96 protein-coding genes, 2 tRNA genes, 1 pseudogene and 1 riboswitch (2 of these 100 cut by a window edge) are annotated in these 115,343 nt (G+C 71.0%); of the genes and pseudogenes, 62 read left to right on the plus strand and 37 right to left on the minus strand.

Annotation, left to right across the window (positions count from 1 at the left end; genetic code table 11):
• The 3 genes from ACIPPM_RS26495 to ACIPPM_RS26505 all read left to right on the plus strand — a co-directional run.
• Positions 1-320, plus strand: partial view of a PQQ-binding-like beta-propeller repeat protein gene (locus ACIPPM_RS26495; RefSeq protein WP_401452268.1) — the 3' end only. The gene continues 1,432 nt to the left of window position 1, outside the view; only the last 320 of its 1,752 coding nucleotides appear in the window; its start codon lies beyond the left edge, outside the window; it ends in the stop codon at positions 318-320.
• A gap of 51 nt (positions 321-371) precedes the next feature.
• Entirely contained in the window at positions 372-2,024 is a 1,653-nt protein-coding gene (locus ACIPPM_RS26500) for a PQQ-binding-like beta-propeller repeat protein (RefSeq protein ID WP_401452270.1), read from the plus strand.
• A 72-nt stretch (positions 2,025-2,096) separates the two neighbouring features.
• The gene (locus ACIPPM_RS26505; protein WP_389004924.1) at positions 2,097-2,789 is read left to right on the plus strand and encodes a response regulator transcription factor; all 693 of its coding nucleotides are present in this window, start codon (positions 2,097-2,099) and stop codon (positions 2,787-2,789) included.
• Between the two features lie 36 nt (positions 2,790-2,825).
• Here the strand turns inward: ACIPPM_RS26505 and ACIPPM_RS26510 are convergent, their stop codons facing one another.
• Both ACIPPM_RS26510 and ACIPPM_RS26515 read right to left on the minus strand, forming a co-directional pair.
• Complete coding sequence (locus ACIPPM_RS26510) at positions 2,826-3,179, minus strand: hypothetical protein (protein WP_401452272.1); 354 nt, start codon at positions 3,177-3,179, stop codon at positions 2,826-2,828.
• Between the two features lie 21 nt (positions 3,180-3,200).
• Positions 3,201-4,913 carry a sodium:solute symporter family protein gene (locus tag ACIPPM_RS26515; RefSeq protein WP_401452274.1) on the minus strand — a complete coding sequence of 571 codons (1,713 nt, stop codon included), beginning with the start codon at positions 4,911-4,913 and terminating at the stop codon, positions 3,201-3,203.
• A gap of 167 nt (positions 4,914-5,080) precedes the next feature.
• On the opposite strand from ACIPPM_RS26515, the gene galT reads away from it, so the two are divergent.
• Genes galT through galK form a run of 3 tightly spaced genes read left to right on the plus strand, consistent with a single transcriptional unit; the run spans position 5,081 to position 8,297 of the window.
• Entirely contained in the window at positions 5,081-6,175 is a 1,095-nt protein-coding gene (galT, locus tag ACIPPM_RS26520; RefSeq protein WP_401452276.1) for a galactose-1-phosphate uridylyltransferase, read from the plus strand.
• On the plus strand, positions 6,172-7,134 hold the full coding sequence (galE, locus tag ACIPPM_RS26525; protein ID WP_401452278.1) for a UDP-glucose 4-epimerase GalE: 963 nt from the start codon (positions 6,172-6,174) through the stop codon (positions 7,132-7,134). Before galT ends, galE begins: the two co-directional genes overlap by 4 nt.
• The gene (gene galK / locus ACIPPM_RS26530) at positions 7,134-8,297 is read left to right on the plus strand and encodes a galactokinase (RefSeq protein ID WP_401452280.1); all 1,164 of its coding nucleotides are present in this window, start codon (positions 7,134-7,136) and stop codon (positions 8,295-8,297) included. Before galE ends, galK begins: the two co-directional genes overlap by 1 nt.
• Before the next feature lie 14 nt (positions 8,298-8,311).
• Here the strand turns inward: galK and ACIPPM_RS26535 are convergent, their stop codons facing one another.
• A complete protein-coding gene (locus tag ACIPPM_RS26535) occupies positions 8,312-8,767 on the minus strand; it encodes a GNAT family N-acetyltransferase (RefSeq protein ID WP_401452282.1) in 456 nt (151 codons plus the stop codon).
• 221 nt (positions 8,768-8,988) lie between these two features.
• Here ACIPPM_RS26535 and ACIPPM_RS26540 point away from each other — a divergent pair, with 221 nt between their 5' ends.
• Positions 8,989-9,756 carry a LuxR C-terminal-related transcriptional regulator gene (locus ACIPPM_RS26540; protein ID WP_401452284.1) on the plus strand — a complete coding sequence of 256 codons (768 nt, stop codon included), beginning with the start codon at positions 8,989-8,991 and terminating at the stop codon, positions 9,754-9,756.
• Here ACIPPM_RS26540 and tamR read toward each other — a convergent pair.
• Positions 9,715-10,212 carry a MarR family transcriptional regulator TamR gene (tamR, locus tag ACIPPM_RS26545; protein ID WP_389004916.1) on the minus strand — a complete coding sequence of 166 codons (498 nt, stop codon included), beginning with the start codon at positions 10,210-10,212 and terminating at the stop codon, positions 9,715-9,717. The genes ACIPPM_RS26540 and tamR overlap by 42 nt on opposite strands.
• A gap of 88 nt (positions 10,213-10,300) precedes the next feature.
• Here tamR and ACIPPM_RS26550 point away from each other — a divergent pair, with 88 nt between their 5' ends.
• Together ACIPPM_RS26550 and ACIPPM_RS26555 are read left to right on the plus strand one after the other, a co-directional pair.
• Positions 10,301-11,095, plus strand: a complete 795-nt coding sequence (locus tag ACIPPM_RS26550; RefSeq protein ID WP_401452286.1) for a trans-aconitate 2-methyltransferase — start codon at positions 10,301-10,303, stop codon at positions 11,093-11,095.
• Positions 11,096-11,098: 3 nt separating this feature from the next.
• Positions 11,099-11,461: a VOC family protein gene (locus ACIPPM_RS26555; RefSeq protein WP_401452288.1), complete on the plus strand. Its 363-nt coding sequence runs from the start codon at positions 11,099-11,101 to the stop codon at positions 11,459-11,461.
• Here the strand turns inward: ACIPPM_RS26555 and ACIPPM_RS26560 are convergent.
• Positions 11,458-12,135 carry a TetR family transcriptional regulator gene (locus ACIPPM_RS26560; protein ID WP_399717698.1) on the minus strand — a complete coding sequence of 226 codons (678 nt, stop codon included), beginning with the start codon at positions 12,133-12,135 and terminating at the stop codon, positions 11,458-11,460. The two genes, ACIPPM_RS26555 and ACIPPM_RS26560, sit on opposite strands and share 4 nt — an antisense overlap.
• Entirely contained in the window at positions 12,132-13,130 is a 999-nt protein-coding gene (locus ACIPPM_RS26565) for an acyl-CoA desaturase (protein ID WP_401452290.1), read from the minus strand. Before ACIPPM_RS26565 ends, ACIPPM_RS26560 begins: the two co-directional genes overlap by 4 nt.
• A 302-nt stretch (positions 13,131-13,432) precedes the next feature.
• Between ACIPPM_RS26565 and ppc the strand changes: the two genes are divergently transcribed.
• Positions 13,433-16,177 carry a phosphoenolpyruvate carboxylase gene (ppc, locus tag ACIPPM_RS26570; RefSeq protein ID WP_401452292.1) on the plus strand — a complete coding sequence of 915 codons (2,745 nt, stop codon included), beginning with the start codon at positions 13,433-13,435 and terminating at the stop codon, positions 16,175-16,177.
• 60 nt (positions 16,178-16,237) lie between these two features.
• Here the strand turns inward: ppc and ACIPPM_RS26575 are convergent, their stop codons facing one another.
• The 7 genes from ACIPPM_RS26575 to ACIPPM_RS26605 all read right to left on the minus strand — a co-directional run bounded on the left by ACIPPM_RS26575 (position 16,238) and on the right by ACIPPM_RS26605 (position 21,988).
• Complete coding sequence (locus tag ACIPPM_RS26575; protein ID WP_401452294.1) at positions 16,238-16,726, minus strand: hypothetical protein; 489 nt, start codon at positions 16,724-16,726, stop codon at positions 16,238-16,240.
• 65 nt (positions 16,727-16,791) lie between these two features.
• Positions 16,792-17,388 (minus strand): aminoacyl-tRNA hydrolase, encoded by a 597-nt coding sequence (gene pth / locus ACIPPM_RS26580; protein ID WP_401452296.1) that lies wholly within the window; start codon positions 17,386-17,388, stop codon positions 16,792-16,794.
• Positions 17,389-17,470: 82 nt separating this feature from the next.
• Positions 17,471-18,070 carry a 50S ribosomal protein L25/general stress protein Ctc gene (locus ACIPPM_RS26585; protein ID WP_401452298.1) on the minus strand — a complete coding sequence of 200 codons (600 nt, stop codon included), beginning with the start codon at positions 18,068-18,070 and terminating at the stop codon, positions 17,471-17,473.
• 239 nt (positions 18,071-18,309) lie between these two features.
• Positions 18,310-19,290, minus strand: a complete 981-nt coding sequence (locus ACIPPM_RS26590) for a ribose-phosphate diphosphokinase (RefSeq protein ID WP_389006642.1) — start codon at positions 19,288-19,290, stop codon at positions 18,310-18,312.
• A gap of 149 nt (positions 19,291-19,439) precedes the next feature.
• Entirely contained in the window at positions 19,440-20,888 is a 1,449-nt protein-coding gene (gene glmU / locus ACIPPM_RS26595) for a bifunctional UDP-N-acetylglucosamine diphosphorylase/glucosamine-1-phosphate N-acetyltransferase GlmU (protein ID WP_401452300.1), read from the minus strand.
• A gap of 136 nt (positions 20,889-21,024) precedes the next feature.
• Positions 21,025-21,095 (minus strand) — tRNA-Gln (locus ACIPPM_RS26600).
• Positions 21,096-21,106: 11 nt separating this feature from the next.
• Complete coding sequence (locus ACIPPM_RS26605) at positions 21,107-21,988, minus strand: hypothetical protein (RefSeq protein WP_401452302.1); 882 nt, start codon at positions 21,986-21,988, stop codon at positions 21,107-21,109.
• Between the two features lie 143 nt (positions 21,989-22,131).
• Between ACIPPM_RS26605 and ACIPPM_RS26610 the strand changes: the two genes are divergently transcribed.
• The 5 genes from ACIPPM_RS26610 (at position 22,132) to ACIPPM_RS26630 (ending at position 26,820) form a co-directional block, all read left to right on the plus strand.
• A complete protein-coding gene (locus ACIPPM_RS26610; RefSeq protein ID WP_401452304.1) occupies positions 22,132-23,448 on the plus strand; it encodes a sensor histidine kinase in 1,317 nt (438 codons plus the stop codon).
• Positions 23,449-23,625: 177 nt separating this feature from the next.
• The gene (locus ACIPPM_RS26615; RefSeq protein WP_401452306.1) at positions 23,626-24,156 is read left to right on the plus strand and encodes an EF-hand domain-containing protein; all 531 of its coding nucleotides are present in this window, start codon (positions 23,626-23,628) and stop codon (positions 24,154-24,156) included.
• 44 nt (positions 24,157-24,200) lie between these two features.
• Positions 24,201-25,283 (plus strand): isocitrate/isopropylmalate family dehydrogenase, encoded by a 1,083-nt coding sequence (locus tag ACIPPM_RS26620; RefSeq protein ID WP_401452308.1) that lies wholly within the window; start codon positions 24,201-24,203, stop codon positions 25,281-25,283.
• Positions 25,280-25,954, plus strand: a complete 675-nt coding sequence (locus ACIPPM_RS26625) for a cysteine hydrolase family protein (protein ID WP_401452310.1) — start codon at positions 25,280-25,282, stop codon at positions 25,952-25,954. Before ACIPPM_RS26620 ends, ACIPPM_RS26625 begins: the two co-directional genes overlap by 4 nt.
• 2 nt (positions 25,955-25,956) lie before the next feature.
• The gene (locus tag ACIPPM_RS26630) at positions 25,957-26,820 is read left to right on the plus strand and encodes an SAM-dependent methyltransferase (RefSeq protein ID WP_401452312.1); all 864 of its coding nucleotides are present in this window, start codon (positions 25,957-25,959) and stop codon (positions 26,818-26,820) included.
• Here ACIPPM_RS26630 and ACIPPM_RS26635 read toward each other — a convergent pair.
• A complete protein-coding gene (locus ACIPPM_RS26635; protein WP_393595189.1) occupies positions 26,807-27,340 on the minus strand; it encodes an SUKH-3 domain-containing protein in 534 nt (177 codons plus the stop codon). The genes ACIPPM_RS26630 and ACIPPM_RS26635 overlap by 14 nt on opposite strands.
• A gap of 56 nt (positions 27,341-27,396) precedes the next feature.
• Positions 27,397-27,912: a YwqJ-related putative deaminase gene (locus tag ACIPPM_RS26640; RefSeq protein WP_393595190.1), complete on the minus strand. Its 516-nt coding sequence runs from the start codon at positions 27,910-27,912 to the stop codon at positions 27,397-27,399.
• A 374-nt stretch (positions 27,913-28,286) separates the two neighbouring features.
• On the opposite strand from ACIPPM_RS26640, the gene ACIPPM_RS26645 reads away from it, so the two are divergent.
• The 6 genes from ACIPPM_RS26645 to mfd all read left to right on the plus strand — a co-directional run bounded on the left by ACIPPM_RS26645 (position 28,287) and on the right by mfd (position 40,487).
• Positions 28,287-29,291 (plus strand): SMI1/KNR4 family protein, encoded by a 1,005-nt coding sequence (locus tag ACIPPM_RS26645; protein ID WP_393595191.1) that lies wholly within the window; start codon positions 28,287-28,289, stop codon positions 29,289-29,291.
• 10 nt (positions 29,292-29,301) lie between these two features.
• Positions 29,302-31,758 carry an SUKH-4 family immunity protein gene (locus ACIPPM_RS26650; RefSeq protein ID WP_401452314.1) on the plus strand — a complete coding sequence of 819 codons (2,457 nt, stop codon included), beginning with the start codon at positions 29,302-29,304 and terminating at the stop codon, positions 31,756-31,758.
• 206 nt (positions 31,759-31,964) lie between these two features.
• On the plus strand, positions 31,965-32,831 hold the full coding sequence (locus ACIPPM_RS26655) for a cellulose-binding protein (protein WP_401452316.1): 867 nt from the start codon (positions 31,965-31,967) through the stop codon (positions 32,829-32,831).
• A gap of 429 nt (positions 32,832-33,260) precedes the next feature.
• Positions 33,261-34,049, plus strand: a complete 789-nt coding sequence (locus ACIPPM_RS26660; protein WP_401452318.1) for an ABC transporter ATP-binding protein — start codon at positions 33,261-33,263, stop codon at positions 34,047-34,049.
• A complete protein-coding gene (locus ACIPPM_RS26665) occupies positions 34,046-36,625 on the plus strand; it encodes an ABC transporter permease (RefSeq protein WP_401452320.1) in 2,580 nt (859 codons plus the stop codon). Before ACIPPM_RS26660 ends, ACIPPM_RS26665 begins: the two co-directional genes overlap by 4 nt.
• A 328-nt stretch (positions 36,626-36,953) precedes the next feature.
• Complete coding sequence (gene mfd / locus ACIPPM_RS26670) at positions 36,954-40,487, plus strand: transcription-repair coupling factor (RefSeq protein WP_401452322.1); 3,534 nt, start codon at positions 36,954-36,956, stop codon at positions 40,485-40,487.
• A gap of 122 nt (positions 40,488-40,609) precedes the next feature.
• Here the strand turns inward: mfd and ACIPPM_RS26675 are convergent, their stop codons facing one another.
• Positions 40,610-41,203 carry a TetR/AcrR family transcriptional regulator gene (locus tag ACIPPM_RS26675; RefSeq protein WP_401452324.1) on the minus strand — a complete coding sequence of 198 codons (594 nt, stop codon included), beginning with the start codon at positions 41,201-41,203 and terminating at the stop codon, positions 40,610-40,612.
• Between the two features lie 114 nt (positions 41,204-41,317).
• Between ACIPPM_RS26675 and ACIPPM_RS26680 the strand changes: the two genes are divergently transcribed.
• The 3 genes from ACIPPM_RS26680 to ACIPPM_RS26690 all read left to right on the plus strand — a co-directional run bounded on the left by ACIPPM_RS26680 (position 41,318) and on the right by ACIPPM_RS26690 (position 54,324).
• The gene (locus ACIPPM_RS26680) at positions 41,318-42,202 is read left to right on the plus strand and encodes a hypothetical protein (protein WP_401452326.1); all 885 of its coding nucleotides are present in this window, start codon (positions 41,318-41,320) and stop codon (positions 42,200-42,202) included.
• 188 nt (positions 42,203-42,390) lie between these two features.
• Entirely contained in the window at positions 42,391-43,074 is a 684-nt protein-coding gene (locus tag ACIPPM_RS26685) for an HNH endonuclease family protein (RefSeq protein ID WP_401452496.1), read from the plus strand.
• A gap of 342 nt (positions 43,075-43,416) precedes the next feature.
• A complete protein-coding gene (locus tag ACIPPM_RS26690) occupies positions 43,417-54,324 on the plus strand; it encodes a LamG-like jellyroll fold domain-containing protein (protein WP_401452328.1) in 10,908 nt (3,635 codons plus the stop codon).
• A 75-nt stretch (positions 54,325-54,399) separates the two neighbouring features.
• Here ACIPPM_RS26690 and ACIPPM_RS26695 read toward each other — a convergent pair whose 3' ends face one another.
• Positions 54,400-55,026, minus strand: a complete 627-nt coding sequence (locus ACIPPM_RS26695) for a hypothetical protein (RefSeq protein ID WP_401452330.1) — start codon at positions 55,024-55,026, stop codon at positions 54,400-54,402.
• Between the two features lie 177 nt (positions 55,027-55,203).
• Positions 55,204-56,093: pseudogene (locus ACIPPM_RS26700) on the minus strand (tyrosine-type recombinase/integrase); the annotation flags it as partial.
• 607 nt (positions 56,094-56,700) lie between these two features.
• Here ACIPPM_RS26700 and ACIPPM_RS26705 point away from each other — a divergent pair.
• The 16 genes from ACIPPM_RS26705 to ACIPPM_RS26780 all read left to right on the plus strand — a co-directional run bounded on the left by ACIPPM_RS26705 (position 56,701) and on the right by ACIPPM_RS26780 (position 75,385).
• Positions 56,701-57,243: a hypothetical protein gene (locus ACIPPM_RS26705; protein WP_401452332.1), complete on the plus strand. Its 543-nt coding sequence runs from the start codon at positions 56,701-56,703 to the stop codon at positions 57,241-57,243.
• Between the two features lie 613 nt (positions 57,244-57,856).
• Positions 57,857-58,975, plus strand: a complete 1,119-nt coding sequence (locus ACIPPM_RS26710) for a hypothetical protein (protein WP_401452334.1) — start codon at positions 57,857-57,859, stop codon at positions 58,973-58,975.
• Positions 58,976-59,015: 40 nt separating this feature from the next.
• On the plus strand, positions 59,016-60,011 hold the full coding sequence (locus tag ACIPPM_RS26715; protein ID WP_401452336.1) for a hypothetical protein: 996 nt from the start codon (positions 59,016-59,018) through the stop codon (positions 60,009-60,011).
• Complete coding sequence (locus ACIPPM_RS26720) at positions 60,012-61,778, plus strand: insulinase family protein (RefSeq protein WP_401452338.1); 1,767 nt, start codon at positions 60,012-60,014, stop codon at positions 61,776-61,778.
• A gap of 177 nt (positions 61,779-61,955) precedes the next feature.
• Entirely contained in the window at positions 61,956-62,576 is a 621-nt protein-coding gene (locus ACIPPM_RS26725; protein WP_401452340.1) for a hypothetical protein, read from the plus strand.
• Between the two features lie 169 nt (positions 62,577-62,745).
• The gene (locus tag ACIPPM_RS26730) at positions 62,746-63,384 is read left to right on the plus strand and encodes a SurA N-terminal domain-containing protein (protein ID WP_401452342.1); all 639 of its coding nucleotides are present in this window, start codon (positions 62,746-62,748) and stop codon (positions 63,382-63,384) included.
• A gap of 163 nt (positions 63,385-63,547) precedes the next feature.
• Positions 63,548-64,543, plus strand: coding sequence for a nucleoside triphosphate pyrophosphohydrolase (locus tag ACIPPM_RS26735; protein WP_401452344.1), 996 nt, complete (start codon positions 63,548-63,550; stop codon positions 64,541-64,543).
• Positions 64,544-64,632: 89 nt separating this feature from the next.
• Positions 64,633-65,976, plus strand: coding sequence for a cytochrome P450 (locus ACIPPM_RS26740; protein ID WP_401452346.1), 1,344 nt, complete (start codon positions 64,633-64,635; stop codon positions 65,974-65,976).
• Positions 65,977-66,099: 123 nt separating this feature from the next.
• Positions 66,100-67,146 (plus strand): transglycosylase family protein, encoded by a 1,047-nt coding sequence (locus ACIPPM_RS26745; RefSeq protein WP_401452348.1) that lies wholly within the window; start codon positions 66,100-66,102, stop codon positions 67,144-67,146.
• Between the two features lie 202 nt (positions 67,147-67,348).
• A riboswitch (cyclic di-AMP (ydaO/yuaA leader) is annotated at positions 67,349-67,527 on the plus strand.
• Positions 67,528-67,531: 4 nt separating this feature from the next.
• Positions 67,532-68,233 carry a transglycosylase family protein gene (locus ACIPPM_RS26750; RefSeq protein ID WP_401452350.1) on the plus strand — a complete coding sequence of 234 codons (702 nt, stop codon included), beginning with the start codon at positions 67,532-67,534 and terminating at the stop codon, positions 68,231-68,233.
• 305 nt (positions 68,234-68,538) lie between these two features.
• Positions 68,539-69,828: a phosphopyruvate hydratase gene (gene eno, locus ACIPPM_RS26755; protein ID WP_401452352.1), complete on the plus strand. Its 1,290-nt coding sequence runs from the start codon at positions 68,539-68,541 to the stop codon at positions 69,826-69,828.
• A gap of 191 nt (positions 69,829-70,019) precedes the next feature.
• Positions 70,020-70,499 carry a septum formation initiator family protein gene (locus tag ACIPPM_RS26760; RefSeq protein ID WP_401452354.1) on the plus strand — a complete coding sequence of 160 codons (480 nt, stop codon included), beginning with the start codon at positions 70,020-70,022 and terminating at the stop codon, positions 70,497-70,499.
• 45 nt (positions 70,500-70,544) lie between these two features.
• Complete coding sequence (locus ACIPPM_RS26765; protein WP_401452356.1) at positions 70,545-71,102, plus strand: DUF501 domain-containing protein; 558 nt, start codon at positions 70,545-70,547, stop codon at positions 71,100-71,102.
• Entirely contained in the window at positions 71,099-72,040 is a 942-nt protein-coding gene (locus ACIPPM_RS26770) for an exopolyphosphatase (RefSeq protein ID WP_401452358.1), read from the plus strand. Before ACIPPM_RS26765 ends, ACIPPM_RS26770 begins: the two co-directional genes overlap by 4 nt.
• A 466-nt stretch (positions 72,041-72,506) precedes the next feature.
• Complete coding sequence (locus ACIPPM_RS26775; protein WP_401452360.1) at positions 72,507-73,889, plus strand: NAD(P)/FAD-dependent oxidoreductase; 1,383 nt, start codon at positions 72,507-72,509, stop codon at positions 73,887-73,889.
• Between the two features lie 191 nt (positions 73,890-74,080).
• Complete coding sequence (locus ACIPPM_RS26780; RefSeq protein ID WP_401452362.1) at positions 74,081-75,385, plus strand: class I SAM-dependent methyltransferase; 1,305 nt, start codon at positions 74,081-74,083, stop codon at positions 75,383-75,385.
• Between the two features lie 57 nt (positions 75,386-75,442).
• Here ACIPPM_RS26780 and ACIPPM_RS26785 read toward each other — a convergent pair whose 3' ends face one another.
• The gene (locus tag ACIPPM_RS26785) at positions 75,443-77,971 is read right to left on the minus strand and encodes an ABC transporter permease (RefSeq protein WP_401452364.1); all 2,529 of its coding nucleotides are present in this window, start codon (positions 77,969-77,971) and stop codon (positions 75,443-75,445) included.
• On the minus strand, positions 77,971-78,741 hold the full coding sequence (locus tag ACIPPM_RS26790) for an ABC transporter ATP-binding protein (RefSeq protein WP_393595225.1): 771 nt from the start codon (positions 78,739-78,741) through the stop codon (positions 77,971-77,973). The genes ACIPPM_RS26785 and ACIPPM_RS26790 overlap by 1 nt, the downstream gene beginning before the upstream one ends.
• 389 nt (positions 78,742-79,130) lie before the next feature.
• Between ACIPPM_RS26790 and ACIPPM_RS26795 the strand changes: the two genes are divergently transcribed.
• Positions 79,131-79,214, plus strand: a tRNA-Leu gene (locus ACIPPM_RS26795).
• 48 nt (positions 79,215-79,262) lie between these two features.
• Here ACIPPM_RS26795 and ACIPPM_RS26800 read toward each other — a convergent pair.
• Both ACIPPM_RS26800 and ACIPPM_RS26805 read right to left on the minus strand, forming a co-directional pair.
• On the minus strand, positions 79,263-79,523 hold the full coding sequence (locus ACIPPM_RS26800) for a hypothetical protein (protein WP_401452366.1): 261 nt from the start codon (positions 79,521-79,523) through the stop codon (positions 79,263-79,265).
• Between the two features lie 171 nt (positions 79,524-79,694).
• Positions 79,695-80,102, minus strand: coding sequence for a helix-turn-helix domain-containing protein (locus ACIPPM_RS26805; protein ID WP_401452368.1), 408 nt, complete (start codon positions 80,100-80,102; stop codon positions 79,695-79,697).
• Positions 80,103-80,341: 239 nt separating this feature from the next.
• Between ACIPPM_RS26805 and ACIPPM_RS26810 the strand changes: the two genes are divergently transcribed.
• From ACIPPM_RS26810 to ACIPPM_RS26830, 5 genes are all read left to right on the plus strand, one after another.
• Positions 80,342-80,557 carry a hypothetical protein gene (locus tag ACIPPM_RS26810; protein WP_401452370.1) on the plus strand — a complete coding sequence of 72 codons (216 nt, stop codon included), beginning with the start codon at positions 80,342-80,344 and terminating at the stop codon, positions 80,555-80,557.
• A gap of 68 nt (positions 80,558-80,625) precedes the next feature.
• Positions 80,626-80,844 carry a hypothetical protein gene (locus tag ACIPPM_RS26815; RefSeq protein ID WP_330236235.1) on the plus strand — a complete coding sequence of 73 codons (219 nt, stop codon included), beginning with the start codon at positions 80,626-80,628 and terminating at the stop codon, positions 80,842-80,844.
• A gap of 122 nt (positions 80,845-80,966) precedes the next feature.
• Complete coding sequence (locus ACIPPM_RS26820; protein WP_401452372.1) at positions 80,967-82,907, plus strand: hypothetical protein; 1,941 nt, start codon at positions 80,967-80,969, stop codon at positions 82,905-82,907.
• 85 nt (positions 82,908-82,992) lie between these two features.
• Positions 82,993-83,664: a hypothetical protein gene (locus ACIPPM_RS26825; RefSeq protein ID WP_401452374.1), complete on the plus strand. Its 672-nt coding sequence runs from the start codon at positions 82,993-82,995 to the stop codon at positions 83,662-83,664.
• Between the two features lie 275 nt (positions 83,665-83,939).
• Positions 83,940-84,800, plus strand: coding sequence for a Bax inhibitor-1/YccA family protein (locus ACIPPM_RS26830; RefSeq protein ID WP_389006746.1), 861 nt, complete (start codon positions 83,940-83,942; stop codon positions 84,798-84,800).
• Between the two features lie 72 nt (positions 84,801-84,872).
• On the opposite strand, the gene ACIPPM_RS26835 is transcribed toward ACIPPM_RS26830, so the two are convergent.
• Positions 84,873-85,100, minus strand: a complete 228-nt coding sequence (locus ACIPPM_RS26835; RefSeq protein ID WP_389006748.1) for a DUF4287 domain-containing protein — start codon at positions 85,098-85,100, stop codon at positions 84,873-84,875.
• A 98-nt stretch (positions 85,101-85,198) separates the two neighbouring features.
• Here ACIPPM_RS26835 and ACIPPM_RS26840 point away from each other — a divergent pair, with 98 nt between their 5' ends.
• Positions 85,199-85,510 (plus strand): hypothetical protein, encoded by a 312-nt coding sequence (locus tag ACIPPM_RS26840; RefSeq protein ID WP_401452376.1) that lies wholly within the window; start codon positions 85,199-85,201, stop codon positions 85,508-85,510.
• Between the two features lie 9 nt (positions 85,511-85,519).
• Here ACIPPM_RS26840 and ACIPPM_RS26845 read toward each other — a convergent pair whose 3' ends face one another.
• The 3 genes from ACIPPM_RS26845 to ACIPPM_RS26855 all read right to left on the minus strand — a co-directional run bounded on the left by ACIPPM_RS26845 (position 85,520) and on the right by ACIPPM_RS26855 (position 88,985).
• Complete coding sequence (locus ACIPPM_RS26845) at positions 85,520-86,302, minus strand: hypothetical protein (RefSeq protein WP_401452377.1); 783 nt, start codon at positions 86,300-86,302, stop codon at positions 85,520-85,522.
• A gap of 294 nt (positions 86,303-86,596) precedes the next feature.
• A complete protein-coding gene (locus ACIPPM_RS26850; RefSeq protein WP_401452379.1) occupies positions 86,597-87,817 on the minus strand; it encodes an acetyl-CoA C-acetyltransferase in 1,221 nt (406 codons plus the stop codon).
• Between the two features lie 145 nt (positions 87,818-87,962).
• Positions 87,963-88,985, minus strand: a complete 1,023-nt coding sequence (locus tag ACIPPM_RS26855; RefSeq protein ID WP_401452381.1) for an SGNH/GDSL hydrolase family protein — start codon at positions 88,983-88,985, stop codon at positions 87,963-87,965.
• 161 nt (positions 88,986-89,146) lie between these two features.
• On the opposite strand from ACIPPM_RS26855, the gene ACIPPM_RS26860 reads away from it, so the two are divergent.
• Entirely contained in the window at positions 89,147-90,538 is a 1,392-nt protein-coding gene (locus tag ACIPPM_RS26860) for a cystathionine beta-synthase (RefSeq protein WP_393595245.1), read from the plus strand.
• A 522-nt stretch (positions 90,539-91,060) separates the two neighbouring features.
• On the opposite strand, the gene ACIPPM_RS26865 is transcribed toward ACIPPM_RS26860, so the two are convergent.
• Entirely contained in the window at positions 91,061-91,711 is a 651-nt protein-coding gene (locus tag ACIPPM_RS26865) for a LysE family translocator (RefSeq protein ID WP_401452383.1), read from the minus strand.
• 114 nt (positions 91,712-91,825) lie between these two features.
• Between ACIPPM_RS26865 and ACIPPM_RS26870 the strand changes: the two genes are divergently transcribed.
• Positions 91,826-93,163, plus strand: coding sequence for a PLP-dependent aminotransferase family protein (locus ACIPPM_RS26870; protein WP_401452385.1), 1,338 nt, complete (start codon positions 91,826-91,828; stop codon positions 93,161-93,163).
• 18 nt (positions 93,164-93,181) lie between these two features.
• On the opposite strand, the gene ACIPPM_RS26875 is transcribed toward ACIPPM_RS26870, so the two are convergent.
• Positions 93,182-94,564: a glycosyltransferase gene (locus ACIPPM_RS26875; protein WP_401452387.1), complete on the minus strand. Its 1,383-nt coding sequence runs from the start codon at positions 94,562-94,564 to the stop codon at positions 93,182-93,184.
• A complete protein-coding gene (locus ACIPPM_RS26880; protein ID WP_401452388.1) occupies positions 94,561-94,701 on the minus strand; it encodes a hypothetical protein in 141 nt (46 codons plus the stop codon). The genes ACIPPM_RS26875 and ACIPPM_RS26880 overlap by 4 nt, the downstream gene beginning before the upstream one ends.
• Before the next feature lie 300 nt (positions 94,702-95,001).
• Between ACIPPM_RS26880 and ACIPPM_RS26885 the strand changes: the two genes are divergently transcribed.
• The 3 genes from ACIPPM_RS26885 (at position 95,002) to ACIPPM_RS26895 (ending at position 97,468) form a co-directional block, all read left to right on the plus strand.
• The gene (locus tag ACIPPM_RS26885) at positions 95,002-95,823 is read left to right on the plus strand and encodes an ATP-binding cassette domain-containing protein (RefSeq protein WP_401452390.1); all 822 of its coding nucleotides are present in this window, start codon (positions 95,002-95,004) and stop codon (positions 95,821-95,823) included.
• On the plus strand, positions 95,820-96,479 hold the full coding sequence (locus ACIPPM_RS26890; RefSeq protein WP_401452391.1) for a hypothetical protein: 660 nt from the start codon (positions 95,820-95,822) through the stop codon (positions 96,477-96,479). Before ACIPPM_RS26885 ends, ACIPPM_RS26890 begins: the two co-directional genes overlap by 4 nt.
• A 146-nt stretch (positions 96,480-96,625) precedes the next feature.
• The gene (locus ACIPPM_RS26895) at positions 96,626-97,468 is read left to right on the plus strand and encodes a MurR/RpiR family transcriptional regulator (protein WP_401452393.1); all 843 of its coding nucleotides are present in this window, start codon (positions 96,626-96,628) and stop codon (positions 97,466-97,468) included.
• A gap of 70 nt (positions 97,469-97,538) precedes the next feature.
• Here ACIPPM_RS26895 and ACIPPM_RS26900 read toward each other — a convergent pair whose 3' ends face one another.
• The 5 genes from ACIPPM_RS26900 to ACIPPM_RS26920 all read right to left on the minus strand — a co-directional run bounded on the left by ACIPPM_RS26900 (position 97,539) and on the right by ACIPPM_RS26920 (position 101,271).
• The gene (locus ACIPPM_RS26900) at positions 97,539-97,910 is read right to left on the minus strand and encodes a hypothetical protein (RefSeq protein ID WP_389006771.1); all 372 of its coding nucleotides are present in this window, start codon (positions 97,908-97,910) and stop codon (positions 97,539-97,541) included.
• Between the two features lie 23 nt (positions 97,911-97,933).
• A complete protein-coding gene (locus ACIPPM_RS26905) occupies positions 97,934-98,434 on the minus strand; it encodes a roadblock/LC7 domain-containing protein (RefSeq protein ID WP_401452395.1) in 501 nt (166 codons plus the stop codon).
• A gap of 31 nt (positions 98,435-98,465) precedes the next feature.
• Positions 98,466-99,290 (minus strand): transcriptional regulator, encoded by an 825-nt coding sequence (locus ACIPPM_RS26910; protein WP_401452397.1) that lies wholly within the window; start codon positions 99,288-99,290, stop codon positions 98,466-98,468.
• Positions 99,287-99,676, minus strand: coding sequence for a hypothetical protein (locus tag ACIPPM_RS26915; protein WP_078858580.1), 390 nt, complete (start codon positions 99,674-99,676; stop codon positions 99,287-99,289). Before ACIPPM_RS26915 ends, ACIPPM_RS26910 begins: the two co-directional genes overlap by 4 nt.
• Positions 99,677-99,870: 194 nt before the next feature.
• Positions 99,871-101,271 (minus strand): diaminopimelate decarboxylase, encoded by a 1,401-nt coding sequence (locus ACIPPM_RS26920; RefSeq protein ID WP_401452399.1) that lies wholly within the window; start codon positions 101,269-101,271, stop codon positions 99,871-99,873.
• A 147-nt stretch (positions 101,272-101,418) separates the two neighbouring features.
• Here ACIPPM_RS26920 and hutU point away from each other — a divergent pair, with 147 nt between their 5' ends.
• From hutU to hutI, 4 genes are read left to right on the plus strand one after another with little or no spacing between them, the layout of a single operon-like run.
• Positions 101,419-103,083, plus strand: coding sequence for a urocanate hydratase (hutU, locus tag ACIPPM_RS26925; RefSeq protein WP_030814333.1), 1,665 nt, complete (start codon positions 101,419-101,421; stop codon positions 103,081-103,083).
• A gap of 17 nt (positions 103,084-103,100) precedes the next feature.
• Complete coding sequence (locus tag ACIPPM_RS26930) at positions 103,101-104,303, plus strand: allantoate amidohydrolase (RefSeq protein WP_401452498.1); 1,203 nt, start codon at positions 103,101-103,103, stop codon at positions 104,301-104,303.
• Entirely contained in the window at positions 104,300-105,637 is a 1,338-nt protein-coding gene (locus ACIPPM_RS26935) for a formimidoylglutamate deiminase (protein ID WP_401452401.1), read from the plus strand. The genes ACIPPM_RS26930 and ACIPPM_RS26935 overlap by 4 nt, the downstream gene beginning before the upstream one ends.
• 59 nt (positions 105,638-105,696) lie before the next feature.
• Complete coding sequence (gene hutI / locus ACIPPM_RS26940; protein WP_401452403.1) at positions 105,697-106,872, plus strand: imidazolonepropionase; 1,176 nt, start codon at positions 105,697-105,699, stop codon at positions 106,870-106,872.
• 84 nt (positions 106,873-106,956) lie between these two features.
• On the opposite strand, the gene ACIPPM_RS26945 is transcribed toward hutI, so the two are convergent.
• Positions 106,957-107,862: an RNA polymerase sigma factor SigF gene (locus ACIPPM_RS26945; protein WP_393913890.1), complete on the minus strand. Its 906-nt coding sequence runs from the start codon at positions 107,860-107,862 to the stop codon at positions 106,957-106,959.
• 244 nt (positions 107,863-108,106) lie between these two features.
• Here ACIPPM_RS26945 and ACIPPM_RS26950 point away from each other — a divergent pair, with 244 nt between their 5' ends.
• Entirely contained in the window at positions 108,107-108,484 is a 378-nt protein-coding gene (locus ACIPPM_RS26950) for an STAS domain-containing protein (RefSeq protein ID WP_389006795.1), read from the plus strand.
• A gap of 295 nt (positions 108,485-108,779) precedes the next feature.
• Positions 108,780-109,343, plus strand: a complete 564-nt coding sequence (locus tag ACIPPM_RS26955) for an ATP-binding protein (protein WP_401452406.1) — start codon at positions 108,780-108,782, stop codon at positions 109,341-109,343.
• 81 nt (positions 109,344-109,424) lie between these two features.
• Here ACIPPM_RS26955 and ACIPPM_RS26960 read toward each other — a convergent pair whose 3' ends face one another.
• On the minus strand, positions 109,425-110,930 hold the full coding sequence (locus tag ACIPPM_RS26960) for an oligopeptide:H+ symporter (RefSeq protein WP_401452408.1): 1,506 nt from the start codon (positions 110,928-110,930) through the stop codon (positions 109,425-109,427).
• Positions 110,931-111,423: 493 nt separating this feature from the next.
• Between ACIPPM_RS26960 and ACIPPM_RS26965 the strand changes: the two genes are divergently transcribed.
• Entirely contained in the window at positions 111,424-112,101 is a 678-nt protein-coding gene (locus ACIPPM_RS26965; RefSeq protein WP_389006804.1) for a response regulator transcription factor, read from the plus strand.
• A gap of 59 nt (positions 112,102-112,160) precedes the next feature.
• The gene (locus tag ACIPPM_RS26970) at positions 112,161-113,438 is read left to right on the plus strand and encodes an ATP-binding protein (protein ID WP_401452410.1); all 1,278 of its coding nucleotides are present in this window, start codon (positions 112,161-112,163) and stop codon (positions 113,436-113,438) included.
• An 8-nt stretch (positions 113,439-113,446) separates the two neighbouring features.
• On the opposite strand, the gene ACIPPM_RS26975 is transcribed toward ACIPPM_RS26970, so the two are convergent.
• Positions 113,447-113,941: a GtrA family protein gene (locus tag ACIPPM_RS26975; RefSeq protein WP_401452412.1), complete on the minus strand. Its 495-nt coding sequence runs from the start codon at positions 113,939-113,941 to the stop codon at positions 113,447-113,449.
• 197 nt (positions 113,942-114,138) lie between these two features.
• On the opposite strand from ACIPPM_RS26975, the gene ACIPPM_RS26980 reads away from it, so the two are divergent.
• Positions 114,139-115,278, plus strand: a complete 1,140-nt coding sequence (locus ACIPPM_RS26980) for a 5-(carboxyamino)imidazole ribonucleotide synthase (RefSeq protein ID WP_401452414.1) — start codon at positions 114,139-114,141, stop codon at positions 115,276-115,278.
• Positions 115,275-115,343, plus strand: partial view of a 5-(carboxyamino)imidazole ribonucleotide mutase gene (gene purE, locus ACIPPM_RS26985; RefSeq protein ID WP_401452416.1) — the 5' portion only. The gene runs 453 nt beyond the window's last position; the window shows 69 of its 522 coding nt (coding positions 1-69); its start codon is at positions 115,275-115,277; its stop codon lies beyond the right edge, outside the window. The genes ACIPPM_RS26980 and purE overlap by 4 nt, the downstream gene beginning before the upstream one ends.

The raw sequence follows: 115,343 nt of genomic DNA on the forward strand, positions 1-115,343 counted from the left end.
TGGCCGACGGCAAGGAGAAGTGGCGGGTCACGTCACCGATCGCCCGCCCGATGGTCCCCGTGGGACTCCAGGGCGGCAGCCTCGTCGCGTACGCCGACGCGTCCTACGGCCAGGGCGGCCGGGTGCTGTCCATCCCGACCGGCTCCGGCGCGCACCGGCCCGGCACGCTGCTGCGGAACCCCGACGGGGTGGCGAAGATCGAGAGCGGTTTCCTCGACAGCGCCATGGTCTGGTCCGGCGGTCGCTTCATCATCGCCTCCAACCGGCTGAGCGGCCAGGACGGAGCCGAGGAGAAGCTGATGATGGCCTTCGGCAAGTAACCACCCTCCCCGCGCCCGCCGTTCCCACCAGCCGCTTCGAGGTATCCCACGATGAGCGACCAGCCGCCTTCCGGCCCGCCCCAGGACCAGCCGCCCACCCCGCCGACGCCGTCCGTCCCGCCGACCGGTCCCCAGCCCACCTACGGCTACCCGCAGGCGCCCCCGCCGCAGCAGCAGCCACAGCCCGGCTACGGCTACCCCGCCGCCCCGCCCCAGCCGGGCTACGGCTACCCCGCCCAGCCGCCCACGGTCGTGGCGGGCGACGACACGCGTGCCAGACAGAACCGCGCCATAGCCCTGATCATCCTCGCGGCCGTCGTCGCCATCGGCCTGATCATCGGCTCCGGCGTCTGGTACGCCCGTTCCTCCGGCGAGGAGGGCGGCGGCACCCGTGCCGGTGGCGGGAAGAACGGCACCGGCACCGCGACCGGCGGCAAGGAGAAGGTGCCGGGCAACCCGGCCGCCGACGTCCTGTTCAAGGTCCCGCAGCCCAAGACCGAGGAGAACGTCGTCAGCACGCCGGGCTCCTGGCTGAGCACCCGCGTCTACGCCAAGACCGGCATCGCCGAGATCACCGGCTACGACCCGGCCGACGGCACCAAGAAGTGGACGCTCAAGTTCCCCGGCCCGGTCTGCGCGGCCACCGAGCACGTCACCGCCGACGGCCGCACCGGCATCGTCTACCAGCCCTCGATGCCGACCAAGACGAGCCACCCCGGCTGCAGCCAGGTCGCGGGCATCGACGTGCGGGCCGGTACCAAGCTGTGGACCAAGTCGGTCGGCACGGGTGACTTCGCCACCACGTTCCAGAACGTCACCGTCGCCGGGAAGACCGTCGCGGTCGGCGGCTTCGGCGGCGGCGCGGCCTACGACATCGGCACCGGCAAGGCGCTCTGGCAGCCCAAGCCCGGCGACGACTGCCACGACACCGGCTACGGCGGCGGCACCAGGCTGGTCGCGGTCCGCAAGTGCGGCACCTACGGCAACCGCACCCTCAGCATCCAGAACGTCGACCCCACCTCGGGCAAGGTGATCTCCGAGTACAAGATGGGCGCCGGTATCGAGTACGCGGGCATCGTCTCCACCGACCCGCTGGTGGTCGGCGCGGACGCCGGGCACAGCGCGAGCGGTGGCAGCGGGGTCTCGGACTACTTCTCCATCGACCATCGCACCGGCAGGCTGCTGGCCCGTATCCCGGTCTCGGGCGACACCTACGACGGCGAGTGCGACACCATCACGCGCGTCGAGGAGTGCAAGGGCGTCGTCGTCGGCGCGGGCAGGCTGTACCTGGCGACCAAGGAGCACAGCGGCGGCGGCAAGAGCAAGCTCAGCCGGACCAACGAGGTCGTCGCCTTCGACCTGGCCACCGGCAGGCAGACCGGTCGGCGCGCCCCGGCGGGCGACGACTACACGCTGTTTCCGCTCCGCGCGGACGGCGGCAACCTGATCGCGTACAAGAACCCGCCGTACGACAAGGGCGGCCAGATCGTCAGCATCGACGGTGGCAGCTTCAAGTCCACGACGCTGATGGAGCTGCCCGCCGACCAGGCCGACCGCGCCCTGCAGACCGGTCTCCAGCCCACCTTCTCGGAGTACCGGTACACACAGGGCAAGCTGTTCATGGCGGCGCCGAACGCGGCCAAGCCGATCGGCAGCTTCGACAAGGACAAGAACAGCGTGGTCGCCTTCGGTACCCGCGACTGACCGAAGCCCGCACGGCAGGCGCCCCGAGCGTGTAACTTCCGGGACATCGGGAGGGACTGGGGGGTTTGCTCTATGGGAGTGCGGCTCATGGTCGTCGACGACCACCGCCTGCTGGCGGAGGCGTTGGCGTCGGCGCTGAAGCTGCGCGGGCACCGGGTGCTCGCGGCGGCGGCGCCGGCCGCGGGCGCGGCCGAGCTGGTGATATCGCGGGCCCCGGAGGTGTGCCTGCTGGGCACGGCGGCACCCGCCGAGCCGGGCGCGTTCGACCCGGTGGCCCGCATCAAGCGGGAGCGCCCGCAGGTGGCCGTACTGGTCCTCGGCCCGGTGCCGTCCCCGCGCGGTATCGCGGCCGCCTTCGCGGCGGGCGCCGCCGGGTACGTACGGCACGACGAGCGCATCGAGGGTGTCGAGCGGGCCATCATGAAGGCCCGCGCCGGTGAGGCGGCCATAGCCCCCCAGCTGCTCCAGGGCGCCTTCGCGGAGCTGCTGAACCCGGCCGTCCAGCCCGACGACGAGGGCCAGCGGCTGCTACGGCTGCTCACCCCGCGCGAGGTGGAGGTGCTGGTCCGGGTCGCCGACGGCGAGGACACCCGGCTGATCGCGGCGGGCATGGGGATCGCGCCGAGCACCGCCCGTACCCATGTGCAGCGGGTCCTGATGAAGCTGGGTGTCGGCTCCCGGCTGGAGGCGGCCGCCCTCGCGGCCCGTACCGGTCTGCTGGACCGCGCCGGGGCCGCCCCGCACACGACGGAGCCGGAGCTGTAGTCCACAGCTCCGGCTCCGGCCCGGTCCCGCGCGCGGCTAGTGCACGGGCTCCTCGTCCTCCGTGCCCTCCGCGGGCAGCGGCGGCGGGGTCGGCCGCAGCTTCAGCCAGGCCAGGAAGAACACCCCGAGGATCAGCATGCCGATGCCGGTCCACAGGTTGATGTTGACGCCCTCGGCCTTGTCGATCGCGGCCTGGGAGTCGGTGATGCCGGTGATGGTGACGATGACGCCGTACAGCACGAACAGGCCGCCGATGATGCGCCGCAGGTCGAAGATGCGGGCCGCGGTGGCGGACTTGCCCTCCAGGTCGGTGACCTCACGGTGGACGTCGTGCTCGGTCGCGCCGTGCTCGGACCCGGCGTGCTCGGGGCGGGGGGATTCGTCGGTCATGGTTTCCTCATCCTCCCGCGATCAGAACGAGAACGGGATGTAGCAGGCGGCGGCCAGGACGACCGCGCCCCAGCCGAGCAGGGCGGGCTTGCGGTACCAGGCGTCGTCGCCCTCGGCGGGTGCCTCGGACATCCCCGGCGACTTGGTGCCGTAGACCAGGCCCTGGAGTTCCTCGGCCGGCTTGGGCTTGGTGAACAGCGACACCGCGACCATCACGACCGCACCGGCGACGAAGCCCGCGATGGCGGAGACGAAGTTGGCGCCCTGGTCGGAGGGGATCGAGATGATGCCCTCCTTGTAGAACACGAAGTAGTTCACCATCGCGGTCGCGGTACCGGCGAGCAGGCCCCAGAAGCCGGACTTGGCCGAGGCGCGCTTCCAGAACATGCCGACGATGAAGACCACGAACATCGGGACGTTGAAGAAGGAGAACAGCGTCTGGAGGTAGCTCATGATGTTCGAGAACGACGACGCCAGGAACGCCGTGCCGACCGACGCGGCGACCCCGATGACGGTGATCCAGCGGCCGAAGCGGACGTAGTAGGCGTCCTCCTGGTCCGGCTTCACGTAGCGGGCCCAGATGTCGGTGGTGAACACCGTGTTGAAGGACGACACGTTGGCCGCCATGCCCGCCATGAACGCGGCGAGCAGACCGGTGACCGCGATGCCGAGCACACCGTTGGGCAGCAGCTCCTGCATCAGATAGGGAATCGCGTCGTTGTACTGGAGCCCGGAGCCGGGCTGGCCGATCTTCGGCACCAGGGCGGCGGCGACCAGGCCGGGGATCATCACCAGGAAGACGATGAAGATCTTCGGGTAGGCCGCGATCAGCGGGGTGCGCTTGGAGGCGGAGAGGTTCTTCGCGGACAGCGCGCGCTGCACCTCGGCGAAGTTGGTCGTCCAGTAGCCGAAGGACAGCACGAAGCCGAGACCGAGCACGATGGTCAGCCAGTTGGCGCCCAGCGGGTTGGCGCTGCCGATGCCGGTGCCGCCCCACGCGGTGGTGAAGTTGGCGCCGTGGGCCGCGTCCAGCTTGTGGGTCAGGCCGTCCCAGCCGCCGGCCTTCTTCAGGCCGAGGATGGTGATCGGGATGAGGGCGGCCAGGATCACGAAGAACTGGAGCACCTCGTTGTAGATCGCCGAGGAGAGACCGCCCAGCGTGATGTAGCCGAGCACGAAGGCGCCCGCGACCACGATGGCCACCCACTGCGGCCAGCCGAGCAGGGCCTCCACCACGATCGCCAGCGCGTACAGGTTCACGCCCGCGATGAGGATGGCGGCGAACGCGAACAGGATCGAACTGAGCAGGTGGGCTGCCTTGTCGAAGCGCAGCAGCAGGAACTCGGGGACCGAGCGGACCTTGCTGCCGTAGTAGAAGGGCATCATCACCAGGCCCAGGAAGACCATGGCGGGGATGGCGCCGATCCAGTACCAGTGCACGGTGTACGCGCCGTACTGGGCGCTGTTGGCCGCCATGCCCAGGATCTCGGTGGCCGCCAGGTTCGCCGAGATGAAGGCGAGGCCGGTGATCCAGGCGGGCAGCGAGCGTCCGGAGAGGAAGAAGTCCAGGCTCGTCTTCACCGAGCGGCGGGCCGCGAAGCCGATGCCGAGAACCACGACGAAGTAGATGGCCAGGATCGTGTAGTCGAGCCAGTTGGTGGGGAGCCGTAGCTCCGCCGCCAGATAGCTGGGGCCCGCCGCCAGGGGCGCGGGTCCGGTCGGGGGGGTCTGCATGAGAACTCGCTTCGTTGCGCGAACTGATCCAGAGCGGAACCTACGCCGCGGCGTTCATTATTTGAACAGTTCTGTTGGTGTTCTTTGTTCGATTGTGATCGTACGACCCGTTGTGGAGTTGTGGTTTGTTATGTTTGATTGTGTTGAGTGAGAGCGAGGAGTCCGGCGTGAAGAAGACCCCGACCCGGCTGGCCGACGGGCGTGAGCTGGTCTACTACGACCTGGCGGACGACACCGTCCGCGACGCCGTGGACCGGCGGCCGCTGGACCCCACGGTCACCGCCTCCGAGATCCGCCGCGACCCGCTGCTCGGCGACTCGGTGGCCGTCGCCTCCCACCGCCAGGGCCGCACCTACCACCCCCCGGCCGACGAGTGCCCGCTCTGCCCCAGCCGGGACGGACGGCTCAGCGAGATCCCGGACTCGACCTACGACGTGGTCGTCTTCGAGAACCGCTTCCCCTCCCTCGCCGGTGACTCCGGCCGCTGCGAGGTCGTCTGCTTCACCTCCGACCACGACGCGTCCTTCGCCTCCCTCACCGACGAGCAGGCCCGGCTGGTGCTGGAGGCGTGGACCGACCGCACCGCCGAGCTGTCGCATCTGCCCTCCGTCAAGCAGGTCTTCTGTTTCGAGAACCGGGGCGCCGAGATCGGGGTGACGCTGGGTCATCCCCACGGCCAGATCTACGCCTACCCGTTCATCACCCCGCGCACCGCGCTGATGCTCCGCTCGCTCGCCGACCACAAGGCCGAGACCGGCGGGGAGAACCTCTTCGACGCCGTCCTGGAGCGGGAACTCGCCGGGGACCGGGTCGTCCTGGAGAGTGAACACTGGGTGGCCTTCGTCCCGTTCGCCGCGCACTGGCCCTACGAGGTCCACCTCTACCCCAAGCGCCGGGTGCCCGACCTGCTCGCCCTCGACGAGGCCGCGCGCACAGAGTTTCCCCAGGTCTACCTGGAACTCTTGAGGCGCTTCGACCGGATCTTCGGGCGGCCGGAGGGTGCGGAGAGCGAGAAGGGCGACGAGGCCGGGGCGCCGACGCCGTACATCGCGGCCTGGCACCAGGCGCCGTTCGGCGACCTCCCCGGCTTCGACGGGGTGACGCGGGACGACTTCGCACTCCACCTGGAGCTTTTCACCATCCGCCGCACTTCCGGCAAGCTGAAGTTCCTCGCGGGCTCCGAATCCGGCATGAACGTCTTCATCAACGACGTGCCACCGGAGCGCGCGGCCGAGCGACTGCGAGAGGTAGCGAGTTCATGAAGTACCTGGTGACGGGTGGCGCGGGCTATGTGGGCAGTGTCGTCGCCCAGCATCTGCTGGAGGCGGGGCACGAGGTCACTGTCCTCGACAATCTCTCCACCGGCTTCCGCGCGGGCGTGCCCGCCGGTGCCGCCTTCGTCGAGGGCGACATCCGCGACGCCGCGAAGTGGCTCGACCCGTCCTACGACGGGGTGCTGCACTTCGCCGCCTTCTCGCAGGTCGGCGAGTCGGTGGTGAAGCCGGAGAAGTACTGGGAGAACAACGTCGGCGGCACCATGGCTCTGCTGGCCGCCATGCGCGAGGCGGGCGTGCACCGGCTGGTCTTCTCCTCCACCGCCGCCACCTACGGCGAGCCCGAGGAGGTCCCGATCCCGGAGTCCGCCCCGACCCGGCCCACGAACCCCTACGGCGCCTCCAAGCTGGCCGTCGACCACATGATCACCAGCGAGGCGCACGCCCACGGCCTGGCCGCCGTCTCCCTGCGCTACTTCAACGTGGCCGGTGCCTACGGCCCCTACGGCGAGCGCCACGACCCCGAGTCCCACCTCATCCCGCTCGTCCTCCAGGTCGCCCAGGGCCGCCGCGAGGCCATCTCCGTCTACGGCGACGACTACCCGACCCCCGACGGCACCTGCGTCCGCGACTACATCCACGTCGCCGACCTCGCCGACGCCCACCTCCTCGCCGTCGGCGCCGCCCGCTCCGGCGAGCACCTGATCTGCAACCTCGGCAACGGCAACGGCTTCTCCGTCCGCGAGGTCGTGGAGACCGCCCGCGAGGTCACCGGCCATCCCATCCCCGAGGTCACCGCCCCGCGCCGGGCCGGTGATCCGGCGGTCCTGGTGGCGTCGGCCGACACCGCACGCGCCACACTGGGGTGGAACCCGTCCCGCGCGGACCTCGCCGGGATCATCGCGGACGCCTGGGAGTTCGCGCGCGACACGCAGAGGGAGCACTAGTGGGGGCACAGCAGGTCCGGGAACGCTTCACCGAGCTGTACGGGGCCGACCCGGAGGGGGTGTGGGCGGCGCCGGGCCGGGTCAACCTGATCGGCGAACACACCGACTACAACGACGGCTTCGTCATGCCGTTCGCCCTGCCGCACCAGGTCACCGCGGCCGTCTCCCGCCGCACCGACGGGGTACTGCGGCTGCACTCGGCCGACATCGAGGGCGAGGTCGTCGAACTCGCCCTGGACGGACTCGCGCCGGGCACCGACGACGACTGGACCGCGTACCCGGCGGGCGTGGTGTGGGCGCTGCGCGAGGCCGGGCACCCGGTCACCGGCGCCGACGTCCACCTCGCCTCCACCGTGCCGACCGGCGCCGGACTGTCGTCCTCGGCCGCGCTGGAGGTCGTCATCGCGCTCGCGCTGGACGACCTGTTCGGCCTGGACCTGCCGCGCTGGAAGCTGGCCCGGCTGTGCCAGCGCGCGGAGAACGTCTACGTCGGCGCGCCCACCGGCATCATGGACCAGACCGCGTCGGCCTGCTGCGAGGAGGGCCACGCGCTCTTCCTCGACACCCGCGACCTGGCCCAGCGCCAGATCCCGTTCGACCTGGCCGCCGAGGGTCTGCGCCTGCTGGTGGTCGACACCCAGGTCAAGCACGCCCACAGCGGCGGCGAGTACGGCAAGCGCCGGGCGGGCTGCGAGAAGGGCGCCGCCCTGCTCGGCGTCGACGCGCTGCGCGACGTGGCGTACGACGGGCTGGACGCGGCGCTGGAGCAGCTCGGCTCCGACGAGGACGCGGCCGAGGTGCGCCGTCTGGTGCGGCACATCGTCACCGAGAACCGGCGCGTCGAGCGGGTGGTGGAGCTGCTGACCTCCGGTGACGTCCGGGCCATCGGGCCGGTCCTCACCGACGGGCACGCCTCGCTGCGCGACGACTTCCGCATCTCCTGCCCGGAGCTGGACCTCGTGGTCGACACCGCGCTCTCGGCGGGCGCGCTGGGCGCCCGGATGACCGGCGGCGGCTTCGGCGGCTCCGCGATCGCGCTGGTCGAGGTGGCCGCGGTGGACACCCTCACCAAGGCGGTCGAGGAAGCGTTCGCGGCGGCCGGGTACACCGCCCCGCGCGTGTTCGAGGCGGTGCCCTCGCCCGGCGCCCGCCGTCTCGGCTGAGCCCTGGGGCTCCGTCAGCCGAGCGGCTTGGTCAGGGTGAACTCCGTGATCCCCGGCGGATAGTCGGGGATCACGGACACCACGTCATAGCCCTGCGCGCGGTAGAAGTGCGGGGCCTGGAAGTCCCAGGTCTCCACCCGGGACCGCGCGCAGCCCCGGTCGGCGTGCGCGATCCGCTCGGCCTCCGTCAGCAGCCGGGACCCCATCCCGGCACCCCGGTGGCGGTCGTCCACCCACAGATAGGTGACGTGCAGCCAGCCCGCCCAGGTGTGCCCGACCAGCCCCCCGGCGAGGGAGCCCGCCGCGTCCAGCGCCCACACGTGCAGCGGGGCCTGCCGTTCGCCCGGCGTGCCGCGCAGTGCGGCCAGCACCGGGGAGGCCGCCGTGTTGGTCTCCCGCAGCCGGGCGCGCAGCTGATCCCGTCGGCCCTTGTCCACTTCCGTCTCGATCCGAAACATGCGGCACACCATAAACGCGACGGCCGGTCAGTTCCGTCAATCGGCTGCCCCCGGCCAGGGCCGCCCGTACGCTGAAGAGCGGTACCGGTGGGGGCCGGTGACCGATCAGGGGGCGGGACGGGCGGGTACGGCGACCGCGCCGGGGGTAGCACTTTCCGCGACGACGGCCGCCGCGTCGTCGCCGGGCCTGGGGTGACCCCTGCTCCGTACGGAGCCTGGGGATAGGGGGTTTCGTGGTTCGCATCCGAGTGCTGGTCGTGGACGACCACCGCATCTTCGCCGAGTCGCTGGCGGCGGCGCTCGCCGCCGAGCCCGACGTGGAGGTGTCCGCCGCGGGCAGCGGCCCGGCCGCGCTGCGCTGCCTGGAGCGCGCCGCCGCGGAAGGCCGCCGCTACGACGTGCTGCTCGTCGACGCCGACCTCGGCCACATGCTGCCCGGCGGCCGGGCGGCGGTACCGGTGCAGGCGGGCGACGCGGAGGGCCTGGTCGACGGGATCTCGCTGGTCGCCGGGGTGCGTTCGGCACAGGCCGGGGTGCGCACGGTGGTCCTCGCGGAGAAGGACGACCCCCGCCGCGCCGCACTCGCGCTGCAGGCCGGGGCCAGCGGCTGGGTCGCCAAGGACTGCTCGCTGTCCCGGCTGCTGACCGTGATCCGGGGCGTGCTGCGGGACGAGACGCATCTGCCGGCCGCGCTGCTCACCGGCGTGCTCAAGGAGCTGACGGCGGCGCGCAGGCACCGCAGCGAGAGCGAGCGGCTGGTGCAGTCGCTGACCCCGCGTGAGCGGGAGGTGCTGCGCTGCATGGTGGCCGGGCTGGGCCGCAAGGCGGTCGCGGAGCGGCTGTTCCTCTCCCCGCACACCGTGCGCACCCATATGCAGAACGTGCTGGGCAAGCTCGGTGTGCACTCCACGCTGGCCGCCGTGGCGCTGGCCCGGCGGGCCGGGGTGGGCCCGGTCGACCTAACCGGGGACGTTGTCGAACGGGGCGGTCAACTGGCGTAGCAGTCCGGCGAGTTCACCGCGCTGGGCGTGGGACAGCTCGCCGAGGATGGCCCGCTCCTGGGCCAGCAGGCCCGCGAGTGCCTCGTCGGCCCGGTCCCGGCCGGTGTCGGTCAGCCGCACCAGCACCCCGCGCCGGTCGCTGGGGTCGGGCAACCGCTCCACCAGGCCCTTCTTGGCGAGCCGGTCGATCCGGTTGGTCATCGTGCCCGAGGTGACCAGCGTCTGGGTCAGCAACTGGCCGGGGGAGAGCTGGTACGGCGTCCCGGCGCGGCGTAGCGCGGTCAGCACGTCGAACTCCCAGGGCTCCAGCTGGTGCTCGGAGAAGGCGAGCCTGCGGGCGCGGTCCAGGTGCCGGGCCAGCCTGCTCACCCGGCTCAGCACTTCCAGTGGTTCCACGTCGAGGTCCGGGCGCTCCCGGCGCCATGCTGCGACCAGCCGATCGACCTCGTCCTCCATGGAGATCAGTGTAGTGGTTGTGTCGACGTGAAGTCTCTTGAAGCTGAGTATCTTGACATCGAGATACTTGGTCGGGAAGGTGGGCACCATGACGACGACACCCTCCTGGGACCCCGCCCAGTACCTCCGGCACTCCGGCCACCGGCTGCGCCCGTTCGTGGACCTCCTGGCCCGCGTCCCCGCCCTGCCGTCCGACCGGCCCCGGATCGCCGACCTCGGCTGCGGCCCCGGCAACGCCACCGCCCTGCTCGCCGAGCGCTGGCCCGGCGCGCACGTCACCGGCTACGACAACTCGCCCGAGATGCTTCAGCGCGCCCGCGCCGAGCAGCCCGCGCTGGAGTTCGCCCCCGCCGACGCCCGCACCTGGACACCCGAGGGCCCGCACGACCTGCTCCTCTCCAACGCCACCCTGCAGTGGGTGCCGGGCCATCTCGACCGGTTCGCGGACTGGACCGCCGCGCTGGAGCCGGGCGGGGTGTTCGCCTTCCAGGTGCCGGACAACACCGACGCCCCGCTGCACGCCCTGATGCGCGAACTGGCCGCCACGCCCCGCTGGGCACCCCGCCTGTCCGACGTGCTGCGCGCCCCCGACTCCGTCCACGCCCCCGGCGTCTACCTGGACCGCCTGGCCCGCCTCGGCTGCGCCACCGACGTCTGGCAGACCACGTACCAGCACGTCCTGCCGGGCGAGGACCCGGTCCTGGACTGGGTCAAGGGCACCGGCCTCCGCCCCGCCCTGACCGCCCTCGCGGACGACCCGGAGGCCAGGGACGCCTTCGTGACCGAGTACCGCGACGTGCTCCGCGCGGCGTACCCGACCGCCCCCTACGGGACGGTCCTGCCCTTCCGCCGCCTGTTCGCGGTCGCGGTGAAGGGGGACTGAGCCGTGCTCTGCGGGATCGACCACGTCCAGCTCGCGGCGCCGCCCGGCACGGAGGACGCGCTGCGCGCCTTCTACACCGGGGTGCTCGGCATGGCGGAGGTGCCCAAGCCCCCGGCCCTGGCCACGCGCGGCGGCTGCTGGTTCCGGGCCGACGGCGTCCAGCTCCACCTGGGCGTCGAGCCGGACTTCCGCCCCGCGCGCAAGGCCCACCCCGGCCTGCTGGTCACGGACCTCGACGCCTGCGCCGCCCGGCTGGCCGCGCACGGCGCGCCGGTCGAGTGGGACACCGGACTGCCCGGCCACCGTCGCTTCTACTCCACGGACCCGGTGGGCAACCGCCTGGAGTTCCTGCGGCCGACCGGCTAGCTCTTGCGGTGCCCTATCAGGCGGGGCTTCTGCTCCAGGCCGTCCAGGCCGTGCCAGGCGAGGTTGACCAGGTGGGCGGCGACCTCGGCCTTCTTCGGGCGGCGGACGTCCAGCCACCACTGGCCGGTCAGGGCGACCATGCCGACCAGGGCCTGGGCGTAGAGCGGGGCCAGCTTGGAGTCGAAGCCCCGGCTCTTGAACTCGCGGCCCAGGATGTCCTCCACCTGGGTGGCGATGTCCGAGATCAGCGACGCGAAGGAACCCGTGGACTGCGGGATGGGGGAGTCCCGGACGAGGATGCGGAAACCGTCCGTGTACTCCTCGATGTAGTCCAGCAGCGCGAACGCGGCCTGTTCGCACAGCTCACGGGGGTGACCGGCGGTCAGCGAGCCGGTCACCATGTCCAGCAGGCACCGCATCTCCCGGTCCACCACGACCGCGTACAGCCCCTCCTTGCCGCCGAAGTGCTCGTACACCACCGGCTTGGAGACCCCGGCCTTGGCCGCGATCTCCTCCACCGACGTGCCCTCGAAGCCCTTCGCCGCGAACAGGGTCCGGCCGATCTCCAGCAGCTGCTGGCGGCGCTCCGCACCGGTCATACGGGTCCGGCGGGTCCGCCGCGTCTTGTCGTTGCTCGAGGTGCTGCTGGAGTCGGTGGCCACGGCGTCAATCATGCCGCCTTCGCGGCGGCCTTCCCGCGCCGGGCGGAACCGTCGCCTTCGGCGCGGCGCGAATCGATACGCGAGCGTGACGGCCAGCGCACGTCGTACGCCCAGCCGAGCCTCTCGAACCAGCGGATGAACCGGGCCGAGGAGTCGATCTGCCCGCGCTCCACACCGTGCCGCGCCGAGGTCGGGTCGGCGTGGTGCAGGTTGTGCCAGGACTCGCCGCAGGACAGCACCGCCAGCCACCACACGTTGCCCGAGCGGTCCCGCGACTTGAACGGGCGCTTGCCCACCGCGTGACAGATCGAGTTGATCGACCAGGTCACGTGGTGCAGCAGCGCCACCCGGACGAGCGAGCCCCAGAAGAACCCGGTGAAGGCGCCCCACCAGGACATCGTCGCCAGCCCGCCGATCAGCGGGGGCAGCAGCAGCGAGACGAGGGTCCACAGCGCGAACTGGCGGGAGATCGCCCGCATGTCCGGGTCCCGGACCAGATCCGGCGCGTACTTCTCCTGCGGGGTCTGCTCCTCGTCGAACATCCAGGCGATATGGGCCCACCACAGGCCCTTCAGCAGCGCGGGCAGCGTCTCCCCGAACCGCCACGGCGAGTGGGGGTCGCCCTCGGCGTCGGAGAACTTGTGGTGCCTGCGGTGGTCGGCCACCCAGCGCACCAGCGGACCCTCCACCGCCATCGACCCCATGATCGCCAGCGCGATCCTGAGCGGCCGCTTGGCCTTGAAGGAGCCGTGCGTGAAGTAGCGGTGGAAGCCGATCGTGATGCCGTGGCAGCCGAGGAAGTAGAAGAACACCAGCAGGCCCAGATCGAGCCAGCTCACCCCCCAGCCCCACACCAGCGGCACCGCCGCCAGCAGGGCCAGGAACGGCACGACGATGAACACGAGCAGCGCGATCTGCTCGATCGAACGCTTCTGTTCGCCGCCCAGCGTGGCGGAGGCGCCGTCGCTGGGAGCTTCGTCGATCACATCGGAACTTCGGGTGGTCATGCGCGTCCCCTGTGGGGTCGAGGGCGGGGGTCGAGGCAGTACCGGACAGGTACGGAACGGACGGTACGTCCCTACGGTTCCGTAACCTACGGCGTCGTAAGTATGGCAGCGTGTCGGTCGGCGGCAAGAGCCCGAGATCCTGCGCGTCCACCGGGCCACCTATCCTGGGAACTGGTCGGACAGCGCGGTCCGCTCTGTTTACTTCCCGGACGTTCCGGCCGGTATGCGGCGATTTGCCGTGTGATGGATGGGTGTCCGGGTTCCCTCCCGGATGAGCTTCAACACCGCAAGGAGCCGCACCTGTGAGCAGTGTCGACGACCAGACCCCCACCAACGGCCAAGCGCTGCGCGCCGACATCCGGCGCCTCGGCGACCTCCTGGGCGAGACCCTCGTCCGCCAGGAGGGCCCCGAGCTGCTGGAACTGGTCGAGAAGGTCCGCAGCCTCACCCGCGAGGACGGCGAGGCCGCGGCCGAGCTGCTGCGCGGCACCGAGCTGGAGACCGCCGCCAAGCTGGTGCGCGCCTTCTCCACCTACTTCCACCTCGCCAACGTCACCGAGCAGGTGCACCGCGGCCGCGAGCTGCGCGCCCGCCGCGCCGCCGAGGGCGGCCTGCTCTCCCGCACCGCCGACCGGCTGAAGGACGCCGACCCCGAGCACCTGCGGGACACCGTCCGCAACCTGAACGTGCGCCCGGTCTTCACCGCCCACCCCACCGAGGCCGCCCGCCGCTCGGTCCTCAACAAGCTCCGGCGCGTCGCCGAACTCCTGGACACCCCCGTCCTCGACTCCGACCGCCGCCGCCACGACGTACGGCTCGCCGAGAACATCGACCTCGTCTGGCAGACCGACGAACTGCGCGTGGTCCGCCCCGAGCCCACCGACGAGGCCCGCAACGCCATCTACTACCTGGACGAGCTGCACGCCGACGCCGTCGGCGACGTCCTGGAGGACCTCACCGCCGAGCTGGAGCGGGTCGGCGTCACCCTGCCGCCCGACACCCGCCCCCTGACCTTCGGCACCTGGATCGGCGGCGACCGCGACGGCAACCCCAACGTCACCCCCCAGGTCACCTGGGACGTGCTGATCCTCCAGCACGAGCACGGCATCAACGACGCGCTGGAGATGATCGACCAGCTCCGCGGCCTGCTCTCCAACTCCATCCGCTACGCCGGTGCCACCGAGGAACTCCTCACCTCCCTGGACGCCGACCTGGAGCGCCTGCCGGAGATCAGCCCCCGCTACAAGCGGCTCAACGCCGAGGAGCCCTACCGGCTCAAGGCCACCGCGATCCGGCAGAAGCTGGAGAACACCAAGCAGCGCCTCGCCCGCAACACCCAGCACGAGGACGGCCGGGACTACCTCGGCACCGCCGAACTCCTCAGCGACCTGCGGATCATCCAGACCTCCCTGCGCGAACACCGCGGCGCCCTCTTCGCCGACGGCCGCATCGACCGCGTCATCCGCACCCTGGCCGCCTTCGGCCTCCAGCTCGCCACCATGGACGTCCGCGAGCACGCCGACGCCCACCACCACGCCCTCGGCCAGCTCTTCGACCGGCTCGGCGAGGAGTCCTGGCGCTACGCCGACATGCCCCGCGAGTACCGCGCCAAGCTGCTCGCCAAGGAACTGCGCTCCCGCCGCCCGCTCGCCCCGAGCCCGGCCCCGGTCGACGAGGCCGCCGCCAAGACCCTCGGCGTCTTCCAGACCGTCAAGCGGGCCCTGGAGGTCTTCGGACCCGAGGTCATCGAGTCGTACATCATCTCCATGTGCCAGGGCGCCGACGACGTGTTCGCCGCGACCGTGCTGGCCCGCGAGGCCGGACTGCTCGACCTGCACGCGGGCTGGGCCAAGATCGGCATCGTGCCGCTGCTGGAGACCACCGACGAGCTGAAGGCCGCCGACACCATCCTGGAGGACATGCTCTCCGACCCCTCCTACCGGCGCCTGGTCGCGCTGCGCGGGGACGTCCAGGAGGTCATGCTCGGCTACTCCGACTCCTCCAAGTTCGGCGGCATCACCACCAGCCAGTGGGAGATCCACCGCGCCCAGCGCCGACTGCGCGACGTCGCCCACCGCTACGGCGTCCGGCTGCGCCTCTTCCACGGCCGCGGCGGCACCGTCGGCCGCGGCGGCGGCCCCTCGCACGACGCCATCCTCGCCCAGCCCTGGGGCACCCTGGAGGGCGAGATCAAGGTGACCGAGCAGGGCGAGGTCATCTCCGACAAGTACCTGATCCCCTCCCTCGCCCGGGAGAACCTGGAACTCACGGTCGCCGCCACCCTCCAGGCGTCCGCCCTGCACACCGCCCCCCGCCAGTCCGACGAGGCCCTCGCCCGCTGGGACGCGGCCATGGACGTCGTCTCCGAAGCCGCCCACACCGCCTACCGCCGCCTGGTCGAGGACCCCGACCTGCCGACGTACTTCCTCGCCTCCACCCCCGTCGACCAGCTCGCCGAACTCCACCTGGGCTCGCGGCCCTCCCGCCGCCCCGGCTCCGGCGTCTCGCTCGACGGACTGCGCGCCATCCCGTGGGTGTTCGGCTGGACCCAGTCCCGGCAGATCGTGCCCGGCTGGTTCGGCGTCGGCTCCGGCCTCAAGGCACTGCGCGAGGCGGGCCTGCGACAGGAAGGAGACACCGTGCTCGGCGAGATGCACGAACAGTGGCACTTCTTCCGGAACTTCATCTCCAACGTCGAGATGACCCTCGCCAAGACCGACCTGCGCATCGCCCAGCACTACGTCGACACCCTCGTCCCCGACGAGCTCAAGCACGTCTTCGACACCATCAAGGCCGAGCACGAGCTGACCGTCACCGAGGTGCTGCGCATCACCGGCGAGCAGGAACTCCTCGACGCCCAGCCCGAGTTGCGGCAGACCTTCGCCATCCGCGACGCCTACCTGGACCCGATCTCCTACCTCCAGGTCGCCCTGCTCAAGCGCCAGCGCGACGCGGCCGCCGCCGGTGAGGAGGCCGACCCGACCCTGGGCCGCGCCCTGCTGCTCACCGTCAACGGCGTCGCGGCGGGCCTCCGCAACACCGGCTGACCGGACGCGCGTACGGCGGTGCCCCCGGAACCTTCCCGGTCCGGGGGCACCGCCGTATGTTCAGGAGAGTACGAAGGCCGCCGTCAGCAGGGCCGCGCCCGCCAGGCCCAGCACCCAGGCCGGCCGGGGCATCCGCATCCCGCCCGCCACCACCACCGACGCCAGCAGCAGCGCCCCGCCCAGCGGCAGCCAGGCCAGCAGGACACCGGCCACGCCCGCGCGCACGGCGACATCCGTACCGGGCTCCAGGACGACGTCGTAGCTGTGGTCCTCGCGCACCATCACCGACCGCTCGATCCGGACGGACGACCGCGGCGTGGCGCCCGGCGACAGCGGGGCGAACGTCCCCTCGCAGCGCTGTGGCAGACAGTCCGTCACCGTCAGCGTGCCGCGCTCGCGCCCCTTGGGCAGCATCGCGTGCTGCGCGGTCCCCCAGGACCCCCACGCCCCGGCGAACACGATCAACGCGGCGAACAGCCCCGCGACCACGACCCGGCCCATCCGGACGACGGACCCCGAACGCGCGGAACTGGCGGAGGCAGCAGGCATGGCCGGGATCATTGGCCATACCTCTACTGCGGGTCAACTCGGCGGTGCCGCCGATGTCCTGGACGCTACGAGTTGTACGCCGACTGAGCCCGCTCCAGCCCCTCGATGACCAGGCACTCCACCGCGTCCGCCGCGCGGTCCACGAAGTAGTCCAGTTCCTTGCGCTCCGCCGACGCGAAGTCCTTCAGCACGAAGTCCGCGACCTGCATCCGCCCCGGCGGACGCCCGATCCCGAACCGCACCCGGTGATAGTCGGCGCCCATCGCCTTCGTCATCGACTTCAGACCGTTGTGCCCGTTGTCGCCGCCGCCCAGCTTCAGCCGCAGCACGCCGTAGTCGATGTCCAGCTCGTCATGGACCGCCACCACCTGGGAGAGCGGCACCTTGTAGAACTCGCGCAGCGCGTTCACCGGACCGCCCGACAGGTTCATGTACGACATCGGCTTGGCTAGGATCACCCGCCGGTTGGCCGGGCCCATCGGACCGATCCGGCCCTCCAGCACCTGCGCCTGCGCCTTGCCCGACCGCTTGAACTTCCCGCCGATCCGCTCCGCGAGCAGATCCACCGCCATGAAACCGACGTTGTGCCGGTTCATCGCGTACTCCGGCCCCGGATTACCGAGCCCGACCACCAGCCAAGGGGCGTTTTCGGGGGTGCTCACGACCCACTCTCCTCGATATGCGCCAGCCGCCGCCCCCGCGGGACGGGGACGGCGACTGACGGATGACTCAAGCCGGTGCGGCTCAGGCCTCGGCGGACTCTTCGCCCTCGACGGCGGCCTCGTCCTCGGCCGGCTCCTCGATCTGCGCGGCCAGGACCTGCAGGACGACGGCGTCGTCCTCGACGGCCAGGGAGACACCCTTGGGCAGCTCGATGTCCTTGGCGTGGATGGAGGCACCGGCCTCCAGGCCCTCGACGGAGACCGTCAGCGACTCGGGGATGTGGGTGGCCTCGGCCTCGACCGGCAGCGCGTTCAGCACGTGCTCGAGCAGGTTGCCGCCCGGCGCCAGCTCGCCCTCGGCGACCACCGGGACCTCGACGGTGACCTTCTCGCCACGCTTGACCAGCAGCAGGTCGACGTGCTCCAGGAAGCCCTTCAGCGGGTCACGCTGCACGGACTTCGGGATCGCCAGCTCGTTGGTCTTGCCGTCGATGTCCAGGGCGATCAGGACGTTCGGCGTACGCAGGGCGAGCAGCAGCTCGTGGCCCGGCAGGGAGATGTGCAGCGGCTCGGAACCGTGGCCGTAGAGCACACCGGGAACCTTGTTGTCACGGCGGATGCGACGGGCGGCACCCTTGCCGAACTCGGTGCGGGTCTCGGCGGCGAGCTTGACCTCGGACATACGGATCACTCCTCGTACAGGTAGATCGATGGGGGTCCCCCCGCTCGAGCGGAGTCGAGAGTGGGGGAGGTCACCCGGCCACGAACGGCCTGCTACGAAGAGCGCGTCGATAACGGACAACCGGCACCCGTGAAAACACGAGCGCGGCCTCCCTCGCCGAGCAACTGTCGCAGTCTACTCGGCAAGGGGGCCGCGCCCAAAAGGATCTTCCGGGCCGCCTCAGCAGGCCCGCAGAAACCTCACTGCTCGTCGAAGAGGCTCGTCACCGAACCGTCCTCGAACACCTCGCGCACCGCGCTGGCGATCGTCCCGGCGATCGACAGCACCGTGATCTTGTCCAGGTCCGCCGCCAGCTCACCCGGCGTCGGCAGGGTGTCGGTGAACACGAACTCGCTCACCCGCGAGTTCTTCAGCCGGTCCGCCGCCGGACCCGACAGCACACCGTGCGTCGCCGTCACGATGACGTCCTCCGCCCCGTGCGCGAACAGCGCGTCCGCCGCGGCGCAGATCGTGCCACCGGTGTCGATCATGTCGTCGACCAGGACACACACCCGGCCCTCGACCTCACCCACGACCTCGTGGACCGTGACCTGGTTCGCCACGTCCTTGTCCCGGCGCTTGTGCACGATCGCCAGCGGCGCACCGAGACGGTCGCACCAGCGGTCCGCCACCCGCACCCGGCCCGCGTCCGGGGACACCACGGTCAGCTTCGACCGGTCCACCTTCGCGCCCACATAGTCCGCCAGCAGCGGCAGCGCGAACAGGTGGTCCACCGGACCGTCGAAGAAGCCCTGGATCTGGTCCGTGTGCAGATCCACGGTCAGGATGCGGTCCGCACCCGCCGTCTTCATCAGGTCCGCGATCAGCCGCGCCGAGATCGGCTCACGGCCACGGTGCTTCTTGTCCTGACGGGCGTACCCGTAGAACGGCACGATCACCGTGATGGAGCGCGCCGACGCCCGCTTCAGCGCGTCGATCATGATCAACTGCTCCATGATCCACTTATTGATCGGCGCCGTGTGGCTCTGGATCAGGAAACAGTCCGCGCCACGCGCCGACTCCTGATAACGCACATAGATCTCACCGTTGGCGAAGTCGAACGCCTTCGTCGGGACGACCCCCACACCGAGCTTGTGAGCGACCTCCTCGGCAAGTTCGGGGTGGGCGCGGCCGGAGAAGAACATCATCTTCTTCTCGCCGGTCGTCTTGATCCCGGTCACAGCACTGTCTCCTCAGAGGTTCTCAGCCAGCCGCCGGCCAAGCGTCCTCTCGACGGGGCACGAGAGGGCCGAATCGGCTGGTAGGGGTGCGGTTGTGCACTTATCACGGTACGCCGTGTTTGACGCAGCCGTTTCCGACGAGCCTTCCCTCAGCCCTCGTCCACGCCCGGCCGGGACGCCGCCTCCGCCGCCTTCGCGGCCGCGCTCCCGGGGCGCTTACGAGCCACCCAGCCCTCGATATTCCGCTGCTGACCACGGGCCACGGCCAGGGAACCGGGCGGCACATCCTTCGTGATCACGGACCCCGCACCGGTGTACGCGCCGTCCCCGACCGTGACAGGAGCCACAAACATGTTGTCCGAACCGGTCTTGCAATGCGACCCCACCGTCGTGTGGTGCTTGCTCTCACCGTCATAGTTCACGAACACGCTCGCCGCGCCGATGTTGGTGAAGTCACCGATCGTCGCGTCCCCCACGTACGACAGATGCGGAACCTTCGTCCCCTCACCGATCGACGCGTTCTTCGTCTCCACGTACGTACCGATCTTCGCCTTCACCCCCAGCCGCGTACCCGGCCGCAGATACGCGTACGGACCCACCGTCGCGCCCTCGCCGACCTCCGCGCCGTCCGCCACCGTGTTGTCCACACGCGCGCCCGCGCCCACCACCGTGTCGTTCAGGCGGCTGTTCGGGCCCACCTCCGCGCCCTCGTCGATCCGCGTGGCACCGGTGAGCTGCGTACCAGGGTGCACCACCGCGTCCCGGCCGAAACCGACCGTCACGTCCACCCACGTCGTCGCCGGGTCCACCACGGTCACGCCGTCCAGCATCGCGGCCGTCAGCAGACGGTCGTTCAGCGTCCGGCGCGCCTCCGCCAACTGCACCCGGTTGTTGATCCCGGCGATCTCCCGGTGGTCACCGGCCACCGAAGCGCCGACCCGGTGCCCGGCCGCCCGCAGGATGCCCAGCACATCGGTCAGGTACTCCTCGCCCTGACTGTTGTCCGTACGCACCTGCTTCAGCGCCTGCGCCAGCAGCCGGCCGTCGAACGCGAACACACCGCTGTTGATCTCGACGATCGCCCGCTGCTCGTCCGTCGCGTCCTTGTGCTCCACGATCGCCGTCACCGCGCCGCTCGCGCCGTCCCGCACGATCCGGCCGTAACCGGTCGCGTTCGGGACCTCGGCGGTCAGCACGGTCACCGCGTTGCCGTCGGCGTCGTGGGTGCCGGTGAGGGCCGCCAGGGTGTCCGCGGTCAGCAGGGGGGTGTCGCCGCAGACCACCACGACGGTGCCGTCGACCGGGCCGCCCAGCTCCTCCAGCGCCATCCGCACCGCGTGCCCGGTGCCGTTCTGCTGCTCCTGCACGGCCGTACGGACGCCGGGGTCGATCTCGGCGAGGTGCGCGGCGACCTGCTCACGGGCGTGACCGACGACGACCACCAGCTCGGCGGGGTCCAGTTCACGGGAGGCGGCCAGTACATGACCGACCAGGGAGCGGCCGCAGATCTGGTGCAGGACCTTCGGTGTGGCCGACTTCATACGGGTGCCCTCACCCGCTGCGAGAACGACGACGGCTGCCGGGCGAATGGCGCTCACGGGGTTGCCTTTCGGCTCTGGGAAGAGGTGGTGACTGGCGGCAGAATACCGGGGGGTGTTTCGGCGGACATGAGAGCGGGTCCCGCCGGGGGTGTGTACCGGTCGGGACCCGAACTTCGCATGTGGATGCTGTGGGCTCCCGGAGAAGGATTCGAACCCTCATTCAACGGACCAAAACCGTTTGTCCTGCCCTTAGACGATCCGGGATGAATAGCGCCCTATGTCCGATTCGATTGATCGGCTTCGGGCGCGGCTTCCACTATGCCGTACCAGGACCCCTCGATGCGACGGTACAAGTCTGCGCTTTTCAGGACTTTGATCACGAGGCAACCCCGGTATGTGTCGCCCGTGTTCCGCCGGACGGTCTTCGGATTGTGCTTCTTGAGAGAGGTCTTGTAGAAGGCGGAGCGGTCCGCCCCGACCAGCTCGGACCAGTACCGCTCGGCGCCGGGCACGTCCGCCGTCTCATGGATCATCACCGTGAAGCGCAGCCGCTCGCGCTCCACGCCCAGCAGGTCGAGCCACGCCAGAAAGGTCGTGATCATGCCGGGGTCGCTGTTGACGAACGTGACGTTCTCGCGGCGGTCGTAGGGCTTGTCCTTGGCGCCCTCGGCCCAGTAGAGCCCGACGCCGACGAGGAAGAGCTCCCGCTCGGACAGCGGGCCGACCGCCCGTCTCGCCTCGTCCTTGATCCGTCGGCGCTCCTCGTCGCGGACACGCAGCCTCTCCTCCCACCCCTTCCTGGCGATGGCCGCGGCCTCCTCGGGCGACCGCTTCCGCTCCGGCTTCGGCAGGTCCCGCACCCACAGGGACACCGAGCTGCGCGAGCAGCCCAGCGCCGCCTCGATCTGGTCGTATGTCCAGCCCTGGCGGCGGAGTTCCCGGGCCTGCTCCCGGAGGTCGTCCTTGGCGTTCGGGCGTTTGGTCCACTCCGGGGCCGGTTCGCCGTGGACGAGGCGGTTGAGGAGGTCGTTGTTGTGGACCTTCAGGTGGTCGCGGATCTGGCGGAGGCTCATGCCCTGGCGGCGGAGGGCGATGGCCTGGGCGCGGAGGTTCTCGAAGTCGGCGTACTCGTGTGTTTTGCCTGGTGAACTTGCCATTTGCATATCGTCCGGGCGGAATGTGGCGCTCCGGGGGCCCGTGCGGTGGAGTTCAGTAGTTCGAGTGACGGGCGGGGCGTGGTCCGGACGGGTAGGTGAAAGTCACCGGAAAAGCCGTCCTGGGCGCCCGTAGTCTGGAGGGCATGACCACGACGGGGGAAGACCACACCAGGGCGCCGACCGGCCCGTGGTGGTGGGAGAGACGGCGCGGTGCGGTGCTGGACGTGGCCCTGGGGCTGGCGTCGGCGGCGGAGTGCGGCGCGGAGGGTGTCCCGTTCGCGCGGGACGCGGGCCTGCCGCTGTGGCTCGGTGTCGTGTTCGGGGTGCTCGCGGGTTCGGTGCTGCTGGTGCGCCGGAAGTGGCCGGTCGCGGTGGTGCTGGTGGCGGTCGCGGTGACGCCCGCCGAGATGGGCCTGCTGATGGGCATCGTCGGCCTGTACACCCTGGCGGCGTGTGAGCTGCCGCGCCGGGTGATCGTGGCGCTGGCGGGGATGTCGCTGGTGGGCACGATGATCGTGACGTTCGTGCGGGTGCGCCAGGACATGGCGCGTGGGGATCTGACGCTGGGCGACTGGTTCGTGCCGTTCGCGGCGGTGGCGACCTCGCTGGGGGTGACCGCGCCGCCGGTGCTGCTGGGGTTGTACGTGGGTGCGCGCCGTCGGCTGATGGAGAGCCTGCGGGAGCGGGCGGACAGTCTGGAGCGGGAGCTGCAGCTGCTCGCGGAGCGTGCGGAGGAGCGTGCGGAGTGGGCGCGGGGCGAGGAGCGCACGCGGATCGCGCGGGAGATGCATGACGTGGTGGCGCACCGGGTGAGTCTGATGGTGGTGCACGCGGCGGCGTTGCAGGCGGTGGCGCGTAAGGACCCGGAGAAGGCGGTGCGGAACGCGGCGCTGGTGGGGGACATGGGTCGGCAGGCGCTGACGGAGCTGCGGGAGATGCTCGGGGTGCTGCGGTCGGGGGACGGGGTGCGGGCGCGGGTGCGGCCGGTGGCGGTGCCGTTGGCGGCGGTGGGTGTGGCGGCTGCGGAGGCGGCGTCGAAGGCGGCGGCCGAGGTGGTCGTGGTGGACGGGCCGTGGTTGTCGGAGCTGGAGGAGTTGGTGGGGCAGTCGGCGGCGGCCGGGATGGTGGTGGCGCTGTCGGTGGAGGGTGAGCTGCGGTCGTATCCGGCGGAGGTGGAGCAGACGGCGTACCGGGTGGTGCAGGAGGCGTTGACGAACGTCCACAAGCACGCGGCGGGTGCGAAGACGTATGTGCGGCTCGCTCATCGGTCGGCGGAGATCGCGATGCAGGTGGAGAACGATTCGCCGCCGGAGCCGGGGTCGGCGTCGGCGGGGTTGCCGTCGGGTGGCAATGGTCTGGTGGGGATGCGGGAGCGGGTCGTGTCCTTGGGGGGCGTGTTCGTGTCGGGTCCGACGGACGCGGGGGGTTTCCGGGTGTCGGCGGTGATTCCGGCGGCGTAGGGGCCGTGTTTTCGGGTGGCCGCTTCTGTCGTGTCCGGCGCTCAATCCTCGGTGTGTGCTGAATCCACCCATTGGATGAACGTGCCGGTCCGGTGGCATGGGTGGGGCTTCTGAGACGCAGTGTGTCGGTGCGTCCCGAGGTGTTCGGGGCGAGTCGGCGGAAGGGTCTGGGGAGTCATGCGTACTGAGGCCATCGACCGGGTGACGCTGGTGTTCTCGCTGTTCGACGCGAATGGCAACGGTCATCTGGACCCGGAGGACTTCGAGCTGATGGCGTCGCGGGTGACGGCGGCGGCGGAGGGTTCGGGGGAGGGTGCGCGGGCGCGGATGTCGGCGGCGTTCCAGCGGTACTGGGAGACGCTGGAGGCGGAGCTGGACGCGAACAAGGACGGGCGGATCACGCTGGAGGAGTTCCGGGCGTGTGTGCTGGCGCCGGAGCGGTTCGCGGGGACGGTGCGGGAGTTCGCGGAGTCGTTGGCGATGCTGGGTGATCCGGTCGGGGACGGGGTGGTCGGGCGTCCGTTGTTCACGGCGTTGATGCGGGCGATCGGTTTCGCGGGTCCGAACATCGACGCGTTGTTCGACGCGTTCGGTCCGGACGGGGAGGACCGGATCGCGGTGGCGACGTGGGTGGCGGGGATCGAGGACTTCTACGCGCCGGACAAGGCGGGGATTCCGGGGGACCACCTGGTGAGTGCGGTGGTCTGAGAGGGGGGCGGGGCGGGTCGGGTCGGGGAGAGGGGCGGTCCGGGGTGACGGTCGTGGGGCTCGCCGTGGGGCGGGGTACGGGTGCCGAGGTGGCGGCGGTCTTCGAGCGGGTGCTGGGGGTGCTGGCGGGGGCGTCCGGGGTGCCGGTGCGGGTGGAGCGCGCGGAGCGGGTCTATCACTCGTATGTGTCGTTGCGGGGTGAGGCGCCGGAGCGGATCGCGGCGCTGACCGAGGAGGACGCGGCGCATTACGAGGGGTTCTGCCGGGGGCTGGCGGGCCGGGGGGTCTCGGCGGTGTTCCGTACGGCGATCAACGCGCAGTCGTTGTATCTGGTGCGGCAGCGCCTTCGTGCGGTGAAGGTGGACGGGCTGGGGGGTCCGCCGGGTGGGGTGGCGCCGGAGCTGTTGTTGGTGCGGGATCAGGCGCAGGGGTTCTACACGGGGGCGAACCGGCATGGTCCGGGCCGGGTGGTGCGGACGATGGAGTTCTCCGAGGAGGTCACGAACGAGGTGATCGACTGCGCGCTGGCGCGGGCGCGGCTGGTGTGGCCGGGGGGTGGGGCGGCGCGGGTGGTGATGGCGTACAAGTTCCATCTGCTGGACGGGGCGCTGGACGACTGGGTGCGTGGGGCGGCGGCGCGGCATGGGGTGGAGATCCGGTTGTGTCAGCCGGACACGGTGAACCGGGATCTGATCGCGCATGGTCTGCCGCCGGGGACGGTGGTGGTGGCGGGGAACGAGTGGGCGGACATCATGCATGTGGTGCTGCTGGACCGGTTCGGGGGTGAGCGGCAGGAGAGCCGGTTCACGGAGAACGTGCATCTGCTGCCGGAGGTGGCGGGGCTGGTGGAGTTCCAGACGGTGCACGGCTCGGCGGACGATCTTCAGGGCCGTGATCTGGTGAATCCGGTGGCGACGATCCGGGCGGCGGCGGCCGTGGCGGAGCGGCATGTGGGGTGCCGGGGTGCGGTGGCGGCGGTGGAGGGGGTGCTCGCGGGGCTGGCGGCCCGGGGGGTGGGGACGGCCGATGTGGGTGGGTCGGCGTCGACCGGTGAGGTGGTGGCGGGGGTGCTGGCGGGGTTGGGGGTGCCGGGTCCGGGGGTGGACGCGCTGGTGGCGGGGGCGTGAGTGGCGCGGGGGGTGTGGTGCTGGTGGTGGTCGATCTGCAGAACGACTTCTGTGACGCGTCGGCCGCCGCCCGCCACGGGAGCGATCCGGGGGTGCTGGCGGAGGTGGCGGGTGCCGCGGCCGGGGTGGTGGACCAGGCGCGGGCGGCCGGGGTGGAGGTGGTCTTTGTCCGCTTCCTGGGGGACGAGGCGTATCAGGGGCCGAGCTGGCGGCGGCGTGACCGGGTGCTGGGGAAGCGGGCGAAGTGTGTGTCGGGGAGCCGGGGCGCGGAGTTCCACGGGGTGGTGCCCGCGGTGGGGGAGGCGGTGTTCACCAAGTACGCGTGTTTCGACGCGTTCCTGGTGGAGGGGTTCGAGCGGTACTTGCGGGAGCGGGGGGTGGTGCGGCTGGTGTTCGCGGGGGTGTTCACCGATGTGTGTGTGGATTCGACGGCGCGGACGGCGTTCCAGAAGGGGTTCGAGGTGTCGGTGCTGACGGACTGCACGACGCCGTTGCATCTCCCGGAGCCGCTGGTGCTGTCGTTCATGGAGCGGGTGTACGGGGCGCGGCTGACGACGTGTGCGGACCCGGAGTTGTGGGCCGCGCGTCCCTCGACCGAGGAGGAATCATCGCGACCGTCGGTACGGCGGACCGGCCCGGTGCCGGTGACTTCGGAGTGGACGCGGGAGTAGGGGTGACCGCGCTGCTGGTCGCGGCGGCGCGGGCGATCGAGGCGCGCCGTCCGGACGCGTTGGCGCGTGATCCGTGGGCGGAGTGTTTCGTGCGGGCGGCGCCGGTGTCGGCCGGGTGGCCGGTGTGTCCGGAGGAGGTGCCGCGCGGGGATGCCGACCCGGTGTGGGGGCGCCTCGCCCGGTATTTCGGGCTGCGGACGCGGGTGCTGGACGACGCGCTGCGTTCGGCGGCGCGGGCCGGGACCCGGCAGTTCGTGCTGTTGGGGGCGGGGCTGGACACGCGGGCGTTCCGGTTGGACTGGCCGTCGGGCAGCACGGTGTGGGAGGTGGACCGGCCCGGTGTGCTGGGTTTCAAGGAGCGGGTGCTGGCGGGGGCGGGTGCGGTGCCGTCGGCGGGGCGGGTGCCGGTGCCGGTGGATCTGCGTGGGGACTGGGCGGCGGCGCTGCTCGGTGCCGGTCTGGAGCCGGGGCTGCCGACGGCGTGGGTGGCGGAGGGGCTGTTGCTGTACCTTCCGGCGGACACCGAGCGCCGACTCATGGCCGTCGTCGATGAGTTGAGCGCGCCGGGCAGCATGCTGGGCTATGAGGTGAAGCTGTTGAAGGAGGCCCGCGCGGTGCGGGACAGCCCGGTGTACGTGGAGGCGCGGGAGCGGCTGGGGGTGGATCTGCCGGCCCTGTTCGACGGTGATCCGCGTCCGGACTCGGCGGTGGATCTGGCGGGCCGGGGCTGGCGGACGCGGGTGGGTACGCCGTACGACCATGTCCGCAGGTATGGCCGGGGGCCGCGGCCGGAGCCGGACGACGCGCTGGCGGCCAACCGCTGGGTGTGCGCGGTGAAGGGCGCGGCGGGGGTCAGCCGGTGGTGAGGCGGACGGGCTGGGTTCCGGCGATGAGCGCGGTCAGCGCGTGGTCGATGCCGGGGCCGAGGTACCAGTCGCCGGTGTGGTCGAGGGTGTAGACGCGGCCCTGGGTGTCGATGGCGAGGAGGGCGGCGGTGTCGGTCTCCTCGCCCAGCGGGCTGAGTTCGGTGCCGAGGGCGCGGCCGAGGTCGCCGAGGGTGCGGGCGAGGTGCAGGCCCTGGAGCGGGTCGAGGTGGAGGGCGGCGGGGGCGATCTGGCGTCCGGTGCCGGTGGGGGTGACGCGCAGTCCGCCGAACTCGGCCCAGGCTTCGACGGCGGCGGGGAAGACGGCGTGCCGGTGTCCGGCGGGGGAGAGGTGTTCGCGCAGGGTGTCGGCCCAGATCTCGGCCTGCTTTATGTCCCAGCGGCCGGGGTGCCAGCCCGCGGTGCGCAGCGCGTTGTCGACGGCGCCGGGGAAGCGGGGTGCGGTGCCGTCCGGTCCGTGGGGTGCGGCGAGCCTGGGGGATGAGGTGCGGTCGGGGTGCATCTGCCCTATCGATCGTCGTGCTGGTGAGCTGGTTCGGGGGCCCGGCGGGGGCGGGTTCAGTCGCCGGTGGTGGCCGGGTCGACGACGCGGACGCCGAAGTGGGCGGTGAGGGCGGCGCAGGCGCGGCAGGGGGTGGCGAAGCTGCCGTGCAGCGGGTCGCCGTCCTCGCGTATGCGGCGGGCGGTGAGCTTGGCGTGCTTCAGGGACTTGCGGGCCTCGCCGTTGGTCATGGGGCGGCGGGCGGAGCGCCTGCTGCGGGTGGCGTCGGCGGCGGTGAGGTGCCGGGAGATGAGGATGGTCTCGGCGCAGCGTCCGGTGAAGCGGTCGCGCTGGCCGCTGGTGAGGGTGTCGAGGAAGTCCTGCACGAGGTGGTGCAGGGGGGCGGGCTGGTCGCCGCGGGCGGCGGTGCCGGTGAGGGTGGCGCCGCGTACGGAGAGGGCGGCGGCGACGGCGGGCAGGATGCCGTCGCGGCGGTGCAGCAGGGCGGGGGCGGGAGGCTCGTTGCTGTCGCTCCAGCCGATGCGAGGGTCGCCGGCCCGCACGTCGGTACCTCCGGTCGGCATCGTGTTCATGATCGTCTTCCCTCCCCCGGGCCCGCGCCCGAGGGACACAGAGTGCCAAATGCCGTGGCCACTGCGGAAGCTGGGGCGGTGCGACACGCCAGGGCGGGGTTCACCCGTCACGGGTGGTGACGGCTGGTCACACAAGTGGCGGGCTTTCGGTGGGGTGTTCGAGGGGGTCGGGGGGTGGCGGGGTCGGACGGGGGCGGAGGACCGGGGTCCGGTGGGCCGGTGACCGGTGTGCGTGTACCGCATAGGCTGTCGGCACCGCGCCGGGGCGCGGCCTTTAGGCGTCGGTGACGTTGAAGACAGTCGGATACGGGTCGGGGCGTACCGGAGAGGGTGCGGTGCCCGGCTCGTACAGAGTGCCGCAGGGGGCAACCGCCATGACGACAGGTCGGCTCGGGCAGGAAGCCGCGCCGCCGAACGCGGCCTATGCCGGGCAGGTCGTGCACTTCCCGGACCCGGTGCGGGCGGCCCGCCATCCGCGCGGGGTGCGGATCGACGAGCACGGTCATCCCGACTTCGCGCCGTACGCGCGCGCGGCGGCCGAGATCGCGGAGCCCCCAGAGGGGTTCGGCGTCGACGAACTGCGGCTGACGGACTATGTGTCGGCCAACGCGGTGCTGGCGGCGTCGGGGCACGAGCTGTGGGACACGGTGCCCGAGGTGGCGACGCCGCACGGCTGGACGTGGCACCACGTGGCGAACTCCCGGCGTCTGGAGCTGGTCCCGGTCGAGGTGAAGGCGCTGCTGCGGCACCACGGCGGGGTGGCGACGGCGGTGGTGGACCACGCCAAGCGCGGCACCCGCCCGCTGAACGAGACGCGTCCGGCGCACTTCGCGCTCCCCAAGTCGGGGATCGCGGTGACGGAGTCGCAGGTGCAGGGCGTCGAGGAGGACCTCGGCTACCGGCTGCCCGGCGCCTACCGCTCGTTCCTGAAGGCGGCCGGAGGCTGCGCGCCGGTGGGTGCCGCGCTCGACGCCGAGCTGGGCCTGCTGCTGGACCAGCCGTTCTTCACGGTCCGGGACGAGGCCGCGGTCAACGACCTGGTGTACGTGAACAAGTGCCTGCGCGACCATCTGACCAAGGACTACCTGGGCGTCTCGTTCGTCCAGGGCGGTCTGGTCGCGGTGAAGGTGAAGGGCGAGCGGGCGGGCTCGGTGTGGTTCTGCGCGTACGACGACGTGCGGGACACCGACCCGTCGTGGTCGGCGGCGGAGCGCGTCGAGCGGCTGCTGCTGCCCTGCGGTGACGACTTCGACGCGTTCCTGTCCCGGCTGGCCGGTGATCCGCCGGAGCTGGACACGGTGGCGAGTCTGATGGTGGACGGCGGCTTCGCGCGGGCCGTCCCGGTGTCTCCGGCGTCCTCGGCGCCGGCGGGGGAGTGAGGTCCCGGTCATGGTGACGTTTGCGCGCGCGCAGGAGCGCGGCGAGGAATGGATCAACGGGGACGTCCCGGCGTACCAGCACCGTGAGGTGCGGGTGCGGGAGTTCGACCTCGGGTTCGTGGTGTGGGGCGAGGACCGTGCCGACGGGCCGCGTTCCGACGCGGGCGGCCAGCGGTTGGTCATCGCGCGGGACAGCGGCGAGGCCACGCTGTGGCCCGCGCTGCCGGTGGGCGAGGTCGTCCGCCGCTACGAGGAGCTGTACGGCCGCCCCGACGACGTCGAGGACGCGGCACCGGTGTCGCCCGCCGCGCGGGTGGACCTGAACCAGACGTCGTTCCTGCTGAGTCCTCCGGAGTGGTTGCAGGAGGCGGCTGACAAGCTGGGCATCCCGGACCGGCGTCAGGGTTCCGGAACGGGGGCCGGCCAGGGTTCGGGTACCGGGTCCGGTCCGGGGCTGGGCACCGGGTCCGGTCAGGGTTCGGACACTTTGCGTACGGGGTCGGGTCAGGGCTCGCCCTCGGTGCCCGCTCAAGGTTCTTCCGCGGGACTCGCCCGGACGCAGGCCGGGATGCCCGCCGCCGCTCCGGACAGCGGGGCCGCCTGGCCCGCCGCCAAGGGTGAGGCGGAGGAGAGCCGGGACGGGGACACCCCGTGGGCCGGTACGGACACCAACGCCGAGGGTGGCGAGGACCGTTCGGTGCCGCTGCCCGCGACGGTGTTCGCGCCGCCGCTCAACGACGGCACCCCGCCCCCGCCCGCCGCCGCGCCGGACGCGAAGACGGCCCTGATGTCGGGCGGCAGCCAGCTCCCGCCCACCGCCGTCGCGCCCGCGGTGGACGACACCGAGGTGTCCGCCCGGGGCACCGACACCCCGCCCGCTCCGGCCCGGCCGCTGCCCCCGCACGCCGGGGACATCGCCGACGCCGCGACCAGCAAGGCCCCGCCGCCGCCCCGCAGGCGCGGTCCCGGTCTGCCCCCGCACCCGCCGGGCGCCCCCGGCGCACCGGGCGCGCAGCCCGGCGCCGAGGGCTACGTACCGACGCAACTGGTGTCCTCGCTCGGCCCCGAGAACCCCGCCGGGCCCGGCGGGACGCCGCAGCCGCCCGCCGCCGCGGGCACCCCGGCACCGCCCCGGCCCGCCGGAGCGCCCGGCGCCGTGCACCACGCGGAGACCGTGCTGTCCCCGCCGTCGCCCGGCGGCCCCGGCGTACCCCCGCCGTCCGCCCCCGGCACGCCCCCCGCGCCCGGCACCCAGCCGACGGCCGGGATGCCACCCGTACCCGGCATGCCGCCGGGCCCGCCGCCCGCGCCGCAGCCGATGCCGCACGCGGGACCGCCGCAGCAGGGCGCGCCCATGCCGCCGCCCGGTGCCATGCCGCCACCGGGAGCGATGCCGCCTCCGGCCGGTGCCATGCCGCCGCCCGGTGCGATGCCGCCCCCGGCCGCGTCGATGCCGGGGCAGCCGGGCGCGTACGGGTATCCGCCGCAGGGGCAGCCCATGGTGGGCCCCGGCTACCAGGCGGTGCTGCGCTACCGCGCCCACGACGGCTCGGAGCAGCAGCTCATCCGGCGTTCCGCGCCGGGCACCCCGCACCCGGAGTGGCAGATCTTCCACGAGCTGCGCGCGATGAACGTGCCGCCGGACCAGGTGCTGGAGCTGCACACCGAGCTGGAGTCCTGCGAACTGCCGGGCGCGTACTGCGCGCGGATGATCCGGGAGCAGTGGCCGCAGGCGCGGATCGCGTCCATCGCGCCGTACGGCACGGACCATGCGAGCCGTCAGGAGGGCATGCAGGAACTGCTGGCCCATCAGGGCGAGCTGCACCAGGTCGCGGACGGTCCCGCGCGGCCCGCGCCGGTGCGGGCGCCGCTGCCGCCGGTGCCGCCCGTGCCGCCGATCCCGCCGGAGGGCGTCGCGCAGGAGCTGGCGGCGGTGTTCGGTCCCGGCGTGTACCGGTTCGAGCAGCAGGCGGTGGCCCGGCAGGGGGTGCCGCCGGTCGTGGCGCACACCCTGGTGGTGGCCGGACTGCCGCTGGACATGGGCCCGTTCTTCTGGGCGCAGGCCCAGCCGGGCCGTCCGGTGCCGACGCTGGCGGAGCTGGCGGCCGAGCGCGGGGTGGCCCCGGCCTCGGACGCGGGGTCCTACCTGGTGATGGGCACGGACTTCGGCAAGGCGATCTGCGTCCAGTACGGCACGGCGAACATCGTGGCCGTGCCGGTGGAGAGCGGGCCGGGCGGTGCGTCGGTGCCGCCGCAGTTCGTCAACTCGGGGCTGCCCGAGTTCGCGCGCTGCCTGGCCCTGCTGGGCCGGATGTGGCGGCTGCGCTACGGCCTGAACCAGGAGCAGGCGGCCCGCTGGACCGTCGACTTCCAGGCCCAGCTGGCGGCCCTGGACCCGGCCGCGCTGGCGTCGCCGGAGAGCTGGTGGTCGGTGCTGCTGGAGCAGATGTGGGACGGGCTGCTTTAGCGCGCGTGTCCGCTGAAACGTGGGGCCCTTCACCGGTTCGGGTGAAGGGCCCCACGGCGTCTCCCGCCCGCTCCTGCTCCGGTGTCATCGGCGGAGTGTCGCGTTATGCACACTTATGACCCGACCGGCAGGATATGCGGGAAATCATCCTGTCGGGTATGTCCGACGGATTGACGGATCGACGGATTCGACGGAGAGGGGTCCCGGTGAGCGGCACAGCGAGGACACCGCGCGGCTACCGCCCCGACCAGGTCGACACGTTCCTGGCGGCGCTCTCCCGCGACCGGGACGCGGCCTGGGAGCGGGCGGCCCGGCTGACCGTGCTGGCCAGGCGGATGGAGACCGAGGCCGCGCGGCTCGGCGAGACGGCCGCGGGGCTCGCCCCGCAGGAGTACGACGTCCTCGGCGAGCGGGCCCGGCACGCGTTCCGGCTGCTGCGCGAGGAGGCGGCCGCCGTGCGCGAGGCGGCCCGCGAGGAGGCACGGCACCGGGTCGCGCGGGCCGAGCGGGACGCGGCCGGTGTGGTGCGGGCCGCGCGGGAGGCTGCGGACGCGCTGTGCGCCGGGGCCGAGGAGGAGGCCGGTCGGCTGCTGCTGGCTGCGCGCACCGAGGCGGACGGCGTACGCGTGGACGCCCGGCGCGAGGTACGGGAACTGCGCGGGCACGCCCTAGCGGCGCTGCGCGAGGCGCGCGCCCACACCGCCACGATGCCCGCGGCGCAGGAGGCCGAGCGCACGGAGCGCCGGGCGGCGGCCGAACGCGCGGACATGGAGCGGGCGGTGACGGCCGAGGCCCGCCTCGCCGAGCGGACGGCGCGCGCGGAGGCCGAACTCGCGGCGGCCGGAAGGGCACTGGAAGAGGCTACGCTCCGGGCCCGCCACCGCCAGGACGAGGCGCACGCGCGCGCCGCCGAGATCGTCGCCGCGGCCCGCCGCCACGAGGAGCGCACCGCCCGCGAGACCGAACACGTGCTGCGTGAACACAGCGACACCTGGGACGACGTGCAGGCCCAGACGAGCCGCGTACGCGACCACCTCACGGAGCTGACCGGCCAGGTCGCCGCCGCACGGTGACGCCGGGTCATGGAGTGCCCCGCGGGACGGGTTGACCCTGACGCGGCGTAAGGGTGGAGGCTGAGCCGGGTCCGGGGTGGAGGCCCATCCGGGTCGGGGTGGAGACGACCCTGAGAAGGGCTCCACCCGGCGGTGGAGTACCCCTAGGGGTATCTCCGTACACGGGCTCGGGGAGGGTTCGTCCCCGCGGAGGACGAGGGCGGCCCCGCCCCGTCCTTAGTCTGGTCTCATGCCGCCAGGGGGGCGGTTGGCCGAACCCCGGGGGTGGGGATTTCCCCCGGGGAGACGGGGGTCCGCACCAGCGTGCGGCACCCCCGGTCGCGGCCAGACTCGAGGCGTAGCGCACGGACGTACCGGCCCGCACCACTCCACTCCCGCATCGCACCGCGATCCAGGGTGCCCGCGATCGACCCGCATAGGAGACATACCGTGACATCGGCTGTGACCATTCCCAGGCACGGGGGCACTGGAGGGCCTACGGCCGTGGCCGCGCGGGCGCGGCAGGTCGTGAAGGCGTACGGGGCCGGGGAGACCCGCGTCGTCGCCCTCGACCACGTCGACGTGGACATCGCCCGCGGCCAGTTCACCGCGATCATGGGCCCCTCCGGGTCCGGCAAGTCCACCCTGATGCACTGCCTCGCCGGTCTGGACACCGTGACCAGCGGTCAGATCTACCTGGACGACACCGAGATCACCGGCCTGAAGGACAAGAAGCTCACCCGGCTGCGCCGCGACCGGATCGGCTTCATCTTCCAGGCGTTCAACCTGCTGCCGACGCTGAACGCGCTGGAGAACATCACGCTGCCCATGGACATCGCGGGCCGCAAGCCCGACAAGGCGTGGCTGGACCGGGTCGTGGAGACCGTCGGGCTCGTGGACCGGCTCAGGCACCGGCCCGCCCAGCTCTCCGGCGGCCAGCAGCAGCGCGTCGCCGTGGCCCGCGCGCTCGCCGCCCGACCGGAGATCATCTTCGGTGACGAGCCGACCGGAAACCTCGACTCCCGCGCCGGTGCCGAGATCCTCGGCTTCCTGCGCCGCTCGGTGGACGAACTGGGTCAGACCATCGTCATGGTCACCCACGACCCCGTCGCCGCCTCCTACGCGGACCGCGTGCTCTACCTCGCCGACGGCCGGATCGTGGACGAGATGCTCAAGCCCACGGCCGAACAGGTCCTGGACCGCATGAAGGACTTCGACGCGCGGGGGCGGACCTCATGACCGTCCTGAAGACCTCGCTGCGCAACTTCCTCGCGCACAAGGGCCGGATGGCGCTCTCCGCGATCGCGGTCCTGCTGTCGGTGGCGTTCGTCTGCGGCACGCTGGTGTTCACCGACACCATGAACACCACCTTCGACAAGCTCTTCCAGGCGACGTCCTCCGACGTCACGGTGAGCGCCAAGGGTGCCTCCGACACCGGGGAGACCACCTCCGACACCGGCAAGCCGCCCGTACTGCCCGCCGCCGTCGTCGGTGAGATCGAGCGGGCGCCGGGCGTGAAGTCGGCCGAGGGCACGGTGTTCTCCACCTCGGTCACCGTGGTCGACGGCGACAAGAACAAGCTGTCGCCCACCAGTGGCGCGCCGACCATCGTCGGCAACTGGAACGGCAACGACGCCCGCACCATGAAGATCACCACCGGTGCGGCGCCCAAGGACTCCGGCCAGATCATGGTCGACGCCGACACCGCGAAGAAGCACCATCTGAAGCTCGGCGACGACATCGGCGTCATCACCGCCGTCGGCACGCACCACGCGCGCGTGTCCGGCATCGCCACCTTCACCGTCACCAACCCCGGCGCGGCGATCTTCTACCTGGACACCAGGACCGCCCAGCAGGCCCTGGTCGGCCGCACCGGCGTCTACACCAACGTCAACGTCACCGCCGCCTCGGGCGTCACCGACGCCCGCCTGAAGCAGGACGTGAGCGCCGCCCTCGGCACCGGGTACAAGGTGCAGACCGCCAAGGAGGTGGCCGACGCCAACCAGCAGGACGTGAAGGGCTTCCTCGACGTCATGCGGTACGCGATGCTCGGCTTCGCCGGGGTCGCCTTCCTGGTCGGCATCTTCCTGATCATCAACACCTTCTCGATGCTGGTCGCCCAGCGGACCCGCGAGATCGGCCTGATGCGGGCCATCGGCTCCTCCCGCCGCCAGGTCAACCGCTCGGTGCTGATCGAGGCCCTGCTGCTCGGTGTCATCGGCTCCCTGCTCGGCGTGGGCGCCGGGGTCGGCATCGCCGTCGGCCTGATGCAGCTCATGGGCCAGATGGGCATGCACCTGTCTACCGACGACCTGACGGTCGCCTGGACCACCCCGGTCGCCGGTGTGGTGCTCGGCGTCGTCGTCACCGTCCTCGCCGCCTACCTCCCGGCCCGCCGCGCGGGCAAGGTCTCCCCGATGGCCGCCCTGCGCGACGCGGGCGCCCCGGCCGACGCCAGGGCCGGGGTGATCCGCGCGGTGATCGGCCTGGTCCTCACCGGCGCGGGCACGGCGGGCCTGTTCGCGGCCGCCGCCGCCGACAAGGCCGGCGTCGGCTCGGCCTGGCTGGGCCTCGGCGTGGTGCTCACCCTGATCGGCTTCGTGGTGATCGGCCCGCTGCTCGCCTCCGGCGTGGTGCGCGTCCTCGGCGCGATCGTCCTCAGGGTCTTCGGCCCCGTCGGCCGCATGGCCGAGCGCAACGCGCTGCGCAACCCGCGCCGCACCGGTGCCACCGGCGCCGCCCTGATGATCGGCCTCGCCCTGGTGGCCTGCCTGTCGGTGGTCGGCTCGTCCATGGTGGCCTCCGCCACCGACCAGCTCGACAAGACGGTGGGCGCGGACTTCATCGTCCAGAGCGACAACGGCTCCGTCATCACCCCGCAGGCCGTCGAGGCGCTCAAGAAGACCCCGGACCTGGAGCGGGTCACCGAGTACAAGCTCCTGCCCGCCGCGCTGACCACCCCGGACGGCAAGGTCGCCAAGAACGAGACGATCAACGCGGCCGACCCCTCCTACGCGCAGGACCTGCGCTCCGAGACCGTCGCGGGCGACCTCGCCGACGCCTACCGCCCCGACTCCATGTCCGTCTTCGAGGGCTTCGCGAAGGAGCACGGACTGAAGATCGGCTCCAAGGTCGACGTCGCCTTCAAGGGCGGACGCACCGCGGCGCTGACGGTCCGCGCGATCACCAGCGACGACGCCGCGATCGACCGGGGCGCGATGTACGCCTCCATCGCCACGGTGAAGAAGTACGTGCCCGCCGACAGGATGCCGCTCGACATGCTGTTCTTCGCCACCGCCAAGGAGGGCAAGCAGGACGCCGCGTACACGTCGCTCAAGGCGGCCCTGCACGACTACCCGCAGTACACCGTGCGCGACCAGACCGACTACAAGGAGGCCCTCAAGGACCAGATCGGGCAACTGCTCAACCTGGTCTACGGCCTCCTCGCGCTGGCGATCATCGTCGCCGTCCTCGGCGTGGTGAACACCCTCGCCCTGTCGGTGGTCGAGCGGACCCGCGAGATCGGCCTGATGCGCGCGATCGGCCTCTCCCGCAGGCAGCTGCGCCGCATGATCCGCCTGGAGTCCGTGGTCATCGCCCTCTTCGGCGCCCTCCTCGGCCTCGGCCTGGGCATGGGCTGGGGCGCCTCCGCCCAGAAACTCCTGGCCCTCCAGGGCCTCATGGTGCTGGAGATTCCCTGGCCCACGATCATCACCGTGTTCCTCGCCTCGGCCTTCGTGGGGCTGTTCGCGGCGCTGATCCCGGCGTTCAGGGCGGGGCGGATGAACGTGCTGAGCGCGATCGCCACGGAGTAGGGGGAGTGAGGGGGGTCGGTGCCGGGGGCTTGGGGGCTCCCGGCACCGGCGTGTTTTGGGTGGGGTGGTTGCTGGGGTGGTTGCTTGGGGTGTTTGCCTTCCAAGCCGCCCCTGTCAGCCAACCGAGACGGGCGGGCCGGGTGGCCAAACGGGGGTCCAGGGGGCAGAGCCCCCTGGTACACCCACTGCAGCACAGGCCCCCCAGGAAGCAGACGTTATCCACAGCCCCCCGCCAAGCCAGCCGCCGCGACGTACGCTGGAAGACCCCCGGCCCGTCACACGAGTCGGGCGATTCGCGTTCCCACCCCCAGGACGGAAAGCCCCCTCCATGAGCCTGCACGGTCTGCTCGACGCCGTCGTCAAGGACCCCGCCCTCGCGGAAGCGATCACCGCGGCCACGGACGGCAACCGCCCCCACATCGACCTCGTGGGTCCCCCCGCGGCCCGCCCCCTGGCGATCGCCGCCCTGGCCCGCGAGACCACCCGCCCGGTGCTCGCGGTCACCGCCACCGGCCGCGAGGCCGAGGACCTGGCGGCAGCCCTGCGCTCCCTGCTGCCGTCCGAGGGCGTCGTGGAGTACCCCTCCTGGGAGACGCTGCCGCACGAACGCCTCAGCCCGCGCAGCGACACCGTCGGCCGCCGCCTGGCCGTCCTGCGCCGCCTGGCCCACCCGCGCCCGGACGACCCCGAGACCGGCCCCGTCTCCGTCGTCGTCGCCCCCGTGCGCTCCGTGCTCCAGCCGCAGGTCAAGGGCCTGGGCGACCTGGAGCCGGTCTCCCTGCGCACCGGCCAGACCGCCGACCTGAACGAGACCGTGGAAGCCCTCGCCGCCGCCGCGTACGCGCGCGTGGAGCTGGTCGAGAAGCGCGGCGAGTTCGCCGTACGCGGCGGCATCCTGGACGTGTTCCCGCCCACCGAGGAACACCCCCTGCGCATCGAGTTCTGGGGCGACGACGTAGAGGAGATCCGCTACTTCAAGGTCGCCGACCAGCGCTCCCTGGAGGTCGCCGAACACGGCCTGTGGGCCCCGCCCTGCCGCGAGCTGCTCCTCACCGACGACGTACGCGCCCGCGCGCGTGCCCTCGCCGAGGAACACCCCGAGCTGGGCGAACTGCTCGGCAAGATCGCCGAGGGCATCGCGGTGGAGGGCATGGAGTCCCTCGCCCCCGTCCTGGTCGACGACATGGAACTGCTGCTGGACGTGCTCCCCAAGGGTGCGATGGCCGTGGTCTGCGACCCGGAGCGGGTCCGTACCCGCGCCTCCGACCTCGTCGCCACCTCCCAGGAGTTCCTCCAGGCGTCCTGGGCGGCCAGCGCGGGCGGCGGCGAGGCGCCCATCGACGTCGGCGCGGCCTCCCTGTGGTCCATCGCGGACGTACGGGACCGCGCGCGCGAGCTGGACATGATGTGGTGGTCCGTCTCGCCGTTCGCCGCCGACGAGGAGCTGGGCGGCGACACCCTCAAGCTCGGCATGCGCGCCCCCGAGACCTACCGCGGCGACACCGCGCGGGCGCTCGCCGACACCAAGGGCTGGCTCTCCGAGGGCTGGCGCACGGTGTACGTCACCGAGGGCCACGGCCCGGCCTCCCGCACCGTCGAGGTGCTCGGCGGCGAGGGCATCGCGGCCCGGCTGGACGCCGACCTCGCCGAGCTGAGCCCCTCCGTGGTGCACGTCTCCTGCGGCTCGATCGACCACGGCTTCGTGGACGCGGCGCTCAAGCTGGCCGTCCTCACCGAGACCGACCTGACCGGGCAGAAGGCCGCGGGCCGCGAGGGCGCCCGGATGCCCGCCCGCCGCCGCAAGGCCATCGACCCGCTCACCCTGGAATCCGGGGACTACATCGTCCACGAGCAACACGGCGTCGGCCGCTACATCGAGATGGTGCAGCGCACCGTCCAGGGCGCCACCCGCGAGTACCTGGTCGTCGAGTACGCCCCCGCCAAGCGCGGCCAGCCCGGCGACCGGCTGTACATCCCCACCGACCAGCTGGAGCAGATCACCAAGTACGTCGGCGGCGAGGCGCCCACCCTGCACCGCCTGGGCGGCGCGGACTGGACGAAGACCAAGGCGCGCGCCAAGAAGGCCGTCAAGGAGATCGCCGCCGACCTGATCCGGCTCTACAGCGCCCGCATGGCCGCCCCCGGCCACGCCTTCGGCGGCGACACCCCCTGGCAGCGCGAGCTGGAGGACGCCTTCCCGTACGCGGAGACCCCCGACCAGCTCACCACCATCGCCGAGGTCAAGGAGGACATGGAGAAGTCGGTCCCGATGGACCGCCTGATCTGCGGCGACGTCGGCTACGGCAAGACCGAGATCGCGGTCCGCGCCGCCTTCAAGGCCGTCCAGGACGGCAAGCAGGTCGCCGTCCTGGTGCCCACCACCCTGCTGGTGCAGCAGCACTTCGGCACGTTCTCCGAGCGGTACTCGCAGTTCCCGGTCAAGGTGCGCGCCCTGTCCCGCTTCCAGACCGAGACCGAGGCCAAGGCGGTGCTGGAGGGGCTCAAGGACGGCTCCGTGGACATCGTCATCGGCACCCACCGCCTGTTCTCCTCCGAGACCAAGTTCAAGGACCTCGGCCTGGTCATCGTCGACGAGGAGCAGCGCTTCGGTGTCGAGCACAAGGAGCAGCTGAAGAAGCTGCGCGCCAACGTGGACGTCCTCACCATGTCCGCCACGCCCATCCCGCGCACCCTGGAGATGGCGGTCACCGGCATCCGCGAGATGTCCACGATCACCACCCCGCCCGAGGAGCGCCACCCGGTCCTCACCTTCGTCGGCCCGTACGAGGAGCGGCAGATCGGCGCCGCCATCCGCCGTGAACTGCTGCGCGAGGGCCAGGTCTTCTACATCCACAACCGGGTCGAGTCCATCGACCGCGCGGCCGCCCGGCTCCGCGAGATCGTCCCCGAGGCACGGATCGCCACGGCACACGGCCAGATGTCCGAACAGGCCCTGGAACAGGTCGTGGTGGACTTCTGGGAGAAGAAGTTCGACGTCCTGGTCTCCACCACGATCGTCGAGTCCGGCATCGACATCTCCAACGCCAACACCCTGATCGTGGAGCGCGGCGACAACTTCGGCCTCTCCCAGCTGCACCAGCTGCGCGGCCGCGTCGGCCGTGGCCGCGAGCGCGGGTACGCGTACTTCCTGTACCCGCCGGAGAAGCCGCTCACCGAGACCGCGCACGAACGGCTCGCCACCATCGCCCAGCACACCGAGATGGGCGCCGGCATGTACGTGGCGATGAAGGACCTGGAGATCCGCGGCGCGGGCAACCTGCTCGGCGGCGAGCAGTCCGGCCACATCGCGGGCGTCGGCTTCGACCTCTACATGCGCATGGTGGGCGAGGCCGTGGCCGACTACCGGCGCCAGCTGGAGACGGGGGAGATCGAGGAGGAGGCGCCGCTCGAGGTCAAGATCGAGCTTCCCGTCGACGCGCACGTCCCGCACGACTACGCGCCCGGCGAGCGGCTGCGCCTCCAGGCGTACCGGTCCATCGCCTCCGCCAACTCGGAGGACGACATCAAGGCCGTCCGCGAGGAACTCACCGACCGGTACGGCAAGCTGCCCGAGCCGGTGGAGAACCTGCTGCTGGTCGCCGGTCTGCGCATGCTCGCGCGGGCCTGCGGCATCGGCGAGATCGTCCTCCAGGGCAACAACATCCGCTTCGCGCCGGTGGAGTTGCGCGAGTCGCAGGAGCTTCGGCTGCAGCGGCTGTACCCCGGCTCGGTCATCAAGGCGACCGCGCACCAGGTGCTGGTGCCGCGTCCCAAGACGGCGAAGGTCGGCGGCAAGCCGCTGGTCGGCCGTGAACTCCTGGGCTGGGTCGGGGAGTTCCTGGCGTCGATCCTGGGATCGTGAGGTCGTGAGGTTCTGAGACAGTCGGCTGAGGGGGCCGGGGGAGCGGGAGTTCCTCCGGCCCTTTTCGCCGCCTGTTGCGCTGCCCTCTGCGCTGCTGCCCTCTGCGCTTCCGGGGCCCGGTGTCAGTCGGCCGCCGAGTGGAACAGCATCGCGGTGAGCGCGCGGAACGTGTCCTCCGGGTCCTCCTCTCCCGCCCGGCCGTCGAGGTTGTGGCCGAGGAGCAGCGTGGCGTAGCCGTGGGCGAGGGACCAGGCGGCGATCCCGGCCAGCCGGGCGTCGGGGCCCCGGTCGCCGGGGTCGACGGTGGTGACGGCCTGGTCCAGGGCGTCGGCGGCCAGCGCGCGGGCCGTGGTCAGTTCGAGGTCCTCGGTGCGCAGCAGCTCGGGGCTGAACATCACCTGGAAGTGCGCGGGGTGCTCGCGGGCGAACCGGACGTAGCGCACGCCCGCCTCGCGTAGTCCGGGTGCCTCCCGCAGGGCGTCCGCGAGCAGGCCGAACCCCTCGGCGGCTATCGCGGTGAGCAGACCGGTGCGGTCCTTGAAGTGGTGCGCGGGCGCCGCGTGCGAGACGCCGGCCCGGCGGGCGAGGTCACGCAGGCTGAGCGCGCCGGGGCCGTCGGCGGCGATGACGTCGAGCGCGGCGGACAGCACGGCGCGCCGCAGGTCGCCGTGGTGGTACGACCGCCCGTCTGCGGACGCGGACTTGGAGGGGCTCATGGACCCAGAATACGCGGAATCTAGTCATTGACAAGTTCTCCTCGGGCAGGCAATCTAGTCAGTGTCAAGTCGAAGGCGGCCGACCAGCGGTCGCATCCGGGGGAGGAGATCGGCATGTCCGAGAAGGCGCGGGAAATGGTGGAGACGGCTCGGGTTCGCCAGCTCTGGCACCTGCTGGAGCCGTTCCACGCACTGGTCTACTTCGCACCCGAGGTCGAGCAGGAGATGGCCGCGCTCGGGTACGGGACGCGTGATCGCTGGCCCGTCTACTTCCCCTTGCGCGCCGCCCCGTTGGGCGAGGTCGGCGCCGAGCGGGTGACCTCCGCCTTCTACAGCTTCAGCCCACGCATGGTCTCCGAACACATGAAGCGGGCGTGGGACATCTCCGGCCCCCGGGAGGTCCTGGCGGCCCGCCTGCGCGGCATCGACCGCGCCTACCGCGCCATCCTCGGAGACCGTGTGGACGGCCCCGGACTGGCCGAGGCCGCCGCCCTGGCCCGCCGCGCGGCGGAGTCGGCGGCCACCGAGGGCCGCCCCCTCGCGGCCGCCAATGCCGAACTGCCCTGGTCCGAGGCCCCGCACCTCCAGCTGTGGCACGCGGCCACCATCCTCCGGGAACACCGGGGCGACGGCCACCTGGCCGCCCTGCTCGTCGAGGGGCTCGATCCGGTGGAGTCCCTGGTGTCCTTCGCGGCGATAGGCGCCGCGTCCGTGGAGCGCTTCGAAAGCCGCGGCTGGAACCGTGCGGAGTGGGCGGCCGCCCGTGAACGCCTCGCCGTGCGCGGCCTGGTGGAGCCGGACGGTGCGGCCACCCAGGAGGGGCGTGTTCTGCGCCGTCGCGTCGAGGACCACACCGACCGCCTGGCCGCGGGCCCTTGGCAGTCCCTCGGCCGAGCGGACGCCGACCGCCTGGCCGACCTCCTCGGCGACCACTGGGTCGCGGTCCTCTCCTCCGGCCTCCTGCCCTCCGAATCGACCCTGGGAATAGGCAAGGTCTGAGCGAGGCGCGCGAACCGGCAGGCACTCGGAGCCCCGAATAACCCTGTACGCCCCTTTGGTTCCTCTCCACCAAGCCCGGCCCGGCGGTTACGGTGGAGAGCGGATCTCTCCGCCCGCGTCCGCGGACGGACCGGGGCGAGCGAGGGGGACGTGCCGTGAAGCGTCTGTGGGGCGGGGCGGTCACCGCCATGGTCGTGATGACCGCCGTGACGGGCTGCAAGGCCGAAGAGGTCAACGGCTCTTCCGGCGCGGAGCCGACGGGCGCCAAGGGGGCCGCCCTGACCGCCGCCGACACACTCGAGGTCAAGGGCCGCGCACCGAAGACCGGTTACTCGCGCGAACGCTTCGGCAGTGCCTGGGCCGACACCGACTCCAACTCCTGCGACACCCGCGACGACATCCTCAAGCGAGACCTGAAGGAGGTGAAGTTCAGCGACGGCAAGTGCAAGGTGACCTTCGGGGTGCTGGAATCCGACCCCTACTCCGGCAAGAAGGTCACCTACCGGCGAGGCCGCAGCCTGGTCGACATCGACCATGTCGTCGCCCTCTCGGACGCCTGGCAGAAGGGCGCCAAGTACTGGGACGCGGGTAAGCGCATAGCCCTCGCCAACGACCCCCTGAACCTCCTGGCGGTCGACGCGAGCACCAACCGCGGCAAGGGCGACGGCGACACCGCCAGCTGGGTCCCCCCGGAGAAGAAGTACCGCTGCACCTACGTCGCCGCCCAGGTCGCCGTGAAGAAGAAGTACGAACTCTGGGTCACCTCGGCGGAGAAGTCCGCGATGAAGAAGATCCTCGCCGACTGCCCCACCCAGAAACTCCCCACCGGCGGCAACCCCACCAACGCCCCGTCCCGCTTCCGGGCCCGCTGACACGATCCGTCGGCACGGCCCGTCGGCATCCGCCGGTCGTCCCTGCATTGCATCGGTGTGCACTTGCTCATGGGACGGCAAAGATGTTCACAAGCTGCAAAGGGGTGTTTATCGACAAACTGGCCGGGTTGAGTAAGCGGCGTTCAAGAGTTGCGCAAGATCACCCCTCGTGCGTGTCTGCAGAGTGTTCGCAACGGCAAGATCAATGGGCTTATCTGTCGCTTATTGATCGCTGGAGTCGAACCCGTGCCTATAAGGCCACTCAGTCGACCTAGACCCGCACGACGTGCTCAACGTCTGCGGCGTTCTGTCGCCGTTGTTGTACTCACCGCGCTCGCGCTGATGTTCACGACCGATCAGGCCCTTGCCGAGGGCCTTGAACTCGGTCGCGTCAAGTTGCCGAGCGCGAGTCTGTCCTCGTGGGCCTCCTGGTTCACCGACCCCCACTGGGGCAAGCTGCCCCACCAGCAGTCCGGCACCGCGGCCGGCAAGCGGCACCATGTGTCGGCCGCCGCGACCAGCGCCCATCGAGGTGCGGGTCACAAGCCGGGTCACGGCCGCGGCGAACTGGGCGCGTACAAGGCGCACAAGTCCTCGGCGAAGGCCGGGCTGAGCGCCTCGTTCCACGGGTTCAACCCCCGCACCAGCAAGCGGGTGTCGAACCGGTCGACACAGAAGTCGACGTACTACCACAACACGGACGGCTCGTTCAGTCGGAAGGTATCCCCCTTCCCCCTGAACTACAAGGACAAGAAGGGAACATGGCAGCAGATCGACACCGCTGTCGCCCGGGGTCCTGACGGCCGGTGGGACGAGAAGTCCAACGCGGTGGATGTCGGTTTCGCGCCGAAGGCCGCCGATGAGGATCTGGCGTCGTTCGGCAAGGACGGCAAGAGCGTCGGGTTCGCCCTCGAAGGTGCCGCGAAGGTCGCGGGTGTGGCGAAGGGGTCGACGGTCGCCTATCCGGAGGTGCTTCCGGGCACGGACCTGGAGTTGACGTCCACCTCGGTGGGTCTGCGTCAGGCGCTGGTACTGCACTCGGCGGACGTGGCGAACTCCTGGGTCTTCCCGCTTCATCTGCGGGGGCTGACGGCGGAGCTGAACAGGTCCGGCGGGGTGGATCTGCGGGACGCCACCGGCAAGGGTGTCGCCTCGATCCCGTCGGCGTATGCGTTCGACTCGAAGATCGACCGGGTGTCGGGTGAGCGGGCGACGACGCACGCGGTGTCGTACGAGCTGGTCACCTCGCACGGTGAGACGGCGCTGCGGATGACGCTGAACCCGGCGTGGCTGCACGCGAAGGCGCGGCAGTTCCCGGTGACGGTGGACCCGGACACCTCGGTGTGGGACTACGTGCACTCCACGTACACGGAGTCGGGCTATCCGGTCGCGGACCGCTCGCAGGAGCAGACCCTGAAGATCGGCTCCTACGACTCGGGCTCGCACTCGGCGGTCTCGTTCGTGCAGGACTGGCGGGACAGCTTCGACGGTTCGGGTGTCTCGCTCGTGTCGGCGAATCTGCACCTGTACGACATCTGGGCGTCGACGTGTACGCCGGAGGCGTTCAACGTGGCGCAGGTGTCGGCCGCGTGGGACCCGACCGATGCGATGACCTATCCCGGTCCGGCGCACGGTGCGTCGATCGGGAGTGTGACGCCGTCGGTGCCCAACGCGTGTGCGAACACCACGGGTGACCAGTCGGGTGGTGACTGGGTGACCGTGCCGCTGGACACGGCGGCGATGCAGAAGTGGGCCAGTGGTACCACCGCGGACCATGGTCTGGCGGTCTACGCGGCGACGACGGACGCGCTGCACTGGAAGCAGTTCGGCTCGATGGCGTTCCCGGGTGACGAGCCGTACATCGTGTACGACTACACCGGTGATGTGGCGCCGATGGTGGAGGCGACGTTCCCGGCGAACAACTCCTCCGTCTCCACGCTGACTCCGGAGCTTCAGGCGTTTGCGGACTTCCAGCAGAACCCGGCGGCGCAGAAGTACGACTTCAAGGTCTACAACGCTTCGGGCACCCTGGTCGTGGACTCCGGTCTGGTGACCACGCCGAACTGGACCGTCCCAGCGAGCAAACTGGCCTGGAACACCTCCTACACCTGGACCGCGCAGGCATACGACGGCACCAAGTACTCGGCGGTCTCCCCCTCGTCCGCGCTGACGACGGAAGTACCTCAGCCCTTCCTGACGTCGGAGCTGTCGCAGAACAGCAGCGACCACGGCTACGACGCGACCATCGGCAACTACACGACCTCCGACACGGACGCGTCGATCTCCACGGTCGGCCCGAGCCTCGATGTCGAGCGTGACTACAACTCCCGCGACTTCCGCATATCCGGCGCGTTCGGTGCCGGGTGGTCGAGCATCTTCGATGCCAAGGTCACCGAGCAGAAGAACGCTTCCGGCACGCTGACCGGGGTCACCGTGACCTATCCGGACGGCTCCGAGGTCGGTTTCGGCAAGAACTCCGACGGCACGTTCTCGGCGCCCTCGGGCCGTTTCGCGATGCTGCGAAGCCAGGCGTCGCCGATCGGTTACACGCTGACCGACAAGGACGACACGGTCTACAACTTCACCCAGCCTCTGAGCACGGGTGTGTACGGCATCGCGGCGGTGGCGGACGCCAACAAGCGTCAGGTGGCCTTCACCTGGGCTTCGGGACACGTCACGAACATGAAGTCCGCTGTCTCCGGCCGGTCGCTGAATCTGACCTGGTCCACGCCCACCGGGGCGACCGCGGCGCATGTGGCGACGGTCGTCACCGACCTCGTCGACTCGCACGACACCGGCAGCGCCCAGACCTGGACCTACGGGTACACCAACGACCAGCTGACCAAGGTCTGCTCGCCGCTGTCGACGACCAAGTGCACGACGTACGGATACACCAACGGCTCGCAGTTCCGCACCGAGGTCGAGAACGCCGGAGCTTCGGAGCTGTGGCAGTTCAACGAGGCGAGCGGCACCACCGCCGCCAGCTCGGCCGGTGACAGCGAGGGCACGGACAACGCCACCTACAGCGGCGTCACGCTCGGCCAGACCGGTCCGCTGACGGGTTCCACCGCGACCGCCGCGAAGTTCAACGGCTCCTCCTCCTACGCGGAGCTGCCGCCGAGCCTGGTCTCCAGCTCCAACCAGCAGACGATGTCGATGTGGTTCAAGACCACGACGGCTCCGGGTGTGCTGTTCTCCTACTCGACGCTGCCGCTGAGCTACGCGATGTCGCAGGGGCAGTACACGCCGGGCATCTACATCGGCACGGACGGCAAGCTGAACGCGGAGTTCTGGAACAGCAGCGGTGTCCAGCCGATCGTGAGTTCCGCCGCGGTGAACAACGGCGCGTGGCACGAGGTCGTGCTCTCCGGTGCCGGTTCGCTGCAGACGCTGTACCTGGACGGTGCCAAGGTCGGCACGCGTTCGGGCATGATCTCCTACAGCAACGGCTACCACAGCGCGCTGCAGAACCACACCTACGTCGGTGCCGGTTTCCTGGGCGGTACCTGGCCGGACGAGCCCCACTACTCGACCACGAGCGACCAGGGCTACCCGACCTACTTCAACGGCACCATCGCCGACGTCGCCCTGTACCCGGACGCGCTGACCGCCGACCAGGTGTCCCGCATCCACACCGCGGCCACCAAGGCATCGCCCCTGCTGACCACCGTCACCCGTCCCTCGGGCAAGGCGTTCGCAGGCATCGCCTACGACACCAACGCCGCTCGCGTCACCCAGCTGACCGACGAGAACGGCGGCGTGTGGAAGCTGAACCCGGCCACCATCACCGGTTCCAGCAACACCTACCGGGGCGCGGTCCTCGGCGGCGCCCCCAACCAGTACTACCGCTTCGGTGAGTCGGCGGGTGCCACGACGGCGCTCGACGAGGTGCGCGGCGGGACCGGCACGTACTCGTCGGTGACGCTGGGTTCGGCAGGTCCGTTCAGTGACCACACCACGGGTGCGTTCAACGGCACCTCCTCGAAGGTGACGTTGCCGAACGGCACGATTCCGGGCAGCGGTCCGGAGTCGGTGGACCTGTGGTTCAAGACGGCCACCGCGGGCGGTGTCCTGGTCGGCGCGTCGAAGGACCCGCTGGGCACCACCACCCCGACCGCCTACACGCCCGTCCTCTACGTGGGCAGCAGCGGCAAGCTGTACGGGGAGTTCTACTTCTCCGGCGGCTCCACCAAGCCCCTGGGCTCCGGGTCGGCGGTGACCGACAACAAGTGGCACCACGTCGTGCTGTCCTCGTCGGCGACCAGCCAGTCCCTCTACCTGGACGGCAACCTGGTCGGCACCCAGACCGGCACCGCCGCGATGACCGGCCAGCCCTACACCTACGTCGGCGCGGGCTACCTCGGCGGCAACTGGCCCGACGAGTCGCACAACAGCACCACCGACAGCACCGGCTACGCCAGCTACTTCAAGGGCTCCATCGCCGAGGCCGCGGTCTACCGATCCCAGCTCTCCGCCGACGACGTCGACGCACAGTACGACGCGGCGCTGAACTCCACCGGCCTGCTGCCGGTGAAGACGGTGACGGTGACGACGCCGACCAACGCGACGCTCAGCTACAAGTACGACGTCACGCACGGCAACCGGCTGCTGAGCGAGACCGACGCCCTGGGCAACACGACCAGCTTCGGTTACGACACGTCCGGTTTCGAGCACACGGTGACCGATCCGAACGGCTCGATGACCGTCACCGGTCATGACGTGCGCGGCAACATCGTCTCCTCCACGTCCTGCCAGGACCAGGCGGCGAACAAGTGCAACACGGAGTACTACACGTACTACCCGGACGACACGACCGCGCAGCTCACCACCGCCGACCCCCGCAACGACCAGCTGCTGACCGAGCGGGACGGGCGTTCCGCGTCGGCGAGTGACAACACGTACCTGACGACGTACACCTACGACGCGGCAGGCAACCAGACCGCGATCACCGGTCCCGCCGTCCCGGGCTTCCCGAACGGCCGCACGACCTCGACCGTCTACAGCGACGGCACCGCCACCTACCCGGCCGCGGACGGAGGTGTGGTGCCCGCGGGCCTGCCGGTGAAGACCGTCAGCCCCGGCGGCGCGGTCAACCAGGTCGCGTACAACCAGAGCGGCGACGTGGCCTCCACCACGGACGCCATCGGCCTGGTGACCTCCTACACCTATGACGGTGTCGGCCAGGTCAGCACCCAGAAGGTCGTCTCCGACACCTATCCGGCCGGTCTGACCACGACGTACAAGTACGACACGGCCGGTCAGGTGACCGAGGAGGACGACCCGCAGATCACCGACCGCGTCAGCGGTGCCACGCACCGGGCACGGACCACCACGGTCTACGACGAGGACGGCAACACCACCTCGCAGACCGTGGCGGACGCGGGCGGCGGCGACCAGTCCCGCACGCAGACCTGGACGTACGACCCGTACGACCACGTCGCGACCGAGGCGGACGCCAACGTGGCCGCGGGCGCGAACTACGGCAACACCACGACGTACAGCTACGACACCTCGGGCAACAAGACCAAGGAGGTCACCACCGCAGGCAACGAGACCCGGTACACGTACGACGCGGAGGGCAACCTGCTCACGCAGGGCCTGATGTACACCGGCGACCCGGTGAACCCGCAGCCCGCCACGCTGCTGACCGAGTCCTCGCGGGCGTACGACCCCTCGGGCCGACTCGCGTCGATCACCGACGCGATGGGCAACGTCACCTCGTACACGTACACCGACGACGGTCTGACCGCGACGGTGACGAGGAAGAGCGGCGACGGCCAGAGCACCTACGTGCTGGAGTCCGACGCCTACGACGCGGCCGGGAACCTGCTCCAGTCCACCTCCGACAACGGCGAGACGGTCACCAAGTACACCGTCGACGCGGCGTCCCGGACCACCGCCACGGAGCTGGACCCGACCGGTGTGGACCGGATGAGCACCGTCTCCTACACACCGGACGACCAGGTCGCCAGCGAGACCGACCGCGACTCCACCGGCTACGACCGCACCACCACCAACACCTACGACGGCATGGGCAACCTGCTCAGCGAGACGCTGTACGGGGACGCCTCGGGTCATCCGGCGGGCTGGTGGAAGCTGGACCAGGGTTCGGGCACCTCGGTGACGGACTCCTCCGGCACCGGTAACACCGGTCAGGCGAGCAACGTGACCTGGACGGACTCGTCCGCGAGTCTGCCCGGTTCGCCCCTGACGCAGGGTGTGGCGACGAACGGTCCGGTGCTGGACACCACCGCGTCGTACACCGTGTCGGCGTGGGTGAAGATGAGCTCGCTGCCGACGCACAACGCGAGCATCGTGGCGCAGACCGGCACCACCAACAGCGCGTTCATGCTCCAGTACAACTACGCGCACACCAGTAGCCCGCTGTGGAGCCTGCTCGACACGAGCAAGGACGCGTCCGGCACCACGTTCCCTGGGGCCTACTCCACCGCGGTCCCGGCCGTGGGTGCCTGGACCCAGGTGGTCGGCGTCTATGACGCCTCCAACGGCGCGATGAAGCTGTACGTCAACGGCGCCCAGTCGGGTGCCACGGTCACCAACTCCGCTCCCTGGGCGGCGACCGGCCCGCTGACCATCGGCCGCGACAAGTACGCGGGCGCCGCCGACGACGCGCTGCCCGCCGGTGTCTCCAACGTGCAGGTCTACCAGCGCGCCCTGTCCACCACCGAGATCTCCTCGCTCTACGGCAAGGGTCGCAACGGAGGCACCGTCGGCTCCTCCACCGCACAGACCACCAAGTACGCCTACGACAAGCGTGGCCTCCCGTCGTCGATGACGGACGCGGAGAACCACACCACCGACTACAGCTACGACGAGGCCGGCAACCTCGCGCTCACCACCGCCCCGGCGGTCCAGGCGGAGAAGGACGGCGCCGACCTGGGCAGCGTCCGTCCGGTCACCACCTCCGGGTTCAACACCTTCGGCGAGGCCGTCGAGGAGAGGGACCCCAACCTCCAGGTCACCAACACGGCGTACGACGCGGAGGGCAACAAGGTCTCCGAGACCCTGCCGTCGTACACCCCGGCGGGCGCGTCGCAGCCCAACGCGGGCACGACCGTGTGGACCTACGACAGCGAAGGGAACCAGACCTCCGTCACCTCACCGGGCGGCAGGACCACGTCGAACCTGTACGACCAGCTCGGCGACGTGGTCCAGAGCACCGCACCGGACGGCACCAAGACCCACGCGGTCTACGACGCGGCCGGTGACCAGCTCTCGTCGACCGACCCGACCGGCGCCCAGTCCCAGGCGACGTACGACTTCATGGGCCGTCCGCTGACGCAGACCACCCTGGAGCGCTACCCGTCGACCCGGACCCTGACCTCGACCAGCTCCTACGCGGTCACCGCCGGAAACCCCTACGGCGCGCACGTCTCCTCGGCCACCAGCCCCGGCGGTGTGTCGTCGACGTACGCCTACAACCGCGCGGGTGACATCACCTCGGTCACCGACGCGGCCGGCAACGTCACCAAGTACGCCTACGACTTCGAGGGCAACCCGTCGAAGACGACCCTGGCGGACGGCACCTACACCACGACCGACTACAACGCGTCCGGCGACCCGACCGCCACGCACTCCTACGACGCCGGCGGCACCCAGCTCTGGAGCACGTCGCAGAGTTACGACGGTGTCGGCAACCTGACCGCCGCCACCGACGCGGCCGGTCACACCAGCCAGTTCACCTATGACGCGGCCGGGACGATCACCCAGGAGACGCAGCCGGTCGACGCGACGACGTCGATCACCACGACCTTCGGCTACGACCAGGCGGGCAACCGCACCCGGTTCACCGACGGCCGCGGCAACTCCTGGCGCTACACGTACACCCCGTGGGGCCAGCAGGAGAAGGTGATCGAGCCGACCACGTCGAAGTTCACCTCGGCGGCCGACTCGACCACGACCTTCGCCTACGACGCGGACGGCCAGGCGACGCAGGCCACCCTGCCGGGCGGCACCACGACGTCGATGACGTACGACGGCAACGGCCAGCTCAAGACGATGTCCGGCTCCGGCGCGGACGCGGTCACGGCCACCCGCAGCTTCTCCTACGACAACGACGGCCGCGTGCTGTCGGCGGACACGGCGGAGGCGGGCACGGCCGGAGCGGTCGACCACCAGAGCGCGACGCACGACGCGTTCACCTACGACGACCGCGGTGACACCCTCACCACGTCGGGCTCGGCCGGTTCGTCCAGCTTCGCCTACAACAACGACGGCGCGATGACCTCGCGCACGGACGCCGCGGGCACCACGTCCTACGGCTACGACACCGCGGGCCGCCTGTCCTCGCTCAACGACGCGGCGACCGGCACCCAGCTCACCTACTCCTACGACCAGCTCAACCAGCTCAAGTCCGTCAAGTACGGTGCGACCGGCCAGACCCGCACCTTCGGCTACAACACCGCGCACCAACTCACCACCGACACCCTGGTCCAGGGCGCGTCGACCCTGGCGAGCTTCGGCTACGGCTACGACAAGAACGGCAACCTGACGTCGAAGACGACGACAGGCGTGTCGGGCGCGTCGAGCAACACCTACGGCTACGACTGGGCGAACCGCCTCACGTCGTGGAACAACGGCGCCACCAACACGACGTACGCGTACGACGCCTCGGGCAACCGCATCCGCAAGGGCTCGGACGTCTACACGTACGACCAGCGCGACCAGCTGACGTCGGACGGTGTCCACACCTACGACTACTCGGCACGCGGCGCGATGACCCAGGAGTCGTCGTCGTCCGGCACGCTGGCGTACAAGACGGACGCGTTCGGCGACCAGATCGTCGCCGGTGACCAGGCGTACAACCTGGACGCGCTGGGCCGCAACATCACCGACCGGGACACCTCGGCGGGCGGACTCACGCGGACCTTCGCCTACTCCGGCGGGGACAACACCATCGCCTCGGACGGCGACTTCACCTACACCCACGACACGGGTGGCGGTCTGGTCGGTGTGAAGCCGGTCGGCGGCGGGGCCGGAGTGCTGGCCCTGACCGACCAGCACAACGACGTGGTCGGCACCTTCACCTCCGGCGCGACCGCGCTGGCCGGTTCGGCCTCCTACGACCCGCTGGGCAAGGTGGTCTCGCCGACCGACACGGTCACCGGCCACCTGGGCTTCCAGTCCGGCTGGACCGAGCCCGGCACGGGTGACGTGGGCACGGCCTCGCGCTGGTACAACCCGGACACCGGGCAGTTCCTCAACAAGGACAGCATGTCCTTGGACGCGGTGCCGAACTCGGTGGCGGCGAACCCGTTCGCCTACGTCGACGACAACCCGCTGGCAGGCACCGACGAGTCGGGCAACTGCTCCTGGTACGACGTGGTCTGCGGGGCCAAGAAGGTCGCGCACCATGTGGCCCACAAGGTCAGGCACGCGGCGCACAAGGTCTACCACGCGGCCAAGCACCTGGCCCGCAAGGTGGTCCACGCCGTCAGGCACGCGGCACACCGGGTCGCGCACCATGTGCGGGACGTCTACCACGCCACGGTCCGGGCCGTGCGCCGCGTCTACCACTACGCGGCACGGCACGTCAGACGCGCGTATCACCAGGTGGTCCATGCGGTGCACTCGGCGTACCACGCGGTACGGAAGGCCGCGCACCGAGTGGTCCACGCGGTGAAGAAGGCGGCGAAGAAGGTCGCCCACGCGGTGCGGAAGGCCGCGCACGCGGTGGCCCATGCCGCCCGCACGGCGTACCACGCCACGGTCAAGGCGGCCAAGACGGCGACGAAGTTCGTCAAGAACCACGCCGCCGCGATCACGTCGCTCGTGGTCTCCACCGCGGTCTTCGCGGGCTGTGAGGCATTCACGGCAGGCATCGGCTCCATCGGCTGCGCCGCCGTCGCCGGTGCCGCGGGCGCCCTGGTCGAACAGGGCTTCAAGTGCGCCGACAACGGCGGCTCCGACTGCAGCATGGGCGCGTTCGCGGGCTCGGCGGTCGAGGGCGCGGTGACCGGCGCCCTCGGCGGAGCGCTCGGCGCACTCGGCGGCAAGATCCTCGCCAAGGCGGCCCCCAAGGCCATGGAGGTCGCGGGCGGCCTGTTCGGAAAGGGAGCCACAGAAGCAGGCGAATCAGCCACAGCCGACGCGACGGACGAGGCCGCCGCGGCGGCGAAGTCCGAGGCATCGGCCACCCGCTCCCAGTCCCACTCGGACGAGGCACCGGCGGAGGAGGGTCCCACCACCTGCGAGACCCACAGCTTCACCGGTTCCACTCAGGTTCTGATGGCCGACGGCACGACCAAGGCCATCGACCACATCAAGGTCGGCGACACGATCGCCAACTCGGTGCCCGGCGCCAAGGGCACGGAGGCGCACAAGGTCACCGCGGTGATCGTGACGCACACGGACCACGACTTCGTGGACCTGACTATCAAGAAGACCGGTGACAAGCGCTCGGTGAAGGCCGGCGCCAAGTCCCTGGCCAAGAAGGCGGTTCGCAAGGCGGCCTTCGGCCTGGCGGCGTCGGCCGCGGTCCTGGGCGCACTGTCGGCCGCCCACGGCCACGCTGACACGCACCCGGCGACGGCACCGGTGGCAGCGGTCAGCAAGGCGTCCTCGACACAGGTGACCGAGCCGAAGCCCGCGCACCTGACGACGACCTTCCACCACCCCTTCTACGACGAGACCCAGTCGGCCTTCGTCGATGCCAAGGACCTCAAGCCCGGCGACGTCCTCCAGACGCCGACCGGCACGGCCCAGGTCACCGGTGTCCGCCTGTACCACGCGAACACCACGACTTACGACCTGACCATCGGAACCCTCCACACGTATTATGTGCTGGCGGGCGAGACGCCGGTACTTGTTCACAACTGCGACAAGGCTGGGCTTGCTGCCGCAGAGCGGGCGGGCGACCACTTTGATCGCCCCGGGGGTGCCACCGGTGCTCTGCGTTCGGATGAGGACGGGTGGTTTTCTGACCCGCTTTCCTCGGGGGGCAGGAATATCCACCCAAGCGTTGATAGAAGTCCCGCACCTGGAACCAGGTCAGGGTTCAAGCATCATCTCGAAGCCCAGGCTGCGGCGCTCATGCACAAGAATCCCGAGATGCGGAATGCAACTCTCTATATCCACTTCCGGGACCCGGATGCTGAGCGAGAAGTTTGCGGAGCCTGTGCTGGAACTCTGGAGGACATGTTGCCGTCAGGAGCTTCCCTGACGGTTGTGTTCAAAAAGTTGGACGGGACTATATTCCGATCAACGCCCTACATCGGTAACGTAAACTAATAAGTGAGAAAAATGAGGCAGGGCCCACATTCTGTGGGCCCTGCCTCATTTTTGTGCAAGATTCTACTATGTCGCCTACCTTCGCCAGCGCACTCCAGCAATTCCTTCGAGGTAGGAGAGTCGACCGAATTCCACTGCGACCACTTCTACATCCCAGCCTGGGCCGGAATCGGACTTGACTGTCTCCGCGAGCGCCGCACCCCCTATGAAGATCCGGTAACCCGGCGCTGGCCATTCCCAGGCGTCGAACGCAACTTCTTCCATAGGGGCAAGGATTTCTGTCAGTGTGTCTTCAGGAACAGCGAGCGTCCTGACGCTGGCGGCGGCACCATAGATGACTTCTCTTACGGTATTATGTACGAGAAATTCAGTAAGCTGCTCCGGGTTCCTGTCCCAGGGCTCATACCGCTCTGCATCGAAAACACTGTCCGGGTCATCGGGGTCGATGCACCAGCGCCAGTCGCCCGTAGCGTCCACCATGAAGATGGCCTTGCCATCCTCGGCGATTCGGATTCTTTCAGGCGGGATCATTTTCGTTGTGAACGTGAGCCGCTTCTCCCACCGTGAAGTCAGCGTATGCCATTCCTTTAGCGGATCGGGAAGCCAATCACAGGAGTCGGGAAGTGGTGTCGCGCTTCTGCTGGGAGCACCGTACCAGGTGGCTAGGAAGTCAGGCAGATCAATTCTCTTAGGATCAATCACGCAATCATTCTCTCATGTGAGCGGCTTGAAGCTGTCTTCCTGAGGGGACTGCACCCACCGGCCGTTGTCGCCTGTGCGACGTATACCGCGTGGCGCTGCGAACGCAACGCCGAGAGCCCCATCAGCCGCAGCTGATCGGGCATGTGAGGTCTCCGAGGGCAGTAGTTGACGGCAACGTCAGCGGACGATGGCTTCGCACAGCGGCGGGTCGATGCCGTCGTCGAGGGGAGGTTCGTGGCTGGCAGGACCGTCGAGGGCGGCACTGAGGGTGTCGATAGCGTCCCGCTGGAGGCGGAGGCGCACGTGGGCGTAGACGGTTGCGTTGACGCCGATGTGGGCGTGGCCCAATAGCTCCTTGATCACGACGAGTTCGACGCCCTGTTCCAGGAGCAGAGTGGCGGTGGAGTGACGGCGGCCGTGGAAGCGGATGCGACGGAGGCCGGCCCCGCGAAGGAGCGTGGTGAAGGTGCGGGTGAGGTTGGTCGGGTCGATCGGTCTGCCCTGCATTGTGGTGAACACGTGCGAGTCGTGCTGCCACGTGGTGCCCGCGGCCTCAGGCTCGCGCTCCTGCTGCTCGTGGTGGAAGCTTCAGCGACTGGACGCAGCGGGTAGGGAGGGCGATGCGGCGCTCGGAGGCGCGCGTCTTGGTGGGCAGCACGGTGAGCTCGCCGGTGCTGGTGCACTGGAGGGTGCGTCGGATACTTGCGGTTCCGCCCGCGATGTCGAGGTCTTCCCAGCGTGGCCAAGGAGTTCGCCCTTGCGGAGTCCGGGTGGAGAGCGAGTTCGAACAGCGCGTGCAACCGGTGTCGGCGCGTGGCCGTGAGGAACTGGCGGGCTTCGTCGGCGGTGAGGGGTTCGAAGCGCCGGGGCCGTGGGGTGCCGGTACGGACATTGCGTGCGACGGTGCGCGTGATCTCCTCCTCGCGCACGGCGTGCTCCAGGGCGGACTTGAGCACCGAGTGGATGTAGGTCAGCGTCAGTGGCGACAGCAGCTTGCGGCAGCACTGCCCGACGGCACAGCAACGGGGCTCAACACGGGCCGTATCGATGCCGTGTGCGCAGCACTGGACGAGAGGCAGGCTGACCGTGACCCGCACTGAGTACTACGACGACCCGAACGCGCCTAACTGATCGTTTCAGAATGAGTCACAAGTGTGGCGGGGCGCAGAGTGCAAACGGAAAGTCGCACTCGGTAAAGTGCACATGCGCTACCGGTGGAAGTCCTCGTATTCCGCCCAACCCGTATGGGCGGCGCGGAAAGCCGGCGACCTTGTCGCAGTTGGACGACGTCCGCGACGAGCTTCTGGATGCAAATCCTACCTGGAAGCACGTGGCTGGTGGGCGCGACCGGGCGACCGGTCAGGAATTGCCGGAACGCGCGGTCTACGGATCCAATCCGAACGAGCCGAGATTCCCGGATCTTACGTTCGAACTACCAGACGGAAGCCCTTCTACGTCAATACGGTGGACACGCTCACTGACGGTGTCACGGCAGATGCGCGAGAGATGGCGAATGCCATCGACATCTACCTATGGGGGAAGGGGAAGTTTCTGATGATTCTCAAGGCGTAATAGGGGCGACAGTCCCTGTTGTGCTCCAGGCAGATTGCGGATTGCATGCCGGGTCTGCCTGGAGTATCGTCGCCCGGGGACCATGAATCATTGGAGCTAGTCATGGCGAAGACCAAGCAGGCTCAGATTCTCCTTCTGGAGGAGGATGAGAGTCGCATTGTCGAGACAATACTTGAGAGATTTCCATCGGTCAGGTTCATCGACAATGTTACTTGGAGTTCCGCCAACGTCCCGCCCGCTCACGAGTCATTGTCTGAATGCGGGAGCACGGTGGCGATCTGGAACCCCGTTATATTCCCGGAGCTGCCGGTCGATGTCCGGAGTAACGGCATGATTTTCGGGCCGCAGGTTGGTCCTGTCGTTCAATGGGTGCGGAGCCGTGAGGTAACGCCGGGCGTTCTTGATGCCGGTCGATGGGCTGCGTCATGGAGCGACTCAACAGATCCGGCCATGGTCGGTTTCATCGGCGAACTGTGGAAGATCCTGCAGAAGCACACGTCGAACAAGCTGCGTCATGTGGATGCCGTGTCAGGCGACACGGTGTCTGAACGCCGGCTCAGGGTCGGGCCCGAAGCCAGCGCCAAGGCGACTTCGGGGGAGATCGCTCTCGTCAGCCCAAAATCAGGGTTGCTTCCCGAAACGTGACGGAGAGCTGCGCCGTTCCGGCAGGCCCAGGTGCTTCGATCGGCCTTCGGGTAACGGCCTTCGCTGAACAGGCATTCAGTGAAGGCCTCTCGGGCGTTTGACGGCAACGGTGATGTACTCCAAGGGACCAGGCCCTGCTGGTCGCGGCCTACTGGCGCAAGCTGAAGAACCATCGGTACTCCAACCAGTCACCAGGTCGTCATCGACGCCGACACCCGCCTGGTCGTTGCTCGCCTGTCCGAGGGTTTCTTGGAATCGCGAGAGATTCCCATATGCCTGATTGGTGAGTTCATGAAGGACTTCGCGCTTTCCGGAAGGAAGGCGTTCGGCCCACACGCATCGAGTGGCAGGAAGAGCCCTACTTATAGGGGGAGGTAACCGACGTGTATCGAATCGGTAAGAAGGATCGATTGAAGTGATCACTGCGGCGTAAGCTGTGACCCCCGTGATGGCGCATGTGGAGCAGGAGAGTCGAGCGGCGAGGCTCGAGGTCGGTCTCGTCGAGGATGCGATGCCGGGCCCAGCAGGCTGATCGCTCGGGACCCGCGGCTCCTCCGCCTCCACGCCGACCGGCTTCAGCCTCACGTGATTTTCCCGCCCTCAAGGACGCCCCATGAACCCCCTCATAGCCACAGCCGGTATCGGCGCCCTCGGTTACGCCGCCGTCACCATCCCCCGTAATGCCCGCAAGGCAAGGGCGCAGCGGGCCGAGCAGGCGGCCAAGAACAAGCGGGTCGTCATTGATCCCGCTGAGTTCGGGCTCGTGCCGGGGGATCAGCTCGATGAGCGGTATGCCGGGCCCGATCCGGAGGCGGATGCCGTTGCCGCGGCGGCTGTCGCGGGGGACTGGCGGGGTGCGGCCAACTACCTCGCGGGAGCCGGGCGGGACTGGGATCTGCGGTGGTACCGGCTCGGCATCCTCGTGCACGCGGCCGTGGAGGACGACGGCTGGCTGCTGGAGTGGCGCAGGGAGTACCCGCACGACCCCGCCGCCGCCCTCGTGCACGCCGACGCGCTGATCTCGTTCGCCGGTGAGGCCCGCGGGGCGAAGAGCGCGAAGCACACCACCGCCGAACAGTTCGACAACTTCCACGAGTTGCTCGCCCAGGCACTCCCCGCCTGCGAAGAGGCGGCCCGGATGGCGCCCGACGACCCGAACCCCTGGGTCGCCCAGATCACCATCGCCCTCGGCCTGGGCTGGTCGCACGACCACTTCCAGGCACTGTGGGCCGAGATCACCGCCCGCGACCCGCACCACTTCGGCGCCCATGTGGCCGCACTCCAGTACTGGTGCGCCAAGTGGCGCGGCTCCGACGAGCTGATGTTCACCTTCGCCGAAGAGGCCGTCGCCTCCGCGCCCCGAGGCAGCCTGCTCCCCGTACTGCGCCTGTACGCCGCGTTCGAGCACCAGTACCGGGTGAACGACCTGTCCGTCTACCAGAAGCCGTTCATGACCACGGCCATCGACGCCACCCTGGACGCGGTCGACCAGGTACCGGCCGACCACCACCGGCTCCCGACCGTCCGTCACCTGCTGGCCAACGCGCTGTTCCGCACCGAGCGGTTCGCGGAGGGCGTCGAGCAGTTCCGGGCCGTCGGCGCCTACGTCGGCGGCGTGCCGTGGAGCTACTCCGGCAACTCGGTCAAGTCGTTCGTCCACGCCCGCACCAACACCTTCATCGGGTGGGACAAGGCGGGCCGCCCGGCGCCCCCGGCCCGTGCCGCCCGCTGACGTGAACCTCTTTGTCAGACCACTCGCCCAGGAACCGCGCATGTCGCCCGCCTCCCCGCTCCCGCCCCCGGACTTCGAGCTCACGTCCGCCCATCCCGAAGTCGCCTGGCTGCGGCAGGCGGTGGCCGCGTGGGACTGGGCGGGGGTGCGCCAGTACCTCGCCGGACTGCCGCGGGGGAGCGATACCTCACAGGTCTTCGGCACGGTGGCCGGGACGGAGGGCGTCGAGCGGGCCCTGCGCGACCTGGTGGCCGCCGCCCCCGACGACGTGTTCGCGCTGACCCTCCTCGGCGCCCGCGAGATCGAGATCGGCTGGGAGGTCCGTACGGGCGCCCGCGCCGAGAGCGTGACCCGGCAGCAGTTCGCCACCTTCCACGCGCACCTGCGCACCGCCGAACAACTGCTCATACGCGCCACCGCCCTCGACCCGTCCTACGCCCCCGCCTGGGCCGAGCGGCTCAACACCGCCCGAGGGCTCGGACTCGGCCAGAACGAGGCGCGCCGCCGCTACGACCGGCTGGCGAAGACCCACCCGCACCACTTCACGGCCCAGACCCGGCTGCTTCAGCAACTGTGTCCCAAATGGGGCGGGAGCTGGGACGCCGCCCACGCCTTCGCCCGTGACCGCATGCTCGGCGCCCCCGACGGTTCCCTGAGCGCGGGACTGGTGGCGGAGGCGCACCTCGAACACTGGCTGGACCTGGCCGCGGGCGACGAACGGCACGCCTACCTGGGACAGCCCCATGTCCACGCGGAACTCGTCGAGGCCGCCGGACGGTCCGTGCTCCACCCGGAGTTCCGGCACGAGCCCGGCTGGGTCACCGTCGCGGGCTGTTTCGCGGTCCTGTTCTCCCTGATCGGCGACACCGCCCGCGCCGCCGCCCACTTCCGCGCGCTGGGCAATCTGGCGTCGAATCTCCCGTGGAGCTACCTCGGCGACCCCGCCGAGGCGTACGTACGGCACCGGGACGCGGCCCTCGCACCCGCGTCCTCCACCTTCCCGTCCGCCGCGCACCGCGCCGAACCGAGGCCGTAGATGAACCCGCAGTCCGCCGTCCACCACACCGAGGTCGACGGCATACCCACCCTCATCACGTACGCCGCCGGGCCGATGCGCGCCGGGCTCGTCTTCCGGGTCGGGGCCGCCGACGAGACCCTCGGCCGGGCCGGGCTCACCCATCTGACCGAGCATCTCGCGCTGTACCGCCAAGGCGTGGCGGACTACCACTACAACGGCGCGACCAAGGCCGCCTTCACCCACTTCCACGTGGAGGGCGCCGAGCACGAGGTCGCCGCCTACCTCACCGGTGTCTGCGCCTCCCTCACCGACCTGCCCATGGACCGGCTGGAGACGGAGAAGGAGATCCTGCGCACCGAGGAGTCGCGCCGTGAGCCGAGTCCACTCCCGCTGTGGCGGTACGGCGCCCAGGGGTACGGCCTCGTCAGCTACCCGGAGTGGGGTGTGCGCAACGCGAGCGCGGACGACGTGCGGCAGTGGGCGCGGAGCTGGTTCACGTCGGACAACGCGGTGCTCTGGATCGCCGGTGAGCACATCCCGGCCGGTCTCTCGCTCAAGCTGCCCGCGGGCGACCGGCGCCCCATGCCCGCGGTGACCTCGGCCCTGCCCGTCACCCCGGCGTACTTCTCGCACGGCAGCGGCGGGGTCCTCCTGGACTCCGTGGTCGCCGACACGGCCGCCGCCCGGCTGTACTCGGCCGTCCTGGAACGCGAACTGACCCGCGCCCTGCGCCAGGAGAGCGGCTACTCGTACACGACCGCGAGCGACCTCACGTCCCGGCGGGACGGTTTCGCCGTCGTGACCGCGTTCGCGGACGCGCTGCCCGCCAAGCAGGACGCGGTGCTCGGCGGCTTCGTGGACGTGCTCGCCGGGTTCCGGGCGGGCCGGATCGCCCAGGCCGACCTGGACGCGGTGCGCGGCCGCGCCGACGCCGCCCTCACCGCGCCCGAGGCGGCGGCGCGACGGCTGCCCGGCATGGCGGAGGACCTGCTCGCGGGGCTGACGCCGCGCGATGCCGGTGAACTGCGTGCCGAACTGTGGACGGTGACACCGGGGCACCTGCACGAGGTGGCGCTGGCGGCTGCCGGGACGGCACTCATGCAGGTGCCCGCCGGACACTCGGCGGACTGGGCCGGATACACGGCGGCCCCGACCTCCTCCGGCCACGCGGTCACCGGCCGGCGCTTCCTCACGGGACGCGCGGGCGACGCCGAGCTGACCGTGGGCGACGACGGCGTCAGCCTGACCGAGCGGTCGGCCCCCGGACCCGACGGGACACGGGTGGCGACCGTCCTCCACCGCTCCTGCGCCGCCATGCTGAGCTGGCCCGACGGCGGCCGTCGGCTCATCGGCACCGACGGCCTGACCGTCGACGTGGAGCCCGCGGTGTACGGCGTCGAGGCGAGCACCATGGCGGTCATCGACGCCGCGGTACCGCCGGACGCTGTGGTGCCGCTGCCGCCCCGGCCGAACCCACCGCGCCTGGACAGGACGCCGGTGTCCGGCACCACGACGGCCGCACGCTCCAAGCTGACCCCTCCCGCCGTCGCCACCGCCCCGGCCGACCCGCCCCGGCGCACCAGGGGCCAGACCGTGGCGATGGTCCTCCTCGGTGCCCTGGGCGGCTGTTTCGCCCTGCTCGCCCTCGTGCTCACCGTCTTCGGCGCGGACGACCCGGACACCAGCACCGGCGAGTGGCTCGCCATCTCGGGGTTCCTCTGGGGGGTCACCGCCCTGCTGGCGTGGCCCGCCGTACGGATGCTGCGGCGCACCGGCCGGAGGTGAAGGTGCCGGTTCGCCCAGGTTTTCCTGGTGCTTAAGCGAGTCTTGTGATTTTCATGGCGGGATCTTTTATGGGTGTCGTACCGGCGTGGGCTACGGTGCCATCCGGTTTCGGCATCGCGGATACGTGTCAGCGGCCGTAGATCCCGTGTCGGTCCGCAGCAGGAGAGCAGGTAGTTCGTGACCAAGCAGGTCCGGCAGGTGGCGCAGTCGCGTCCGGCGACGGCGCGGCGGCCGGAGGCGGGGATCGCCCGCTTCGGCCGGGCTCTCGTCTCCTGGCTGCGCGCCCTCAGCAGGCGCACGATCATGCTCGCCGCGGGTGCCCTGGCCGTCGTCGCCGCGGTCGTCGTGGTGTGCGCGTTCCTCTTCGGCGGCGACGAGCGGCCGCCCGTCCCCGACACCCGTGCGCGGCACTACACCGAGACCGACGCCTGCCTGCTCACCGGCAAGGACGGCATCACGGCCGGTACCCCCGCCGCGGCCGTCTGGCAGGGCATGCAGGACGCCTCCCTCAAGACGCACGCGCGGGTGAACTACCAGCAGGTGATGGGGGAGCAGAGCGCGGGCAACGCGCGGCCGTATCTCAACGGCATGCTCCAGGGCGCCTGCGAGGTCGTCGTGGCGGTCGGCGGACCCGAGGTCTCCGTCGCGGCGGAGGCGGCGCCGAAGAACGGCAAGAGCGACTTCGTGCTGGTCGGCGGCGGGCGCTCCGGGGACAACGTGACGGTCGTCCGGACCGGCGCCGGGCTGCGGGCGGACGTGGCGGGCGCGATCGAGCGGGCCATCGACGCGAAGAGCTAGCGGGCGTCCCGGCGATCACGCCGGTGCGCGACGCGGGAATCACCGGCGGCGGTGCCCGAACTCGTGGTGAATCGTTGGTCCAATGGGTTGGCCGGAGCAGTACGGCTGCCTAACATCGATCACCGCAAGACTTTGTGCACCGTCGCACAATCTCCTCAGGAGGTTCCCCTTGCTCCGCCGCCGTCGCACCACGCTGGTCCTCACCGCCGCGATCGCCGCCGCGGCCCCGCTCCTGACCGCCTGCGGCAACGACGCGCATCCGGGCGCCGCGGCCGTCGTCGGCGGGCAGCGGATCACCGTGTCGCAGCTGGAGGGCCGGGTGAAGGAGGTACGGGCGGCGCAGCGGGCCGAGGTGTCCGACCAGGCCCAGTACCAGCAGGTCCTGGCCTCCACCGGCACCCTCACCCGCGACACCCTGCACAACATGGTCCTCGACCAGGTGCTGCACCGCGCCGCCCGGGACCAGGGCGTCACGGTCACCCGCAAGGAGGTCCAGCGGATGCGCGCCGACCTGGAGAAGCAGGCGGGCGGCAGCAAGCAGCTCCAGGCCGCCTGGCTGCAGAAGTACGGCATCGCCCCCGACCGCCTCGACGACAACCTCGGCCTCCAGATCGAGGCGCAGAAGCTCGCCGCCAAGCTGGGCACCGACACCAGCCAGCCCCCGTTCTGGGACGCCCTGTCCAAGGCGTCGAAGAAGCTCCACATCGACGTGAACCCGCGCTACGGCGCCTGGGACGTGGCCAAGAGCAGCCGGGTCGACGCCCGTACGCCCTGGCTGCGGGACGGCTCGGCGACCCAGAGCGCCTGACGGGACGCGTACGCCCGGCGCGGGCCGGGTGACCTGCTGGTTCCCGGCCCCGCGAAAGCTCCGCGCGAGCCAAGCGCGGCGTGTCGGTCATACGGTCATAGGACTCTCCCCTCCCTGTGGATAACTCGACCCGTCCTTCCGCGTCCTGGGTTACGTTCGGATCGTGAACGCAATCAGCCCCGAAACCGCCCCCGGCCGCATCGTCCTGCTCACCACCAGCCACCGCGTCGCCCCCGGCCTGCTGTCCTGGCCCGCCTGGCAGGCGTTGCGCACCGCCGACGCCGTGCTGTGCGCGGACGGCGCCCATCCGCAGGTGCCGTATCTGCGCGAGGCCGGGATAGCGGTGTCGGAGGCGTCCCCCACCGCCGAGGAGCTGGTCGACGCCTGCGCGGGCGACCGGTCCGTGGTCGTCGTCGCCACCGGCGAGGGGGAACCCGCCCTCACCGACGGCCTCGCCCGGCTCGCCGGGTCGGGCCGGGTGCGGATGCCGGAACTGGAGCTGCTGCCCGCCTCCTACGACCTGCCCGGCGCCCGCCTCCTCGACCTCGTCCAGGTCATGGACCGCATCCGCGCCGAGTGCCCCTGGTCCTCCCGGCAGACCCACGAGGGCCTCGCCAAGTACGGCATCGAGGAGGCGTACGAACTGGTCGAGGCGATCGAGGCCGGGGACCGGGAGGAGCTGCGGGAGGAGCTGGGCGATGTGCTGCTCCAGGTCGTCTTCCACTCCCGCATCGCCGAGGAGGACCCGGACGCGCCCTTCTCCATCGACGACGTCGCCGGGGGCATCGTCCGCAAGCTGATCCACCGCCACCCCCATGTCTTCGGCGAGGAGGAGGCCGAGACGCCCGAGGACGTCAAGGCGCACTGGCTGCGCACCAAGGCGGAGGAGAAGCAGCGCAGCTCGGTGACGGAAGGCGTTCCCCTCGGGCAGCCCGGCCTCGCCCTCGCCGCCAAGCTGGCCTCCCGCGTCCGCACCGCAGACCTGGACGTCCCCCTGCCCCAGGGCGACGGCATCGGGTACGAGTTGCTGGACCTGGCCGCCCGCGCCGAGGAAGCGGGCGTCGACCCGGAAGCGGCCCTGCGAGCGGCGGCCCGCGTGTACCGGGACGCGATACGCACGGCCGAGGGCGCGCCCGCGCCGGGGGACGACACCGAGTAGCCCGGACCGAGGCGGCGGGGTTCCGCAGGGTCCCCCAGGAGAAAGGAGCCGACCCGCCCCCACCCCGGCCCGCCGGATACCGTCAGGGAGTGACCCAGCCGCACCAGCCCACCCCCGACGACGCCACTCCCGGACACTCCGCCGAGGCTCCCGCCCCGGACCTCTTCACCTGGGAGTTCGCCGCCGACCCCTACCCCGCCTACGCCTGGCTCCGGGAGCACGCCCCGGTGCGCTGGACCAAGCTGCCCAGCGGGGTGGACGCGTGGCTGGTCACCCGGTACGCGGACGCCAAGCAGGCCCTGGCCGACCAGCGGCTCAGCAAGAACCCGGCCCATCACGCCGAGACCGCGCAGGCCAAGGGCAAGACCGGCATCCCCGGTGAGCGCAAGGCCGACCTGATGACCCACCTGCTGAACATCGACCCGCCGGACCACACCCGGCTGCGCCGCCTGGTCAGCAAGGCGTTCACCCCACGCCGGGTCGCCGAGTTCGCGGGCCGGGTGCAGGAGCTGACGGACGACCTCATCGACCGGTTCGCCGAGCAGGGCTCGGCCGACCTCATCCACGAGTTCGCCTTCCCGCTCCCCATCTACGCCATCTGCGACCTGCTCGGCGTCCCGCGCGAGGACCAGGACGACTTCCGGGACTGGGCGGGCATGATGATCCGGCACGGCGGCGGACCCCGGGGCGGGGTGGCGCGTTCGGTGAAGAAGATGCGTGGCTATCTCGCGGACCTCATCCACCGCAAGCGCCAGGCGCTCCCCGCCGAGCCCGCGCCCGGCGAGGACCTGATCTCGGCACTCATCCGGGCCTCCGACCACGGCGAGCACCTCACCGAGAACGAGGCCGCCGCCATGGCCTTCATCCTGCTCTTCGCGGGCTTCGAGACCACCGTCAACCTCATCGGCAACGGCACCTACGCCCTGCTCACCCACCCCGAGGAGCGCCGCAGGCTCGAACTGTCGCTGGCGGCCGGGGAGACCGGACTGCTCCAGACCGGAGTGGAGGAACTGCTCCGCTACGACGGCCCGGTGGAGCTGGCGACCTGGCGTTATGCCACCGAGCCGCTCACCATCGGCGGCCAGGACATCGCGGCCGGGGACCCGGTGCTGGTGGTCCTCGCGGCGGCGGACCGCGACCCGGAGCGGTTCGCCGACCCGGACGTGCTGGACCTCGGCCGCCGAGACAACCAGCACCTGGGGTACGGGCACGGCATCCACTACTGCGTGGGCGCCCCGCTCGCCCGTCTGGAGGGCCAGACCGCGCTGGCCACCCTGCTCACCCGGCTCCCCGATCTGCGGCTGGCGGCCGATCCGGCCGAACTCCGTTGGCGCGGCGGCCTGATCATGCGTGGACTGCGCACGCTGCCGGTGGAGTTCACACCGGTTGGTCCCAGTCGTGAAAGCACACATGACGGACGTTCAACTATGTGATCTTCACGTGATCTGTGCGGCATGAACTTGTGACAAGTGAACGTCTGACGCTACGTTCACCCATCAGTGTGGCGCCGAGCATCAGTTGCCACGCCGTACCGCTGTCGCACGAAAGGCAACCGCATGCTCTCCGGGAACGGTAGGCACCGTCGACCCCGCCAGGCTCCGGCGCTCCTCGTCGCGGCCGGCGTGACCACGTCCGCCATCGCCATCCCGCTCCTCGGGGCGGCGAGCGCGAACGCGGCCGACGGCACCACCTGGGACAAGGTCGCCGAGTGCGAGAGCGGCGGCTCCTGGAGCGCCGACACCGGCAACGGCTACTACGGCGGTCTCCAGATGTCCCAGGACGACTGGGACAAGTACGGCGGCACGCAGTACGCGGCCAGCGCCGACCAGGCCAGCCGTTCGCAGCAGATCTCGGTCGCCGAGAAGATCCTCGCCGATCAGGGCACCACCCACTGGGCCACCTGCGCCCTGCTCGCCGGACTGACCTCCGACTCCGCCTCGGTGGACGTCGACACGGGCGTCAGCGAGTCCCCGTCCGCGGACCAGGGCGGCTCGGACAGCGGTGCCGGTCAGTCGAGCGAGGCTCCCGACGCGGGCGCTTCGTCCGATGGTTCGGATTCGTCCGGACTGGGTGATTCGTCCCCGTCGTCCGACTCCTCTGATTCCTCCGGCTCCTCCGACTCCTCCGCCAAGGAGACCGGCAAGCCGTCCGCGAGCGCCGACGAGACGGCCGGTTCCGGTCACTCCGGCAAGGACACCGACACCTCCCGCTCCGGCGGCTCCGCGCCCGCCGCCTCCGACGGCGGCTACCAGGGCGGCGGTTCGGCCTCCAGTGCCCCTGCCGCCAAGGAGTCGGACGACTCGTGGGAGACCGGCGGCTCCTGGAGCCTCGTCGACACCGGCGACCTCGGCGGCGGCCGTCACCGGGGCGACACCGCCGACGAGAGCGTGACGGAAGGTCAGCACGCGGCGGTCACGGGCCGCCACGCCACCACCTCCCCGAGCGGCTACACCGTCCGCGACGGTGACACGCTCGGCTCCATCGCCGACTCCCTTGATGTGCCGGGCGGCTGGGAGGCCCTGTACGCCGCGAACAAGCAGGCCATCGGCTCCGACCCGAACCATGTCGATCCGGGCCAGACCCTCAAGGTGCCGGGCGAATAGGGCGAACAGGCAGCGCATGGCGGCATTTGACGCCCCGCTATCCTCTTATATGTCCTATTTGGCGAAAGTGTGGGATGACTCTCAGAAGACCTGATCGTTTTTGAAATTCGCCGCGAGGCGTGTCTACGGTCGTGATCGCTCGTCACCACGAGCACCCGTGGCCGCAACGCCGAATCCTGCCAGCGGCCGTCGGGGACAATCGTCGCGTCAAGCGCCGTAGGCAGGAGCGGGGGACCCAAGGTAGGTGCCCGAACCGGTGATTGACGCCGGGACGGGCTTGGGGTGGAGCCACGCCTTCCGGAAGTACCAGGGAGGGGTGGCCGGGCAACTCAACCGGCCCGAACCCGACAGCTCACCTCGCAGGCGTCGGTGAGGGGATCGATCCATGCTGTTCTCCAGCAAGGGCAAGCACCGTCGCCCGTCCAAGACCGTCCGTGTCCTCGCGCTCGCCGGTGTCGCCGGTGCGGCCGTCGCGGGCCCGGTGATGGCTTCGGGCAGCGCGTCCGCCGCCACCGGCTCCGAGTGGGACGCCGTCGCCCAGTGCGAGTCGGGCGGCAACTGGTCCATCAACACCGGCAACGGGTACTACGGCGGTCTGCAGTTCTCCGCCTCCACGTGGGCCGCGTACGGCGGTACGCAGTACGCCGCCACCGCCGACAAGGCGAGCAAGGAACAGCAGATCACCGTCGCCGAGAAGGTGCTCTCCGCCCAGGGCAAGGGCGCCTGGCCGGTCTGCGGCACGGGCCTGTCCAGCACGCCGTACAGCGGCTCGGCGGCCCCGGCGCCCTCCACGGACACCAAGACGGAGGACAAGGCCGCGGCCGACACCTCCGACCGCACCTCCGACGACCAGGCCGCGTCCCGCTCCACCGAGCGCCCGGACGCGAGCAAGACCGTCACCACCCCGACCGGTGACAAGGTCAAGAAGGGCGATGGCGAGTACAAGGTGGTCAAGGGCGACACGCTCAGCTCCATCGCCACGAAGCACAAGGTCGACGGCGGCTGGAAGAAGCTGTACGACCTGAACAAGGACATCGTCGAGAAGGCCGACTTCATCTTCCCCGGCCAGATGCTGCACCTGAAGTAACCGCGACCCGCTCACGGGGCCGGCCCCCAGCCCGATCGGCCCCTGAGCTTCCGGTCCTTCCACGGACCCCCGCCCCGGCGTGCTTCCCCCGCGCGCCGGGGCGGTGCGCGTTCCGCCCCCGGCCCGCCTGTTGCCCAGAACCCTTTGTTCCGGGCGTGAACAATGGGTACCGTCTCCCTGCACCACCCCGTCCGCGAGGCGGTCGGTCGATGGCCGGCACCCCTGGGACGGTTAGGCTCTAGACGCAAGGCATGCCATCCGGCGCGCCCCGCACTCATCGCGTCACATCCACGAAGGAGATGCTCGTGCCGTCCATCGACGTCGTCGTAGCTCGGGAAATCCTGGACTCCCGAGGCAACCCCACGGTCGAGGTCGAGGTCGGCCTCGACGACGGCAGCACGGGTCGTGCCGCCGTCCCGTCCGGCGCCTCCACCGGTGCCTTCGAGGCCATCGAGCTGCGTGACGGTGACCCGAACCGCTACCAGGGCAAGGGTGTCGAGAAGGCCGTCCTCGCCGTCATCGAGCAGATCGGCCCGGAGCTGGTCGGCTACGACGCCACCGAGCAGCGCCTGATCGACCAGGCCATGTTCGACCTGGACGCCACCGACAACAAGGGCTCGCTCGGCGCCAACGCCATCCTCGGCGTCTCCCTCGCCGTCGCCCACGCCGCCTCCGAGGCCAGCGACCTGCCGCTGTTCCGCTACCTGGGCGGCCCCAACGCGCACCTGCTCCCGGTGCCGATGATGAACATCCTGAACGGCGGCTCGCACGCCGACTCCAACGTGGACATCCAGGAGTTCATGATCGCGCCGATCGGCGCGGAGTCCTTCTCCGAGGCCGTCCGCTGGGGCGCCGAGGTCTACCACACCCTCAAGAAGGTCCTGAAGAACAAGGGCCTCGCCACCGGCCTCGGCGACGAGGGCGGCTTCGCCCCGAACCTCGGCTCCAACCGTGAGGCCCTCGACCTCATCATCGAGGCCATCAAGGAAGCCGGTTACACCCCCGGCGAGCAGATCGCCCTCGCGCTCGACGTCGCCGCCTCCGAGTTCTACAAGGACGGCACGTACCTCTTCGAGGGCAAGGAGCGCTCCGCCGCCGAGATGACGGAGTACTACGAGGAGCTGGTCGCGGCCTACCCGCTGGTCTCCATCGAGGACCCGCTGTTCGAGGACGACTGGGCCGGCTGGAAGGTCCTCACCGACCGCATCGGCGACAAGGTGCAGATCGTCGGCGACGACCTGTTCGTCACCAACCCCGAGCGCCTCGCCCGCGGCATCGAGGAGGGCATCGCCAACGCCCTGCTGGTCAAGGTCAACCAGATCGGCTCGCTGACCGAGACCCTGGACGCCGTCGAGATGGCCCAGCGCAACGGCTACAAGTGCATGATGTCCCACCGCTCCGGCGAGACCGAGGACGTCACCATCGCCGACCTGGCCGTCGCCACCAACTGCGGCCAGATCAAGACCGGCGCCCCGGCCCGCTCCGAGCGCGTCGCCAAGTACAACCAGCTGCTGCGCATCGAGGAGATCCTCGACGACGCCGCGGTCTACGCGGGCCGCAGCGCCTTCCCGCGGTTCCGCTCCGCGAACCAGTAGGCACAGCAAGGGCTGACCTCCAGGCGCGGGTCGGCGCGCAGCCGACCCCGCCCGTCGTACGTACGTCCCCGGACCCGGTCCCGTACCGTGTCCGGGGACGTACGCGCGTCAGCACACAGCAGGAACCCCCAGCGCGAGAAACACAGCGCAAGAAGCACAGCACAAGACGCACAGCGGAGGCGGAGGGCCAGATGGCCGCGAGGGACCGGGACCGTTTCTCCACCACGACCAGGCTGCGGCTGCTCGGTGAGCAGACGGCGGCCCGCGTCTACCGGTCCCAGACCAAGCGGCAGGCCCGCCGCCCCTCGCGCCTCACCGGCCGGGCCGCCCTGCTCGCCCTGGTGCTGTGCTCGATGATCGTGGCGCTCGCCTACCCGATGCGGCAGTACGTGTCCCAGCGCGCCGAGGTCGCGGACCTGAAGAACCGCCAGGAGCAGGCCCGCGCCCGGGTCGAGCAGCTCAGGGACGTCAAGGCCCGCTGGCAGGACGACGCCTACGCCGAGCAGCAGATCCGGCGCAGGCTGCACTATGTGATGCCCGGTGAGACCGGGTTCGTCGTCATCGACCCGGGCGCCGCCAAGCAGTCCCGCACCGACCGGGGCGCCGCCCACCGGCCCTGGTACGCGAACGTCTGGGACGGCGTCGACAAGTCCGACGCCTCCGACCAGTGACCGGCACCCGCCGGTGACCGATCCAAGCCACTTACGGAAGCAGTCATGGAAACGCCCCCGCCCCACACTCCGCGTACCGAGCCCACCGAGGCGGACATCGCCGCCTTCGAGCTGCAACTCGGCCGCCCGCCGCGCGGCCTGCGGGCCATCGCCCACCGTTGCCCGTGCGGTCAGCCGGACGTCGTGGAGACGGCGCCCCGGCTGCCCGACGGCACGCCCTTCCCGACGACGTACTACCTGACGTGCCCGCGGGCCAACTCGGCCATCGGCACGCTCGAGGCCAACGGCGTCATGAAGGAGATGACCGATCGGCTGCAGACCGACCCGGAGCTGGCCGCCGCCTACCGGGCCGCGCACGAGGACTACATCCGGCGCCGCGACGAGATCGAGGTGCTGGCGGGCTTCCCCAGTGCGGGCGGCATGCCCGACCGGGTGAAGTGCCTGCACGTCCTGGTCGCCCACTCGCTGGCCGCCGGTCCGGGCGTGAACCCGCTGGGCGACGAGGCCATCGCGATGCTGCCCGAGTGGTGGGCGAAGGGTCCCTGTGTGGTGCCCGGCGCCTGCGCGGCGGAGGCCGGTTCCGGCGCGGAGGAGCAGCGATGACCCGTGTCGCCGCCGTGGACTGCGGCACCAACTCGATCCGCCTGCTGGTCGCCGACGCGGACCCGGAGACCGGTGAACTGACCGACCTGGACCGCCGGATGACGATCGTCCGGCTCGGCCAGGGCGTGGACCGCACCGGCCGCCTAGCCCCCGAGGCGCTGGAGCGCACCTTCGCCGCGTGCCGCGAGTACGCCCAGGTCATCCGCGAACTCGGCGCGACCAAGGTGCGGTTCGTCGCCACCTCCGCCTCGCGCGACGCGGAGAACCGGGACGAGTTCGTGCGCGGGGTCGTGGACATCCTCGGGGTGGAGCCGGAGGTCATCACCGGCGACCAGGAGGCCGAGTTCTCCTTCACCGGCGCGACCAGGGAGCTGTCCGGCGGCGACCACCTGGAGAAGCCGTACCTGGTGGTGGACATCGGCGGCGGCTCCACGGAGTTCGTCGTCGGGGAGGACCACGTGGGCGCCGCGCGGTCGGTGGACATCGGCTGTGTGCGGCTGACCGAACGGCACCTGGTGCACGACGGCAAGGTCACCGACCCGCCCGCGCACGAGCAGGTCGCCGCCATGCGGGCCGACATCGAGGCCGCGCTCGACCTCGCGGCCGAGACCGTGCCGCTCGGCGAGGCGCGCACCCTGGTCGGGCTCGCGGGCTCGGTCACCACGGTGTCCGCCATCGCCCTGGAGCTGCCGGAGTACGACTCCGCGCGCATCCACCACTCCCGGATCTCCCGGGCCCGGGTCCGCCAGATCACCGAGTGGCTGCTCAGCTCCTCGCACGCCGAGCGCGCGGAGGTCCCCTCCATGCACCCCGGCCGGGTCGACGTGATCGGCGCGGGCGCCCTCGTGCTGCTCTCGATCATGGAGCGGACCGGTGCCGAGGAGGTCGTCGTCAGCGAGCACGACATCCTCGACGGCATCGCGTGGTCCGTGGCGTAGCCGAGCCCGACGGCCCTGGAAGAACGGCTCGTTACCGCCCAGTAGCGTGCGGCTGAGCAGGCTGGACGACGTTTGAGCGCCCCCGCGGGGCGGCCGACACGCCGCTTCGCGGGGCTCCGCCGGAAACCTTCGTGAAGTTCTTCACAAGGAAATCGCCCCCGGTGGGGGACGTGAGGGTCCGCATTGACCCGTTCGGGGGTCGGAAGGCCCCTGGAGCATGATCACGACCGTATTGCGACCGGGTTTCACCGAGGTGTCCGGAGCACCTGCGCGGGGGGTCGCGCGAGGGGTCGTGGAGGCCGGAAAGCCAGCTCAAGCGGCATTGACAACGGGTCAGAGGTGGCCTGGGTTCCCCCTGGTGAACATGACCTGCGTCACGCGGGTGGCGGAGGATAACACACCCCCTCTCCAACCTTGTGAAGGGGCGCACGAGCTACCCCCTCGGGGCGGGTGGATACTCGATGGCATGAGCACCACGGAGCGTCCCAGGATCCTCGTAGTAGGCGGTGGGTACGTAGGCCTGTACGCAGCTCGGCGCATCCTCAAGAAGATGCGCTTCGGAGAGGCGACCGTCACGGTCGTCGACCCCCGGTCGTACATGACCTACCAGCCCTTCCTCCCCGAAACCGCCGCCGGCAACATCTCCCCTCGCCACGTCGTCGTACCGCTGCGACGCGTGCTGCCGAAGGCGGAGGTCCTCACCGGCCGGGTCACCACCATCGACCAGGACCGCAAGGTCGCCACGATCACCCCCCTCGTGGGCGAGGCGTACGAGCTGCCGTTCGACTACCTGGTCATCGCCATGGGCGCGGTCTCGCGCACCTTCCCGATCCCCGGCCTCGCCGAGCAGGGCATCGGCATGAAGGGCATCGAAGAGGCCATCGGCCTGCGCAACCACGTCCTGGAGCAGCTCGACAAGGCCGACTCCACGACCGACGAGGAGATCCGCCGCAAGGCGCTCACCTTCGTCTTCATCGGCGGTGGCTTCGCGGGCGCGGAGACCATCGGCGAGGTCGAGGACATGGCCCGCGACGCCGCCAAGTACTACAAGAACGTGTCCCGTGAGGACATGCGCTTCGTCCTGGTCGACGCCGCCGACAAGATCCTCCCCGAGGTCGGCCCCAAGCTCGGCCAGTACGGCAAGGAGCACCTGGAGAGCCGCGGCGTGGAGATCTACCTCTCCACCTCGATGGACTCCTGCGTCGACGGCCACGTCGTGCTGAAGAACGGCCTCGAGGTCGACTCCGACACGATCGTCTGGACCGCGGGCGTCAAGCCCAACCCGGCCCTGACCCGCTTCGGTCTGCCCCTCGGCCCGCGCGGCCACGTCGACTGCGCCCCGACCCTCCAGGTCCAGGGCACCGACTACATCTGGGCCGCCGGTGACAACGCCCAGGTCCCCGACCTCGTCGGCCGCAAGGCGGGCAACGAGAACGCCTGGTGCCCGCCGAACGCCCAGCACGCGCTGCGCCAGGCCAAGGTCCTCGGCGACAACGTGGTGTCCGGCATGCGGGGCTTCCCGCAGAAGGACTACGAGCACGGCAACAAGGGCGCCGTCGCGGGTCTCGGCCTGCACAAGGGCGTGGCGATGATCGTCATGGGCAAGATGAAGATCAAGCTCAAGGGCCGTCTCGCCTGGTACATGCACCGCGGTTACCACGGCATGGCCATGCCGACCTTCAACCGCAAGATCCGCGTCTTCGCGGACTGGACCCTCGGCATGTTCCTCAAGCGCGAGGTCGTCGCCCTCGGCGCCATGGAGCACCCGCGCGAGGAGTTCTACGAGGCCGCCAAGCCCGCCCCGGTCGCCGCCGCGCCGAAGACCGAGGAGAAGGCGAAGGCTTCCTGACCCCAGGTCAGCCTCCGTACATCGCTTCACCCGAAGGACCTCCCGCCATCCGTGGTGCGGGAGGTCCTTCGGCGTTCCCGGCCACGCCCCTGTTTTGCCCTGTCGTAACCCCAATGCGGGACTGTGCCGGGTACGTCGGGGTGTTTACGTGGTAACGGACATCCGGGATCGTCGTCTTGGAGGTGTGCGTCATGGCCGACGCCGCGTCGCGCTTGGTGAGTGTTGCCGAACAGCTGCTGGGGGCCCCGCTCCCGCTGCGGGTCCGGGCCTGGGACGGTTCCCAGGCGGGTCCGCCGGGGGCCCCCGTGATCGTCGTGCGCAACCGGCGCGCCCTGCGCCGCATGCTGTTCAAGCCGGGCGAACTGGGCATGGCCCGCGCCTGGGTGGCCGGTGACCTGGACATCGAGGGCGACCTGTACACCGCGCTCGGCGCGATGGCGGGCCTGCTCTGGGAGCACGACGACGACGCCGAGGGCCGCTCCCTCGTACAGACGGTGCGGGACCCCGCCGCGCGGGCCGCCGTCCGCGACCTGGTCCGGCTCGTCGGACCGCCGCTGCCGCCCGCACCGCCGCGCGAGGAGGTCCGCAGACGGCGCCATCTGCACACCCGCCGCACCGACAAGCGCGCCATCAGCCACCACTACGACGTCGGCAACGACTTCTACGCGCTGGTCCTCGGCCCGTCCATGGTCTACTCCTGCGCCTACTGGGAGGCCCCGGAAAAGGGTGCTTCGCTGGAGAGCGCCCAGCGCGACAAGCTCGAACTGGTCAGCCTGAAACTCGGCCTGAAGCCCGGTCAGCGACTGCTGGACGTCGGCTGCGGCTGGGGCTCGATGGCGATCCACGCCGCCCGCGAGCACGGGGTGCGCGTCGTCGGCATCACCCTCTCCCAGGAGCAGGCGGCCTTCGCCCGCAAGCGCGTCGCCGACGAGGGACTCACCGACCGGGTCGAGATCCGCGTCCAGGACTACCGCGACGTCCGCGACGGCCCCTACGACGCGATCTCCTCCATCGGCATGGCCGAGCACGTCGGCGCCGACGGCTACCTGGACTACGCGCGCGACCTGTACGGCCTGCTGAAGCCCGGCGGACGGCTCCTCAACCACCAGATCGCCCGCCGCCCGCAGCGGGACGAGACGGAGTACGAGGTCGACGCGTTCATCGACTCCTACGTCTTCCCCGACGGCGAACTCGCCCCGCTCGGCACCACCGTCACCCAGCTGGAGCGCGCCGGGTTCGAGGTGCGGGACGTGGAGTCGCTGCGCGAGCACTACGCCCGCACCCTGCGCGCCTGGGTGACCAACCTGGAGGGCGACTGGGAGCGCGCGACCCGGCTCGCCGGATTCGGCCGCGCCCGCGTCTGGCGGCTGTACATGGCCGCCTCCGCGCTCGCCTTCGAGCGCAGCCAGATCGGCGTCAACCAGGTCCTCGCCGTCCGCACCCCGGAGTCCGGCACCTCGGGACTCCCGGCCCGCACCCGCACCTGGAACGCCTGACAACGCGAATGGGGCCCCGCTCCGATCCCGGAACGGGGCCCCACGACTGCCCGAGCGCTACTCGGCCTTGATCGCGCCGAGCACGTTCAGCTTGGCCGCCCGCCGGGCCGGCCACAGCGCCGCCAGTACGCCCACCAGGGCCGCCAGCAGCAGGAACAGCACCAGCCGGGACCAGGGCAGCACCAGCTCGTACGTCGCCATCTTCGTGCCCAGCAGCTCACCGGCCGCCCAGCCGAAGAACACGCCGAGCCCGATGCCCAGCACCCCGCCGAACAGCGAGATCACCAGGGACTCCAGCCGGACCATCCGCTTCACCGACCGGCGCTCCAGGCCGATCGCGCGCAGCATCCCGATCTCCTGGGAGCGCTCGAACACCGACATGGCCAGCGTGTTGATGACACCGAGCACCGCGACCACCACGGCCATGCCGAGCAGGCCGTAGACCAGGTTCAGCATCAGCGTGAAGATCTTGGCGATGCCGTCGGTGATGTCCTGCTTGTCCTGCACCTGGATGGCCGGGTTGGAGCCGAGGGCCTTGGCCAGCCGGTCCTTGGTCGCGTCCGAGGCGCCGTCCTTCGTGCGGACCAGGACCTGCATGTCGGCCGGGGCGCGCAGGTGCGGGGTGAGCGTCCTGTCGTCGATCATGATCCCGCGGATCATCTCGTTGCCCTCGTACACCCCGGCGACGGTCAGCGTGGCCTGCTTGCCGTCCTCGAAGTGCGCGGTGAGCTTCGAACCGGCCTTCCAGCCGTGCTCCTTGGCCCGGTCGGCGTCCACCACGATCCGGGTGCCGGACACGTCGAACGTGCCCTGCTTCACCGTCAGGTCGGTCAGCTCGCCGATCGAGGAACCGGTGACGCCGGTCAGGAACTCGGTCTCGCCGCCGATCCGGGAGGCGCCGTTGCGCAGCGGGCTGGACGCGGCGACCCCGTCGGTGGCGGCCAGCCTGGTGGCCACGTCCGGGGAGAGCGGGGTGCGGTTGGCCATCGAGACGACGTAGTCCGCGCGGATCGAGGAAGCGGCCATCTTGTCGATCGACTTCTGCAGGCTGCCCGCCATCACCGTCATGCCGGTGATCAGGGTCAGGCCGATCATCAGCGCGGACGCGGTCGCGGCCGTACGGCGCGGGTTGCGCACCGCGTTCTGCCGGGCCAGGAGGCCCGCGACGCCGAACAGGCGCAGCAGCGGGGCGGCCGCCGCGATCAGCGGGCGGGACAGCAGCGGGGTCAGCACGAACACGCCGATGATGAGCAGCACCGCGCCGAGGCCCATCGCGCCCTGGCCCTTGTCGGTGTCCATGGTGGTGGCCGCGAGGACCACGGCCGCACCGGCCGCCGCGAACAGCGTGCCGATGGTGTTGCGCACCACCAGCGAGCGGGTGGTGGCGGTCGCGTGCACGCTGCTCATCGCCGCGACCGGCGGGATCTTCGCGGCCCGGCGGCCGGGCAGCCAGGCGGCGAGCACGGTGATGACGATGCCGACGGCGAGCGCGGCGACCACCGTGCCCGGCGTGACCACCAGCGGCCCGTCCGGCATGCTCGCGCCGAAGGAGTTCAGCATGGCGCGCAGTCCGGCGCCGATGCCGACACCGGCGGCGAGTCCGGCGACGCCCGCGACCGTGCCGACGGCGAACGCCTCGATCAGCACCGAGCGGGTGACCTGCCCGCGCGAGGCGCCGACCGCTCGCAGCAGGGCGAGTTCCTTGGTGCGCTGGGCGACCAGCATGGTGAAGGTGTTGGCGATGATGAACGTGCCGACGAACAGGGCGATGCCCGCGAACACCAGCAGCACCTGGCGCAGCCCGCTCATCGACGAGGAGATCTGCTCCGCCTGGTCGGCGGCGAGCTTCTCCCCGGTGGTGGTGCTGACCTGGCCGGCCGGGAGCGCCTTGTCCAGCGCCGCCTTCAGCGCGCTCTGGCTGGTGCCGGGCGCGGCGGTCACGTCGATCTCGTCGTACGCGCCCTGCTTGCCGAGCAGGGTCTGCGCGGTGGGCGTGTCGAAGAGGGTGAGGCTGCCGCCCGCGGCCACGTTGCCGTCGTCCGTGGTGAAGATGCCCGCGACGCGCGGGGTGAGGACCGGGCCGTCGACCGAGAGCCGGACGGTGTCACCGACGCCGTAGCCGGTGCGGCGGGCGGTCTCGGAGTCGATCAGCAGCTCGCCCTTGCCGTGCGGGGCGTGGCCGGAGACGAGCTTGTACCGGTGGTCGTCGGTGCCCCAGTAGTTGCCGCCCATGGACTGCCAGCCGTCGCCGACCAGCTTGCCGTGCTTGTCGGCCAGCGCGGTGAAGCCGCTGACCACACCGGTGGCGGAGGCGGCGCCGGGCACCTTCTCCGCCCGGGCGAGCAGCGCCGGGGTCAGGTCCGGGGTGGAGCCGACCCGGTCGCCGCTGGCTTCCTGGTGCCTGGCCCGTACGGCCACGTCGACACCGTCGAAGCCCTGGGCGGAGCTGTTCTCGAAGGCGCGGGAGAGGGTGTTGGTGAAGACCAGCGTCCCGGACACGAAGGCGACGCCGAGGAGGACGGCGAGCACCGTCATCATCAGCCGGGCCTTGTGCGCGAGGACGTTGCGCAGCGCGGTGCGGAACATCAGCTCGTACGGCCCTTCGCGTCGAAGCGCTTCATCAGGTCGAGGACCGAGTCGGCCGTCGGGTCCTGGATCTCGTCCACGATCCGGCCGTCCGCGAGGAAGACCACCCGGTCCGCGTAGGCGGCGGCGACCGGGTCGTGGGTCACCATGACCACGGTCTGGCCCAGCTCGCGCACCGAGTTGCGCAGGAAGCCCAGCACCTCGGCGCCGGAGCGGGAGTCGAGGTTGCCGGTCGGCTCGTCACCGAAGATGATCTCCGGCTTGGAGGCCAGGGCGCGGGCCACGGCGACGCGCTGCTGCTGGCCGCCGGAGAGCTGGGAGGGCCGGTGCGAGAGCCGCCCGGACAGCCCGACCATCTCGATCACCCGGTCCAGCCACTCCTTGTCGGGCTTGCGGCCCGCGATGTCCATCGGCAGCGTGATGTTCTCCAGCGCGGTCAGCGTCGGCAGCAGGTTGAACGCCTGGAAGATGAAGCCGATCTTGTCCCGGCGCAGCCGCGTGAGCTGCTTGTCCTTCAGTGAGCCCAGCTCGGTCTCGCCGATGCGCACCGAACCGGAGGAGAAGGAGTCCAGCCCGGCCACGCAGTGCATCAGCGTGGACTTGCCGGAGCCGGAGGGGCCCATGATCGCGGTGAACTCGGCCTGCCGGAACTCGACGGAGACCCGGTCCAGGGCGACCACTCGGGTCTCACCCTGCCCGTAGATCTTCGACAGCTCCGCGGCGCGCGCGGCCACGGCGGTGGTCCTGCCGGTGGTGGGTGTGGTGGTCACGGGGTGGGGCTCCTGTCGGACGGGTCTCGGGGGTCTGTTCCCATCGTCCCCGTTCCCGGAAGCCGTCCGGTCAGCCGCTGTTCCCGTTCCCTACCGCGACTCCGGTCGGACGGGGCCGCTCCGTGTCATACCTGGGGAGGACGGCCGACCCTGAGGGCGCTTACCACCAGGAACAGGGGGACCGCCCTTGTTCGGTAGGTGAAATTCCGTCATTCCGCGTACGGGTGCGTGGGTGTCCCGGCAGGCTGTTGGCAAGTGCGGATGGCTCGTTCCGTGGTCTGATGCACCCTCAGACATCAATAAAATAAGACAACGTCGGTCCGTATTCTCCGCTGTCCGAGTGAGCCCTCCCGATAGGCTCTGGATCTCGAATGCGGAGCCCACGGCCTGCCCGGATGGTGGAATGCAGACACGGCGAGCTTAAACCTCGCTGCCCCTTCGCGGGCGTGCCGGTTCGAGTCCGGCTCCGGGCACATTCTCTTGTCGTGACGGGCCGACGAAGCCGACCGCCGTCCCTCGTCTCACCCCTCGTACACCGTCAGCACCGCACCGTCGACCTCGATGCTGCGACCCGCCCGCATGCCGTTGCGGCGCAGGGCGTCCAGGCAGGTGTGGAAGAGGGCCAGTTCCTCCGTGTCCAGGATGGCCGCGGCGAGGTCGAGCAGCTCGTGGACCGCCCGGTCGGTGAGCACCTCGGGGAGTTCGCCGGACAGGAGTACGACGGACTCGCCGTCCGGGCCCCGGACCACCGCGGTGGCAGGCCCGCCATGCACGAACAACATGTTCCCCCCAAGGGCCCGTGGTCGTGCGGCTCTCGCTCCTCGGGCAGGACGAGAGACTAGCGGGGGATCTCGGCCCGTTCGGGTGGACTTGCTTTCTTTTTCCGAGTTGGCGGAAGCGCGCCCGGGTCGGGGCGCCGTTCGGACACCCCGTGACGCGCCCCGGTACGGGGCTCAGTCCCGCTGGTCCGGGTTGGCCGCGCGGCCGAGCAGGGACTCCACCAGCGCGGTGACATGTCTGCGGTCGTCGGACGACAGCCGCTGCACGCTGGCGATCAGCAGATCCACCTCGGGGTCCCCGGAACGGGGTGCGGCCGGGGTGTCGTCCGCACCGGCCGGGTTGCCGTACACATGGATGCCGCACGCCTCGGCGGCCGCCCGGCGGACGATGTCCAGCGGGAGTTCGAGCCCCTTGGCCAGGCCCTCCAGGGTGCCGGCCAGGGGCATGCGCACCACGCGCTCGGTGGTGGCCAGATGGTGGACGGTGGAGCGGGGGACACCGCCGCGACGTGCCACTTCGCCGTAGGACCAGCCCTCGCGGTCCAGGCGCTCGCGGATCAACTGCTGCAGTGCGTTGGCCACCGTCGGTCACTTCCTGCTCGTCCTGCTCGCCACTCGGCCGCACGTCCCTGTCGGGAGGGAGTCTACGGGCGAGTAGCTGAACCGCCGACAGAGCGATTACCCAAAAGGGTTGCGGGCAGCCGCCGCGAGGGCCTAGTGTCCAATCTCGTTGGACAGCTCGTCCGACCAAGTTGGACAGAGTCCGGGGGGAACCTGACTCGGTCCGACCGGAAACGCCCATTTCCCGAGGGGGAATCACCATGATGGACGCCCACGAGCTCGAGGCCGAGTCCGCCGAACTGCTGCCCGGCCGCGAGGCCCTCGGCAAGCTGAAGTTCAGCTTCAACAAGACGGTCAACGTCACCAAGCACGTCGCCAACATCGAGGCCGCCAACCAGTCGGCCGCCCTCAACGACCACTCGGCGTGGTCCGTCGCCAACTCCGGCGCGTCGCAGGCGATCAGCGTCAGCCAGTAGCCCGGAGCTTCGGGAACATCCAGCACGTCAGGCAAGACAGGCAAGACAGGTAAGAGGGGAACACCATCATGAGCATGGACATGCGCGATCTGGACGCCGAGTCCGCGGAGCTGCTGCCGGGCCGCGAGGCCCTGGGCAAGCTGAAGTTCAGCTTCAACAAGACGGTCAACGTCACCAAGCACGTGGCCAACATCGAGGCCGCCAACCAGTCCGCCGCGCTCAACGACCACTCCCTGTGGTCGGACGCCCAGTCGCACGCCGGACAGACGATCACCGTCAAGCAGTAGCCCCACCGCCGCGACGGCGGTCACGGGGGCGGACCGCGCCCGAGCACGGGCCGGTCCGCCCCCGCGGCCATGCCGGGGGGAGAGCGGCGGCGAGGCGGCATCGACGTGGGGGGAGACCACAGATGACGGTGCTGGGGAACGGCACGACCACGCTGTACGACACCGGACCGCTGCCCGGACCCGGTGGCTGGCCGGTGACGTACGAGCAGGTGGCGACCGGCAGTCTGCCGACAGCCGGGGTGCCCGCCCGGCCCGTCCCGAGGCTGAGCGCCGGGATGCGGCTGCACGGCGAGTACCAGGGTTCGGGGTTCACCGAGTCCAAGTACATCGCCCGTCGGGGGGACGGGCAGGTCGTGCAGCTCTCGCGCCTGCTGTACCTGGTGGCGTCGTCCGTCGACGGGGTCCGCGACGACGACACGATCGCCCACCGGGTCAGCGCCCGCTTCGGCCGCGAGGTCAGCGCGGAGAACATCCGCTACCTGGTGGAGAACAAGCTCGACCCGCTGGGCGTGACCGTCCCGGAGGGCCAGGAGAGCGACGAGGTCGACGCCCCGCGCTCCGACCTGCTGCTCGCCCTCAAGGGCCACCGGGTCATCTTCGACGAGCGCCGCACCGCCCGGATCGCCAAGTCGCTGGCCTGGCTGCACCGGCCGGTGGTGGTCGCGGCGGTGCTGCTGGCGGCCGTCGTCATGGACGTCTGGCTGTTCGGCTTCTTCGGCGCGATCGAACCGGTGCTGGAGGTGCTGGACCAGCCGGTGCTCATCCTGCTGGTCTTCGTGCTCACCGTGGCCTCGCTCGTCTTCCACGAGTTCGGCCACGCCTCCGCGTGCCGGTACGGCGGGGCCAGACCGGGCTGCATCGGCTGCGGGCTCTTCCTCATCTGGCCGTCGATGTACACCGACGTCACCGACGTCTACCGGATCAACAAGGCCGGGCGCATCCGCACCGACTTCGGCGGGGTGTACTTCAACGTCGTCTTCATGCTGGCCATGGCCGGCGCCTACTTCGCCACCGGGGAGCAGTTCTTCCTCGCCGCGGTCTACCTCGGCCACTTCGAGATCCTGGAACAGCTCATGCCCGCCGTCCGCCTGGACGGCTACTACATCCTGGGCGACCTCGCGGGCGTCCCGGACCTGTACGGCAAGATCAAGCCGATCCTGCTCTCCCTGGTACCGGGGACGCGGGGGCAGGCGGCCCGCCAGGAGGTCGCGGGGCTGAAGAAGTCCGCGCGCGTCATCGTCGCCACCTGGGTGCTGACCATGGTGCCGCTGATCGTCGGCGAGCTGGGCTACGGGCTGTGGAACCTGCCCCGGATCATCAGCACGATGATCCGCTCGCTCACCGAGCAGGTCACCGGCACGGGGTCGGCGTTCGCGCAGGGGGACGTGCTGCCCGGCATCGTCGGGGTGCTCGGCACGCTGATGCTGCTGTTCCCGATGGCCGGTGTCCTCTATCTCTCCGTGAAGATCGGCGGCAGGCTGTTCCGGCTCGCCAAACGCTCCACGGCCGGACGGCCCACCCTGCGGATCGCGCTGTGCGGGCTGCTGCTCGCCGGGCTCGGCGGACTCGCCTACGCCTGGATGTCCGGGGTGACCCCGCAGCCGCTGCCGAAGAAGCCGCCCATCGCGCCGATCCTCCAGCCGGGGGTGCCCACCACGCCGCCGCCGTCCCCGGACGCCTCGGCGCCGGGCGCCGGTCCGGGACGCACCTCCGGCGGGCCGGGCACCGCCTCCGGTGAGCCCTCGGCGACACCGGGCGCCCCGGCCGAGGGCAAGCCGGGAGACCCGAGCACCGGGGCCTCGGACGACACCTCCGCCTCCGCCCCGCAGCCCTCCGCCGCCTCCTCGGCGGCCCCGGACAAGCCGACGCGCGGCGAGGACGGCCCCAAGCAGACCGAGAGCAGCAGCGGCGGGGCGCCGGTCGGTCAGCCGTCCACGCAGCAGTCGCCGCCGCCGGTCACCGAGACCTCGTCGGTCCCCTCGGAGAGCGCCACGCCGACACCGACCCCCGAGCCCTCGACGGCGCCGACCACCGACCCACCGGCCCCGGTGTCGTCGTCCTGACCCCGTCGCGGCCCCCGGCCCGGCCGCGACCATGCGTGTGCCGGGCCTCTCATCAGCACGTCCTTCGTTCCTCGGGAGAGAACCCATGAGCAGTCACCGGAAACCACGCAGCAGCCCGTTCAACGGGCGGGCCGTCCGCACCGTCCTCCTCGCCGCCGGTGCCGCGGGCGTGGCCACCGCCGTTCCGGCGCACGCCGCGACCGGGCCCGCGCGGTCCGCCGCGGTGGTCTCGGACAGCGTGTTCACCAACGCCAACCGGCTCCACCACACCCAGGCCCGCGACTCCTTCACCATCCGCGAGTTCGGCAAGGTCAACGCGACCTCCGTCCGCAACCAGGCCCGAGCGGTCTCCATGGGCTGCTCGGTCGACGACCACTGCCGGTCGGTCGCGCTGTCCTTCCAGATCGTCACGGTCGCCGGGGACGCGCACCACCTGAAGGCGGTCAACGTCAGCGACGCGGCCAACAAGTACTGCGACGGCTGCCAGACCCTGGCCGGTGCCTACCAGTTCGTCGTGTCCACGCCGCACGCGCTCACCCTCGACGCGGGGGTCCGCCGCCAGCTGGCCGACGTGCACCGCAGGCTGGACGCGCTGACCCGGTCCACGCTGCCCGCCGCCGAGCTGCAGCAGCGGGTGGACGCCCTCGCGGGCGAGGTGAACGGCGTCCTGAAGGCGGCCGTGGCCAAGGCGCCCAAGGGCACCGAGAAGCCCGACGTCACCCTGCACCGCCGACTGGACGGCTGGCCGGGCCACTGACCCCGGTCTGACCGTCCCTCCCGGCCGGCCGCCGGTCCCCGCGAGCGCCTCCCGCGGGAACCGGCGGCCGGCCTCCTTCCGTGCCTGTCCTCCTCCGTGCCAGGTCAGGTACATAAGAGCTGGCATATAAGAGGACCGGGCTGGGAACATGGCTCCCGCGCGGTGCGTTGGTCAAGCACGGTGAAGGAAAGATCCTCCTCAAGGAGCAGGGCCGATTCTTTGCCAGTCCATTACTCTTGAGCCAAGGCTGCGCACGGCAGCCATGGAGGAGTGAAATGAGGAGCAGCAACCCGGTCTTCTCGCGCCGAGGGTTCGGTCGCGACAACGGCTACGCAGGCTTCGACACCGCACAGCAGGCCGGGTACGCGCAGGGCAACCCGTACGGCCAGAACCCGTACGCGCAGAACCCGTACGCGCAGACCACCGTCGGCCAGGGCGCACCGCCGCAGGCGCCGCCCACGACCGGCCGGATGACGATGGACGACGTGGTCGTCCGCTCGGCGACCACGCTGGGCGTCGTCGTGCTCGGCGCGGTGCTCGCCTGGGCCCTGCTGCCGGTCACCCCGACCAGCTTCGCGCTGGCCTTCGGGTCGGCGCTGATCGCCATGGTCCTGGGCCTGGTGCAGAGCTTCAAGCGCAAGCCGTCGCCCGCGCTGATCCTGGGATACGCGGCCTTCGAGGGCGTCTTCCTCGGGGTCATCAGCGAGATGTACAACAGCCGGTGGAGCGGCGCCCCCTTCCAGGCGGTGCTCGGCACCATGGCGGTCTCCGCCGCCACCCTGCTGGTCTACAAGGCCGGCTGGATCCGCGTCACCGCCCGGTACGCCCGCATCGGCATGGCCATCGCCATCGCGTTCGTGCTGGCCATGGCGGTGAACATGCTGCTGGTCGTGTTCGGGGTCGCCCCGGACGGCGGACTGCGCGGCATGGGCCCGCTGGGCGCGATCGTCGGCGTCCTCGCCATCCTGCTCGGCGCGTTCTTCCTGACGCTGGACTTCAAGCAGATCGAGGACGGCATCGCCTACGGCGCCCCGCGCGAGGAGTCCTGGCTCGCCGCGTTCGGTCTCACCGTGTCCCTGGTCTGGATCTACCTGGAGATGCTGCGCCTGGTCGCCATCTTCAGCAACAACGACTAGCGCTTCGGCGCGACGGAGGGCCCCCGGTGCACCCGCACCGGGGGCCCTCCCGCGTGTGCGGGCCGGTGCCCGTCAGCGCAGCTTGCGCGCGGCCCTCCTCAGGTCGTACTCGTGGACGATGGCCTTGGCGTGGCCGTACGCGAGGTCGTGCTCGTGCCGGAGCCAGCTGACCTTGTCCTCGAAGCGGAGGGCCGGGCCCTCGTCGACGGTGCGCAGCCAGTCGGCGACTTCACGGCCGGTGCAGTGCGGGATGCGGGCGAGCAGGTTGCGGTGGGTCTCCTCGGAGAAGACTTGGGACATCGGCGCCTCCGGAAACAAGGGACATCAAGGCCGGTCCTTCAGGTCACCGTGCCCGAGCACGGGCCGCTTGGCAACAGTGCCCGCGTTACGCTCGGCGCGTGCTGGATACGACGCCCCTGACCAAAGCAGTGGAACTCTTCGCCGACCGGCTGCGGGCCGCGCCGCAGAGCCGGTTGCAGCGCGGCGCGGCCGCCGAGGCGCTGGCGGTCGCGCGGGAGCTGGCCCGGCGGGCGCAGGAGCTGGAGGAGCCGGGCAGCGAGCCGCGGGAGATGCCGGACGTGGGGATGTTCGCGGCGGCCGACCAGATCACGGTGGCCGGGCACGACCTGGCGGTCGCGCTGCAAGGCGAGGACCAGCTCGCGGAGGCCGTCGAGCTGGTCGAGGAGGCCCGCAAGCGGGCCGGTGTCTGAGGTGTGCGGCTAGAGCGAGGCGATGACCCGGTCGGCGAGGACGTACACCGTGTCCTCGCCGCAGGCGAAGGTCAGGGTGAAGGCGCCGGAGATGCCGGAGCCGCCCAGCAGCGAGGGGGCCTCGCCCCGCTGGAGCGCCGCGGCCAGCCGTTCGGCGGTCTCGCGGTGGCCCGGGGTCATGCACAGGGTGGTGCCGTCGGCGAAGACATAGACGTCGAGGGTGCCCAGCGGGCCGGGGCGGACGTCGGCGAGCGCGGTGCCCTCGACGGACAGCCGCTCCAGGATGGTGACGGCGCGCTCCTCCTCGTCGCCCACGGGGGACTGCACCGGGACGAAGTCGGGGTGCGAGGGGTGGCGGCGGCGGGCCGCGGCCAGCTCGGGGGAGTCGCCGGGGAACTCGTCCGGCTCGACGCCCGGTTCCGACACCGGCTCCAGGCCCGCGAAGTCGGACGGGCGCGGCAGGAACGTATCGGCGTCCAGGCCGTACAGCGGGGGCGGCGCGTCGGAGAGGTCGCGGACCTCCTGCGCGGCCCAGAAGGCGCGGGCCTCGGCCAGCTCACGCTCTCGCTCCTCGGCGAGCGCGGCGGCCACGGCCTCGCGTATCTCCTCCGCGTCGGCGGTGGTGCGGGCCGCGGGCAGCAGTGCGCGGATCTCGGCCGCCTGATGCGCGGCGAGCTGGGTGTGCAGCTCGGCGATCTGGCGGCGCAGCCGCAGCACGGTGCACAGGACGGCGACGCCCACGGCGCCCGTGGCGGCCGTGGTGAGCAGCAGGGCGATGGACATGGCGCTCACTGACGTACTCCCAGGTTCAAAGTCGACCCCCGACTTCCTACCTCAGCTTGAAGGGTGGACTGACCGCCTGTCAGTGCGTAACGTCACGAAACGGACAGGGTTCTGGCCTCGGCGGCCTCTGGTGCCACTCGGGTCACGGCACTGACCTGCGCCGTTCCCCCAGTGGGCGAGATAGGTCACACCCTGGGGGAGATTGGATCACAAAACGGCCCAGAACCCAGGGGCTTTACCGGGTTCTGGGCCGTTCTCGACCGACCGTGCGGGGACGGTCACCGACGGTCGATCACGCGGGGTTCAGCTGAGGCGCTCGATGACCATCGCCATGCCCTGGCCGCCGCCGACGCACATGGTCTCCAGACCGAACTGCTTGTCGTGGAACTGCAGGGAGTTGATCAGCGTGCCGGTGATGCGGGCGCCGGTCATGCCGAAGGGGTGGCCGACCGCGATGGCGCCGCCGTTGACGTTGAGCTTGTCCAGGTCGATGCCCAGCTCCTGGTAGGAGGGGATCACCTGGGCGGCGAACGCCTCGTTGATCTCGACCAGGTCGATGTCGCCGACGCCGAGACCGGCGCGGCTCAGCGCCTGCTTGCTCGCCTCGACCGGGCCGAGGCCCATGATCTCGGGGGAGAGGCCGGAGACGCCGGTGGAGACGATGCGGGCGAGCGGGGTCAGGCCGAGCTCGCGGGCCTTGGTGTCGCTCATGATGACCAGGGCCGCGGCGCCGTCGTTCAGCGGGCAGCAGTTGGCCGCGGTGACCAGGCCGTCGGGGCGGAACACCGGCTTCAGGCCCTCGACTCCCTCCAGGCTGACACCCGCGCGCGGGCCGTCGTCCTGGCTGACCACGGTGCCGTCGGGCAGCGTGACCGGGGTGATCTCGCGCTCCCAGAAGCCGTTCTTGATGGCCTGCTCGGCGAGGTTCTGCGAGCGGACGCCGAACTCGTCCATCTCCCGGCGGCTGATGCCCTTGAGCCGGGCCAGGTTCTCGGCGGTCTGGCCCATGGCGATGTACGCGTCCGGGATCAGACCGTCCTCGCGCGGGTCGTGCCAGGTGGTGCCCTCCTGCTGCGCGACCTCGGCGGTGCGGGCCTCGGCCTCGGCGAAGAGCGGGTTGCGGGTGTCCGGCAGGCTGTCGGAGTTGCCCTTGGCGAAGCGGGAGACCATCTCGACACCGGCCGAGATGAAGACGTCGCCCTCGCCCGCCTTGATGGCGTGCAGAGCCATCCGGGAGGTCTGCAGCGAGGAGGAGCAGTAGCGGGTGATCGTGCAGCCCGGCAGGTGGTCCATGCCCATCTGCACGGCCACGATCCGGCCGAGGTTGTTGCCCTGCTCGCCGCCGGGCAGGCCGCAGCCGAGCATCAGGTCCTCGATGTCCCGGGGGTCCAGCTCGGGGACCTTGGCGAGCGCCGCCTGGATGATCGTGGCGGTGAGGTCGTCCGGACGCAGGTCCTTCAGGGAGCCCTTGAAGGCGCGGCCGATGGGGGAGCGGGCGGTCGACACGATGACGGCTTCAGGCATCACGGCTCCAGAGGCTTACGGGAATTCGGGCAGGGCCGAGTCGGAAGTTACCCGCCCGTATGGTCCGGGTCACTGCTGCGGCGGTGTGACACTGACCGCAATTGTCTAAGCGCTTGCTTGGCCAGTGTCACACCGCCCTACGGCTTCAGCCGGAGGGCGTGACCGGTTCCGCCTCCCGCACCCGCCGCCGCCTGCGCCGCTTGAGCAGCGCCCACGGGCCGCGTGGCCCGGTCGGCATCGCCGCCGCGACCTCCGTACCCGCCTCCGAGGCCGCCTCGGCGGCCGCGCGGGCCACCGGCAGGAAGCCCTCCCGGCGCGAGGCGTCCGGCCCCTCCTCCTCGGCGGGCCACAGGCCGAGCGCCGCGCAGAGGGTGGGCAGCACCGCCATCGCCGCGGTCGCGTACCCCTCGGCCGAGGGGTGGTAGTGGTCCGGGCCGAACAGCTCGCGGGGGTTGGCCATGAACTCCGGGCCCAGCAGGTCGCCCAGCGACACCGTCCGGCCGCCGCGCTCCACCGCCCCGATGGTCTGCGCCGCCGCCAGCTGCCGCGAGGCCCGCCGGGCCAGCCAGCGCAGCGGCTGCCGCACCGGCTCGATGGTGCCGAGGTCGGGACAGGTGCCGACGACCACCTCGGCTCCGGCCGAGCGCAGCCGCTGTACCGCCGCCGACAGGTGCCGGACCGAGCGGGTGGGCGGGATGCGGCGGGTGACGTCGTTCGCGCCGATCATGATCACGCAGATGTCCGGCGCGGTGATCGGCGCGGCCAGCACCAGCGCCACCTGCCGGTCCAGGTCGTCCGAGGTGGCGCCCGGCAGGGCGACGTTGCGCAGGGACACCGGGCGCTCCGCCACCGCCGCCAGCCCGGCCGCCAGCAGTGCGCCCGGTGTCTGGCCCGCCCGGTGCACGCCCTGCCCGGCGGCCGTGGAGTCGCCCAGCATCGCCAGCCGCAGCGGGGATTCACCGAACAGCCCGTACCCCGCGCCGTACACACCGTCCGCCAGGGGGACCCGGCCGGTGGTGTTGCCGTTGTTCACATGGCGCCGCGCCAGCCGCATCTCCGTCAGCAGCAGTCCGACGGCGGCCGCGCCCACCAGTCCGACCCCGCCACCGCCGTACGCCGCCCCGGCCGCGATGCGCCGGGCCACTCTCGCCCTCGACATGCTCGTCATGCGTCGCCGCCACCTCCTCGTAGCCGTACCCACTCCTTGCCCCGTACGGCATGTGCGCCAATCTCCACACGGAGTGAAGGCCCGTCCGCATCTCCTCCCGCTGGCCGTAGGCTGGCACGACCACGACGACCGCAGTTTTTTGCAAGCAACCGGAGACAACGGTGCATTTCCACGACTCGATGATCAGCCTCGTCGGCAACACCCCGCTGGTGAGGCTCAACAGCGTGACCGAGGGCATCCAGGCCACCGTGCTGGCCAAGGTGGAGTACTTCAACCCCGGCGGTTCCGTGAAGGACCGCATCGCCCTGCGCATGATCGAGGCGGCGGAAGCGAGCGGGGAGCTGAAGCCCGGAGGCACGATCGTCGAGCCGACCAGCGGCAACACCGGGGTCGGGCTCGCCATCGTGGCGCAGCAGAAGGGGTACAAGTGCATCTTCGTGTGCCCCGACAAGGTCAGCATGGACAAGATCAACGTGCTGCGCGCGTACGGCGCCGAGGTCGTGGTCTGCCCGACCGCCGTGGACCCCGAGCACCCGGACTCCTACTACAACGTGTCCGACCGGCTGGTCCGTGAGACGCCGGGCGCGTGGAAGCCCGACCAGTACTCCAACCCGAACAACCCGCTCTCGCACTATCACTCGACCGGCCCCGAGCTGTGGGAGCAGACGGAGGGGAAGATCACCCACTTCGTGGCGGGCGTCGGCACCGGCGGCACCATCTCCGGCACCGGCAACTACCTGAAGGACGCCAGCGAGGGCAAGGTCAAGGTCATCGGCGCCGACCCGGAGGGCTCCGTCTACTCCGGCGGCTCCGGGCGCCCGTACCTGATCGAGGGCGTCGGCGAGGACTTCTGGCCGACCGCCTACGACCGGAACGTGGCCGACGGGATCGTGCCGGTCTCCGACAAGGACGCCTTCCAGATGACCCGCCGCCTCGCCAAGGAGGAGGGCCTGCTCGTCGGCGGCTCCTGCGGCATGGCGGTCGTCGCCGCGCTGCGCGTCGCGGAGGACCTCGGCCCGGACGACGTGGTCGTCGTGCTGCTCCCGGACAGCGGCCGCGGCTACCTCTCGAAGATCTTCAACGACGAGTGGATGGCCGACTACGGCTTCCTGGAGGACGAGGGCCCCAGCGCCCGCGTCGCCGACGTGCTCAAGGACAAGGTCGGCGGCGTCATCCCGTCCCTGGTCCACATGCACCCCGAGGAGACGGTCGGCGAGGCCATCGAGGTGCTGCGCGAGTACGGCGTCTCGCAGATGCCGGTCGTGAAGCCGGGCGCCGGTCACCCGGACGTGATGGCCGCCGAGGTCGTCGGCTCGGTCGTGGAGCGCGAGCTGCTGGACGCGCTGTTCTCCCAGCGGGCCTCGCTCGGCGACCCCCTGGAGAAGCACATGTCGGCCCCGCTGCCGCAGGTCGGCTCCGGTGAGCCGGTGGGCGACCTGATGTCGGTGCTGGGCGCGGCGGACGCGGCGATCGTCCTGGTCGAGGGCAAGCCGACCGGCGTCGTCAGCCGCCAGGACCTGCTGTCCTTCCTCGCCAAGGGCGGGCTGCACTAGGGCCTTTCTTCCGGATCAGGCCGGCTCGGGCCGACGGCGCCTTCGGGCTGACCCGAGCGGGGTCTGGTGCGTGCAGCTGCAAGGCGGAGGAGGGAGTCGACGCGGAGCGTCGGCGAGTGACGACAACGCCGCAGATGTGCGTGCCAGACCCCGCGACCCCGGCAAGATCCGGAAGACAGGCCCTGGCTCACTTGACGGGGGCGTGGCCGAAGCGGCACGAGCGTGTCACGTGCGCGCAGCACCCGCTTAACACGGGCCCGGCACAGTAGTGGGCGTCGGCAAGGGCGATGGGGGTACCTCCCAGGCATTGAGCACTGGGGGAGGCTCCCCCGCCCCCGGCCGACGCCGAACGGCGCCCAGGAGACTTCGGAGCGGCTCCCGGACCTCCAAGGCGCCCCGGACGCGCACGGGCCTGACCCGACCCGCGTCCTTCGCGGGGACCGCCGTCGTCCCGCCCCCCTTCACCGGGGGTGCGGCGGTCCCCGCGACAGTCTTTTACGGGGCTTTCCTTGTACGGGGCTCTCAGCTCGTGGCGCCGGGTCCCGAGGTGTCCACCGCCAGGGTCACGGCCAGCGCCCCCAGCACCGTCCCCATCGCGTACCGCTGGATCTTCAGCCAGGACGGCCGCCGGGCCAGGAACGTGGCGATGGTTCCGGCGGCGAGGACGATGGCGAGGTTCACCGCGACGCTCACCGCGATCTGGCACGCGCCCAGCAGCAGGCCCTGGGTGAGGACGTGGCCCCGGTCCAGGTCGACGAACTGCGGGATCAGGGACACGTACATGATGGCGATCTTCGGGTTGAGCAGGTTCGTCATCAGGCCCATCGTGAAGAGCCTGCGCGGTGGGTCGGGCGGCACCTCGCGCGGGGCGAACACCGAGACGCCGCCCGGCCGCAGCGCCGACCAGGCCAGATACGCGAGGTATCCCGCACCGGCCAGCTTCACCGCGACGTACAGCTCCGGGACCGCGAGGAAGAGCACCGAGAGGCCCAGGTTGGCCGCCAGCAGGTAGGCGAGGAAGCCGAGTGCCACCCCGCCGAGGGAGATCAGCCCGGCGCGTCTGCCCTGGGTGATGCTGCGGGAGACCAGGTAGATCATGTTCGGGCCCGGGGTGAGCACCATCCCGAGGGCCACCACCGTCACCCCCAGGGCCGCGCTGGGCTCGATGAGCATGGAAGGTCCCCCTGTTGGGCGCGTGAGCGGTATTGCCTTGAGGCTATGGACCCTCAAATCTCGGTGCAATAGCCGCTATTGTTCTCGGGGCAATGTCGTGGGAGGGGGCGCGGAGTGAGCGACTACCGGAGCGTGGCCGACGCGGTGGCCGAGGAGATCCGCAGGGGAGCCCTCCGCCCCGGCGACCGGCTGCCCCCGCAGCGGACGTTCGCCCGGCGGCACGGAATCGCCGACTCCACCGCCACCCGCGTCTACCGCGAACTCGCCCGCAGAGGGCTCACCGTCGGCGAGGTCGGCCGGGGCACCTACGTCCGCGCCGGAGCCGGGGCCGCCGCCCCCGCCCTCACCGAACCGGCCGCAGCCCCCGTCGACCTGGAGCTGAACCACTCCACCCTGCCCGGCCATGCCGACCTCCTCGCCGAGGGCCTGGCCCCGCTGACCCGGCCCGACATCCTCGGCGACGCACTCCGCCCGGTCGGCGCCGCGGGCACCCCGGCCGCCCGCGAAGCCGCCGCCGGTCTGCTGGCCCGAGGCGGCTGGCGCCCCGACCCCGGCCAGGTGCTGTTCGCCGGGAACGGCCGCCAGGCCATCTCGGCCGCCGTCGCCGCCCTGGTCCCGCCCGGCGGGCGGCTCGGGGTGGAGGAGCTGACGTACCCCGTCATCCGGACCGCCGCGGCCCGGCTCGGCGTCACGCTCGTACCGCTCGCCATGGACGACGAGGGGCTCGTCCCCGGCGCCGTCGAGCAGGCCCACCGCCGCGCCCCGCTGCACGCCGTCTACACGCAGCCGACCCTGCAGAACCCGCTCTCGCTCACCGCCCCGCCCGCCCGGCTGGCCGCGCTGGCCGAGGTGCTGACCCGGCTGGACCTCCCCGTGGTCGAGGACGCGGTGTGGGGGTTCCTGTGCGACGAACTCCCGCCGCTGGCCGCCCTGTTGCCCGAGCGGACCGTGCTCGTCGACAGCCTCTCCAAGCGCGTCGCCCCCGGCCTCACCCTCGGCTTCCTCGTCGCACCCCCCGCCCGCACCGACCGCGTCGCCACCTCGCTGCGCTCCGGCGGCTGGACCCCCATGCGCTTCCCCCTGGAGGTCATGCGGCGCTGGCAGCACGACGGCACCGCCGGGACGCTCGCACGGGACAAGCGCCGGGACGCGGCCGCCCGGCAGGCGCTGGCGGCCCGGCGCCTCGACGGGTTCGACGTGCGCGGGGACGCCCGTGCCTACCACTGCTGGTGGCGGTTGCCGGAGGGCTGGCGCGCGGACACCTTCGTCTCCGCCGCCGCGCGGCACGGCATCGCGGTCGCCCCGGCAGCCGCCTTCGCCGTCCGCCGCGACAGCGCCCCGCACGCGATCCGTCTCGCCCTCGCCTCCCCACCCGCCGACGCACTCGGCACCGCCCTGGACACCCTGGCGGGCATCGCCCGGTCAGCGCCGGAGGATCTGCTGGCCGACTGACGCCCCGCCCACCGCGCCTCAGGCGGGAATCACATCGCGCCCCTCGGATGCCGCCGTCCGCACCTCCACGCTCCCGCGCGTGCCCCAGCCCGTCTTCCAGCAGGTCGCCATCGCGTAGACGCGCAGTGGCCGCAGTACCAGGGCCGTCCACACCAGCATGATCGGTGTGAGGGCGAAGGTCACCAACTGACTGCCGAAACCCTGGTCGCTGCGCCGGATCGTCAGGTACTTCAGTCCCGTCGCGTAGGCCACCAGCACCGAGAAGAGGAACAGGAACGGCATCACCTCGTGATTGAAGATCGGCGCCAGCACGAACAGGACGAGGAAGGCGAACGAGACCAGGACGAAGTTCAGCCAGGCCGCGAAGTGCTCCCAGTACGCGAACCCCTTCAGGGGCAGGTAGCGGAAGCGCCAGATGGACCTGATGGTGCTGCCCCGCATCCAGCGAAGCTGCTGCCGCCAGTGGTGGCCGAGCTTCTCCGGCAGGACCGTGAAGGCGAAGCTCGACGGCTGCTGGACCGTCCGTCCCCGCAGATGCGCGAAGAGCGTCAGGAGCGAGTCGTCCGAGAACTGCACCTGATGGCCGAGGAAGAACTCCCGCTCGTACGACGGGAGAGCGTCCCGGACGACCTGGGCCCGGTACATGGAGAAGTTGCCGGAGTTCACCAGGACACAGCCCAGCTTGCTCATCGCGCTGCGCACCGCGAGTTGGAAGGCGAGCAACCACGGGTCCGTGATCCGGACCAGCGGATGCCGGGAGTTGAAGGCGAGGATGACGGAGGCCACGCTCGTGACCCGGGGGTCCGCGAAGGGCTTCAGTCCCTCTTCGATGCACTTCGGGTCCATGACCGTGTCGGAGTCCATCGTGGCGAAGATGTCCGCCTCGCCGTTGTCCTTGAAGGTGCGGATCTGCGCGTCACGCTTGCCGGGCACGTCCTGGTGGACCCACTCCACGATCATCGCCGGGAACAGTTCACCCGCCCGCGTCAGCCACTCGTCCCGGATCGCGCCGTAGTCGGGGTTGCCGAGTCCGTTGGTGACGATCTGCACGCGCTGCGGCATCCGGGTCTGCCGCAGGATCGCCTCCAGGACGCGCCGTAACGCCTCCTCGTCCTCCTTGTGCACGGGCACGTTCACCGTGACGAACAGCTTGTCGAGCTGGGCCTGCTGACGTGACGTCGTCCGGTACGGTCGCTCGGTCCACGCCAGCCCGAGATGCCATACGAGCGATCCGAAGACGACCGCCCACAGCAGGGTGAAGCTCTGTGTGCTGGTCCTGCCCTCGGAGTAGGCCACGAGGTTGGCCACATGGCGGGCCGTCCACGCGATGCCGCCTCCCAACAGGATGAGTGCCAGCACCAGATACGTCTTCGAGGCGAGGTGCGCCGTGGGCAGCCTCACCGCTCCGTCGCTCCCTTGCCGCGCCGGAAGCCGACACGGACCATCACGGCACCCATGCCCACGAGCAGCAGGGCCGCCAGCAGGAGCCAGCCCTGCTCGATCTGGAGGCCGCCCACGACGATGGCAGGCCCCGTCATCGGCAACGTCTTCTGGTAGTCCACAGCGAATCCCCCCTGGATTCCTCGAGGCAGGCGAGACCCCGCTCCGGTCCCCACCGGAGCGAACGCCGCCCGAAGCGGCTCCGCTCATGCCATGCCTGGTGCGGGAGGCTGCCCCGGAGCCGAGAGCCCAGCCCGAGATGGCGGGAGCCGCTGTCGAGGCGAGGAGCGACCGGTCTGCGAGCATGCGAAGGTGTCGCGCCGGGCGGAGGAGATCAGGTGTTACGTCTTCAGTCAGTCAGCAAGCGCTACGGCCGTGGCGACTGGGTTCTGAGAGACGTGGACGTGGAAGCCCCGGCCGGTGAGGTCGTGGCATTCGCGGGCGGTAACGGCTCCGGGAAGTCGACCCTGCTGCGGATCGCGGTGGGCCTGACCCGGCCGACCCGCGGCGCGGTGGCCGCCCGGCCGCCCGTGGTCGGGTACGTTCCGGACCGGTTCTCCCCCGCCGAACGCATGTCGGCCGTGGCCTATCTGACGCACATGGGCCGCGTCCGCGGGCTGACCACCTCCGTCGCCTCGGCGCGGGCGGGCCGGCTGCTGGACCGGCTCACCCTGGTGGGCGGCGCGCACGCTCCTCTGCGGAGCCTGTCGAAGGGCAACGCGCAGAAGGTCGCACTGGCCCAGGCCCTCCTGGTGGAACCCGGGCTGCTCGTGCTGGACGAGCCGTGGTCCGGGCTGGACGCCGACGCCCACGCGGTGCTCGCCGAGATCATGGCCGAGGTCGCGGCCGTCGGCGGCACCGTCGTGTTCACCGATCACCGCGAGTCGGTCACCCGAGCCCACGCCACCCGGACCTACACGGTCGACGGGGGCCGCGTGTCGTTGCGGGGGCCGGAGGCGGGGGGTACCGGGACGTCCGACGTCGTACTGACCGCGAGCCGCGACGGAAGCGTGCAGCGAGACCTCGCCTGGGAGCGGCTGGACGGCGTGTTGACGGTGAGCCGGGATGTGACGGGCGTCCGGATGCGGGTGGATCGCGACTCCACCGACGCTCTGCTGCTCACCGCGCTACAGCACGGCTGGTCCGTCGAGCGCGTTACGGGAACGGCCACGGACCACCATCGGACGGCGGACGCCGCGACGTACGGAGGCATGTGGTGATCGCGTTGATCCGCTACACCTTCGCCACCGTGCTGCACACGCAGCGCTACCTCGCTCCGCTGCTCCTGTTCATGGGCCTCATGAGCGTGCTGACCGTCAACGGCAGCGGCCCGCTGCCGGCCGCCTACGCCTCGTCCGCCGGTGCGCTGTTCATCTGCTCGACCTGGCTGACCGTCGCGCTGATGAGCCTGGACGACCCGCCGCAGCGGGCGATCGTCATCGTCTCCGCGGGCGGCCGGTCGCTCACGGTCCTGCTCGCGGCGATCGGCACGGCCCTGCTGAGCTGTCTCGCCCTGATGGTCTTCGGGCTGCTCTTCCCGTTGTGGATGGGTGACTACGCGGTCACCACGACCGACCTCCTGCTCGGCCTGCAGGCGCAGCTCACCTGCGCCCTGGTGGGCATCGCCATCGGCGTACTGTGCTCGCGCCTGGTCTTCCGGCGGCAGGGGTACGCACTGGTCGCGGCTCTCGCGCTGGTGATGGGGGCCCTCTTCGTCAAGGGCCTGTCCCCGGTCAACCGTCTGTTCACCCTGATGTCCACGACCCCCGAGGCGTCGAGGCTGCTCGCCCCCGCCGCCGTCATGCTGGCGATCTCCGTGGTGATCCTCGCCGTGTTCACCGCCGTCGCGCACGTCGTCGCCGGGCGCAGAGGGTAGACCGTCGCCCGCCGCGCTGTATAAAGGTATGCAGGGCCTCAGTCATCTGAATAGGTGGCGGTGCCCGACCCCGCCCCGGCGCTGTAACCTCCGTACTTTCCGCGCGGGGGCGTCAGGACCCGACGACATCTGGAGGGGAGCGCGGCATGAGCGCGAGCGACAGCCCTGCGAACCGGTTGCAGGCGCTCTTCGAGGGGCACCGGCTCACGCCCACCCAGCGCCGCATCGCGCACAGCATGGTGCGCCGCGCCGCCGACGTGCCGTTCCTGTCCAGCGTGGAACTGGCCGAGCTGGCCGGGGTCAGCCAGCCCTCCGTCACCCGGTTCGCCGTCGCCCTCGGCTTCGACGGCTACCCGGCGCTCCGCCGCCATCTGCGCGAGGTCGTCCCCACCGAACCGGCCGCCGACAACGGGGCGTTCAACGAGTACCAGCAGGCCGTCGAGGCCGAGATCGAGAATCTGCGGCACCTCGCCGAACTCCTCGCCGACCCCGCCCCCGTCCAGCGCGCGGGGCGTGTCCTGGCCGCCTCCCGCCCGCTGCCGGTGCTGGGTCTGCGCGCCGCCGCACCGCAGGCGTTCGGCTTCGCCTACTTCGCCGCCAAGGTCCACCCCGACGTCCGGCTGCTCGACGAGGGCGGCTCGATGGTGCAGGACCGTATCGACACCGCCGTCCGGGCCGGTGCCTCCGCGCTGCTCTGCTTCGCGCTGCCCCGGCACCCGCGCGAGGTGCTGGACACCCTCGCGTACGCCAGGGAGGCGGGGCTGACGATCGTCACGGTGGCCGATTCCGCGTTCGCGCCGGTCGCCAAGTACTCCGACCTGCTGCTGCCCGCCGCCGTCGGCACCGGGCTCGCCTTCGACACCGCGTGCGCGCCGATGCTGCTGGGCCGGGTGCTGCTGGAGGCGCTGTGCGACGGGCTGCCCGACGCCCAGGCCCGGCTGGAGGAGTTCGACGCACGGGCGGCGGCCCGGGGGCTCTTCGCGGAGTGAGCCGGGCGACGCGACCCCTGGTGGGGCCCGCCGCCGTGCCACGGCGTCGGTGCAGCTCGGGAGGGCCGGCTCAGACCTCCAGTTCCGCCTCGATCCGCTTCAGCTGGTGCCGGGCCATCGCCAGGTTCGCCCGGCCGTCCAGCACCAGGTAGAGGAACAGCCCGTTGCCGCCGCGGCCCTTCAGCAGCCGGATCAGGTGGTACTGGTCGCTCAGCGTGATCAGGATGTCCTCGATCTCGGCGTTGAGCCCCAGGTGTTCCATGGTGCGCATCTTGGCGCGGATCACGTCGGTGTTGCCCGCGGCGGCGACGTTCAGGTCGAAGGTCTTGCTGCCGCCCAGCGTGCCCAGCGCCATGCCGCTGGTGTAGTCGACGAGCGCGACGCCGGTGGCACCCTCGATGGAGGTGAGCGCCTCTTTGAGCGCCGTTTCGGTGTTCGCCATGGTTCTGCTGTCCTTTCGGAGGTTCAACTCTCGGTTGCGGTCGGTGTTTCGGTGGCCGTGGCCCGCGCGGTGCGGGCGGCGGCGCGGGTACGGGCGGGAGCGGGCCGGGCGGGCCGCTCCGGCGGGCGGCGCCGGGCCTCGGCCTCGGCGGCGTCGAGCAGTTCCCCGACACGGGCGCCCGCCCGGCGGCCCTCCAGGTGCAGCCGCCCGACGTTGACCCGGTCCTGTGCGAGCAGCGTCAGTACGGCGGTGCGTCCGGCCGCGTAGGTGGCGACATAGCCGCGTTCGCCGCGCACCAGCAGTTCCCGGAAGCCGCCGTTTCCGGTGGCGTCGGCGAGCCGGACGGCGACGCCCAGCGAGGCCGCGGTGAGCGCCGCGAGCCCGTCGGGGTCGACGCCGGGGGTGTCATGGGCGACGACGAGTCCGTCCACGCCCGCCGCCAGGGCGCCGGTGAGCTGGGGCACCCGGGTGCGCAGCCGCCGCAGCTCGTCCAGGACGACGGCCAGATCCGATTCGGGCAGCATCAGCTCTCTCCTCTCGGCGGGCGGTTGCCGTTCAAAGCGCCTCCAGCGCATTCCTGAGCCTCTTCAGCAGCGCGATGTCGGGGTCGGTGACCGTGAGCGGGGCGGGCGGCCGGAACGCCGCGGGCGGCGGGTCCGGCGCGGTCGGCACCGGGGACAGCAGGCCGTCCGCCGTGAGCCGCCGTACGTCCACCAGGGTGTGGAACGCCTGGCGCCCCAGGTCGTGGGCGATGCGTGACGCGGTGCGGACGCCGTCCACCCGCTCCAGCACCGCCCGGCGGCGGGCCGGGACCGGGGCCGCGTCGGCCGGGTCGGCCCGGATCAGCGGGGCGCTGTCGGCGGCCGGGTCGGGCCAGAGCCGGTGCAGCAGCAGGCGGCGGCGCAGCGTCTCCCGCTCCAGCGCGACGACCGGCACCGAGGGCAGCGCGCCCGACTGAGGCGTGCCGTCGTAGCGGAAGCGGCCCGGGGTGCTGCTCGGCGCGAGGGCGAAGTACCCGGCGTCGTACAGCGCGTCCAGGTGGCACAGTTCCAGCGCGCCCTCCGGCAGCAGCCCGGCGTCGAGCAGCAGCCGGGCGGCGTCCGACGGGTTCTCGGAGCGCTCGGTGGCGCGCTGCCAGGCGGTCGCCGCGAGGGTGCCATGGGCGGTGAGGAGCACGCCGAGGCCGGGGGCGAGCGGACTCTCGGCGTGCACCACTCTGCCCTGGGCGAGGTAGAGGGTGCCGTGTTCGCGGACGAGGACACCGGTGGCCTCTTCCTCGGCGAGCCGTCTGAGCATCGGGGACAGGGCGCCCGAGGCCACGTCGCGCTGGTCGCTCCGGTCCCGCACGGGCAGCGGCGGGGGTATGTCCACCACGGTCATCCCAGCACCAGCCGGTCGGCCATCTCGCCGAGCCTGATCCGGGCGAGGGCGAGATTGCCCTCCGCGCGGCCCACCCACAGATGGAGGAAGACGCTGCTGTCGAAGGACGTGTCCACGAACCGCAGCAGGTGATAGCTGTCGTGGTTGCTGACGATCACGTCCTCGACGGGTGGTCGCCCGTCCTCGCTCTCCCCGGCCGAGAAGGCGCCGTGTTCGGCGGCCAGCCGGGCCAGTTCGGCGGCCTCGGCGGCCGTGGTCTCGTGGTCACCGCCGGGTGCCTCGCCGACCGTGCCGAGGGCCAGTCCGCTCGTCCAGTCGACCAGCGCGGCCCCTCGGGCGCCGGGCAACCGCATGGCTTCCAGTAAGCATTCGTCGATTCCGGGCACCGTGGGCTCCCTCCCCGCCTGGGACTCCGGCTCAGTGACACTGACACTACGCAACGTGTGCGGGGCGGGTGGGGGCTTTGGCATTTTCCGTTGGAACGTGCGTCCGGCGTACTAGTGTGGGCCGATTGGCGTGCGTTGCACGGAAGTCGGTCCCTTTGTCCCCAGGGTCTTTGTCCTCCGGGCGCGCTCCCGCGTCAACGGCTCCCGGGCGCGCCCAGGGTGGTGAGCGCGTCCGCGTGCGCCCCGCCGGACTCGGCCACGATCTCCGCCACCGTCTGCGGCTCGCGCACGACGGCGAACTCCACGCCCCCGGCACCGTCCGGGACGAACCCGTAAACACCGGGCCGGGCAAGGGAGTTGTAGGAGTAATGGTGGGCGAAGTAGTAGGCGCCGGTGTCCAGCACCGCCGCCAGGTCGCCCTGCTCCAGCACCGGCAGTGAACGGCCCTCGGCGAGCAGGTCCCCGGAGAAGCAGGCCGGACCCGCCACGTCCTGCACCTCCTCCGGCCCGGACTTGGGCTTGCCTTCGGCGTCGTACGCGGCGACCCGGAGCGGCCACTGCGCGGGGGCGTACACCGTCCGCGCGGCCACCTGCACGCCCGCGTGCGTCACCGCGATCCGCCGGCCGCCCGCGCTCTTGGCGTACTCCACCCGCGCCAGCACCGTGCCGTGCTTGGCCAGCAGCGACCGGCCGAACTCGGTCACCAGCCCGTACCGCCCGTCGAACAGCCCCGGCACCTCGGCGGCCAGCAGCCGGGCGTACTCCGCGTACGTCGGCGCGGTCGCCTCGGCCGTGAAGTCGACCGGCAGGCCGCCGCCGATGTCCAGGGTGTCGATCTGGCGCCGCCCGGCCCGCTCGTTGACCTCCTCCGCCAGCGCGTACGCCTCCGCCACGCCCCGCGCCATCAGCGGCAGCGGGATGCCCTGCGAGCCGGTGTGCGCGTGCAGCCGGGTCAGCCACGGCCGGTCCAGATACGCCCGCACCACCCACTCCCTGGCCCCCTCGTCCAGCAGCGCCACCCCGAACTTCGAGGTCGGCGTCGCCGTGGACGTGGCCCCGATCGTTCCACCGCCGACCTGCGGGTTCACCCGGATGCCGAGCGGGGAACGAGTGGGCCCGGCCGCCACCAGGGCGTCGATACGGGCCAGCTCCTGCGGATTGTCCGCGTTGACGGCGACCCCCAGCGCCAGCGCCTCACGCAGCTCGCCGGGCGTCTTGGCGGGAGAGTCGAGCACGGTCCGGGTGGCGGGCACCCCGGCGGCGCGCGCGAGGGCCAGCTCGCCGGGGCTCGCCGCCTCGGCGCCCAGACCGGCCGCGTGCAGCAGGCTCAGCACGGGCACCAGCGGGGCGGCCTTCACCGCGAACGCGTGCAGCACCGGGGTGCCCGGCGTCACCACCGCGTCGAACGCGGCGCGCAGGGCCGCCGCCGACTCCTGGATGCCCGCGACGTCCAGCAGCGCGACCAGCGGCGCGTCCGGGCCGAGCAGCCCGCCGGTCACCGCGCCCCGCACGGCGGCGTCCCGCCGGGCGACACGCGCGGCGGCCTCCCGCTCCCGCCCGTCGGTGCCGTCGTGCTCCACGGTCTGCTGTGCCACGGTGTGCCCTCGTTCCGCTCGCTCGCCCCCGTTCACTGGTTCCAGCCAAACATTCCCGACGCGCGGGCGATGGCACCTGGAACCTATTGACTAGCTCTATTCACGACTGGACTATGTGAATAGCGACAGCAACAGGAGGAGCACACGATGTCGGGACCCCGCCCCGTACGAGCACCGCGCGGCACGGAACTGAGCGCCCTGGGCTGGCAGCAGGAAGCCGCCCTCCGGATGCTCCAGAACAACCTCGACCCCGAGGTCGCCGAGCACCCCGACAAGCTCGTTGTCTACGGCGGCACCGGCAAGGCCGCCCGCGACTGGCGCTCCTTCGACGCCATGGTGCGCACGCTGCGGACGCTGAAGCAGGACGAGACGATGCTCGTCCAGTCCGGCCGCCCGGTCGGCGTCATGCAGACCCACGAGTGGGCGCCGCGCGTCCTCATCGCCAACTCCAACCTGGTCGGCGACTGGGCCAACTGGGAGGAGTTCCGCCGCCTGGAGGCCCTCGGCCTCACCATGTACGGCCAGATGACCGCCGGTTCCTGGATCTACATCGGCACCCAGGGCATCCTCCAGGGCACCTACGAGACGTTCGCCGCCGTCGCCGCGAAGAAGTTCGGCGGCACCCTGGCGGGCACCATCACCCTGACCGCGGGCCTCGGCGGCATGGGCGGCGCCCAGCCCCTCGCTGTGACGATGAACGACGGCGTGGCCATCTGCATCGACGTCGACCCGCGTGCCATCGAGCGCCGCATCGAGCACAAGTACCTTGATGTGAAGGCCGACAGCCTCGAGCACGCCCTCCAGCTCGCCACCGAGGCCCGCGACGCCCGCCGCCCGCTCTCCATCGGCGTCCTCGGCAACGCGGCGGAACTGGTCCCGCAGCTCCTCGCCATGAGCGCCCCCATCGACATCGTCACCGACCAGACCTCCGCGCACGACCCGCTGGCCTACCTCCCGGTCGGCGTCGACTTCGAGGACATGGCCGACGCCGCCGCGAAGGACCCGGCCGGGTTCACCACCCGCGCCCGCGAGTCCATGGCCCGGCACGTCGAGGCGATGGTCGGCTTCATGGACGCGGGCGCCGAGGTCTTCGACTACGGCAACTCCATCCGCGGCGAGGCCCAGCTCGCGGGCTACGACCGCGCGTTCGCCTTCCCCGGCTTCGTCCCCGCCTACATCCGGCCCCTCTTCTGCGAGGGCAAGGGCCCCTTCCGCTGGGCCGCGCTCTCCGGCGACCCGGCCGACATCGCCAAGACCGACCGCGCCCTGCTGGAGCTGTTCCCGGAGAACGAGTCCCTCGCCCGCTGGATCAAGATGGCCGGTGAGCGGGTGCACTTCCAGGGACTCCCGGCCCGGATCTGCTGGCTCGGATACGGGGAGCGGGACAAGGCGGGGGAGCGGTTCAACGACATGGTCGCGAGCGGTGAGCTCGCCGCTCCGCTCGCCATCGGGCGGGACCACCTCGACTGCGGGTCCGTCGCCTCGCCCTACCGGGAGACCGAGGCGATGCTGGACGGCTCCGACGCGATCGCCGACTGGCCGCTGCTGAACGCCATGGTCAACGTGGCCTCCGGAGCCTCCTGGGTCTCCATCCACCACGGCGGCGGAGTGGGCATGGGCCGCTCGATCCACGCGGGTCAGGTGAGCGTGGCCGACGGTACGAAGCTGGCGGGCGAGAAGATCCGGCGCGTACTGACCAACGACCCCGGCATGGGCGTCATTCGGCACGTCGACGCGGGGTACGACATCGCGGAGTCGGTCGCCGAGGAGCGGGACGTGCGGGTGCCCATGCGTGAGGGTGGGGACGCGTGACCTCCTCCTTCCAGGAGATGTGGGCCGAGCTGCTGCCCATCGGGCGGCACCCGGACTCCGGTGGCTACCGGCGCCACGCCTGGACCCCCGCCGACGCCGAGTGCCGGGCCTGGTTCAAGGACCAGGCCGAGGGGCGCGGGCTCACCTACGAGGTCGACCGGAACGGGAACCAGTGGGCCTGGCTCGGGGACCCCGCCGACGGGGACGCCGTCGTCACCGGGTCGCACCTGGACTCCGTGCCGGACGGCGGCGCCTTCGACGGGCCCCTGGGAGTCGTCTCCGCCTTCGCGGCGCTGGATGAACTCCGTTCCCGGCAGGTCCCGTTGGACCGCCCCCTCGGCATCGTCAACTTCGGGGACGAGGAAGGCGCCCGCTTCGGGCTCGCCTGTGTGGGCTCCCGCCTCGCCGCCGGGCAGCTGACCGTCGAGCAGGCCCACCTCCTCACCGACGGCGACGGGATCACCCTGCCCAAAGCCATGGCGGCCGCGGGCCACGACCCCGACGCCATCGGCGCCGACCCCGAACGCCTCGCCCGCATCGGCGCGTTCGTGGAGCTGCATGTCGAACAGGGCCGCGCGCTGGACCTCTCCGGCGACCAGGTCGGCATCGCCAGCTCCATCTGGCCGCACGGCCGCTGGCGGTTCGACTTCCGGGGCGAGGCCAACCACGCGGGCACCACCCGCCTCGCGGACCGGCGCGACCCGATGCCGACGTACGCCGAGACGGTGCTCGCCGCCCGCCGGGAGGCCGAACTCGCCGGAGCCGTCGCCACGTTCGGCAAGATCTCCGTGGAGCCCAACGGGGTCAACGCCATCCCCTCCCTGGTGCGCGGCTGGCTGGACTCCCGCGCCCCCGGCCAGGAGGCGCTGGACACGGTCCTGGACGGCATCACGCGGGCCGCGCGGGAGTACGCGGACGCCCACGGCATCGACCTGGACGTGACCCGGGAGTCCTACACCCCGGTCGTGGAGTTCGACCACGCCCTGCGCGACGAACTCGGCCGCCTGCTGGGCCGGGACACCGGGCTGACGGTGCCCGTGCTGGGCACCGGTGCCGGGCACGACGCCGGGATTCTCTCCGGGACCGTCCCGACCGCCATGCTGTTCGTGCGCAACCCCACCGGTGTCTCGCACTCCCCGGCCGAGTCCGCGACCGAGGACGACTGCGTGGCCGGGGTGCGTGCCCTCGCCGACGTACTGGAAGGACTGGCCCGCAGGTGACCCAGGGAACCTACTGGTTGGAGCACGCCTGGCTCGGCACGAACGCCGAGCCGGGGGTGCTCGTCGAGGTCGCGGACGGCCGGATCACCGCCGTCCGCACCGGCACGCCCGCCCCGCCGCCCGGCGCCGAGATCCTGCGCGGCCTGACGCTGCCGGGCCTGGCCAACGCCCACTCGCACGCCTTCCACCGGGCCCTGCGCGGCACGGTCCAGGTCGGCTCCGGGACCTTCTGGACCTGGCGCGAGGTGATGTACTCCGTGGCCGACCGGCTCACCCCGGAGACCTACCACGCCCTCGCCCGCGCGGTGTACGCCGAGATGGCGCTGGCCGGGATCACCTGCGTGGGGGAGTTCCACTACCTCCACCACGCCCCCGGCGGCACCCCCTACGCCGATCCCAACGCCATGGGCGAGGCCCTGATCGCGGCCGCCGCCGAGGCCGGAATCCGCATCACCCTCCTCGACACCGCCTACCTCTCGGCGGGCTTCGGCGAGCCCCCCGGCCACCCTCAGCTCCGCTTCTCCGACGGCACCGCGGACGCCTGGGCCGAACGCTGTTCAGTTCTCAAGGAACAGGATCACGCGCGGATCGGCGCGGCCGTCCACTCCGTACGGGCCGTCCCCGCCGCCCAGTTGGCGACCGTCGCGGGCTGGGCCGAGGAGCGGCGGGCCCCGCTGCACGTCCACCTCTCCGAGCAGACCGCCGAGAACGACGCCTGCCTGGCCGCGCACGGCGTCACCCCGGCCCGGCTGCTCGCCGACCACGGCGTGCTCGGACCGCGCACCACCGGCGTGCACAACACCCACCTGACCGGCGAGGACATCGCCCTGCTCGGCGGCTCGGGCACCGGCACCTGCATGTGTCCCACCACCGAACGCGACCTGGCCGACGGCATCGGACCCGCCGTCGCCCTGCAGAGCGCGGGCTCCCCGCTGTCCCTCGGCTCCGACAGCCACGCCGTCATCGACCTGCTCGAAGAGGCGCGCGCCATGGAGCTGGACGAGCGGCTGCGCACCCGCACGCGGGGGCACTGGACCGCCGCCGCGCTGCTGCGTGCCGCCACCGAGGACGGTCACGCCGCGCTGGGCTGGCAGGAGGCGGGCGCCATCGAGCCCGGACGGCTGGCCGACTTCACCACCATCGCGCTGGACTCGGTCAGGACGGCCGGACCGCCGCCCCGGCTGGGCGCCGAGACGGCCGTATTCGCGGCGAGCGCGGCGGACGTCCGGCACACGGTCGTGGGCGGCCGCCAGGTCGTCCGGGACGGGGCACACGCGCTCGTGCCCGACGTGCCATCGGCTCTCGCCGACGCGATCGGCGCCCTGCGCGACTGACCCCCGCCGGCCTCCCCACCGGCCCCCCTACCGGCATCCCCGAGGACACCGAGGACACCATGAGCAGCAGCACCGCCCTCACCAACATCGCCACGCTGGTCACCAACGACCCCTCCCTCGGTGACGGTTCCCCTCTCGGACTCATCCAGGACGCGGCCCTGGTCATCGACGGCGAACGCGTCGTCTGGGCCGGTGAGTCAAGGAAAGCACCCGCCACTGACAATCGCCTCGACGCCGGTGGGAAGGCCGTCCTGCCGGGCTTCGTGGACTCCCACTCCCATCTGGTCTTCGCCGGTGACCGCACGGCCGAGTTCAACGCCCGCATGTCCGGCCGCGCCTACAGCGCGGGCGGCATCCGCACCACGGTCGCCGCGACCCGCGCCGCCTCCGACGCGGAACTGGAGACCAACCTCGCCCGCCACCTGGCCGAGGCGCTCCGCCAGGGCACCACCACGATGGAGACCAAGTCCGGCTACGGACTCACCGTCGAGGACGAGTCCCGCGCCCTGCGCCTCGCGGCCGCCCACACCGACGAGGTGACCTACCTCGGCGCCCACATCGTCGCCCCCGAACTCGCCGAGGACCCGGCCGCGTACGTGGCCCTGGTGACCGGCGAGATGCTGGACGCCTGCGCCCCGCACGCCCGTTGGATCGACGTGTTCTGCGAGAAGGGCGCCTTCGACGGCGACCAGGCCCGCGCGATCCTCACCGCGGGCCGCGCCAAGGGCCTGCACCCCCGCGTTCACGCCAACCAGCTCTCGTACGGCCCCGGCGTCCAGCTCGCCGTGGAGCTGGACGCGGCCAGCGCCGACCACTGCACCCACCTCACGGACGCCGACGTGGACGCGCTGGCCAGCGGCAACACGGTGGCCACGCTGCTGCCCGGCGCCGAGTTCTCCACCCGCGCCGAATGGCCGGACGCGCGCCGCCTGCTGGACGCGGGGGCCACGGTCGCGCTGTCCACGGACTGCAACCCCGGCTCGTCGTACACCTCGTCCGTGCCGTTCTGCGTGGCGCTGGCGGTGCGGGACATGGGGATGACCCCGGACGAGGCCGTGTGGGCCGCCACGGCGGGCGGGGCGGCCGCGCTGCGCCGTACCGACGTGGGGCGCCTCACCCCCGGCAGCCGGGCCGACCTGGTGCTGCTGGACGCCCCCAGCCATGTCCACCTGGCGTACCGCCCCGGTGTCCCGCTGGTCGAAGGGGTCTGGCGGGCCGGTACCCGGCTGGTCTGAGACACGAAAAAGAGGCGGCCCGGCATCGTCAGCCGGGCCGCCTCACGCGTGCGGGGAAGGACCGCCCTCGGGCGGCGCCCACCGTCACTCGTCCAGCGTCAGTCCCTTGCGCAGCCGCGTCAACGTCCGCGACAGCAGCCGGGAGACGTGCATCTGGGAGATGCCCAGCTCCTCGCCGATCTCCGACTGGGTCAGGCCCGCCACGAAGCGCAGGGAGAGGATCTTCCGGTCGCGGGGCGCCAGTTCGGCGATCAGCGGCTTCAACGACTCGATGTACTCGATGCCTTCGAGCCCGTGGTCCTCGTAGCCGATGCGGTCCGCGAGCGCGCCCTCGGTGTCGTCCTCGGCGGGCTGGGCGTCCAGCGAGGAGGCGGTGTAGGCGTTCGAGGCCGCCATGCCCTCGACGACCTCCTCGTGGGAGAGCCCGAGCCGCTCGGCCAGCTCCGCGACGGTGGGGGTGCGGTCCAGCCGCTGGGCCAGCTCGTCCCCGGCCTTCGCCAGGTCGAGCCGCAGTTCCTGGAGGCGGCGCGGGACGCGTACGGACCACGAGGTGTCGCGGAAGAAGCGCTTGATCTCGCCGATGATGGTCGGCATGGCGAAGGTCGGGAACTCGACGCCGCGCGACATCTCGAAGCGGTCGATCGCCTTGATCAGACCGACCGTGCCGACCTGGACGATGTCCTCCATCGGCTCGCTGCGGGAGCGGAAGCGCGAGGCGGCGAACTTGACGAGCGCCAGATTCAGTTCGACCAGGGTGTTGCGGACGTACGAGTACTCGTACGTGCCCTCCTCCAGGGACTCCAGGCGCTCGAAGAGCGTCTTGGACAGGGCTCGCGCGTCCACCGGACCGACCTCGTCGAACGGCGGGATCTCGGGGAGCCCCGCCAGGGGGTCGAAGGGGTCGAGAGGGTCGATGGTGTGGTCCAGCTGGTCCGGTGGGGGTGTCGACGTCGCTTTGTGGGTAGGCGATCCGTCGAGCCGGGGTGACATGGGTGTCCTCCATCGTTCTCGGCATATGGCTGCCGAAGCCGATACGTGCACTGCGGTGTGCGGCGCCTCCGAAGCCGGCGTGTAGGGATGTGTGTGTACTAGCCCTACCTGCTTCGGTGAGCTGGTCGCAAGTGTCGTTTGCGGCGATATGCCCGTTTCTGTGGGGTTGTTCGGGTGTCGAAGTGTGGCTGGAAGGCGTAATGTTCGAGGGCATCAGCAGCCAAGACCTCGGGAGAGAGACGGCATGGACCACGGGACGGTCGGCAGCGCACAGTCGGGCCGACTTCTGGTGGAGGTGCGGGAAGAGGGCTCCAGCGCCGTAGTGACGCCGGCCGGTGAGCTCGATCACCACACCGCCGATCTACTGCGCGAGCCGCTCGACGACCTCCTCGAGAAGGGCTTCGCGCGACTTGTCGTGGACTGCTCGCGACTGGAGTTCTGCGACTCGACAGGGCTGAACGTCCTGCTCGGGGCGCGGCTCAAGGCGGACGCCGCCGGTGGCGGCGTGCACCTCGCGGGCATGCTGCCCGTAGTCGCGCGCGTGTTCGAGATCACGGGAGCCGAGGCGGTCTTCACCGTCCACGACTCCGTGGAAGCCGCCCTGTCGGGCGAGACCGGCTGACTCCTCCCGCACACCCTCTCTCCACCGGTGCTCCACGAGCACCGGCGAAAGCGGGGGTGTTCCGGGGGATCAGTCGGGCAGGAGACACTCTGAAACCTTTTGGCAGCCCCGCCGCCGGACTCGTGCCGGGAACCGGGGATGGGGTCCGGCGCGACGTATGAGGCGAGTGCGGACCGCCGAAAGGTGACGGAGGCAGCACGCGGACACCGGACGGACGGTGAACCGGCCGTCCGGCACCGAAACGGAGTCGGACTTTTGGAATCGTGTACTGGTGGATCGGTGAGGTGAAGCGCTGATGAGCACCACCCGGCCCTACTCGCCGGGCGACGGTGGCCCGGAGCCGAGCGGCGCTTCCGGCATGCCCGCAGCGGACGAGGCGACGGACGACGTGACGGCCGTGAGCGCCGTCGCGCCCGCCGAGCCGTCCGACGGCGCGCCGGAGGCGTGGGGACGGCAGGTCCGCAGACTGAGCCTGGACGGCGAGAGCGGGGTGGTCCCGCTCGCCCGGGACTTCACCCGGCAGGCGCTGTACGCGTGGGGCTGGCTGCCCGCCGACGGCGCCGAGCAGCGGGCGGCCGCCGAGGACGTGCTCCTCGTCGTCTCGGAGCTGGTCACCAACGCCTGTCTGCACGCCGATGGACCGGACCAGCTGTTCCTGTCCTGCGACAAGAAGGCGATCCGGCTGGAGGTGTCCGACCGGGGCGCCGGCCAGCCCGCACCCCGTACCCCGCACCAGGCGGGCCGCCCCGGCGGTCACGGCATGTTCATCGTCCAGCGTCTCTGCCTGGACTGGGGCGTCGTACGCACCCCCGACCAGCCCGGCAAGACGGTCTGGGCGGAACTGGCCGCCCCGGCCTGAGACCGGCGTCCTCGGACAACGGCGAAGGGCCCCGCATCACCGATGCGGGGCCCTTCGTGCGTCCAGCGGAGCGGGATCAGGTCAGTTGACGTCGCCCATCAGGGCCTTGACCTTCTTGCGGTACATCCAGATCGCGAAGCCCGCCAGCACGGCCAGGAAGCCCTCCAGGGCGACGAAGCCCATCTTGTCGAGGTTCACCCCGCCGACGGCCGGGTTCGACAGCAGAGCGGTGATCGAGTCGCCCGCGGTGACCGCGAGGAACCAGACGCCCATCATCTGCGAGGCGTACTTCTTCGGCGCCATCTTCGTGGTGACCGACAGGCCCACCGGCGACAGCGCCAGCTCACCGACGGTCTGCACGAAGTAGATCGCCACCAGCCACATCGCCGCGGCCTTGTGACCGCCCTCGGCGATCGACAGCGGGGCGAGGAAGAGGAAGAAGGACGCGCCGATCAGGATCAGACCGACCGAGAACTTCACGGCGGTGCTGGGCTCCTTGCCGCGGCGGTTCAGCCACAGCCACATCCAGGCGAACACCGGGGCCAGCGCCATGATCATGATCGGGTTGACCGACTGGTACCAGGAGACCGGGAAGCCCCAGCCGGCGATCGTGTTCTTGGCCGAGCTGTCGGCGAACAGCGACAGGGTGGAACCACCCTGGTCGTAGATCATCCAGAAGACGGCGGCGGCGGCGAAGAACCAGATGTACGCGGAGACCTTCGAGCGCTCGGCCGGCTCCAGGTCCTTGTCGCGGTAGATCCGGGCGATCACCAGGATCGGCACGACCAGGCCGATGATCGTCAGCGGGATCAGCGCCCAGTTCAGCGTGAAGTGGCCGGTGCCGCCCACGAGGGCGTAGAAGACCGCGGCGACGGCGAGCCAGATCAGGCCCTTGCGCAGCGTGGACTTCTTCTCCTCGGCGGTCAGCGGGGTCGGGACCTCGCTGGACTGCGCGGAGAGGTGACGGCTGCCCAGCAGGTACTGGACCAGGCCCAGCGCCATGCCGAGCGCGGCCAGCGCGAAGCCGAGGTGCCAGTTGACGTTCTCGCCCACCGTGCCGATGGCCAGCGGGGCGATGAAGGCGCCCAGGTTGATGCCGATGTAGAAGAGGGTGAAGCCACCGTCGCGGCGCGGGTCGTCCACGCCCTTGTACAGGTGGCCGACCATCGTCGAGATGTTGGCCTTCAGCAGACCCGAGCCGATGGCGACGAGCACCAGGCCGACGTAGAAGCTCGCGGCGGCGGGCAGCGCCAGGCACAGGTGGCCGAGCATGATGATGAGACCGGAGACGGCCACCGTCTTGCGGGGACCGAGCAGGCGGTCGGCGACCCAGCCACCGGGCAGGGAGAGCAGGTACACGAGCGACAGGTACACCGAGTAGATCGCCGTCGCGGTGCCCGCGCTCAGATGCAGGCCGCCCGGAGCGACCAGGTACAGCGGGAGCAGGGCCCTCATGCCGTAGTAGGAGAACCGCTCCCACATCTCGGTCATGAAGAGAGTGGCCAAGCCTCGGGGGTGGCCGAAGAAGGTCTTCTCGGTACCCGGGGTCTCCGGGCGGACCGAGTCCTTCGTCAGGCTGGACGCCATGGTCGTTCCTTGCTGGTCGGGACGCGCGATGGAGCGCTGCGCGCCCGGTGGGGGTGCGGCCGGCACCGGCAGGGTCGGGCGTCCACCCCCACGCCCTGGGGGTTCCCGCGTCGATACGCATCGAGAGCGGAGGACGGCGACCACCGGGATCCACGCTCCGACGCGTCACTGCGTCGAGAGCCCGGCCAGAGGTCATTCCTTTCAAGGCTGATCTTCGTCAGCCCGCACAGAAAAAGGACCCATGGCGTCATGTACCCGCCAAAGGCCCCCGGTGTGCTACAGGCGTTCAGGTCACCATACGGTAGGACACTGCCGGAAATGGAAGGGCTTGAGACACGGATCACAGGTCTCGGGGGAACCGTGCGACCTGTTTCCAAGGTCTCTTCCACGATCGCATCCCAGCGGCACTGGTTTGTACATGCAGGGTACAAAGGTAAGAGCGGTGCTGCCGACCACGCCCCGGTCCCCCGCGCGGGCGGTCTACCATCAGCTCATGACCCGTGTACTGCTCGCCGAGGACGACGCGTCCATCTCGGAGCCGCTGGCCCGCGCTCTGCGCCGCGAAGGTTACGAGGTCGAGGTGCGCGAGGACGGCCCCAGCGCGCTCGACGCCGGACTCCAGGGCGGTGTCGACCTCGTCGTGCTGGACCTGGGCCTGCCCGGCATGGACGGCCTGGAGGTCGCCCGCCGGCTGCGTGCCGACGGTCACACCGTGCCGATCCTCATCCTGACCGCGCGGGCCGACGAGGTGGACACCGTCGTGGGCCTCGACGCGGGCGCCGACGACTACGTCACCAAGCCCTTCCGCCTCGCCGAGCTGCTGGCCCGGGTCCGGGCCCTGCTGCGGCGCGGCTCGGCGGAGCCGCAGCAGCCGACGGCCACGCACGGGGTGCGGATCGACGTCGAGTCGCACCGCGCCTGGATGGGCGAGGAGGAGCTCCAGCTCACGGCCAAGGAGTTCGACCTGCTCCGGGTGCTGGTGCGGGACGCCGGCCGCGTGGTCACGAGGGACCAGCTCATGCGGGAGGTGTGGGACACGACGTGGTGGTCCTCCACCAAGACGCTGGACATGCACATCTCGTGGCTGCGCAAGAAGCTCGGCGACGACGCGGCGAACCCCCGGTACATCGCCACGGTGCGGGGTGTGGGCTTCCGGTTCGAGAAGAGCTGAGTCCCACCCGCTGAAAGGCAAGGGACACTGGGGGTTCTCAGTACTCCCGGAGGGACCCTGTGCGCCGTCGTCTCATTCAGTCCACGCTCGCCGTCGTGCTGGTCGTGATCGCCGTGTTCGGGGTCTCGCTGGTGATCGTGGAGACCCGGACGATCAGCAACAGCGCCCAGGAACGGGTCGAGTCCGAGGCGGTCCGGCTGGCCAGCATCGTGGACAGCCGCATCCTCGCCGCCGAGAACGTCAACGCCGACGTGCTGCGCAACCCGGTCAGCAAGACCCAGTACGCGGTGATCAAGATGCCCGGCCGGGCCCCGATCGAGATCGGCAGCAAGCCCGAGGGCGACGTCATCCACTCCACGCAGCACGGCGAGGAGGGCGAGACGGTCACCGTGCAGGAGCCCCGCTCCGCGGTGACCCGCGAGGTCGGCCGCACCCTGCTGATCATCGGCCTGGTCGCCCTGCTCGCCGTGATCGCCGCCGTCCTGCTCGCCGTACGCCAGGCCAACCGGCTCGCCTCTCCGCTCACCGACCTCGCCGAGACCGCCGAACGCCTCGGCTCCGGCGACCCCCGCCCCCGCCACAAGCGCTACGGCGTCCCCGAGCTGGACCGGGTCGCCGACGTGCTGGACTCCTCCGCCGAGCGCATCGGACGCATGCTGACCGCCGAACGGCGCCTCGCGGCCGACGCCTCCCACCAGCTGCGTACGCCCCTCACGGCGCTCTCCATGCGGCTGGAGGAGATCACCCTCACCGACGAGCCGGAGACGGTGAAGGAGGAGGCCACCATCGCGCTGGCGCAGGTGGAGCGGCTGACCGACGTGGTGGAACGGCTGCTGACCAACTCACGCGACCCGCGGACCGGCTCCGCCGTCACCTTCGACCTGGACGAGGTCATCCAGCAGCAGCTCGCCGAGTGGCGCCCCGCCTACCGCAGCGCGGGCCGGGCCATCGTCAGCTCCGGCAAGCGGCACCTGACGGCGGTCGGCACCCCCGGCGCCGTCGCGCAGGTGCTGGCCGCGCTGATCGAGAACTCGCTGATGCACGGCGGCGGCACGGTCGCCCTGCGCACCCGGGTCACCGGCAACCAGGCCGTGATCGAGGTGACCGACGAGGGCCTCGGCGTCCCCGCCGACCTCGGCGCGCGGATCTTCGAGCGGACCATCAGCGGCCGCAACTCCACCGGCATCGGCCTCGCCGTGGCCCGCGACCTCGCCGAGGCGGACGGCGGACGGCTGGAGCTGCTCCAGACGCACCCGCCGGTCTTCGGTCTGTTCCTCTCCCGCACCGCCCCCGCCCACAAGGACAAGGGCGACGGGCAGGAGCCCACGGTCCGCTGAACCGGGCGTCAGCGGACCCGCGCCGACTTCTCCGGGTTCTCCGGCTCGTGCCGGGCCACCGGCTCCTTGCCGCCCTCGCCGGGCAGCGCGCGGAACACCCAGGTGCGGTACGACCAGAAGCGGAACAGCGTGGCGACGCCGATGCCGACGAACTTGAAGACGTTGCTCTGCACCGGGCTGTCCCAGCCGAACCCGTAGGTGGCGAGGTACAGCACCCCGTTCTCGATCACCAGGCCGATCGCGCTGAACACCAGGAACAGCATCAGCTCACGCGGGCGCCCGCCCCGGTCGCGGTCCCGGTACGTCCAGTACCGGAAGCCCAGGTAGTTGAAGACGATGGCCACGATGGTGGCGATGATGCTGGCCCGGACCACGGGCAGGTCGGACACGTGCCGGACCAGGTTGAACACACCGAGGTTGACCAGGACCCCGGCTCCTCCGACCGCGCCGAACTTGGCCACCTCACGGGCGAGCCGTTGCAGCCCCGAGGAACGACGTTCCATGGCTGTGCAGCTCCCGTCCATAGGTTCTTCTCGGCCCCGCCATGCTATCCACGCGATCCCTCCCGTGCCCGCCGCACCCGGCCCCGACGGGGAAACGGGTCGGCAAGAGGCGGGCAAGGGCCGGGTAAGAGATGCGCGCCCGGGGTGCCGGGACGCCGGCCGTCCGGAGCGGTCCCGACGGCCGATACGCTAGAGGGGTGACGTTCCCGGTAGTCGGCATGGTCGGCGGGGGGCAGCTCGCGCGTATGACGCACGAGGCGGGCATCCCGTTGGGCATCAGGTTCAAGCTCCTCAGTGACACTCCCCAGGATTCCGCGGCGCAGGTCGTGAGCGAAGTCGTCATCGGCGACTATCGCGACCTCGACACGCTGCGTGAGTTCGCGCGCGGCTGTGACGTGATCACCTTCGATCACGAGCACGTGCCGACCGAGCACCTCAAGGCTCTGGAGGCGGACGGCATCCCCGTCCGGCCGGGGCCCGACGCGCTCGTGCACGCCCAGGACAAGGGCGTGATGCGCGCGAAGCTCACGGAGATCGGCGTGCCCTGCCCGCGCCACCGCATCGTGGCCGACGTGGCCGACGTGGCCGCGTTCGCCGCGGAGGGCGAGGGCTTCCCCGTCGTCCTGAAGACGGTGCGCGGCGGCTACGACGGCAAGGGCGTGTGGGTCGTCGACTCCGAGGCCGAGGCCGCCGAGCCCTTCCGGGCGGGCGTGCCGGTGCTGGCCGAGGAGAAGGTCGACTACGTCCGCGAGCTGGCCGCCAACGTCGTGCGCTCCCCGCACGGCCAGGCCGTCGCCTACCCGGTGGTGGAGTCCCGGCAGGTCGCCGGGGTCTGCGACACCGTGATCGCGCCCGCGCCCGACCTGGACGAGGGTCTCGCGCTGCGGGCCGAGCAGATGGCGCTGAACATCGCCAAGGAGCTGGGTGTCGTCGGACACCTCGCGGTGGAGCTGTTCGAGACCCGCGACGGCCGTGTCCTCGTCAACGAGCTGGCGATGCGCCCGCACAACTCCGGCCACTGGTCGATGGACGGCGCGATCACCTCGCAGTTCGCCAACCACGTCCGCGCGGTCCTCGACCTCCCCCTCGGCGACCCGCGCCCGCGCGCGCCCTGGACGGTCATGGTCAACGTGCTCGGCGGCGACTACCCGGACATGTACTCCGCGTACCTGCACTGCATGGCCCGCGACCCCCAGCTCAAGATCCACATGTATGGCAAGGACGTAAAGCCCGGCCGCAAGGTGGGTCACGTCAACACCTACGGCGACGACCTGGACGACGTGCTGGAGCGCGCCCGTCACGCAGCCGGCTATCTGAAGGGCACGATCACCGAATGAGCCCCGTTGTTGGCATCGTCATGGGGTCGGACTCCGACTGGCCCGTCATGGAGGCCGCCGCCAAG

It is taken from the genome of Streptomyces sp. NPDC090119, assembly GCF_044747085.1.
Lineage (GTDB): Bacteria > Actinomycetota > Actinomycetes > Streptomycetales > Streptomycetaceae > Streptomyces.

Bases quoted from the DNA above. Each gene is read 5' to 3' on its own strand.
- ACIPPM_RS26500 (WP_401452270.1), top strand. From the start codon at position 372: ATGAGCGACCAGCCGCCTTCCGGCCCGCCCCAGGACCAGCCGCCCACC.
- ACIPPM_RS26505 (WP_389004924.1), top strand. From the start codon at position 2,097: ATGGGAGTGCGGCTCATGGTCGTCGACGACCACCGCCTGCTGGCGGAG.
- ACIPPM_RS26510 (WP_401452272.1), bottom strand. From the start codon at position 3,179: ATGACCGACGAATCCCCCCGCCCCGAGCACGCCGGGTCCGAGCACGGC.
- ACIPPM_RS26515 (WP_401452274.1), bottom strand. From the start codon at position 4,913: ATGCAGACCCCCCCGACCGGACCCGCGCCCCTGGCGGCGGGCCCCAGC.
- galE (WP_401452278.1), top strand. From the start codon at position 6,172: ATGAAGTACCTGGTGACGGGTGGCGCGGGCTATGTGGGCAGTGTCGTC.
- ACIPPM_RS26535 (WP_401452282.1), bottom strand. From the start codon at position 8,767: ATGGTGTGCCGCATGTTTCGGATCGAGACGGAAGTGGACAAGGGCCGA.
- tamR (WP_389004916.1), bottom strand. From the start codon at position 10,212: ATGGAGGACGAGGTCGATCGGCTGGTCGCAGCATGGCGCCGGGAGCGC.
- ACIPPM_RS26550 (WP_401452286.1), top strand. From the start codon at position 10,301: ATGACGACGACACCCTCCTGGGACCCCGCCCAGTACCTCCGGCACTCC.
- ACIPPM_RS26560 (WP_399717698.1), bottom strand. From the start codon at position 12,135: ATGATTGACGCCGTGGCCACCGACTCCAGCAGCACCTCGAGCAACGAC.
- ACIPPM_RS26565 (WP_401452290.1), bottom strand. From the start codon at position 13,130: ATGACCACCCGAAGTTCCGATGTGATCGACGAAGCTCCCAGCGACGGC.
- ACIPPM_RS26575 (WP_401452294.1), bottom strand. From the start codon at position 16,726: ATGCCTGCTGCCTCCGCCAGTTCCGCGCGTTCGGGGTCCGTCGTCCGG.
- ACIPPM_RS26585 (WP_401452298.1), bottom strand. From the start codon at position 18,070: ATGTCCGAGGTCAAGCTCGCCGCCGAGACCCGCACCGAGTTCGGCAAG.
- ACIPPM_RS26605 (WP_401452302.1), bottom strand. From the start codon at position 21,988: ATGGCAAGTTCACCAGGCAAAACACACGAGTACGCCGACTTCGAGAAC.
- ACIPPM_RS26610 (WP_401452304.1), top strand. From the start codon at position 22,132: ATGACCACGACGGGGGAAGACCACACCAGGGCGCCGACCGGCCCGTGG.
- ACIPPM_RS26615 (WP_401452306.1), top strand. From the start codon at position 23,626: ATGCGTACTGAGGCCATCGACCGGGTGACGCTGGTGTTCTCGCTGTTC.
- ACIPPM_RS26635 (WP_393595189.1), bottom strand. From the start codon at position 27,340: ATGCACCCCGACCGCACCTCATCCCCCAGGCTCGCCGCACCCCACGGA.
- ACIPPM_RS26640 (WP_393595190.1), bottom strand. From the start codon at position 27,912: ATGAACACGATGCCGACCGGAGGTACCGACGTGCGGGCCGGCGACCCT.
- ACIPPM_RS26645 (WP_393595191.1), top strand. From the start codon at position 28,287: ATGACGACAGGTCGGCTCGGGCAGGAAGCCGCGCCGCCGAACGCGGCC.
- ACIPPM_RS26650 (WP_401452314.1), top strand. From the start codon at position 29,302: ATGGTGACGTTTGCGCGCGCGCAGGAGCGCGGCGAGGAATGGATCAAC.
- ACIPPM_RS26665 (WP_401452320.1), top strand. From the start codon at position 34,046: ATGACCGTCCTGAAGACCTCGCTGCGCAACTTCCTCGCGCACAAGGGC.
- mfd (WP_401452322.1), top strand. From the start codon at position 36,954: ATGAGCCTGCACGGTCTGCTCGACGCCGTCGTCAAGGACCCCGCCCTC.
- ACIPPM_RS26675 (WP_401452324.1), bottom strand. From the start codon at position 41,203: ATGAGCCCCTCCAAGTCCGCGTCCGCAGACGGGCGGTCGTACCACCAC.
- ACIPPM_RS26680 (WP_401452326.1), top strand. From the start codon at position 41,318: ATGTCCGAGAAGGCGCGGGAAATGGTGGAGACGGCTCGGGTTCGCCAG.
- ACIPPM_RS26685 (WP_401452496.1), top strand. From the start codon at position 42,391: ATGGTCGTGATGACCGCCGTGACGGGCTGCAAGGCCGAAGAGGTCAAC.
- ACIPPM_RS26690 (WP_401452328.1), top strand. From the start codon at position 43,417: ATGTTCACGACCGATCAGGCCCTTGCCGAGGGCCTTGAACTCGGTCGC.
- ACIPPM_RS26705 (WP_401452332.1), top strand. From the start codon at position 56,701: ATGGCGAAGACCAAGCAGGCTCAGATTCTCCTTCTGGAGGAGGATGAG.
- ACIPPM_RS26710 (WP_401452334.1), top strand. From the start codon at position 57,857: ATGAACCCCCTCATAGCCACAGCCGGTATCGGCGCCCTCGGTTACGCC.
- ACIPPM_RS26715 (WP_401452336.1), top strand. From the start codon at position 59,016: ATGTCGCCCGCCTCCCCGCTCCCGCCCCCGGACTTCGAGCTCACGTCC.
- ACIPPM_RS26720 (WP_401452338.1), top strand. From the start codon at position 60,012: ATGAACCCGCAGTCCGCCGTCCACCACACCGAGGTCGACGGCATACCC.
- ACIPPM_RS26745 (WP_401452348.1), top strand. From the start codon at position 66,100: ATGCTCTCCGGGAACGGTAGGCACCGTCGACCCCGCCAGGCTCCGGCG.
- ACIPPM_RS26750 (WP_401452350.1), top strand. From the start codon at position 67,532: ATGCTGTTCTCCAGCAAGGGCAAGCACCGTCGCCCGTCCAAGACCGTC.
- ACIPPM_RS26760 (WP_401452354.1), top strand. From the start codon at position 70,020: ATGGCCGCGAGGGACCGGGACCGTTTCTCCACCACGACCAGGCTGCGG.
- ACIPPM_RS26765 (WP_401452356.1), top strand. From the start codon at position 70,545: ATGGAAACGCCCCCGCCCCACACTCCGCGTACCGAGCCCACCGAGGCG.
- ACIPPM_RS26770 (WP_401452358.1), top strand. From the start codon at position 71,099: ATGACCCGTGTCGCCGCCGTGGACTGCGGCACCAACTCGATCCGCCTG.
- ACIPPM_RS26775 (WP_401452360.1), top strand. From the start codon at position 72,507: ATGAGCACCACGGAGCGTCCCAGGATCCTCGTAGTAGGCGGTGGGTAC.
- ACIPPM_RS26780 (WP_401452362.1), top strand. From the start codon at position 74,081: ATGGCCGACGCCGCGTCGCGCTTGGTGAGTGTTGCCGAACAGCTGCTG.
- ACIPPM_RS26785 (WP_401452364.1), bottom strand. From the start codon at position 77,971: ATGTTCCGCACCGCGCTGCGCAACGTCCTCGCGCACAAGGCCCGGCTG.
- ACIPPM_RS26800 (WP_401452366.1), bottom strand. From the start codon at position 79,523: ATGTTGTTCGTGCATGGCGGGCCTGCCACCGCGGTGGTCCGGGGCCCG.
- ACIPPM_RS26810 (WP_401452370.1), top strand. From the start codon at position 80,342: ATGATGGACGCCCACGAGCTCGAGGCCGAGTCCGCCGAACTGCTGCCC.
- ACIPPM_RS26815 (WP_330236235.1), top strand. From the start codon at position 80,626: ATGAGCATGGACATGCGCGATCTGGACGCCGAGTCCGCGGAGCTGCTG.
- ACIPPM_RS26820 (WP_401452372.1), top strand. From the start codon at position 80,967: ATGACGGTGCTGGGGAACGGCACGACCACGCTGTACGACACCGGACCG.
- ACIPPM_RS26825 (WP_401452374.1), top strand. From the start codon at position 82,993: ATGAGCAGTCACCGGAAACCACGCAGCAGCCCGTTCAACGGGCGGGCC.
- ACIPPM_RS26830 (WP_389006746.1), top strand. From the start codon at position 83,940: ATGAGGAGCAGCAACCCGGTCTTCTCGCGCCGAGGGTTCGGTCGCGAC.
- ACIPPM_RS26835 (WP_389006748.1), bottom strand. From the start codon at position 85,100: ATGTCCCAAGTCTTCTCCGAGGAGACCCACCGCAACCTGCTCGCCCGC.
- ACIPPM_RS26850 (WP_401452379.1), bottom strand. From the start codon at position 87,817: ATGCCTGAAGCCGTCATCGTGTCGACCGCCCGCTCCCCCATCGGCCGC.
- ACIPPM_RS26855 (WP_401452381.1), bottom strand. From the start codon at position 88,985: ATGACGAGCATGTCGAGGGCGAGAGTGGCCCGGCGCATCGCGGCCGGG.
- ACIPPM_RS26865 (WP_401452383.1), bottom strand. From the start codon at position 91,711: ATGCTCATCGAGCCCAGCGCGGCCCTGGGGGTGACGGTGGTGGCCCTC.
- ACIPPM_RS26880 (WP_401452388.1), bottom strand. From the start codon at position 94,701: ATGACGGGGCCTGCCATCGTCGTGGGCGGCCTCCAGATCGAGCAGGGC.
- ACIPPM_RS26895 (WP_401452393.1), top strand. From the start codon at position 96,626: ATGAGCGCGAGCGACAGCCCTGCGAACCGGTTGCAGGCGCTCTTCGAG.
- ACIPPM_RS26900 (WP_389006771.1), bottom strand. From the start codon at position 97,910: ATGGCGAACACCGAAACGGCGCTCAAAGAGGCGCTCACCTCCATCGAG.
- ACIPPM_RS26905 (WP_401452395.1), bottom strand. From the start codon at position 98,434: ATGCTGCCCGAATCGGATCTGGCCGTCGTCCTGGACGAGCTGCGGCGG.
- ACIPPM_RS26910 (WP_401452397.1), bottom strand. From the start codon at position 99,290: ATGACCGTGGTGGACATACCCCCGCCGCTGCCCGTGCGGGACCGGAGC.
- hutU (WP_030814333.1), top strand. From the start codon at position 101,419: ATGTCGGGACCCCGCCCCGTACGAGCACCGCGCGGCACGGAACTGAGC.
- ACIPPM_RS26930 (WP_401452498.1), top strand. From the start codon at position 103,101: ATGTGGGCCGAGCTGCTGCCCATCGGGCGGCACCCGGACTCCGGTGGC.
- hutI (WP_401452403.1), top strand. From the start codon at position 105,697: ATGAGCAGCAGCACCGCCCTCACCAACATCGCCACGCTGGTCACCAAC.
- ACIPPM_RS26945 (WP_393913890.1), bottom strand. From the start codon at position 107,862: ATGTCACCCCGGCTCGACGGATCGCCTACCCACAAAGCGACGTCGACA.
- ACIPPM_RS26950 (WP_389006795.1), top strand. From the start codon at position 108,107: ATGGACCACGGGACGGTCGGCAGCGCACAGTCGGGCCGACTTCTGGTG.
- ACIPPM_RS26955 (WP_401452406.1), top strand. From the start codon at position 108,780: ATGAGCACCACCCGGCCCTACTCGCCGGGCGACGGTGGCCCGGAGCCG.
- ACIPPM_RS26960 (WP_401452408.1), bottom strand. From the start codon at position 110,930: ATGGCGTCCAGCCTGACGAAGGACTCGGTCCGCCCGGAGACCCCGGGT.
- ACIPPM_RS26965 (WP_389006804.1), top strand. From the start codon at position 111,424: ATGACCCGTGTACTGCTCGCCGAGGACGACGCGTCCATCTCGGAGCCG.
- ACIPPM_RS26975 (WP_401452412.1), bottom strand. From the start codon at position 113,941: ATGGAACGTCGTTCCTCGGGGCTGCAACGGCTCGCCCGTGAGGTGGCC.